Annotated in this window: 114 protein-coding genes, 2 tRNA genes and 2 other RNA genes (1 of these 118 cut by a window edge); 59 read left to right on the top strand and 59 right to left on the bottom strand. The window is 67.5% G+C overall.

The window, feature by feature from the left end:
* Nucleotides 1-41, bottom strand: the start of a protein-coding gene (locus tag ACXN5S_RS09100; protein WP_458605104.1) for an arsenate reductase family protein. It extends 289 nt beyond the left edge of the window; the window shows 41 of its 330 coding nt (coding positions 1-41); its start codon is at nt 39-41; its stop codon lies off the left edge, out of view.
* 165 nt (nt 42-206) lie between these two features.
* On the opposite strand from ACXN5S_RS09100, the gene ACXN5S_RS09095 reads away from it, so the two are divergent.
* The 5 genes from ACXN5S_RS09095 to ACXN5S_RS09075 all read left to right on the top strand — a co-directional run bounded on the left by ACXN5S_RS09095 (nt 207) and on the right by ACXN5S_RS09075 (nt 2250).
* A complete protein-coding gene (locus tag ACXN5S_RS09095) occupies nt 207-413 on the top strand; it encodes a cold-shock protein (protein WP_458605103.1) in 207 nt (68 codons plus the stop codon).
* An 83-nt stretch (nt 414-496) separates the two neighbouring features.
* A complete protein-coding gene (locus ACXN5S_RS09090; protein ID WP_458605102.1) occupies nt 497-844 on the top strand; it encodes a hypothetical protein in 348 nt (115 codons plus the stop codon).
* A 57-nt stretch (nt 845-901) separates the two neighbouring features.
* Entirely contained in the window at nt 902-1597 is a 696-nt protein-coding gene (locus ACXN5S_RS09085) for a L,D-transpeptidase (RefSeq protein WP_458605101.1), read from the top strand.
* Between the two features lie 121 nt (nt 1598-1718).
* Entirely contained in the window at nt 1719-1997 is a 279-nt protein-coding gene (locus tag ACXN5S_RS09080; protein WP_458605100.1) for a type II toxin-antitoxin system RelE/ParE family toxin, read from the top strand.
* Nucleotides 1969-2250: a HigA family addiction module antitoxin gene (locus tag ACXN5S_RS09075; RefSeq protein ID WP_458605099.1), complete on the top strand. Its 282-nt coding sequence runs from the start codon at nt 1969-1971 to the stop codon at nt 2248-2250. The genes ACXN5S_RS09080 and ACXN5S_RS09075 overlap by 29 nt, the downstream gene beginning before the upstream one ends.
* 79 nt (nt 2251-2329) lie before the next feature.
* Here the strand turns inward: ACXN5S_RS09075 and ACXN5S_RS09070 are convergent, their stop codons facing one another.
* On the bottom strand, nt 2330-2767 hold the full coding sequence (locus ACXN5S_RS09070) for a hypothetical protein (RefSeq protein WP_458605098.1): 438 nt from the start codon (nt 2765-2767) through the stop codon (nt 2330-2332).
* 409 nt (nt 2768-3176) lie between these two features.
* Nucleotides 3177-4094 (bottom strand): FAD-dependent thymidylate synthase, encoded by a 918-nt coding sequence (thyX, locus tag ACXN5S_RS09065; RefSeq protein WP_458605097.1) that lies wholly within the window; start codon nt 4092-4094, stop codon nt 3177-3179.
* Nucleotides 4095-4266: 172 nt separating this feature from the next.
* On the opposite strand from thyX, the gene ACXN5S_RS09060 reads away from it, so the two are divergent.
* From ACXN5S_RS09060 to ACXN5S_RS09040, 5 genes are all read left to right on the top strand, one after another.
* A complete protein-coding gene (locus ACXN5S_RS09060; RefSeq protein ID WP_458605096.1) occupies nt 4267-5322 on the top strand; it encodes a hypothetical protein in 1056 nt (351 codons plus the stop codon).
* The gene (locus ACXN5S_RS09055) at nt 5319-6731 is read left to right on the top strand and encodes a tetratricopeptide repeat protein (protein ID WP_458605095.1); all 1413 of its coding nucleotides are present in this window, start codon (nt 5319-5321) and stop codon (nt 6729-6731) included. Before ACXN5S_RS09060 ends, ACXN5S_RS09055 begins: the two co-directional genes overlap by 4 nt.
* A 120-nt stretch (nt 6732-6851) precedes the next feature.
* Nucleotides 6852-7280, top strand: coding sequence for a VOC family protein (locus tag ACXN5S_RS09050; RefSeq protein WP_458605094.1), 429 nt, complete (start codon nt 6852-6854; stop codon nt 7278-7280).
* Between the two features lie 50 nt (nt 7281-7330).
* Nucleotides 7331-8017, top strand: coding sequence for a DUF1194 domain-containing protein (locus tag ACXN5S_RS09045; protein WP_458605093.1), 687 nt, complete (start codon nt 7331-7333; stop codon nt 8015-8017).
* Nucleotides 8014-8730, top strand: coding sequence for a DUF1194 domain-containing protein (locus ACXN5S_RS09040; RefSeq protein WP_458605092.1), 717 nt, complete (start codon nt 8014-8016; stop codon nt 8728-8730). Before ACXN5S_RS09045 ends, ACXN5S_RS09040 begins: the two co-directional genes overlap by 4 nt.
* 66 nt (nt 8731-8796) lie before the next feature.
* On the opposite strand, the gene ACXN5S_RS09035 is transcribed toward ACXN5S_RS09040, so the two are convergent.
* Entirely contained in the window at nt 8797-9255 is a 459-nt protein-coding gene (locus tag ACXN5S_RS09035; protein WP_458605091.1) for a hypothetical protein, read from the bottom strand.
* A 257-nt stretch (nt 9256-9512) separates the two neighbouring features.
* Between ACXN5S_RS09035 and ACXN5S_RS09030 the strand changes: the two genes are divergently transcribed.
* Nucleotides 9513-11006 carry a DEAD/DEAH box helicase gene (locus ACXN5S_RS09030; RefSeq protein ID WP_458605090.1) on the top strand — a complete coding sequence of 498 codons (1494 nt, stop codon included), beginning with the start codon at nt 9513-9515 and terminating at the stop codon, nt 11004-11006.
* Between the two features lie 156 nt (nt 11007-11162).
* On the opposite strand, the gene ACXN5S_RS09025 is transcribed toward ACXN5S_RS09030, so the two are convergent.
* The 24 genes from ACXN5S_RS09025 to yajC all read right to left on the bottom strand — a co-directional run bounded on the left by ACXN5S_RS09025 (nt 11163) and on the right by yajC (nt 31762).
* Entirely contained in the window at nt 11163-12830 is a 1668-nt protein-coding gene (locus ACXN5S_RS09025; RefSeq protein ID WP_458605089.1) for a ribonuclease J, read from the bottom strand.
* A complete protein-coding gene (locus ACXN5S_RS09020; RefSeq protein ID WP_458605088.1) occupies nt 12827-13600 on the bottom strand; it encodes a type III pantothenate kinase in 774 nt (257 codons plus the stop codon). The genes ACXN5S_RS09025 and ACXN5S_RS09020 overlap by 4 nt, the downstream gene beginning before the upstream one ends.
* A 1-nt stretch (nt 13601) precedes the next feature.
* Nucleotides 13602-14363, bottom strand: coding sequence for a biotin--[acetyl-CoA-carboxylase] ligase (locus ACXN5S_RS09015; protein WP_458605087.1), 762 nt, complete (start codon nt 14361-14363; stop codon nt 13602-13604).
* On the bottom strand, nt 14338-15771 hold the full coding sequence (nuoN, locus tag ACXN5S_RS09010; RefSeq protein WP_458605086.1) for an NADH-quinone oxidoreductase subunit NuoN: 1434 nt from the start codon (nt 15769-15771) through the stop codon (nt 14338-14340). Before nuoN ends, ACXN5S_RS09015 begins: the two co-directional genes overlap by 26 nt.
* Before the next feature lie 11 nt (nt 15772-15782).
* Entirely contained in the window at nt 15783-17348 is a 1566-nt protein-coding gene (locus ACXN5S_RS09005; RefSeq protein ID WP_458605085.1) for an NADH-quinone oxidoreductase subunit M, read from the bottom strand.
* Nucleotides 17348-19498, bottom strand: coding sequence for an NADH-quinone oxidoreductase subunit L (gene nuoL, locus ACXN5S_RS09000; protein ID WP_458605084.1), 2151 nt, complete (start codon nt 19496-19498; stop codon nt 17348-17350). Before nuoL ends, ACXN5S_RS09005 begins: the two co-directional genes overlap by 1 nt.
* A 9-nt stretch (nt 19499-19507) precedes the next feature.
* A complete protein-coding gene (locus tag ACXN5S_RS08995) occupies nt 19508-19633 on the bottom strand; it encodes a hypothetical protein (RefSeq protein WP_458605083.1) in 126 nt (41 codons plus the stop codon).
* 3 nt (nt 19634-19636) lie between these two features.
* Nucleotides 19637-19942, bottom strand: a complete 306-nt coding sequence (nuoK, locus tag ACXN5S_RS08990; RefSeq protein ID WP_458605082.1) for an NADH-quinone oxidoreductase subunit NuoK — start codon at nt 19940-19942, stop codon at nt 19637-19639.
* Complete coding sequence (locus ACXN5S_RS08985; protein ID WP_458605081.1) at nt 19939-20463, bottom strand: hypothetical protein; 525 nt, start codon at nt 20461-20463, stop codon at nt 19939-19941. The genes nuoK and ACXN5S_RS08985 overlap by 4 nt, the downstream gene beginning before the upstream one ends.
* A 63-nt stretch (nt 20464-20526) precedes the next feature.
* A complete protein-coding gene (locus tag ACXN5S_RS08980) occupies nt 20527-20985 on the bottom strand; it encodes a hypothetical protein (RefSeq protein WP_458605080.1) in 459 nt (152 codons plus the stop codon).
* Nucleotides 20982-21401, bottom strand: coding sequence for a hypothetical protein (locus ACXN5S_RS08975; RefSeq protein ID WP_458605079.1), 420 nt, complete (start codon nt 21399-21401; stop codon nt 20982-20984). The genes ACXN5S_RS08980 and ACXN5S_RS08975 overlap by 4 nt, the downstream gene beginning before the upstream one ends.
* Before the next feature lie 98 nt (nt 21402-21499).
* The gene (locus ACXN5S_RS08970) at nt 21500-22105 is read right to left on the bottom strand and encodes an NADH-quinone oxidoreductase subunit J (protein ID WP_458605078.1); all 606 of its coding nucleotides are present in this window, start codon (nt 22103-22105) and stop codon (nt 21500-21502) included.
* Nucleotides 22102-22500 (bottom strand): carboxymuconolactone decarboxylase family protein, encoded by a 399-nt coding sequence (locus tag ACXN5S_RS08965; RefSeq protein WP_458605077.1) that lies wholly within the window; start codon nt 22498-22500, stop codon nt 22102-22104. The genes ACXN5S_RS08970 and ACXN5S_RS08965 overlap by 4 nt, the downstream gene beginning before the upstream one ends.
* The gene (locus tag ACXN5S_RS08960) at nt 22497-22970 is read right to left on the bottom strand and encodes a hypothetical protein (RefSeq protein WP_458605076.1); all 474 of its coding nucleotides are present in this window, start codon (nt 22968-22970) and stop codon (nt 22497-22499) included. Before ACXN5S_RS08960 ends, ACXN5S_RS08965 begins: the two co-directional genes overlap by 4 nt.
* Nucleotides 22967-23419, bottom strand: a complete 453-nt coding sequence (locus ACXN5S_RS08955; protein ID WP_458605075.1) for a DUF4259 domain-containing protein — start codon at nt 23417-23419, stop codon at nt 22967-22969. The genes ACXN5S_RS08960 and ACXN5S_RS08955 overlap by 4 nt, the downstream gene beginning before the upstream one ends.
* A gap of 11 nt (nt 23420-23430) precedes the next feature.
* A complete protein-coding gene (gene nuoI / locus ACXN5S_RS08950; RefSeq protein WP_458605074.1) occupies nt 23431-23925 on the bottom strand; it encodes an NADH-quinone oxidoreductase subunit NuoI in 495 nt (164 codons plus the stop codon).
* A 22-nt stretch (nt 23926-23947) separates the two neighbouring features.
* Nucleotides 23948-24346 carry a hypothetical protein gene (locus ACXN5S_RS08945; protein ID WP_458605073.1) on the bottom strand — a complete coding sequence of 133 codons (399 nt, stop codon included), beginning with the start codon at nt 24344-24346 and terminating at the stop codon, nt 23948-23950.
* Nucleotides 24346-25383 (bottom strand): NADH-quinone oxidoreductase subunit NuoH, encoded by a 1038-nt coding sequence (nuoH, locus tag ACXN5S_RS08940; protein WP_458605072.1) that lies wholly within the window; start codon nt 25381-25383, stop codon nt 24346-24348. The genes ACXN5S_RS08945 and nuoH overlap by 1 nt, the downstream gene beginning before the upstream one ends.
* A gap of 12 nt (nt 25384-25395) precedes the next feature.
* On the bottom strand, nt 25396-25776 hold the full coding sequence (locus tag ACXN5S_RS08935) for a hypothetical protein (protein ID WP_458605168.1): 381 nt from the start codon (nt 25774-25776) through the stop codon (nt 25396-25398).
* Between the two features lie 5 nt (nt 25777-25781).
* Nucleotides 25782-27800, bottom strand: coding sequence for an NADH-quinone oxidoreductase subunit NuoG (nuoG, locus tag ACXN5S_RS08930; protein ID WP_458605071.1), 2019 nt, complete (start codon nt 27798-27800; stop codon nt 25782-25784).
* A 193-nt stretch (nt 27801-27993) separates the two neighbouring features.
* Nucleotides 27994-28431 (bottom strand): DUF5333 domain-containing protein, encoded by a 438-nt coding sequence (locus ACXN5S_RS08925; RefSeq protein WP_458605070.1) that lies wholly within the window; start codon nt 28429-28431, stop codon nt 27994-27996.
* Nucleotides 28432-28843: 412 nt separating this feature from the next.
* The gene (secF, locus tag ACXN5S_RS08920) at nt 28844-29812 is read right to left on the bottom strand and encodes a protein translocase subunit SecF (RefSeq protein ID WP_458605069.1); all 969 of its coding nucleotides are present in this window, start codon (nt 29810-29812) and stop codon (nt 28844-28846) included.
* Nucleotides 29813-29815: 3 nt separating this feature from the next.
* Nucleotides 29816-31477 carry a protein translocase subunit SecD gene (gene secD, locus ACXN5S_RS08915; protein WP_458605068.1) on the bottom strand — a complete coding sequence of 554 codons (1662 nt, stop codon included), beginning with the start codon at nt 31475-31477 and terminating at the stop codon, nt 29816-29818.
* 3 nt (nt 31478-31480) lie between these two features.
* The gene (gene yajC / locus ACXN5S_RS08910; RefSeq protein WP_458605067.1) at nt 31481-31762 is read right to left on the bottom strand and encodes a preprotein translocase subunit YajC; all 282 of its coding nucleotides are present in this window, start codon (nt 31760-31762) and stop codon (nt 31481-31483) included.
* Between the two features lie 131 nt (nt 31763-31893).
* Between yajC and ACXN5S_RS08905 the strand changes: the two genes are divergently transcribed.
* Together ACXN5S_RS08905 and serS are read left to right on the top strand one after the other, a co-directional pair.
* Nucleotides 31894-33414: a pentapeptide repeat-containing protein gene (locus ACXN5S_RS08905; protein ID WP_458605066.1), complete on the top strand. Its 1521-nt coding sequence runs from the start codon at nt 31894-31896 to the stop codon at nt 33412-33414.
* Nucleotides 33415-33686: 272 nt separating this feature from the next.
* A complete protein-coding gene (gene serS, locus ACXN5S_RS08900; protein WP_458605065.1) occupies nt 33687-34979 on the top strand; it encodes a serine--tRNA ligase in 1293 nt (430 codons plus the stop codon).
* Between the two features lie 305 nt (nt 34980-35284).
* Here serS and ACXN5S_RS08895 read toward each other — a convergent pair whose 3' ends face one another.
* Together ACXN5S_RS08895 and ACXN5S_RS08890 are read right to left on the bottom strand one after the other, a co-directional pair.
* Nucleotides 35285-35494, bottom strand: coding sequence for a hypothetical protein (locus ACXN5S_RS08895; RefSeq protein WP_458605064.1), 210 nt, complete (start codon nt 35492-35494; stop codon nt 35285-35287).
* Nucleotides 35495-35515: 21 nt separating this feature from the next.
* The gene (locus ACXN5S_RS08890; RefSeq protein ID WP_458605063.1) at nt 35516-35899 is read right to left on the bottom strand and encodes a VOC family protein; all 384 of its coding nucleotides are present in this window, start codon (nt 35897-35899) and stop codon (nt 35516-35518) included.
* A 102-nt stretch (nt 35900-36001) separates the two neighbouring features.
* On the opposite strand from ACXN5S_RS08890, the gene soxR reads away from it, so the two are divergent.
* Both soxR and ACXN5S_RS08880 read left to right on the top strand, forming a co-directional pair.
* Nucleotides 36002-36454, top strand: a complete 453-nt coding sequence (gene soxR / locus ACXN5S_RS08885; protein ID WP_458605062.1) for a redox-sensitive transcriptional activator SoxR — start codon at nt 36002-36004, stop codon at nt 36452-36454.
* An 86-nt stretch (nt 36455-36540) separates the two neighbouring features.
* Nucleotides 36541-37350: an isocitrate lyase/PEP mutase family protein gene (locus ACXN5S_RS08880; protein WP_458605061.1), complete on the top strand. Its 810-nt coding sequence runs from the start codon at nt 36541-36543 to the stop codon at nt 37348-37350.
* On the opposite strand, the gene ACXN5S_RS08875 is transcribed toward ACXN5S_RS08880, so the two are convergent.
* Nucleotides 37341-38465 carry an anhydro-N-acetylmuramic acid kinase gene (locus tag ACXN5S_RS08875; RefSeq protein ID WP_458605060.1) on the bottom strand — a complete coding sequence of 375 codons (1125 nt, stop codon included), beginning with the start codon at nt 38463-38465 and terminating at the stop codon, nt 37341-37343. The genes ACXN5S_RS08880 and ACXN5S_RS08875 overlap by 10 nt on opposite strands.
* 84 nt (nt 38466-38549) lie before the next feature.
* Between ACXN5S_RS08875 and tyrS the strand changes: the two genes are divergently transcribed.
* Together tyrS and ACXN5S_RS08865 are read left to right on the top strand one after the other, a co-directional pair.
* Complete coding sequence (gene tyrS / locus ACXN5S_RS08870; RefSeq protein WP_458605059.1) at nt 38550-39800, top strand: tyrosine--tRNA ligase; 1251 nt, start codon at nt 38550-38552, stop codon at nt 39798-39800.
* Nucleotides 39801-39985: 185 nt separating this feature from the next.
* Nucleotides 39986-41035 (top strand): alpha/beta hydrolase, encoded by a 1050-nt coding sequence (locus ACXN5S_RS08865; protein ID WP_458605058.1) that lies wholly within the window; start codon nt 39986-39988, stop codon nt 41033-41035.
* Nucleotide 41036: 1 nt separating this feature from the next.
* Here the strand turns inward: ACXN5S_RS08865 and ACXN5S_RS08860 are convergent, their stop codons facing one another.
* Nucleotides 41037-41165 (bottom strand): hypothetical protein, encoded by a 129-nt coding sequence (locus ACXN5S_RS08860; protein ID WP_458605057.1) that lies wholly within the window; start codon nt 41163-41165, stop codon nt 41037-41039.
* A gap of 69 nt (nt 41166-41234) precedes the next feature.
* On the opposite strand from ACXN5S_RS08860, the gene ACXN5S_RS08855 reads away from it, so the two are divergent.
* From ACXN5S_RS08855 to ACXN5S_RS08835, 5 genes are all read left to right on the top strand, one after another.
* On the top strand, nt 41235-42095 hold the full coding sequence (locus ACXN5S_RS08855; protein WP_458605056.1) for a GNAT family N-acetyltransferase: 861 nt from the start codon (nt 41235-41237) through the stop codon (nt 42093-42095).
* Nucleotides 42096-42144: 49 nt separating this feature from the next.
* Nucleotides 42145-43101, top strand: coding sequence for a DMT family transporter (locus ACXN5S_RS08850; RefSeq protein ID WP_458605055.1), 957 nt, complete (start codon nt 42145-42147; stop codon nt 43099-43101).
* A gap of 34 nt (nt 43102-43135) precedes the next feature.
* Nucleotides 43136-44410, top strand: coding sequence for a phosphopyruvate hydratase (eno, locus tag ACXN5S_RS08845; RefSeq protein ID WP_458605054.1), 1275 nt, complete (start codon nt 43136-43138; stop codon nt 44408-44410).
* A 13-nt stretch (nt 44411-44423) separates the two neighbouring features.
* Nucleotides 44424-44786, top strand: coding sequence for a DUF4180 domain-containing protein (locus ACXN5S_RS08840; RefSeq protein WP_458605053.1), 363 nt, complete (start codon nt 44424-44426; stop codon nt 44784-44786).
* A gap of 173 nt (nt 44787-44959) precedes the next feature.
* A complete protein-coding gene (locus ACXN5S_RS08835; RefSeq protein WP_458605052.1) occupies nt 44960-46000 on the top strand; it encodes an extracellular solute-binding protein in 1041 nt (346 codons plus the stop codon).
* 39 nt (nt 46001-46039) lie between these two features.
* On the opposite strand, the gene ACXN5S_RS08830 is transcribed toward ACXN5S_RS08835, so the two are convergent.
* Entirely contained in the window at nt 46040-46363 is a 324-nt protein-coding gene (locus ACXN5S_RS08830) for a nuclear transport factor 2 family protein (protein ID WP_458605051.1), read from the bottom strand.
* A 71-nt stretch (nt 46364-46434) separates the two neighbouring features.
* Between ACXN5S_RS08830 and ACXN5S_RS08825 the strand changes: the two genes are divergently transcribed.
* A complete protein-coding gene (locus ACXN5S_RS08825) occupies nt 46435-46812 on the top strand; it encodes a winged helix-turn-helix transcriptional regulator (RefSeq protein WP_458605050.1) in 378 nt (125 codons plus the stop codon).
* 22 nt (nt 46813-46834) lie between these two features.
* On the opposite strand, the gene ACXN5S_RS08820 is transcribed toward ACXN5S_RS08825, so the two are convergent.
* Complete coding sequence (locus ACXN5S_RS08820) at nt 46835-48274, bottom strand: pilus assembly protein TadG-related protein (protein WP_458605049.1); 1440 nt, start codon at nt 48272-48274, stop codon at nt 46835-46837.
* Nucleotides 48261-48674 (bottom strand): TadE/TadG family type IV pilus assembly protein, encoded by a 414-nt coding sequence (locus ACXN5S_RS08815; RefSeq protein ID WP_458605048.1) that lies wholly within the window; start codon nt 48672-48674, stop codon nt 48261-48263. Before ACXN5S_RS08815 ends, ACXN5S_RS08820 begins: the two co-directional genes overlap by 14 nt.
* A 130-nt stretch (nt 48675-48804) precedes the next feature.
* Here ACXN5S_RS08815 and ssrA point away from each other — a divergent pair.
* From ssrA to ACXN5S_RS08795, 4 genes are all read left to right on the top strand, one after another.
* Nucleotides 48805-49154: a transfer-messenger RNA gene (gene ssrA, locus ACXN5S_RS08810) on the top strand.
* 119 nt (nt 49155-49273) lie between these two features.
* A complete protein-coding gene (locus tag ACXN5S_RS08805; RefSeq protein ID WP_458605167.1) occupies nt 49274-49927 on the top strand; it encodes a DUF1194 domain-containing protein in 654 nt (217 codons plus the stop codon).
* A gap of 74 nt (nt 49928-50001) precedes the next feature.
* Entirely contained in the window at nt 50002-51222 is a 1221-nt protein-coding gene (gene chrA / locus ACXN5S_RS08800; protein ID WP_458605047.1) for a chromate efflux transporter, read from the top strand.
* A 70-nt stretch (nt 51223-51292) separates the two neighbouring features.
* On the top strand, nt 51293-51760 hold the full coding sequence (locus tag ACXN5S_RS08795; protein ID WP_458605046.1) for an SspB family protein: 468 nt from the start codon (nt 51293-51295) through the stop codon (nt 51758-51760).
* Here the strand turns inward: ACXN5S_RS08795 and ACXN5S_RS08790 are convergent.
* Nucleotides 51757-52587, bottom strand: a complete 831-nt coding sequence (locus ACXN5S_RS08790; RefSeq protein WP_458605045.1) for a hypothetical protein — start codon at nt 52585-52587, stop codon at nt 51757-51759. The genes ACXN5S_RS08795 and ACXN5S_RS08790 overlap by 4 nt on opposite strands.
* Before the next feature lie 169 nt (nt 52588-52756).
* Here ACXN5S_RS08790 and fumC point away from each other — a divergent pair, with 169 nt between their 5' ends.
* From fumC to ACXN5S_RS08775, 3 genes are read left to right on the top strand one after another with little or no spacing between them, the layout of a single operon-like run.
* Nucleotides 52757-54148, top strand: coding sequence for a class II fumarate hydratase (gene fumC / locus ACXN5S_RS08785; RefSeq protein WP_458605044.1), 1392 nt, complete (start codon nt 52757-52759; stop codon nt 54146-54148).
* The gene (locus ACXN5S_RS08780; protein ID WP_458605043.1) at nt 54145-54321 is read left to right on the top strand and encodes a DUF4169 family protein; all 177 of its coding nucleotides are present in this window, start codon (nt 54145-54147) and stop codon (nt 54319-54321) included. Before fumC ends, ACXN5S_RS08780 begins: the two co-directional genes overlap by 4 nt.
* Nucleotides 54318-54536, top strand: coding sequence for a ribbon-helix-helix domain-containing protein (locus tag ACXN5S_RS08775; protein ID WP_458605042.1), 219 nt, complete (start codon nt 54318-54320; stop codon nt 54534-54536). The genes ACXN5S_RS08780 and ACXN5S_RS08775 overlap by 4 nt, the downstream gene beginning before the upstream one ends.
* 152 nt (nt 54537-54688) lie before the next feature.
* Here ACXN5S_RS08775 and ACXN5S_RS08770 read toward each other — a convergent pair whose 3' ends face one another.
* Nucleotides 54689-56665 (bottom strand): divergent polysaccharide deacetylase family protein, encoded by a 1977-nt coding sequence (locus tag ACXN5S_RS08770; protein ID WP_458605041.1) that lies wholly within the window; start codon nt 56663-56665, stop codon nt 54689-54691.
* A 133-nt stretch (nt 56666-56798) separates the two neighbouring features.
* Here ACXN5S_RS08770 and ACXN5S_RS08765 point away from each other — a divergent pair, with 133 nt between their 5' ends.
* The 7 genes from ACXN5S_RS08765 (at nt 56799) to lexA (ending at nt 62299) form a co-directional block, all read left to right on the top strand.
* The gene (locus tag ACXN5S_RS08765; protein ID WP_458605040.1) at nt 56799-57389 is read left to right on the top strand and encodes an anthranilate synthase component II; all 591 of its coding nucleotides are present in this window, start codon (nt 56799-56801) and stop codon (nt 57387-57389) included.
* Entirely contained in the window at nt 57386-58402 is a 1017-nt protein-coding gene (trpD, locus tag ACXN5S_RS08760) for an anthranilate phosphoribosyltransferase (protein WP_458605039.1), read from the top strand. The genes ACXN5S_RS08765 and trpD overlap by 4 nt, the downstream gene beginning before the upstream one ends.
* On the top strand, nt 58399-59079 hold the full coding sequence (locus ACXN5S_RS08755; RefSeq protein WP_458605038.1) for a uracil-DNA glycosylase: 681 nt from the start codon (nt 58399-58401) through the stop codon (nt 59077-59079). The genes trpD and ACXN5S_RS08755 overlap by 4 nt, the downstream gene beginning before the upstream one ends.
* Nucleotides 59080-59088: 9 nt before the next feature.
* Nucleotides 59089-59895: an indole-3-glycerol phosphate synthase TrpC gene (gene trpC, locus ACXN5S_RS08750; RefSeq protein ID WP_458605037.1), complete on the top strand. Its 807-nt coding sequence runs from the start codon at nt 59089-59091 to the stop codon at nt 59893-59895.
* A 1-nt stretch (nt 59896) separates the two neighbouring features.
* Entirely contained in the window at nt 59897-60364 is a 468-nt protein-coding gene (moaC, locus tag ACXN5S_RS08745; RefSeq protein ID WP_458605036.1) for a cyclic pyranopterin monophosphate synthase MoaC, read from the top strand.
* Nucleotides 60361-61533 carry a molybdopterin molybdotransferase MoeA gene (locus ACXN5S_RS08740; RefSeq protein WP_458605035.1) on the top strand — a complete coding sequence of 391 codons (1173 nt, stop codon included), beginning with the start codon at nt 60361-60363 and terminating at the stop codon, nt 61531-61533. The genes moaC and ACXN5S_RS08740 overlap by 4 nt, the downstream gene beginning before the upstream one ends.
* A 67-nt stretch (nt 61534-61600) precedes the next feature.
* Complete coding sequence (gene lexA, locus ACXN5S_RS08735; protein ID WP_458605034.1) at nt 61601-62299, top strand: transcriptional repressor LexA; 699 nt, start codon at nt 61601-61603, stop codon at nt 62297-62299.
* Here lexA and ACXN5S_RS08730 read toward each other — a convergent pair.
* Nucleotides 62293-64389: a ComEC/Rec2 family competence protein gene (locus ACXN5S_RS08730; protein WP_458605033.1), complete on the bottom strand. Its 2097-nt coding sequence runs from the start codon at nt 64387-64389 to the stop codon at nt 62293-62295. The two genes, lexA and ACXN5S_RS08730, sit on opposite strands and share 7 nt — an antisense overlap.
* Before the next feature lie 77 nt (nt 64390-64466).
* Here ACXN5S_RS08730 and gltX point away from each other — a divergent pair, with 77 nt between their 5' ends.
* Together gltX and gltA are read left to right on the top strand one after the other, a co-directional pair.
* Entirely contained in the window at nt 64467-65870 is a 1404-nt protein-coding gene (gene gltX / locus ACXN5S_RS08725) for a glutamate--tRNA ligase (RefSeq protein WP_458605032.1), read from the top strand.
* Between the two features lie 97 nt (nt 65871-65967).
* Complete coding sequence (gltA, locus tag ACXN5S_RS08720; RefSeq protein ID WP_458605031.1) at nt 65968-67263, top strand: citrate synthase; 1296 nt, start codon at nt 65968-65970, stop codon at nt 67261-67263.
* 75 nt (nt 67264-67338) lie between these two features.
* On the opposite strand, the gene ACXN5S_RS08715 is transcribed toward gltA, so the two are convergent.
* The 3 genes from ACXN5S_RS08715 to ACXN5S_RS08705 all read right to left on the bottom strand — a co-directional run bounded on the left by ACXN5S_RS08715 (nt 67339) and on the right by ACXN5S_RS08705 (nt 70602).
* Nucleotides 67339-68436 carry a hypothetical protein gene (locus tag ACXN5S_RS08715; RefSeq protein WP_458605030.1) on the bottom strand — a complete coding sequence of 366 codons (1098 nt, stop codon included), beginning with the start codon at nt 68434-68436 and terminating at the stop codon, nt 67339-67341.
* 99 nt (nt 68437-68535) lie between these two features.
* Nucleotides 68536-69903, bottom strand: coding sequence for a TolC family outer membrane protein (locus ACXN5S_RS08710; RefSeq protein WP_458605029.1), 1368 nt, complete (start codon nt 69901-69903; stop codon nt 68536-68538).
* 48 nt (nt 69904-69951) lie between these two features.
* Complete coding sequence (locus ACXN5S_RS08705; RefSeq protein WP_458605028.1) at nt 69952-70602, bottom strand: protein-L-isoaspartate O-methyltransferase family protein; 651 nt, start codon at nt 70600-70602, stop codon at nt 69952-69954.
* Between the two features lie 149 nt (nt 70603-70751).
* Between ACXN5S_RS08705 and ACXN5S_RS08700 the strand changes: the two genes are divergently transcribed.
* The 5 genes from ACXN5S_RS08700 (at nt 70752) to ACXN5S_RS08680 (ending at nt 74241) form a co-directional block, all read left to right on the top strand.
* Nucleotides 70752-70825: transfer RNA gene (locus ACXN5S_RS08700), tRNA-Cys, on the top strand.
* 200 nt (nt 70826-71025) lie between these two features.
* Nucleotides 71026-71874, top strand: a complete 849-nt coding sequence (locus ACXN5S_RS08695; RefSeq protein WP_458605027.1) for a UDP-2,3-diacylglucosamine diphosphatase — start codon at nt 71026-71028, stop codon at nt 71872-71874.
* Nucleotides 71875-71876: 2 nt separating this feature from the next.
* A complete protein-coding gene (locus ACXN5S_RS08690; RefSeq protein ID WP_458605026.1) occupies nt 71877-72989 on the top strand; it encodes a ceramide glucosyltransferase in 1113 nt (370 codons plus the stop codon).
* A complete protein-coding gene (locus ACXN5S_RS08685; RefSeq protein ID WP_458605025.1) occupies nt 72989-73561 on the top strand; it encodes a DedA family protein in 573 nt (190 codons plus the stop codon). The genes ACXN5S_RS08690 and ACXN5S_RS08685 overlap by 1 nt, the downstream gene beginning before the upstream one ends.
* The gene (locus ACXN5S_RS08680; RefSeq protein WP_458605024.1) at nt 73558-74241 is read left to right on the top strand and encodes a glycosyltransferase family 2 protein; all 684 of its coding nucleotides are present in this window, start codon (nt 73558-73560) and stop codon (nt 74239-74241) included. Before ACXN5S_RS08685 ends, ACXN5S_RS08680 begins: the two co-directional genes overlap by 4 nt.
* Nucleotides 74242-74255: 14 nt before the next feature.
* Here the strand turns inward: ACXN5S_RS08680 and proB are convergent, their stop codons facing one another.
* Nucleotides 74256-75416: a glutamate 5-kinase gene (gene proB, locus ACXN5S_RS08675; protein ID WP_458605023.1), complete on the bottom strand. Its 1161-nt coding sequence runs from the start codon at nt 75414-75416 to the stop codon at nt 74256-74258.
* 286 nt (nt 75417-75702) lie between these two features.
* On the opposite strand from proB, the gene ACXN5S_RS08670 reads away from it, so the two are divergent.
* The 7 genes from ACXN5S_RS08670 to ACXN5S_RS08640 all read left to right on the top strand — a co-directional run bounded on the left by ACXN5S_RS08670 (nt 75703) and on the right by ACXN5S_RS08640 (nt 82986).
* Nucleotides 75703-76482, top strand: a complete 780-nt coding sequence (locus ACXN5S_RS08670; RefSeq protein WP_458605022.1) for a pyrroline-5-carboxylate reductase family protein — start codon at nt 75703-75705, stop codon at nt 76480-76482.
* Between the two features lie 40 nt (nt 76483-76522).
* Nucleotides 76523-77794: a glutamate-5-semialdehyde dehydrogenase gene (locus tag ACXN5S_RS08665; protein ID WP_458605021.1), complete on the top strand. Its 1272-nt coding sequence runs from the start codon at nt 76523-76525 to the stop codon at nt 77792-77794.
* A 112-nt stretch (nt 77795-77906) separates the two neighbouring features.
* Complete coding sequence (locus ACXN5S_RS08660) at nt 77907-78347, top strand: hypothetical protein (protein ID WP_458605020.1); 441 nt, start codon at nt 77907-77909, stop codon at nt 78345-78347.
* A gap of 75 nt (nt 78348-78422) precedes the next feature.
* Nucleotides 78423-78848 carry a DUF1178 family protein gene (locus ACXN5S_RS08655; RefSeq protein ID WP_458605019.1) on the top strand — a complete coding sequence of 142 codons (426 nt, stop codon included), beginning with the start codon at nt 78423-78425 and terminating at the stop codon, nt 78846-78848.
* A 156-nt stretch (nt 78849-79004) separates the two neighbouring features.
* A complete protein-coding gene (locus tag ACXN5S_RS08650; RefSeq protein WP_458605018.1) occupies nt 79005-80243 on the top strand; it encodes an aspartate kinase in 1239 nt (412 codons plus the stop codon).
* Nucleotides 80243-80581 carry a DUF1801 domain-containing protein gene (locus ACXN5S_RS08645; protein ID WP_458605017.1) on the top strand — a complete coding sequence of 113 codons (339 nt, stop codon included), beginning with the start codon at nt 80243-80245 and terminating at the stop codon, nt 80579-80581. Before ACXN5S_RS08650 ends, ACXN5S_RS08645 begins: the two co-directional genes overlap by 1 nt.
* A 131-nt stretch (nt 80582-80712) precedes the next feature.
* Nucleotides 80713-82986, top strand: coding sequence for a phosphoenolpyruvate--protein phosphotransferase (locus tag ACXN5S_RS08640; RefSeq protein ID WP_458605016.1), 2274 nt, complete (start codon nt 80713-80715; stop codon nt 82984-82986).
* A gap of 97 nt (nt 82987-83083) precedes the next feature.
* On the opposite strand, the gene ACXN5S_RS08635 is transcribed toward ACXN5S_RS08640, so the two are convergent.
* Both ACXN5S_RS08635 and ACXN5S_RS08630 read right to left on the bottom strand, forming a co-directional pair.
* On the bottom strand, nt 83084-83875 hold the full coding sequence (locus ACXN5S_RS08635) for an EcsC family protein (RefSeq protein ID WP_458605015.1): 792 nt from the start codon (nt 83873-83875) through the stop codon (nt 83084-83086).
* 96 nt (nt 83876-83971) lie between these two features.
* Nucleotides 83972-84436, bottom strand: a complete 465-nt coding sequence (locus tag ACXN5S_RS08630; RefSeq protein ID WP_458605166.1) for a GNAT family N-acetyltransferase — start codon at nt 84434-84436, stop codon at nt 83972-83974.
* 104 nt (nt 84437-84540) lie between these two features.
* Between ACXN5S_RS08630 and ACXN5S_RS08625 the strand changes: the two genes are divergently transcribed.
* Together ACXN5S_RS08625 and ACXN5S_RS08620 are read left to right on the top strand one after the other, a co-directional pair.
* Complete coding sequence (locus ACXN5S_RS08625; RefSeq protein WP_458605014.1) at nt 84541-85122, top strand: flavin reductase family protein; 582 nt, start codon at nt 84541-84543, stop codon at nt 85120-85122.
* Nucleotides 85123-85210: 88 nt separating this feature from the next.
* On the top strand, nt 85211-85405 hold the full coding sequence (locus ACXN5S_RS08620) for a DUF6324 family protein (protein WP_458605013.1): 195 nt from the start codon (nt 85211-85213) through the stop codon (nt 85403-85405).
* 3 nt (nt 85406-85408) lie between these two features.
* On the opposite strand, the gene ACXN5S_RS08615 is transcribed toward ACXN5S_RS08620, so the two are convergent.
* Nucleotides 85409-85861: an MmcB family DNA repair protein gene (locus ACXN5S_RS08615; protein WP_458605012.1), complete on the bottom strand. Its 453-nt coding sequence runs from the start codon at nt 85859-85861 to the stop codon at nt 85409-85411.
* A gap of 190 nt (nt 85862-86051) precedes the next feature.
* Here ACXN5S_RS08615 and ssrS point away from each other — a divergent pair.
* Nucleotides 86052-86207, top strand: a non-coding RNA gene (ssrS, locus tag ACXN5S_RS08610) — 6S RNA.
* A 63-nt stretch (nt 86208-86270) separates the two neighbouring features.
* Here ssrS and murD read toward each other — a convergent pair.
* The 9 genes from murD to ACXN5S_RS08565 all read right to left on the bottom strand — a co-directional run bounded on the left by murD (nt 86271) and on the right by ACXN5S_RS08565 (nt 97243).
* Nucleotides 86271-87668: a UDP-N-acetylmuramoyl-L-alanine--D-glutamate ligase gene (gene murD / locus ACXN5S_RS08605; protein WP_458605011.1), complete on the bottom strand. Its 1398-nt coding sequence runs from the start codon at nt 87666-87668 to the stop codon at nt 86271-86273.
* A 108-nt stretch (nt 87669-87776) separates the two neighbouring features.
* Nucleotides 87777-88859, bottom strand: coding sequence for a phospho-N-acetylmuramoyl-pentapeptide-transferase (gene mraY, locus ACXN5S_RS08600; RefSeq protein WP_458605010.1), 1083 nt, complete (start codon nt 88857-88859; stop codon nt 87777-87779).
* Between the two features lie 4 nt (nt 88860-88863).
* Nucleotides 88864-90306: a UDP-N-acetylmuramoyl-tripeptide--D-alanyl-D-alanine ligase gene (locus ACXN5S_RS08595; protein WP_458605009.1), complete on the bottom strand. Its 1443-nt coding sequence runs from the start codon at nt 90304-90306 to the stop codon at nt 88864-88866.
* On the bottom strand, nt 90303-91820 hold the full coding sequence (locus tag ACXN5S_RS08590) for a UDP-N-acetylmuramoyl-L-alanyl-D-glutamate--2,6-diaminopimelate ligase (protein WP_458605008.1): 1518 nt from the start codon (nt 91818-91820) through the stop codon (nt 90303-90305). Before ACXN5S_RS08590 ends, ACXN5S_RS08595 begins: the two co-directional genes overlap by 4 nt.
* A 12-nt stretch (nt 91821-91832) precedes the next feature.
* On the bottom strand, nt 91833-93620 hold the full coding sequence (locus ACXN5S_RS08585) for a peptidoglycan D,D-transpeptidase FtsI family protein (protein WP_458605007.1): 1788 nt from the start codon (nt 93618-93620) through the stop codon (nt 91833-91835).
* Entirely contained in the window at nt 93617-93988 is a 372-nt protein-coding gene (gene ftsL, locus ACXN5S_RS08580) for a cell division protein FtsL (protein ID WP_458605006.1), read from the bottom strand. Before ftsL ends, ACXN5S_RS08585 begins: the two co-directional genes overlap by 4 nt.
* A 13-nt stretch (nt 93989-94001) precedes the next feature.
* The gene (rsmH, locus tag ACXN5S_RS08575) at nt 94002-94964 is read right to left on the bottom strand and encodes a 16S rRNA (cytosine(1402)-N(4))-methyltransferase RsmH (RefSeq protein ID WP_458605005.1); all 963 of its coding nucleotides are present in this window, start codon (nt 94962-94964) and stop codon (nt 94002-94004) included.
* A 9-nt stretch (nt 94965-94973) separates the two neighbouring features.
* Nucleotides 94974-95480: a division/cell wall cluster transcriptional repressor MraZ gene (locus ACXN5S_RS08570; RefSeq protein WP_458605004.1), complete on the bottom strand. Its 507-nt coding sequence runs from the start codon at nt 95478-95480 to the stop codon at nt 94974-94976.
* A 650-nt stretch (nt 95481-96130) separates the two neighbouring features.
* Nucleotides 96131-97243 (bottom strand): Mrp/NBP35 family ATP-binding protein, encoded by a 1113-nt coding sequence (locus tag ACXN5S_RS08565; RefSeq protein ID WP_458605003.1) that lies wholly within the window; start codon nt 97241-97243, stop codon nt 96131-96133.
* A 324-nt stretch (nt 97244-97567) separates the two neighbouring features.
* On the opposite strand from ACXN5S_RS08565, the gene ACXN5S_RS08560 reads away from it, so the two are divergent.
* The gene (locus ACXN5S_RS08560; RefSeq protein ID WP_458605002.1) at nt 97568-97783 is read left to right on the top strand and encodes a DUF1127 domain-containing protein; all 216 of its coding nucleotides are present in this window, start codon (nt 97568-97570) and stop codon (nt 97781-97783) included.
* 495 nt (nt 97784-98278) lie between these two features.
* Here ACXN5S_RS08560 and ACXN5S_RS08555 read toward each other — a convergent pair whose 3' ends face one another.
* On the bottom strand, nt 98279-98722 hold the full coding sequence (locus tag ACXN5S_RS08555) for an Lrp/AsnC family transcriptional regulator (RefSeq protein ID WP_458605001.1): 444 nt from the start codon (nt 98720-98722) through the stop codon (nt 98279-98281).
* Nucleotides 98723-98803: 81 nt separating this feature from the next.
* On the opposite strand from ACXN5S_RS08555, the gene ACXN5S_RS08550 reads away from it, so the two are divergent.
* Complete coding sequence (locus tag ACXN5S_RS08550) at nt 98804-99424, top strand: LysE family translocator (RefSeq protein WP_458605000.1); 621 nt, start codon at nt 98804-98806, stop codon at nt 99422-99424.
* Between the two features lie 22 nt (nt 99425-99446).
* On the opposite strand, the gene ACXN5S_RS08545 is transcribed toward ACXN5S_RS08550, so the two are convergent.
* Nucleotides 99447-101792, bottom strand: a complete 2346-nt coding sequence (locus ACXN5S_RS08545) for an ATP-dependent helicase (protein ID WP_458604999.1) — start codon at nt 101790-101792, stop codon at nt 99447-99449.
* A gap of 126 nt (nt 101793-101918) precedes the next feature.
* Nucleotides 101919-102494 carry a MarR family winged helix-turn-helix transcriptional regulator gene (locus ACXN5S_RS08540; protein ID WP_458604998.1) on the bottom strand — a complete coding sequence of 192 codons (576 nt, stop codon included), beginning with the start codon at nt 102492-102494 and terminating at the stop codon, nt 101919-101921.
* 150 nt (nt 102495-102644) lie between these two features.
* Here ACXN5S_RS08540 and ACXN5S_RS08535 point away from each other — a divergent pair, with 150 nt between their 5' ends.
* The 3 genes from ACXN5S_RS08535 (at nt 102645) to ACXN5S_RS08525 (ending at nt 108093) form a co-directional block, all read left to right on the top strand.
* Nucleotides 102645-104180 carry an MDR family MFS transporter gene (locus tag ACXN5S_RS08535; RefSeq protein ID WP_458604997.1) on the top strand — a complete coding sequence of 512 codons (1536 nt, stop codon included), beginning with the start codon at nt 102645-102647 and terminating at the stop codon, nt 104178-104180.
* 182 nt (nt 104181-104362) lie between these two features.
* Entirely contained in the window at nt 104363-107812 is a 3450-nt protein-coding gene (locus ACXN5S_RS08530) for a pyruvate carboxylase (protein ID WP_458604996.1), read from the top strand.
* A gap of 206 nt (nt 107813-108018) precedes the next feature.
* Nucleotides 108019-108093 (top strand) — tRNA-Gly (locus ACXN5S_RS08525).
* A 168-nt stretch (nt 108094-108261) separates the two neighbouring features.
* Here ACXN5S_RS08525 and ACXN5S_RS08520 read toward each other — a convergent pair.
* The gene (locus tag ACXN5S_RS08520; RefSeq protein ID WP_458604995.1) at nt 108262-108516 is read right to left on the bottom strand and encodes a hypothetical protein; all 255 of its coding nucleotides are present in this window, start codon (nt 108514-108516) and stop codon (nt 108262-108264) included.
* A gap of 133 nt (nt 108517-108649) precedes the next feature.
* Nucleotides 108650-110641: an aldo/keto reductase gene (locus ACXN5S_RS08515; protein WP_458604994.1), complete on the bottom strand. Its 1992-nt coding sequence runs from the start codon at nt 110639-110641 to the stop codon at nt 108650-108652.
* Nucleotides 110642-110672 lie beyond the last annotated feature (31 nt).

The following is a 110672-nucleotide window of genomic DNA, read 5'->3' as shown; positions in this document are numbered from 1 at the left end:
CGGCGGCAGGTGTCGCATGTCTTAAGCCCGAAAAATCGCATTCTCTGCCTTCCTTCTGTGCAATCGGCCCCGGCCCGGGGGCGTGGCGGCGCTTCAGGTTTGCCTTTTGGCCGCGAGCGCCGATCCTAGTTTGCGGGGGCGCAAGAGGCCACAGCCACCCGGCCTGCCCTTGGCCAGATCGCGGGGTGGGCGAGAAGGAGAAGACAATGCCGAAGGGCTCCGTGAAGTGGTTCAACACCACCAAGGGGTATGGGTTCATCGAACCCGAAGATGGGGGGCGCGACATCTTTGTTCACATCTCAGCCGTCGAACAAAGCGGCCTGACCGGCCTCGCCGACAATCAGCCGATCGAATACGAGCTGATCGACGGGCGCGACGGCCGGCAGATGGCGGGTAACCTGCGCAAGGTGTGAGAGGCCGCGCATCGAGCCCCGGGCAATCGGGGCTCAACCAATCGTGCCTGTTCCCCGGCGGCGTGCCCGGCTAGACCGGGCGCATGGCCCGGCTGTTGACCCTTCTGCTGCTCGTCTCCCTCCTGCCCTGGGGCGCCCTGGTCAATGCTGCGGAGGCCCGGGCGGCTGCCCCCTCCGCCATCGCCCTTGAGCAGATCGCCCCGCCCGCGGGCGACGTTGCCGCCGAGCCCGACACGCCCCGCATCGAGGTCGCCCTGCGCCGGCATTGCCGCACGGCGGTGCTCTCCGGCTGCGCCCATGGCGCCGCGCTCTTGCCTGAGGAGACCGAGGCGCCCCCCCCGCGCGCCCGGCCGCGGCTCACCGCCCTCGCCGTGATGCCCCCGCCGGGGCTGAGCATCCCGCCGCCGCACTCGCCGCCCCGCCTCGTCTGACCGGCCACCCGGCGCCCCGCGCACCGATTGTTCCCGCTGTCAGACAGGACCTTCTCCATGATCAACCGACGCACCTTCCTCGCCCTCACCGGCGCGGCAGGCCTTGCCGCCTGCGCCCGGCCCGAGCCCGTGGCCGCCCCTGCCCCGCCGCCACCGCCGCCTCCCCCGCCGATGCCGGCCTTCTACGATGCCATCACCACCGAGCCCTTCCCGATCCCGGCCATCCCGCCGGGCAGCGTCGAGCCCCGCTACTGGCGGCAGGACGTGCCGAACCCCTGGCCCGGCCATGCCCGCGGCACCATCGTCGTCGACCCCGACGCGGCGCTTCTCTACTTCATCGAGAGCCCCGAGACGGCCACGCGCTACGGCGTCAGCGTCGGCGCCGCCGGGTTTGAATGGGAGGGCACGGCCCGCCTGCAATTTACCCGCGACTGGCCACGCTGGAACGTGCCGGAGGTCATGGCCGAGCGCTCGCCCGAGCTGCGCCCCTACACGGTGGCCAACGGCGGCATGGACCCGGGGCCGGACAACCCCCTCGGCGCCCGCGCGCTCTACCTCTTCCAGAACGGCGAAGACACGCTCTACCGCATCCACGGCGACGGCCGCCCGTGGGAGCTCGGCCAGGCCGTCTCCTCCGGCTGCATCCGCATGCTCAACCAGGACGTCATCCACCTGGAGGTCCGCTCCGTCCACGGCAGCGACGTGATCGTCCTGAACTCGGTGAAACCGGCGGGGCTGACGGGGGTGTATTGAGGCGGGCGGTTGTCCCCACACCGGATTGACGGCGTGGGGACGGCCGTGACCACATCATGCAAGCGGCAGGATTGACCGTTCCGCCCGCTCACCCTAATTTAGTACGCAGGACGTACGACGGATGATACGCAGCTTCGCCGACCGAGACACAGAACAGCTCGCCGGGCGTGAGCGCGTCCGCCAGTTTCAGGCGGTGGAGCGTGTGGCCCTGCGCAAGCTCGCAATGATCGCGGCGGCCCACCGGCTCGACGATCTGCGCGTCCCGCCTGGCAACAGGCTGGAGGCGCTGCGGGGAGACCGGGCGGGGCAATACTCGATCCGCGTGAACGACCAGTACCGGATCTGCTTCCGGTGGGAGAATGACGAGGCCCATGATGTCGAACTCTGCGACTACCATTGAGCGGCTGGCGCCGGTTCATCCGGGCGAAGTGCTGGCCGAGGAGTTTCTCGCTCCGCTGAAGATGAGCGCCGCCGCCCTCGCCCGCCAGCTGGGTGTGCCGGCCAACCGGGTGACGGAGATCGTGCGGGGGCGCCGAGGGATCACCGGCGACACCGCGCTGCGGCTGGCCGATGTGCTGGGGACGACGCCGGAATTCTGGATGAACCTGCAGAAGACGTGGGAGTTGGATGTGGCGCGGGATAATTCGGGATAAGGCTATCAACCGGTATCACGGCCTTGCCTTAAAAGCTGAAGACAACCTATCCAGCGGCTAAACATCCGGTTAAATCATTTTAGTCAGCTCCAGTCTCTCCCGTTACTTCTTCTTGTTGAAGAAGGCCAGCCGCCCAATTCCCCACAGCCGCCCGCGCATCCGGGAATAGCCAGTCTGCCAGAGCCCTAATGACTAGCAGTGCGGAGATTAATCGCCCTGCCGGCGTCCAAAAGAATTTCTCCCAAATCAGCCTTGTACTGCCGCCATACTTATCCCAGAATGGGGCCTTTGTTTTTAGCCGACCAAGCATCACATCCTCAAGGATGCTAGCAATAACGTCTACTTTCCTGAGGGTTGATTGATGAAGCCGCAGAAACTCGTGGTTCTTGTAGGCATCCGCCTCTTCGGCTCCGGTGAGCGCATCCCTATCTGTAATCTTATTGATTTTGGTAATGCTCTCTAGGCGAGGATGCCCCGCGTAGCGCTTCCCAAACCTTGAAACGAGCAGCCTAGCCAAGTCAAACTTTCGCTCGTCTGGAATGAACTTTGGTTCACCTCAGAGCACCCGATACCTGTGGTCTATCGCAGCAAATCCATAGTTAATGTCCCGCATATTCCAGTGCACCCACGAGGCGTGCGCAACATGAGCACTAACAAATTCATAGAACTTGTCTAAGAGTTTCCGCTCAATTTGATCATAGATGCTCCAAGGGTCCGTGCCTTTGAACTCTGGCAACTCAGATACTTGATGTATCGAAAAAGACCTAGTCTGCCCGTCGGAAAAATTCCTGCAGGCAATTGAAGTTATTCTCGGCGTTCGACCTTCCTCCGAGTCGTAAAAGCTTTCGCAAGAATAGTGAATAACAACGATTTGCTCTCGACGGCGATATAACTCCTCGATTACTTTCGCAGCCGACCGTTGGCGCTCAGCGAATGTTGCCACCCCAAACCTCCACGAACTCCCGCCATTCCCGCTTGCTCATCCCGCTGGTCTCCTGCGTCACCTCTTCCCCGGACAGCATCCGCTTCAGCGCCGCCACGCCCGGCCCCGAGAGCTGCACGCTCCCCAGCCGGTAATCCTCGAAGGCCGCGTAGGCCGCCGGCACCCAGTCCTTCACGATCTCGCAGAGCGCCTCGGCATAGACGCGGATCTCGTATTGCGCGTGGGCGTCCGCCCTCAGCCGCAGGAAGTGGAAGAGGTTGTGCAGGTCCACCTTCCAGTACCACTGCGTGTAGATGTTCGCCGGCAGGTTCATCCGGGCGAGCTCCCGCGCCAGCCCCTGCTGGCCGTCCTGGGAAATCATGGCCTCGTAATGGTCGTAGGCGCGGGCGCTGTCGGCCTTCAGCCACTCCAGCACGCGGGCGGCCTCCTCGCCCGAAAGCGCCTCGCCCCGGCCCTGGTTGTTGACGACCGACTGGGCGGCGAGATGCTCGGCCGAGGGGATGTAGAACTCCCGGTCGAGGATCGAGTAGCGGCCGGAGTACTCGTTCACGTTGGCCGTGCGGTGGCGGATCCACTGGCGGGCGACGAAGACGGGCAGCTTCACATGCAGCTTCACTTCGCACATCTCGAAGGGCGTCGAGTGCCAGTGCCGCATCAGGTAGCGGATCAGCCCCTCGTCGTTCTGCACGCTCTTGGTGCCGCGCCCGTAGCTCACCCGGGCCGCCTGGCAGATGGCGGAATCGTCGCCCATGTAATCGACGACACGGACGAAGCCGTGATCGAGCACGTCATGGGCGCGGTAGAGATGCGCCTCCATCCCCTCGCTGACGGCGCGCAAGGTCTGGCGCGGTTCTGCCCGTTGCGCCTCGATCTCGGCGCGTTGCTCGTCACTTAGCCCCATGGTGCTCCCCTCGCGGTCATAGTCTCATGCCATACCATATCTTGTGTTTTGCCTGTGGCGAAAGCGCCGATTGCCCACAAGCGGAACGGATTGCGGCGTTGACTTGGGCTTGGGGCGCTTCGATGATGCGCCTTGAGCAGCACGAAACCCTCGCAGAAACGGGGCCCTACACATGCGCACCTTGGTTACCACCGCAGCGCTTCTGGCGCTTCTCGCCGGCTGCGGCGACGGCGAGCCGTTCTTCACCGAAGATCCGGAAACGGGCTCGCCCACCGAGGCCGAGGGTGACGGCGATGTCGAGGGCACCAGCGACGAGGGCAGCCTCAGCGGCGAGCTGCCACCCGGCACCAACGAGCCCAGCCGCGGCGCCGGCATCACCCGCTACGAAGAGGTCGACGAAGCCGGCGGCGGCTATGTGCAGAACGCCCGCTACGACGCCAGCAACGACACCTTCGTCGTCGACAACCTCGCCTTCGACGGCGCCAACCGCTACCGGCGCGGCACGAGCCCCGGCTCGCTCGCCGGCTACGGCGTTTTCGAAGGCGTCGAGACAGTGCGCGACACCCAGACCGACGCGCTGATCGACCAGTTCACCTACCGCGCCATCTACGGCGCCAGCCGCAACACCGTGGTCGTCGATGAAGAGCGCCTGCCCGCGACCCAGTTCGCCATCGTGCGCACCGGTTCCTATGTCGATTACGGCTTCGGCGGCTTCATCTACCTGCGCAATAGCGACGTGACCCTGCCCACCACCGGCCAGGCCCAGTTCACCGGCGATTACGCCGGCGTGCGCGTGTTCACCGAAACATCGGGGCTGGAATACACCCGCGGCGACATGCAGGTCGCCGTCGATTTTGAGGATTTCAACGCCGGCAATGGCGTGCAGGGCCGCGTCTACAACCGCGAGCTCTTCGACGTGACCGGCGATCCCATCCCGCTGACCAACGACCACAATGTCGATGGCGGCCGCATCTTCCTGCCCGATCTGAACTTCGTGGTCGGCCCCGGCACGATGAGCGACGATGGCGAGATGACCAACGGGCTGTTCTCGCGCGCCTATAGCAGCCTGACGGGTGAGCTGGTCGATTACGAGACGGGCAGCTACTACGCCATCCTCGCCGGCGACGGGCCGGACGAGCTGGTGGGCGTCTTCGTTCTTGAATCGGCGGACCCGCGCTACCAGAACGTCACGGCCCAGGAAACCGGCGGGTTCATCCTGTACCGATGAAACATGTCCTCGCCGCCCTGGCCCTCGCGCTCTGCCCCCTGACGGCCGGCGCGCAGGAGATCGAACTCTCGCCCGCCGAGCTTCGCGCGGTTGCCGTGCAGGTTCTGCGCGAAGGCAACCCGTGGGAGGCGGTTCGCCTGTCGCAGCTTCTGCTGCAACGCGACCCGTATGATGATGTGGCGGCCTATGTGAAGGCCGAGGCGCTGCTGGCGCTCGGCCGGCCCGAGCTGGCGGCCCGCTTCGGCAAGGCGGCGTTCCGCAATACCGAGGAAGACATCCTGCGCTTTCAGGCCGCCCGCCTGACCGCGCTGGCGCAATCGCAAAGCGGCAACCTCACCTGGGCCCAGCTCTGGCTGCGCCGCGCCACACCCTATGTGCCCGATCCGCAGGCCCGCGCCGAGCTGGAGCGCGACTACCGGCTGCTGCGCGCCGCCAACCCCCTGTCGCTGAGCTTCGGCTTCTCGGTCACGCCCACGCAGAACATAAACGGCGGTTCGGCAGCCGAAACGATCCAGCTGCCCAGCCTGCCCGGCATCGACTTTGTGCTCTCGCCCGACGCCCGCCCGCTGTCGGGCGTGCAATTCTACGGCTCGGCCAATCTCTCGTACCGGCTGGCCGAAACCGAGCGCACCCGCACCAGCTTCGAGCTTGAGGCGGAGGGCCGCACCTATGCGCTCAGCCGCTCGGCGCAGGAGACGCTGGACAACGCGAATATCGACGCCAGTGGCAGCGACTATTCCGACGCCACGCTCACCATCGGGCTGGAGCGGGTCGTCGCGCCCGAGACGGGCCCCGACAGGCTGACGTTCGGCATCGACTACGGGCAGGTCTGGTACGGCGGCGACCCCTTGCGCGACTTCCTGCGCCTCGACGGTGAGATGCGCTTCCTGCAGGAGAATGGCGGCGCGCTCGTCTTCTCCGGCGAGGCGGAATATCAGCGCGAGGCGCCGCAGACGTCCTCCTCCGGCGCCCCCGCGCCGCGCGAGGAATACTGGACGCTGAACACCCGGCTGCGCCACATCCTGCCGGCCAGCGATTTCGGCCGCCTCACCCTGACCTACGAGCTGGAAGCCGCGCTGACCGACGAACCGGATACCGGCTACACCAGCTTCTCTCTCGGCGGGGAATATTCGCTGAACGAGCCGGTGACCTTCGCCTCGGCTATCGGCCCGCTCGGCGTGAGCTTTGGCGGCTCGCTTGAGCCGCGGTTCTATGAAGACACGATCTATGCCAGCGGAGAGCGGCAGGATATTCGCGGCCGTACCTATCTCACTCTCGATCTGCCCAAGTTCGAGGTTTACGGTTTCGTGCCCAGCGTGACGCTGGAGGCGAACCACACCTGGTCGAATGTCGATTTCTTCGAACGCGACGACGTGCGGCTCAGCCTCGATTTCCGCTCGGCATTCTAGGCCGCGGCGGCCGCCCTGCGGAGGGCCAGCCCCAGCTCCCTGCCCCGCACGCGCCATTGTGTGATGGACGCTGGCGCCTCGGGTGTTAGGCTTGAGCCAAGCAAAAAGACCGGAGACCCAATGCCCCTACGCTATCTTCACACCATGGTCCGCGTGAAGGATCTGGAGAAAACCATGGCCTTCTTCGAGCTGCTCGGCCTGAAAGAGACCAAGCGCTACGACAACGAGGGCGGCCGCTTCTCGCTGATCTTCATGGCCGCCCCCGGCCAGGAAGAGGCCCCCGTCGAGCTGACCTACAACTGGGACGGCGACGACGAGCTGCCCTCCGACAGCCGCCATTTCGGCCATCTGGCTTACGGTGTGGATGACATCTACGCCACCTGCCAGGCGATGATGGATGCCGGTGTCACCATAAACCGCCCGCCGCGCGACGGCCACATGGCCTTCGTGCGTTCGCCCGACAACATCTCCATCGAGCTTCTGCAGAATGGCGACGCGAAGGAGCCCGCCGAGCCCTGGGCCTCGATGGAGAATACCGGCCACTGGTGAGGAGGGGCCGCCCCCTTCCCGCCCTTGCGGCAGCCGGCCTCGCCCTTGCGATGGCCGGCTCGCCTGCCTCGGCCTGCCGCCTGGCGCTGCTGCTGGGCCTCGATGTTTCGGCCTCGGTGGATGCGCAGGAAGACCTGCTGCAGCGCCAGGGCCTCGCCGCCGCCATGCTCTCCGACCCGGTACATGCGGCGCTCTTCGACAATGGGGAGCCGCCCGTGGCGCTGGCCGTGTTCGAATGGTCGGGCCGTACCCAGCATGACATCCTGCTCAACTGGACGATGATCGAAGACGAGGCCGACCTCTTCAAGGCCGCCGCCACCGTCGCCGCATCTGTCCGGCAAGAGGGGGAATATCCCACCTCGATGGGCGCGGCTCTTGGATACGCCTCCCGCCTGCTCGCCGAGGCACCGGCCTGCACCCGGCAGGTGATCGACCTCTCGGGCGACGGCATCCACAACGATTCCTATCCGCCGAGCACGGCCTATCGCGTCTTTCCGCTGGAAGGCGTCACCGTGAACGGCCTCGTCATCGAGCCGCAACCGCAGCCCGGCGAAGAGGAAGACGACGTCTACGGCTACTACGTGAGCGAGGTCATCCGCGGCCCCGGCTCGTTCGTCATCACCGCCAAGGGGTTCGAGGATTACGAGCGGGCCATGCGGGTGAAGCTGGAGCGCGAGTTGCGCGCCCTCGCACTCGGCGCGCTCGATATCCCCTCCGGCGACGAGCGCCCCGGATGAGCTCGCTGCGCCGTTTGGCTCTGGCCCTGCTCTTCGCAACCCTTGCCCTGCCCGCCGCCGCGCAATGCCGGCAGGCCCTGGCCATCGGGCTGGATGTATCCGGCTCGGTCAATTCTCGCGAGTACCGCCTGCAGCTCGACGGGCTGGCCGGCGCCCTCGCCTCGCCCGAGGTGATCGCCCGCCTGACAGAGCCCGGCCCGCCCGTGCGCCTCATGGTCTTTGAATGGAGCGGGCCGGAAGCGCAGCGTGTGCTGCTGCCATGGACAGAGCTGCCCACCGAAGATGCCGTGCTGTCGGCCGCCGCCCGCCTGCGCGCCACCCCGCGTGCCGGCGCCGCCCCCACCACGGCGCTCGGCACAGCAATGGCCTATGGCGCTGCTGCGCTGGCGGAGCATGAGGAGTGCTGGACGCGCACGCTCGACCTTTCGGGCGACGGCACCAACAACGCCGGCCCGCGCCCGCAGACCATGTCCATCCCGCCAGAGATCACGATCAACGGCCTCGCCATCGGCGGCACCGCCATCGCCAGCGACCAGGAGATGGCCGACATCAAGCAGCTCACCTCCTACTTCCGCACCTATGTCCTCCGTGGCCCGGGCGCCTTCGTCGAAGCCGCGCTCGGCTGGGAGGATTTCCAGACGGCCATGCAGCGCAAGCTGCTTCGCGAGCTGCAGGCCATCGCGATTGGCTCGCTTGAGGTTGAGCGGGGCTGAGGGGCTACCGGGGGTTGGGGCGACAACCGGCCCTGTGACGGAGCCCTGTCCCAGTTCCAACCGGACTTAGGCCGCCGCGCCCGCCGCCTTCTGCCGCTCAGCCCGCTGGCGCCGCATCTCGGCGAAATCCTTCTGGCGCGCCAGATGCGCCTGGCGCTCGGCCTCGGCCTGCTGGGCTGCAAGCTGCTCGGCCCGCTTCTCCTGCCTGCGCTTCTTGGCCGCCTTCCACACCATCAGCGCGACCAGCGCGAGCGCAATGAGGATCACCGCCGGCCCCGGCGGCCAGATCAGCGCGCCGATATTGCCGACGACACCCATCGGATCGCCCGCCTGCATCCCCTCCTGCAACGTGTGCGAAATGCCGTCGAGCTGAGCCTGCGTCCCCGCGTCCACCCCAGCAGCACCCGCTGCCGCCTCACCGCCACCGACGGCCCCGTCAGCGGGCGCGGTGCTCTCGGGCAAGCGAAGGCGCGGGTCGGCATTGGGCGCGTAGCTGTGCCCTGAATGATCGTCGAAATACTTCATGCCTCCGCCCTCTGCGCAGCCTCGCAACCCTTCCGCACTATCCGGCGGAATGCGGCGAGATCTGGCCCGCTATCGGGCAGCGGGGCGGAAAATCGCGCCCCTTTGCCGCGCCTGTCGCCCCTTGACGCTGATGTCGTTGACCTTTGGCCCCCCGGCGCGTATGAGCGCTATCGCAGATGACGCCCGGCAATCCGGCCGGGACGGGCCGCGCCAGTGGAAGCGGCCAGATCAGCCGCACCTCACGCGCGAAGGACCATATGACTGCATTCTCCGATCTGAAGCTGGACCCGAAGGTCCTCAAGGCCATCGACGAAGCCGGCTACACCACGCCGACGCCCATCCAGTCGGGGGCCATCCCCCATGCGCTGGAAGGCAAGGACGTGCTCGGCATCGCCCAGACGGGCACCGGCAAGACGGCCAGCTTCACGCTGCCGATGATCACCATGCTGCAGAAGGGCCGCGCCCGCGCGCGCATGCCCCGCAGCCTCGTGCTGGCGCCGACGCGTGAGCTCGCCGCGCAGGTGGCCGAGAACTTCGACACCTACGCCAAGTACACCAAGCTCACGAAGGCCCTGCTGATCGGCGGCGTCTCCTTCAAGGAGCAGGACCAGCTCATCGACAAGGGCGTCGACGTGCTGATCGCCACCCCGGGCCGCCTGCTCGACCATTTCGAGCGCGGCAAGCTGCTGCTCACCGGCGTGCAGATCATGGTCGTCGACGAGGCGGACCGGATGCTCGACATGGGCTTCATCCCCGACATCGAGCGCATCTTCTCGCTGACGCCCTTCACCCGGCAGACGATGTTCTACTCCGCCACCATGGCGCCGGAGATCGAGCGGATCACCAACATGTTCCTCTCCTCCCCCGCCCGCATCGAGGTGGCGCGCCAGGCGACGGCGTCGGAGACGATCGAGCAGGGCGTGGTGATGTTCCGCGCCGGCCGGCGCGACCGTGAGGGCACCGAGAAGCGCGCCCTGCTGCGCGCCATGATCGACGCCGAGGGCGAGGCCTGCACCAACGCCATCATCTTCTGCAACCGCAAGGTCGAGGTCGATGTGCTGGCGAAGTCCTTGAAGAAATACGGCTATGACGCCGAGCCGATCCACGGCGATCTCGACCAGTCGCAGCGCACGCGCACGCTGGATGGCTTCCGCTCCGGCACGGTGCGCATCCTCGTCGCCTCCGACGTCGCGGCCCGCGGGCTCGACATCCCGGCCGTCTCCCACGTCTTCAACTACGACGTGCCGAGCCATGCCGAGGATTACGTCCACCGCATCGGTCGCACCGGCCGCGCCGGGCGCTCGGGCAAGGCGATGATGATCTGCGTGCCGAAGGACGAGAAGAACCTCGGCGACATCGAGCGCCTGCTCGAGAAGGAAATCCCGCGCCTCACCCCGCCGAACGGCCACGAGAGCGCCCCCGCCGCCGAGGCAGAGGCCCCGAGCGAAGAGAAGAAACCCCGCCGCACGCGCAGCCGCAGCCGCGCGCCGGCGAAGGACGCGGGCCCGAGCGACGCGCCCGCCCCGCAAGAGGCGCCCGCCGCCGAAGCGCCGCAGCCCGCGCCCGAGCCCACCGCCGCCCCCGCGGAGCCGAAGCCCGAGGCCGCCAAAGAGCAGCCCCGCAAGCCGCGCGAAAGCCGCGGCCGTGGCGGCAACAAGGGCCGCGAGCGCCAGGACGACACGGTGGTCGGCATGGGCGACGACACGCCCACCTTCATCGCCAAGAGCTTCGCCGAGCGACTGGCCGGCTGACGCCGGCTCCTCACCAGAGCATGACAAAGGGGCGCCCATTGCGGCGCCCCTTTTGCTTGCCAGGGCCGCACCGTCTCCCGGCGCCCCCTCGCTTTCTTCGAAATACTCTCGGGGGGTCCGGGGGGCAGACAGCCCCCCCGGCCTCTCAACCCGCGCCTAGCTCAGCCGGCTCACCACCACGGTGACTTCCGGCTTCTTGCCGATCTCGTCCTGCGAGGTCCGTCGAACGATGCTGCGCAGCTCCTTCTCCAGCCGGTCCTCGTTGCGGATCGTCTTGGCATTGGCCCGCCCGATGAATTGCGCGAGGTCCGCCTCAAGCACCTCCGAAAGCGAGGCTTTCGAGCGGCCCTGCTCCGGCAGGCCCATCAGATCGACCCAGGGGTCGCCGAGCGGCTCGTCCTGCTCGTCCAGCACCAGCGTGACCATCACATGGCCGTTTAGGGCCATGCGGATACGGTCGCGCACGATGCCGTCCATCGCGCCGATCATGACGGCGCCGTCCAGATAGGTGCGGCCCGCGTCGATATACTCGGCCACCGCCGGGCGGCTGCCACCGAGGTCGAGCATCGTGCCGTTGGTCGCGACGATGGCGGGGAAGCCGCCGGCATCGGCGAGCTTGGCATGCTCGCGCAGGTGGCGGTGCTCACCATGCATCGGCACGATCATCTGCGGCTTCACCAACCGGTGCATCTCGGCAAGGTCGGGGCCGTTGGCGTGGCCGGAGACGTGGTATTCACCGCTGTCGCCCTCCACGATGTCGACGCCCTTCTCCGAGAGCTGGTTCATAATCTTGATGACGCCGCGCTCGTTGCCCGGGATCACCTTCGAGGAGAAGAGGAACATGTCCCCCTCCTGAAGCTTCAGCCCCAGGTAGCTGCCCTGCGCCAGCTGGGCCGAGGCAGCACGCCGCTCGCCCTGGCTGCCGGTGACGAGCAGCAGCAGGTTCTGCCGTGGCAGATCCTGCGCCTCTTCCGGCGAGATCACCGGGGGGAAGTCATCGAGGATGCCGGTCTCCTGCGCCGCGCCCACCATGGTGCGCATGGCGCGGCCCAGCAGCACGACCTGCCGGCCGGCGGCCTGCCCCGCCTGTGCCAGCGTCTTCAGGCGCGCGACGTTGCTGCCGAAGGTGGTGGCGGCCACCATGCCCGGCGCCTCGCGGATCAGCTCGGTGATCGGCTTCGAGAGCGTCGCCTCCGACCGGCCGGGCTTCGGCGAGAAGACGTTGGTGGAATCGCAGACTAGAGCGTTCACGCCAAGCGCGCCGATCTCGCTCCACAGCGCCTTGTCGAAGGGCTCGCCAACGATGGGCGTCTCGTCGATCTTGAAATCGCCGGTATGCACCACGCGGCCCGCGGGCGTCTCGATCACCAGCCCCGAGCTTTCTGGGATGGAATGCGAGATCGGCACGAAGCCCACGCGGAAGGGGCCGGCCTGCGTCATCTGCGGCCAGGCTTCGGCGACATGCAGGGCGCTGTCGGGCGCTCCGGCCTCGTCGAGCGCCTCGCGTGCGATCTTGGCGGTAAACTTGCGCGCATAGATCGGCGCGCGCAGCTTGTCCCAGACAAGGCCGACGGCGCCGACATGGTCCATATGGGCGTGGGTGATGAAGACAGCCTCGATCCGGTCGCGCCGGGCGAGAAGCCAGGCGATGTCGGGCAGGATGAGGTCGACACCGGGGGTGCTGTCCATGTCGGGGAAGGTGACGCCGAGATCGACGACGATGTAGCGCTCTTTGCCCTTCGGCCCGTAGCCGTAGACATAGGTGTTCATGCCGATCTCGCCGGCACCCCCGAGGGGAAGGTAGATAAGTCTCTCGCCGCTCATGTGTTTTCCTTATTATAGCGGTGGATGGTGGTCAGCCCGTGCATGGTGAGGTCGTCTTCGACCTTGTCGAAGATCACGTCACCCTGGGCGAATAGGGAAGCGAGGCCGCCAGTGGCGATGATGCGCATGTCCCGGTCCCGTTCGGCCCGGATGCGCTCACATATGCCTCGCACGAGGCCGATATAGCCCCAGAAGATGCCCGATTGCATGCAGGCCACGGTATTGGTGCCGATCACCTGCTGCGGTTTTGTCACATCGACATGCGGCAGGGCAGCCGCTGCCTGGTGGAGCGCCTCGAGAGAGAGGTTCACGCCGGGCGCGATGACCCCGCCCACATAGGCGCCGTCGTCATCGACCACATCGAAGGTGGTCGCCGTTCCGAAATCGACAACGATGAGGTTGCCGCCGTGTCTGTCATGCGCGCCGGCAGTGTTCACCAGCCGGTCCGGCCCGATGGCGGTGCCGGCATCGACGCGCGGCTCCACCGGCAGCAGGCAATCGGGCTTGCCCACCACATAGGGGCGCGTGTTGTAGTAACGGTCGCACAGCACCCGCAGGTTGAACACGACGCGCGGCACAGTCGACGAGATGATGGCCTCGTCGATATGCACGTCGAGATTGTTGTGCCGCATCAGGGTGGAGAGCCAGACGTAATACTGGTCCGCCGTGCGCTGCCACTCGGTGGAGGTGCGCCAGGTGCCAAGAAACTGCCTGCCATCCCAGAGCGAGAAGACGGTGTTGGTATTGCCGCAGTCGATACAGAGCAGCATGTCAGCCCTCTTCGAAATAGACATCGGCCGCCGGCAGGGCGCGTGGCCCCTCGGCGGTGGTGAGCATCAGGGCGCCGGTGCCGTCGATCCCGTCAAAGCGGCCGCGCAGGCTGGCCCGCGGCGTGCGTGCGGTGATGACCTGCCCGAGCCGGGCGGCGCTGGCGAGCCAGGTGTCGCGGATGCCGGCAAAGCCCTCAAGCTCCAGCCGCCCCTCCCAGGCCTCAAAGGCCGGAGCGAGTGCATCGAGAAAGGCTTCGGGCGTGACCGTGGCGCCGGTCTCCTCCCACAGCGAGACGGGCCGCACAGCGCCTTCCGGCAGGTCTGCCGCGGCGGGGGCAGCGGCGAGGTTCACTCCGATGCCGATCGCGAGTGTGGGCCCCAGGTTCTCCAGCAGGATGCCGGCGACCTTACCCTCGCTGAGCAGCACGTCGTTGGGCCATTTGAGGCTGAGATGGGCAGTCGGAGCGACCTCTGCAAGGGCATCGCGCAGCGCCAGGGCCGCCACGAAGCTGCGTTGCGCGCGTGCCATCGGGTCGGCCTCGGGCGTGAAGAGCAGCGTCGCGGCGAAATTCCCCTCGGGCATGGCCCAGGCCTTGCCCTGCCGGCCCCGGGCCGAGGTTTGCGCCAGCGCCAGCAGCCAGACAGGGCCGCGCTCGCCCTGCCCGGCCAGGCGCGCGGCCTCGTCCATCGTCGAGGTCAGACTCGGGTAGATGCGCCGGGCGGCACGGGGCTGAAGCTCAGTGGACAAGAGCCGCAGCCGCATTGGCCGCCAGGCTGTCGACCCCGAAGAGGTTGACGACGCCCGCCACCATCGCGATGGCCGAGAGCATCAGGAAGCTCCACAGCACCGGCGAGGACGGCGGGTCGAGCGTTTCGCCCTCGGTGCCGAAGTACATGTAGTAGACGATGCGCAGGTAGTAGAAGGCCGAGATGACCGAGGCGATGACACCGCCGATCGCCAGCCAGCTCAGGCCGCCTTCCACCGCGGCGGCCACCACGTAGAACTTCCCGAAGAAGCCCACCAGCGGCGGCACCCCGGCGAGGCTGAACAGCAGCACCAGCATTGCCAGCGCGCGCAGCGGCTCGCGCTTGGAATACATGTTGAGCGACTGGATGTCGGTCACCGGGCGGCCGTCCTTCTCCATCGACAGGATGAAGGCGAAGGTGCCGACGTTCATGGTGATGTAGATCGCCATGTAGACCAGCATCGCCTGCACGCCGAACTCGCTGCCCGAGGCCAGCCCCATCAGCGCGAAGCCCATGTGGCCGATCGAGGAATAGGCCATCAGGCGTTTGATGTTGCTCTGGCCGATGGCGGCAATGGCGCCCACGAGCATCGAGAAGATCGACAGGAAGGCGACGATCTGCTGCCAGTCGCCCACGATGCCGCCGAAGGCGTCATGAACGACGCGGGCGAACAGCGCCATGGCGGCAAGCTTGGGCGCGGTGGCGAAGAATGCGGTGACCGGCGTCGGCGAGCCTTCGTAGACATCCGGCGTCCACATGTGGAAGGGAGCGGCGGAGACCTTGAAGGCGAAGCCCGCCATCAGGAAGGCCATGCCGAACAGCAGCCCGACCGAAACATCGCCCTGCGCCGAAAGGATGACACCCGAGAACAGCGTCGTCCCGGCGAAGCCGTAAACCAGCGAAGCGCCATAGAGCATCAGGCCGGAAGAGAGGGCGCCCAGCACGAAATACTTCAGGCCCGCCTCGGTGGACCGCACGCTATCGCGGCGCAGCGAGGCGATCACGTAGAGCGCCAGCGACTGCAGTTCGAGGCCCATGTATGTGACCATCAGGTCCCCGGCGGAGACCATGACCATCATGCCGACCACCGAGAGCGACACCAGCACCGGGTATTCGAAGCGCAGCAACCCGCGGCGGCTCATGTAATCCATGCTCATCAGCAGCACGGCGGCGGCAGAGAGCAGGATGCCGACCTTGGCAAAGCGCGAGAAGCTGTCGTCGACGAAGCTGCCGGCGAAGGCGAGTTGCTTGCCCTCGCCCGTGTAGCCGATCCAGAAGGCCAGCCCGGCGAAGACGATGACGGTCAGCAGCGTCAGCGGGCGCGCTGCCTCATCCTTGCCGGTGTAGACGACGACGATCAGGGCCACCATCGCGTAGAAGGCGAGCATGATCTCCGGCAGCAGGATCGAAAGATCTGTGGACATATCGTGCTACCCTACTGGTTCATCGCGGTCGTGATGGCACCGGCGGCGGCCTCCTGGGCCACGCCGACGTCATGGAGGAGATTGGCGGTGGAGACGCCGATGATATCGGTCACCAGGCTCGGATAGACACCGAGCAGGATGGTCATAACGATGAGCGGCGCGAAGATCGCCTTCTCGCGGGTCGTCATGTCGGTGATCGAGCGCAGCGCCTCTTTGATGAGATCGCCGAGCACCACGCGCCGGTACAGATACAGCGCATAGGCCGCCGAGAGGATCACCCCGGTCGTCGCCACCATCGCCACCCAGGTGTTGGCCTGGAACATGCCCATCAGCGTCAGCACTTCGCCGACGAAGCCCGAGGTGCCGGGCAGGCCGACATTGGCCATGGTGAAGAGCAGGAAGACGAAGGCATAGGCCGGCATCCGGTTCACCAGGCCGCCATAGGCGCTGATCTCGCGGGTATGCATCCGGTCGTAGATGACGCCGACGCAGAGGAACAGCGCGCCGGAGACGAAACCGTGGCTGATCATCTGGAAGATGGCGCCGTCGAGACCCTGCTGGTTCATCGAGAAGATGCCCGCCGTCACGTAGCCCATATGGGCGACCGAGGAATAGGCGATCAGCTTCTTCATATCCTCCTGCACCAGCGCGACGAGCGAGGTGTAGACAATGGCGATGGCCGACAGCCACAGCACGAAATCGGCCAGCATGTCGGAGGCGACGGGGAACATCGGCAGGCTGAACCGCAGGAAGCCGTAGCCCCCCATCTTCAGCAGGATTGCCGCCAGCACCACCGAGCCCGCCGTCGGGGCCTGAACGTGAGCATCGGGCAGCCAGGTGTGGACCGGCCACATCGGCATCTTCACCGCGAAGCTGGCGAAGAAGGCGAGCCAGAGCACCGTCTGCAGGCCGCCAGCGATCTGCCAGCCGAAGATCGGCAGCGCCTCGGACGAGAAGTTGTAGGTCAGCAGCGAGGGTTCGCCCGCGCCGCAGGCCCCGATGCAGGTGGTGTTCGCGACGACGGCCATGGTGACGATCGCCACCAGCATCAGCACCGAGCCGAGGAAGGTGTAGAGGAAGAACTTGAACGCCGCGTAGATGCGGTTTTTGCCGCCCCAGATGCCGATGATCAGGAACATCGGGATGAGGCCGCCCTCGAAGAACAGGTAGAAGAGCACGATGTCGAGCGCGAGGAACACGCCGAGCATCAGCGTCTCCAGCACCAGGAAGGCGATCATGTATTCCTTGACGCGCGTCGTGACGTTCCAGCAGGCCGCGATGGTGAGCGGCATGAGGAAGGTCGTCAGCAGCACGAAGAGGATCGAGATGCCATCGACACCCATCCGGTAATGAAGGCCGAGCAGCCATTCGTGATCTTCGACCATCTGGAAGCTGGCGACATCGCGGTCGAACCCGGCCAGGATGAAGAGCGAGGCAATGAAGGTGAAGACGGTGGCGCCGAGCGCGACCCACTTTGCATTGGCCTGCGCGGCCTCGTCATCGCCCCGCAGGAACAGCGCCAGAATTGCGGCGCCGATCAGCGGCATGAAGGTGGTGAGCGAGAGGATATTGCCCATCAGTTCGCCCCCCCGGCGATCGAAAGCCAGGTGATGACGAGCGCGATGCCGATCACCATGGCGAAGGCGTAAGTGAAGATGTAGCCCGATTGCCAGCGCCCGGCGAGGCGGGTCAGCATGGGTACGAAGCCCATGGAGATGCCGTTGATGGTGCCGTCGATGGCATTGCCATCACCCCGCTTCCAGAGCAGCCGGCCAAGGCCGAAGGCGGGGCGCACGAAGAGGAAGCCGTAGATCTCGTCGAAATACCACTTGTTGTAGAGGAAGTTGTAGAGCGGCCTCTGGTTCGCGGCGAGCTTGGCCGGGTAATCCGGCCGGCGGATGTACATGATCCAGGCCAGCGCGAAGCCGATCAGCATGGCGATGAAGGGCGAGAGCTTCACGAGATAGGGGACGTGGTGCGCCTCTTCCATCACGTGGTTGTCGGCGGCCATGTAGATGGCGCCCTGGGGGGCCATCAGCGGCGCGCCCGGCTCTGCGGCCAGCTCGTCGGACGCTTGCGCATCCGCCTCGCCATGGCCGGCATCGGCTTCGGACTCGACCATGTCGGCAGGCTCTTCGACGGCGCCATGTGCCTCGGCCTCGCCTTCGGCGGCAGCCTCGGCATGATGCGGCAGGTTGAAGAAGGTCGCGACGCGGTCGTGATCGCCGAAGAACGAGTTGAACCAGATCATCCCCGAGAAGATGGCGCCGAGCGCCAGCACGCCGAGCGGCACCAGCATGACCGTCGGGCTCTCATGCGCATGCTCATGCGTATGATGATCGCCGCGGGGCTTGCCGTAGAAGGTGAGGAAGATCAGTCGCCAGGAATAGAAGCTGGTGAACAGCGCCGCGATGACCAGCATCCAGAAGGCATAGCTGTTGGCGACAAAGGCGCTCTCGATGATCGCGTCTTTCGACAGGAAGCCCGCGAAGCCGATCGGGATGCCGATGATATCGCCCGAGAACGGGATGCCGACACCGGTGATGGCCAGCGTGCCGATCATCATGGCCCAGAAGGTGTAGGGGATCTTCTTCCGCAGGCCGCCGTAGTTCCGCATGTCCTGCTCATGGTGCATCGCGTGGATGACCGAGCCGGCGCCGAGGAAGAGCATCGCCTTGAAGAAGGCGTGCGTGAAGAGGTGGAACATCGCGGCACCGTACACGCCCGAGCCCGCGGCAACGAACATGTAGCCGAGCTGCGAACAGGTCGAATAGGCGATGACGCGCTTGATGTCGTTCTGCACCAGGCCGATCGTGGCGGCGAAGAAGGCCGTCGATGCGCCGATGTAGATGATGAAGGTCTTCGTCTCGGGCGCGAATTCGAAGAGCGGCGACATCCGGCAGACGAGGAACACCCCCGCCGTCACCATGGTGGCGGCGTGGATGAGCGCCGACACCGGGGTCGGGCCTTCCATCGCATCGGGCAGCCAGGTGTGCAGGAAGAGCTGGGCCGATTTGCCCATGGCGCCGATGAACAGCAGGAAGGCGGCCAGGTTGGCGGCATTCCAGTCGCGCCAGAGGAAGCGGATATCCGTCTCTGCCAGGCGCGGCGCCTCGGCGAAGATCACGTCGAGCTGGATGCTGTCGGTCAGCAGGAACAAAGTGAAGATGCCGAGCGCGAAGCCGAAATCGCCCACCCGGTTCACCACGAAGGCCTTGATCGAGGCGGCGTTGGCCGAAGGCTTGCGGAAGTAGAAGCCGATCAGAAGGTACGAGGCGACGCCCACACCCTCCCAGCCGAAGAACAGCTGGAGGAGGTTGTCGGAGGTCACCAGCATCAGCATGGCGAAGGTGAAGAATGAGAGGTACGCGAAGAAGCGGGGGCGGTAACTTTCGCCTTCGCGGAAGTTCTCGTCATGGGCCATGTAGCCCATCGAATAGAGGTGCACGAGCGCCGAGACGGTGGTGATGACCACCAGCATGATGGCCGTCAGCCGGTCGAGCCGGATGCCCCAGTCAGTGCTCAGCGAGCCGCTTTCGACCCAGCGCATCAGCGTGACGTGCTGCGTGGCCTCCGGCAGGGTGAAAAACACGATCCAGCTCAGGAAAGCCGAGATGAACAGCAGGATGGTCGTCGTCCATTGCGCCGCGCTGTCGCCGATCTGGCGCCAGAGGAAGCCGGCGATCAGCGCGCCGATCAGGGGAGCGAAGAGGATGATTGTGGTCATGATCGCTCCTCAGAAAGCCGAGATCAGGGCAAAGCGGTTGATGTAGACGGCCCCAAGCAACGTCACGAGAGCAGTGGCAAACAGCAGCCCCGGGGCACCAACATTGGCGAGAAACATCGGATCGTCTTCGACCATGTCTCAGCCCTTCATCACGTTGACATCTTCCACGTCGATCGTGCCGCGGTTGCGGAAGAAGCAGACGAGGATGGCAAGGCCGATGGCCGCTTCGGCGGCGGCGACGGTGAGAACGAAGAGCGTAAAGACCTGGCCGACCAGATCGCCTAGATACGACGAGAAGGCGACGAAGTTGATGTTGACCGAAAGCAGGATCAGCTCGATCGACATCAGGATGATGATGATGTTCTTGCGGTTGAGAAACAGCCCGAAGATGCCGATGACGAACAGCGCCGCCGCGACCGCGAGGTAATGTTCCAGTCCGATCATGTCGTCCCCTCGTTCATTGTCTCGCCAAAGCCGGTCTTGTCGCCGGCTGCCTGCGGATAGAAGACCCGGCAGGCACAGAATTCATCATCCGACTGGCCGGCGCGATATTCGACGTTGTTCGAAACCGCTCGCTCGGCGAGGTACACCGCCGCCGCGCTGCCCGCCAGCGCCGATGCGCCCTCGATCAGCTCTTCGATCGTTTCGCGGCGGTCCGTCAGGACGACGCCGCCCGAGGAGAAGGCCATCGAGGTGAGCCGCACCCAGGTGCCGCTGGCGCAATCGGCGATCTCGTAGCGTTCGGCGCCCCAGTAGTCGCCCTCGGCCCCGCCGGAATGGCTGAGCCGGGTGAGAACGGTGCCGTTGCCCAGATCGCGGGGAATGTCGCGGGAGGCGAAGCCTGCCGTGCTGGCGCAATCGCCGGCCTCCAGCTCATCCACGGCGCAGCCAGCAAGGCCGGCGACGAGCGCAGCGCCCGCCAGGCGCGCCGCGCCCCAGCCCCTGATCTGACGTTGCTCGTTCATGGCCTCGCTCATGGCCGCCCTTCTGACATGTCCGGCGCCGTCGTCAACCGCGACAGCGCCGCCTTACCCAATTCCCAGCAGGTCGCAGTCGCAGCGACCGATCTCGTCTTCCCCCAGCACCACGCGGGCGCGGTGGCTTTCGGTGAGGATCTCGCCGACCTCGCGCATCGAGCCGCCCTGCCGGTTGCGCAGCAGCCAGTCGAAGGCGTCGAGCATCACCTCGGCGGTATCGACCGGCGCGACCGCGATCATGTAGCCGGCACCGCGGCACAGATGCAAAAGCGCATAGCCGCGCCCTGCCCCGTCGATCCAGCTCGCGGCGGTGAAGGCAGAGCCCACCGGCACCGGCTGCATCGGCAGGCCGCGTGGCGGCGCATCGTCATGGCGCTTCACCAGCCCGGTGGCCGGGTTGAAATAGCAGGGCGTCGCCCCGGTCTGCGCAGCCACCGGCCCGGCGGCAAGGGCAAGGCCCGCGGCCAGAGACAGGGCCCGCAGCCCGAAAGAGGCGCGCTGCCCGCTCATCCGGCCATCCCCAGCGCGAGGCAGTCACAATTGCCGATGTCGCTCTCGCTGATCGTCGTCTCGACATCGGCGCCGATGCCCTCTGCGATGTCCTGCAGGCTCATCGAGCCGACATCTTCCATCAGAGCCTCGAACTCCCAGATCAGACCAGAGCGCCCCGACGTGCCGGGGGCGATCGTCAGCGAGGCGCCAGAGCTGCAATCGTGCACCACGATAGTCATGCCGCTTTCGTCGCGGGTGAAGAACGAGGCCAGGGTGTCGCTTTCGGCGACGGGGCTGATCCTGGCCCCCTCGGCGTCGGCGCCTGCATGGATCATGCCGGTCGAGGCATCGTAGCTGCAGGCCTCCTGCGCCGTGGCGGCGCTGGCCACGATGGCGGCGGCCAGGCTGATGGCGGTGATCCTGGCGAAAGGCATGGTGCGTTGCGCGCTCCTCGACGCATGGGAATGGCGGCGCCGGGCCACAGGCGCCGCCTTTGTCCCGGCCGGCGCGCCCCCCGCTCCGGCCCTGTGCATCACAGGCCCTGACCGGGCTTGACGTCCTTCAGCTTCATCGCCTTCTCCGGATCGCGCGACATCTGCGCCATCACGTTCTGGCGCTTCACGTCGGGCCGGTGGCGCAGCGTCAGGACGATGGCCCCGATCATCGCGGTCAGCAGGATCAGGCCGGCGAGCTGGAAGAGCAGGAAGTAATCGTCGTAGATCACGAGGCCGAGCAGCTGCGTGTTCACACCCGTGCCCATCGGGGCGACCAGACGCTCTTCGACACCTTCGCCGAACTCCCAAACCCCGAAGGCCAGGCCGAGCTGCATGAGGATGACGATGCCGATCAGCAGGGCAAGTGGCATGTAGCGCGCCATTTCGGCCTTCAGCTCGGCGAAGTCGATATCGAGCATCATGACGACGAAGAGGAACAGCACCGCCACGGCGCCGACGTAGACGATGATCAGCAGCATCGCCACGAACTCTGCCCCGGCGAGCACGAAGAGCCCGGCGGCGGAGAGGAAGGCGAGGATCAGCCAGAGCACCGAATGCACCGGGTTGCGGGCCAGAACGGTCATCAGACCGCCGCCCAGCGTGGAGATCGCGAAAAGATAGAAGGCAAGAGCGGCTACACTCATGGGTCACTCTCCTTGTCCATGGCCTCTTTGGCCAGTTCCAGCGCCTTGCTCATCGCGGGCAGGCCGCCGAACAGGCCGGCCATCTGGATGGTTTCGGCCACTTCCTGTTTGCTCGCGCCAGCCGTGATGGCGTGGCGCACCGTCAGGCGGATCTGCGACTCGCCCTGCGCGCCCAGAACCGTCAGGCCCATCAGCGTCATCAGAAGGCGTGTCTTCGAATCCAGCCCCTCTGGGTTGAACGTCTTGCCCCAGAAGGTTTCCAGAACCTCTTTGGGCATGGTCGGCCAGAGCGCCTCGAAGCCTTTGGGGCTGAAGCTTTCGAGTGCCGGGTTCATGGTCTTCGCCCAATCCTGCCCGGCCTTCATCATGGCCTCGAAGGGGTTCTGGCTGCTCATCGGGCGCTCTCCCCATATTGGGCGGAGGGAATGGCAGCAAAGACCTTCGCGAGCTCTTCGGCCAGCGCCAGATGGGCGGCCTGATGCGCAGGCGTCTTCCAGGTTTCGGCCACCTGCCCCGCCCTCAGCGCGCGCGCCATAGCCCGGGCCGCAGCGGCACCCTCGGCCAGCGGGGTGTCGCGGCGGATGGCCTGCAGCTCATCGGGCGTCAGCGCGGCGAGAACCTGGGCGCGCCAGGCTGTCGTGACCCCATGCGCCTCGGCGAGGATCAGCAGGGCGGCGGTGGCGCCATCAAGCTCCGACGCGCCGAAGTTGCCGGCGGCCTCTTCGCGGATGGCGGATTGAAAGGCTGCACTGAGGGCCGCGTAGCCCCCGGCGGCGGCCTGATCGAGCCAGTCCTGCGCATCGGCCAGCGCGGCCCAGCCTTCCGGCAGGGGCAGCGGGCGGCTCAGGGTGGCGGCGTCACTCATTCCGCGACCCTCCGCAGCCGGATCTCGATATCGTTGATCGTCTGGGCGAAGGCATCGAGCTGCCCGCCCTCCTGCCAAACGGCCCCAAGCTCGGAGACCTTGGGATTGGCCAGAACGCCGGTCACCGCGCCACGCGCGCCGGCGAGCAGCTTCGGCTCGGCCCGCACAGCCTCTGCATGGGCAGTCATCTGCTTGAGCAGCCGGTGCGGATCGGCGCCCATGGCGAAATCCGAGGGGCCCGAGGTACGCGGGTGGCCATGGCTTGCGGCCACGATCTCGCCGAGCGCGATCAACTGGCCGCCAAGCGGTGCATCGATGAAGCCGTCGCCGAGCGCATCGTCGGGCAGCGCCAGAACTTCGAGCAACGGCTCTACGCCCCGCTCCTCGTAGTCGAGCAGCAGGTCCATCGCGTCGTCATTGTCGAACGGTCCGGGGCCCCAGGCTCCCATGCGTCAGCTCCTCAGCGGTAGGGCGCGTCGATTTCGAGGTTGCGGGCGATCTCGGCTTCCCAGCGGTCGCCGTTCGCCAGCAGCTTTTCCTTGTCGTAGAACAGCTCTTCACGCGTCTCGGTGGAGAATTCGAAGTTCGGCCCCTCGACGATGGCGTCGACCGGGCAAGCCTCCTGACAGAAGCCGCAATAGATGCACTTCGTCATGTCGATGTCGTAGCGCGTGGTACGGCGGCTGCCATCCTCACGCGGTTCGGCATCGATGGTGATGGCCTGCGCGGGGCAGATCGCCTCGCACAGCTTGCAGGCGATGCAGCGCTCTTCCCCGTTGGGATAACGGCGCAGGGCGTGCTCACCGCGGAAGCGGGGCGACAGCGGGCCCTTCTCGTGCGGGTAGTTCACCGTGGGCTTGGGCTTGAAGAAGTACTTCATCCCCACCCGGAAGCCCTTCAGAAAATCGCTCAGCAAGAAGTACTTTGCGGCGCGGGTATAGTCGATCTGGGTCATGGCTCGTTCCTCTAGATCGGCATCATTCGGACAGGCTCCACGCCGTGACGAGCGCTGCGCGCTCCTCCGCCGGCATGGCTGTCTCGGTCTCAGTGACGAAGTCCCCGGCCTCGGTGGCCGCGGCATCCGCGTAGCAGGTCATCAGCTTGTCGCCGAAGTTCAGCTTCAGCGCGGCCAGCATCTTGGTGCCGCCCGCGGCCTCGTAGGCCGCCACGTCCTGGCCTTCGAGCTCTTCCTCGATATCGGCGAAGATCGCGGCGCCTGCGCGGTAGCGCGTCAGCTCCAGGCTCTCACCTTCCACCGGCTCCGGCAGGGTCAGGCCCGGCACGCCGCCGAGCGCCGTCCAGACGGTATCGCAATCCTGCGCGGCCGCGGCGAGCGGCAGGAAAGACAGCGCAAGGGCGAGGCGCAGCGTCTGCATCACACCCCCACGGCCCAGCGGGCCCAGAAGCCGCCCGCCACCTCGAACTTGGCGAGGAAAGCGATCAGCACGACCCAAAATAGAGAGAACGGCAGGAAGACTTTCCAGCCAAGGCGCATGAGCTGATCGTAGCGGTAGCGGGGCGTGATGGCCTTCACGAGGGCGAAGATGAAGAAGCAGAACAGGATCTTGCCGAACATCCACAGGAAGCCGTCAGGCAGGCCCGGGATGGGCGACAGCCAGCCGCCGAGGAACAGCAGCGACACCAGCGAGCAGATCAGCACCATGGCGACGTATTCGCCGATCATGAACAGCAGGAACGGCGTCGAGGAATATTCCACCTGGTAGCCGGCCACGAGTTCCGATTCCGCCTCGGGCAGGTCGAACGGCGGGCGGTTCGTCTCGGCGAGACCGGAGATGAAGAAGAGGATCAGCATCGGGAAATGCGGCAGCCAGTACCAGCCGAGAAGGCCCCAGCCCGTTTCCTGCGCATGCACGATGGCGGTGAGGTTCATCGAGCCGGTCGAGATGATCACACCGATGATGATGAGGCCGATCGAGACCTCGTAAGAGATCATCTGCGCGGCGGAGCGCAGGGACCCGAGGAAGGGATATTTCGAGTTCGACGCCCAGCCCCCCATGATCACGCCGTAGACCTCGAGGGAGGAAATGGCGAAGACATAGAGAATGGCGACGTTGATATCGGCCATCACCCAGCCGTCGTTGAACGGGATGACGGCATAGGCCACCACCGGCAGGGCGAAGGCGAGAAGCGGCGCAAGGAAGAAGACGGTGCGGTCCGCGCCCGCGGGCACCACCACTTCCTTGACGATGTACTTGATGAAGTCGGCAAAGCTCTGCAGCAGGCCGAAGGGGCCAACGACGTTGGGGCCGCGGCGGATCTGCACGGCCGCCCAGATCTTCCGGTCGGCATAAAGCAGGAAGGCCAGCGCCACGAGCAGCGGCACCAGGATGAGAAGGCACTGCCCGATGATCAGGAGCAGAATGCCGAAATTGGTGTCAGTGAAAAACGACATGGCTCCCTCTCGTCATACCGTCGGGATTCCGGCCTGGGCGCATTCGGCGACCGTGATCTCGGCGTCAATCGTGCGCAGGCCATCCGGCAGCGCCGCCGAAATGGTGTAAACAGCATCCGCCCGCCAGATGCCACCCTCTTCCTCGGTCAGCGTGCGCACGTGGCGCGCAAAGCCGTAGCCCCGGATCAGGGCATATTGTGCTGCCGCGCATTCGGCATAGCGCGTGGCATCGCCGGCGCCGTTGCCACCCCGCATGGCGACCTCGAAATCCACGAGATCACCGTCGAGCAGGCGCGTCGCGACACCCAGATATTCCGCATTCTGCGGGGCGCCCGATGGCTCGGGCGCGGCGCAGGCGGCAAGCGATGCCGCGGCGGAGATCACCGACACGATCCCTCTCACTCCGCGGCGATCTTCTCGGCCCCGCGCGCGGCGGCGCGGGCAGACATCTCGCCCATCAGGGCAGAGGCGCGGGCAATCGGGTTGGTGAGGTAGAAATCGCTGACGGTCGAGGTGAAGGCCCCCTCGCCCATGTCGCCACCTTCCGGCAGATCGCCGGTGTTCTCGGCAACCTCGTCGATCTCGCCGAGATGCGGCACGGCCTCGACCAGCTTGGTGCGCAGGGCGGCCAGCGTGTCGAAGGGCAGTGTGGCGCCGAGCTCGCCGGAAAGGGCACGCAGGATGGCCCAGTTCTCTTTCGCCTCGCCCGGCGGGAAGCCGGCGCGCGCGGAGAGCTGCGGGCGCCCTTCGGTGTTCACGAAAAGGCCGGCCTCTTCGGTATAGGCGGCGGCGGGCAGGATGACATCGGCGCGATGCGCGCCCCGGTCGCCATGGCTGCCCTGATAGATCACGAACGCCCCCTCGGGCATGTCGAGCTCGTCGGCGCCGAGGTTGTAGATGACGTCGGCCGAGAGCGCCTCGGCCAGACCACCGGGCGCCGTGGCGCCGATATCGAGCGCGCCGACGCGGCCCGCGGCCGTGTGCAGGATCATCACGCGGGAGCCGGCGGCCTTGGCCGTCTTCAGCGCGGTAGCGAGAACGGCAGCGCCGTCATCGCCCGTCAGCGCGCCCTGCCCGATGATCATGACGCCGGCGCTGCCCTGCTTGTCGGAATGGTCGTATTCCGCCAGCTTCGCCAGTGCCTCACGGCCTTCGCCGATGTCGGCGACGTCATAGGTGAGATCGGCGACTTCGCCGATGCGGGCCACCTTGGTGCCGCGCAGCCAGGCGCGGCGGATGCGGGCGTTCAGCACCGGCGCTTCTTCACGCGGGTTGGTGCCGATCAGGATAATATTGTCCGCCGTATCGATATCCTCGATCCGGGCGTTGCCGACATAGCCGAGCCGGTTGCCGGCGGGCAGCTTGGCGCCGTCGGTGCGGGATTCCACGACACCGCCCTGCCCTTCGATCAGCAGCTTCAGCGCATAGGCCGCCTCGGTGGAGGCCAGATCACCGACGAGGCCGGCGAGGCTCTTCGCTCCCTTGACCGCCTCGGCGGTCTTCTGGAGCGCCTCGCCCCAGGTCGCGGCGCGCAGCTTGCCGTTCTCGCGGATGTAGGGCTTGTCGAGCCGCTGGCGGCGCAGACCGTCCCAGACGAAGCGCGTCTTGTCGGAGATCCACTCCTCGTTCACGCCGTCATGGTTGCGGGGCAGGATGCGCATGACCTCGCGCCCCTTCGCATCGACGCGGATGTTCGAGCCGAGGGCGTCCATCACGTCGATCGTTTCGGTCTTGCTCAGCTCCCACGGGCGGGCCGTGAAGGCATAGGGCTTGGACACCAGGGCGCCAACGGGGCAGAGGTCGATGATGTTGCCCTGCATGTTGGAATGCAGCGTTTCGCCGAGATAGCTGGTGATCTCGGCATCTTCGCCGCGACCGGTCTGGCCCATCGAGTAGATGCCGGCGACCTCGGTCGTGAAGCGCACGCAGCGGGTGCAGGAGATGCAGCGCGTCATATGCGTCTCGACCAGCGGGCCGAGATCGAGATCCTCCGTCGCCCGCTTAGGCTCCCGGTAGCGCGAGAAGTCGACACCATAGGCCATCGCCTGATCTTGCAGGTCGCACTCGCCGCCCTGGTCACAGATCGGGCAATCGAGCGGGTGGTTGATGAGCAGGAACTCCATCACCCCCTCGCGGGCCTTCTTGACCATGGGAGAGTTCGTCTTCACGACCGGCGGTTCGCCGTTCTTGCCGGGGCGAAGGTCTTTCACCTGCATGGCGCAGGAGGCGGCGGGCTTGGGCGGGCCGCCGACGATCTCGACCAGGCACATCCGGCAATTGCCGGCGATGCTCAGGCGCTCGTGATAACAGAAGCGGGGGATCTCGATACCGGCCTGCTCACAGGCTTGGATCAGGGTCATCGCCCCGGGAACTTCGATCTCCTGGCCGTCGATGATGACTGTCTTGAGGTCGCTCATGGCACTGGCCCCTTTCGCCCGCGGGCGGCGCCGATCCGGCGGCGCCGGTTTTCGGGCCTTCTAGCGCGGCTCGGCGGGGGAGAAAAGACGCCTAAGGGCACAAAGCGGCCTGGGCGCGACGGCAGCCCGCCAGATTGCGGCGGGCGGCCTGTTTGTGAGGCGCTGTGGGGCCCGCCTTAAGCGGGCCGAAACGCTAGCGCAGCAAGGCGCCGATGGGCGAGCCTTTCTCGATTTCGGCCCGGCCGACGGTGCAATGGGTCGCCTCATCGCCGCGAATGGCGCCGAGGGCGGCAAGGCGCTCGCGGGCGATTCCCTCCAGCCGGGCCTTTTCGGCGCGGTCGTCGATGAAGGCGTCGATCTCGTCCTTGGTATAGCCGAGCTCGCGGGCGTAATTCTGCAGCCCGTTCAGCACGGCCACGCCATGCAGCCAGCGCGGGCTGAGATCACCGCAAACTTCCGAGATCTCGTAGGCGATGGCGGTGTTGATCAGCCCTTCGGTGATCTCCGGCACTTCGCCGAGGCCGGGCTTGGCGGCGCTGGCACCGGCCAGCAGCGAAATGCCGAGGATCATTCCCGCGGCCGAGGTGAACTGGACGGCCATGCGCGGGCTCTTGCGGCGGCGGGTGGACATGGGGCTGCTCTCTTTCTCAATGGACGGGGAGCCTCTGCGGGCTCCTTCACCATCGAGATTGGACCAGACGCGCGGTTATTCAATATCGCGATGTCGCGAGTCGATGAGGATGGGCGGCATCCCGCCAGACGCGCCCGATCACAGCTGCGATTCTGAGCGGCGGAGTCGCGCGGGGAGACCTCTGACGCCCGCGGCGTCCTCGCACGCCGGCCCGTGGGGTGGCGTCGCTCGGTTTGAGCTATTGCGATTTATGCCAGCAATGCCCCTCCCTGCGGAGGGCTAAGCGCTGACGGCAGCCAGAGCGCCAGCCCGCCGGAACGGGCCGGCGCTCGCGCGGCGGCCTGAAGGCCTTGATTCCGCGCGGGGTGCGGAGCGGAGAAGTCGCGGTGGGGCGGGGTCCGCCCCACCCCGTTCAGGCGTCGACGTTCGAGAACTGCCCGCCGGTAGGCTTCACCGGCTTGTCCCATTCCCGCTTCACACCGAGCATCAGCACGATGTTCTTGGCGATGTAGATCGAGGAATAGGTCCCGACGATGATCCCCCAGGTGATCGCGAAGACGAAGCCACGGATCACGTCGCCGCCCAGCACCAGCAGCGCGATCAGCGCCACCAGAGTGGTGCCGGAGGTCATGACCGTGCGGCTCAGCGTCTCGTTGGCCGAGAGGTTGAGAACATCGACCAGCGGTTTGGTCTTGTACTTGCGCAGGTTCTCCCGCGTCCGGTCGAACACGACGACGGTATCGTTGATCGAGTAGCCCACGATGGTCAGCAGCGCCGCGATGATCGCCAGATCGAACTTGATCTGGAACAGCGCGAAGAGCCCGATCGTCAGCCCCACGTCGTGCAGCAGCGCCACGATGGCCCCGAGCGCGAACTGCCATTCGAAGCGCAGCCAGATGTAGATCACGATGGCCGCCATGGCCCCGGCGACCGACAGCACGGCTGTCCAGATCAGCTCGCCGGAGACCTTGCCACCGACCGAATCCACCGCAGTGAATTCCAGCGTCGGGTCCATCTCCTGCAGCGCGGCCTGCACGTTGCCCATCATGTCGGTGCTGACAGAGGCTTCGCCGTTCTGCGCCTGAATGCGGATCTGCGCGACATGCTTGTTCTCGGCGAACGACGGGTCGAACACTTCCGAGATGGCGACGTCGCCCAGGCCCAGCGGCTCGAGCGCGGCGCGGTACTCGCCTACATCCACAGGCTGTTCGGCCTGGGTGCGGATCGAGGTGCCGCCGGTGAAGTCGATCCCGTAGTTCAGCCCCATGGTGAAGAACAGGATCACCGCGGCGATCAGCAGCACCACCGAGCCACCGAAGGTCACCCGGGCGGCCTTGAAGAAGTTGATATTGGTTTCGTCAGGGACGATGCGGAAGGGCATGGGTCAGATCCTGATCGTCTTGGGCCGGCGCCGCTCGAACCACATGACGACGAGGATGCGCGTCACGAAGAGGGCGGTGAAGACCGAGGTGATGATGCCGAGACCGAGCGTGATGGCGAAGCCCCGCACGGGCCCCTGCCCGAGCGTGAAGAGGATGACGGCGGTGATCAGCGTGGTGATGTTGGCGTCGACAATGGCCGACATCGCGCGCTCGTAGCCGAGCTGGATCGCGCGGGCGGGGCCCTTCGCGGTTTTCAACTCTTCCCGTATGCGCTCGTAGACCAGCACGTTGGCGTCCACCGCCATACCCATCGTCAGCACGATGCCGGCGATGCCCGGCAGCGTCAGCGTGCCCCCCAGGAGCGACAGCGCTCCGAAGAGCAGGATCATGTTGATGACAAGCGCGATATTGGCAAAGAAGCCGAAGAGCCCGTAGGTCACCCACATCACCGCGATGACGGCGATGCCGCCCACGATGGCGGCGAGCTTGCCAGCGTCGATGCTGTCCTGCCCGAGCTCCGGCCCGATGGTCCGCTCTTCGAGGAAGGTCAGCTCGGCCGGCAGGGCACCTGCACGCAGCAGCACGGCGAGATTGGTGGATTCCTCCACCGTAAAGCGGCCGGTGATGATGCCCGAGCCGCCCGGAATGGCCGACTGGATCTGCGGGGCCGAGACGACCTCGTCATCCAGCACGATGGCAAAGAGCGCCCCGATATTCTCGGCGGTATATTCACCGAAGGCGCGGGCGCCCGAAGGATTGAAGCGGAAGCTCACCGCCGGCCGGCCGTTCTGGTCGAAGCTCGGCTGCGCGTCGGTCAGCTCCTCGCCGGTGACGACGGGCGCCGTCTCAAGCACGTAGAACACGCCCGGCTCGTCGAGCGCGGGCAGAACCTCGGCCCCGGCGGGCGCGGTGACGTCGGAATCGGTGGTGCGGTTCAGCACCGGCTGGAAGGTCAGCTGCGCCGTCGTGCCGATGATGTCCTTCACCTCCTGGGCAGAGCCGACACCCGGCACCTGCACGAGGATGCGATCCTCCCCTTGGCGAATGATGGTGGGTTCGCGCGTGCCGACCTCGTCGATCCGGCGGCGCACGATCTCCAGCGCCTGGCGGACGGTGCGGTCGTCGCTCGCCTCTTTCTCGGCGGCCGAGAGCTGAACCGTCATCAGCGCGCCGTTCATCGAGATATCGAGATCGGAGGCACCGGCCCCGGTGAGCGTGGTCACCGGCGTGGCCAGCCCGCGGGCCAGCCGCAGCGCCTCTTCGGCGCCCGAGGCTTCCGAGATGCGCACGCGCAGCTCGCCGGGGGGCGCGTCTTCGCGCGTGACGAAGCCCACGGTATCGCGCTCGGCGGCGAGCGTGTCGCGCAGCACCGGCCAGAGGGCCTCCATCCGGGCGGCGTAGACGTCGGTGACCTGCACTTCGGCGAGCAGATGTGCCCCGCCGCGCAGGTCGAGCCCGAGGTTCACCAGCCCGTCGGGCAGCCACGACGGCCAGAGCGCGGCCTCGGCCTCTAGCTCCGGCGTGGTCAGGCCCCGCTCGATGGCGGCTTCGGCGTCATTCGAGCGCTCGACCCGCGAATAGAAGGCGTTGGGCAACGCCAGAAGCAGCCCGGCGAGGCATACGGCCCAGATCGCCAGACGCCGCCAAAGAGGGATGTGCAACATGTCTTAGCTCTTGGCCGGCTCGGTCTTGGAGATGACCTGCGCGATCGTGGCCTTGACGACGCGGACGGTGACGCCCGAGGCGATCTCGACCTCGATCTCGTCGCCTTCCTTCACGCGGGAGACCTTGCCGACGATGCCGCCCTGCGTGACGACCTGATCGCCGCGCCGCAGGGCCTGCACCATCGCCTGGTGCTCTTTGACCTTCTTCTGCTGGGGACGGATCAGGAAGAAATACATGATCGCGAAGATCGCGATCAGCGGGACGATGGACGCAATGCCTTCCATGGGACCTCTCTTTTGGGCGGGGCCTTTGGGGCCCCCTCGGACGGGTGCGGCACCCTAGGATCGGCGGAATGGCTTGTCCACCGGGGGTTCGGCTGGCGATATAGGGGAGAGCGGGATGGAGGGCTAGGGGGATGGGGGACAGAGGCGTCACACTGACGATACCGCTGACGGAGCGGGAACTGGCGGTTTTGGGATTGGTGGCGCTTGTGACGATGGTGTCGCTGGTGGTCTACTGGATGCTGCCTTCTGACAGAAAGTCCTGGCTCACTGGTCAGCTCGCCCGGCTCGGCGCGGCTTGGGTGCCGCACTGGCTGGCCATCCCCTTCGTTCTCGTCTGGCTCTGCCTCTTCTTGGTCCTCTTCGTCGGCATCCTTTGGCTTGCGATCCACAGCGCTTCGACGCCCTTGCCGCAGACGGACGAGGAGGCCGTCGCCTTCCGCTGGTCGCTCCTCACCCTCGCCGGCCTGATCGCCGCGCTCGGCGGCATCGTGGCTTTCCCCTTCACGCTGTTGCGGCAGCGCAATGATGAGCGGCGCACGAAAGTCGACGAGGAAAACCACAAGACCGAACTCTTCAACAAGGCCATCGAAAATCTCGGCGCTGTCCGGGTGATGCGCGTGGCTGCGAAAGACGATGCGGGCGCGCCAGTGCTCGACACCGAAGGCCGCCCGACCTTCCGCGACGAAACCGAGCGCAACACCGAGGTCCGCATCGGCGCCATCCTGTCGCTGGAGCGCCTCTCGCGCGCCAACGACGACATGCACATCCAGATTATGGAAACGCTGACGGCCTATCTGCGGGAGAATGCCAAAGCCGAAGACGTGGCGCCCTTGCCGCAGAAGCCGGAGTGGGCTGGGCAAGGCGGCGATGAGTATCGGACGGAAATTCGCAACTGGCTTGAGGCATGGCTGCCGTCGAAGCCTCCCACGTCCGACATTCAGACTGGCCTGACCGTCCTGAAAAGACGTGCCCCCGCCCAATGGGCGATCGAAAGGGGACGTGCCCCGACATTCCAGGAGGCCGTCGGTTCATTCTTCAGCTATCGGCCCGGCGAGCAGGACGTCAAACCTGACGCGTGGAGGCAGGCGCGCAACGAATACAGCCGCAAAGTTGAAGACTGGCGCAGCATCCCCCTTCCACACACCCACGACCTCCGCCAGCTGAACGGGCGCCGCGCCGACTTCGCCGAAGCAGCTTTCGAACGAGCGCAGCTAGGTGGGGCTCATCTGGAGGGGGCGTTCCTCAACGGGGCGCATCTGGAGGGTGCGTTCCTCTGGCGGGCGCATCTGGAGGGGGCGGTCCTCTGGGGGGCGCATCTGAAGGGGGCCGACCTCGAGGAGGCGCATCTGGAGGCGGCGGACCTCGAGGAGGCGCATCTGGAGGCGGCGGACCTCGCGGAGGCGCATCTGGAGGCGGCGGACATCAGGGGGGCGCATCTAGAGGGGGCGGACCTCACGGGGGCGCATCTGGAGGGGGCGGACCTCACGGGGGCGCATCTGGAGGGGGCAGTCCTCTGGGGAGCTCATCTGGAGGGGGCGGACCTAACGGGGGCGCATCTGGAGGGGGCGGACCTCACGGAGGCGCATCTGGATAGCCGTACATCCCTTGCCGCAGCTACTCTTCGAGGTGCTGCGGCAAGGGATGTGGATTAGGAGAAAGTAGCAGAAGTTGCCGATCACCTCTCTTCAATGTTCGGCGATGCCTCAGTGAGACGACCAGTCGTGAACGGTGTCGAAACCCCGCGCCCGGATCACTGGCCCGACTTCACCATCCATTCCGCGCACTTTGAAGAACAATGGCAAAAGTGGCTGGACGATCCCACCAACTACCGCCCCGAAGACGCCCCCCGCGAACCTGACTGAACCCTTCCCCTCAGCCGCCATCTCCGGCATATCCGCCTCACCTCAAGCCAAGGAGAGAGGACATGCACGACATCCGCGCCATCCGCGACAACCCGCAGGCCTTCGATGCGGCCCTGGGCCGCCGGGGCATGTCTGCGATCTCCTCCGACATCCTGAGCCTCGATGAGGCACGCCGCGCCAAGATCCAGGCCGCCGAAGAGGCGCAGGCCGAGCAGAACCGCGCCTCCAAGCAGGTCGGCGCGGCCAAGGCCTCGGGCGATGACGCCGAGTTCGAGCGCCTGCGCGCCCTCGTCGCCGAGAAGAAGGCCGAGGTCGCCCGCCTCAACGAGGAGGCGAAGGCGGAGGACGCCAAGCTCCGCGAGATGCTCCTCGGCATCCCCAACCTGCCTGACGACGCCATCCCCGACGGCGCCGACGAGGATGACAATGTCGAGCTGAAGCGCTGGGGTTCCCCCCGCAACTTCTCCTTCACCCCGAAGGAGCATTACGAGGTCGCCGGCGTGGCTGCGGGGCTCGATTTCGAGGCCGGCGCCAAACTCTCCGGCAGCCGCTTCGTGGTGCTGAAAGGCGCCGCCGCCCGCCTGCATCGGGCGCTCGCCCAGTTCATGCTCGATACGCATGTCGAGGAGCATGGCCTGCAGGAGACGATCACCCCCGTGCTGGTGCGCGAGGAGATGATGATCGGCACCGGGCAGCTGCCGAAGTTCGGCGAGGACAGCTACCAGACGACCAACGGATGGTGGCTCATCCCCACCGCCGAGGTGACGCTGACCAACCTCGTCAACGGCGAGCTGCTCGACGAGGCCACCCTGCCCCAGCGCTATGTCGCCCATACCCAATGCTTCCGCTCCGAAGCCGGCTCGGCCGGGCGCGACACCTCGGGGATGCTCCGCCAGCACCAGTTCGAGAAGGTCGAGATGGTCTCGATCACCACGCCCGAGACCTCGGCCGACGAGCATGAGCGCATGACCGAGCGCGCCGAGGCGATCCTCGAGAAGCTGCAGCTGCCCTACCGCCGGGTCGTGCTCTGTACCGGCGATCTCGGCGCCGGCATGCGCAAGACGCATGACCTCGAGGTCTGGCTGCCGGGCCAGAACACCTACCGCGAGATCAGCTCCGTCTCCGTCGCCGGCGACTACCAGGCCCGCCGCATGAACGCCCGCTACCGGCCCGAAGGCGGCGGCAAGCCGGAGTTCGTGCACACGCTCAACGGCTCAGGCCTCGCCGTCGGCCGTACGCTGATCGCGGTGGTGGAGAACGGCCAGGAAGAGGACGGCTCCGTCACCCTGCCCGCCGCGCTGCACCCCTATCTGCGGGGCGCGACGCGCATCACGGCAGAGGGCGCGCTGGCCTGACGGGCGGGGGCGCTGCCCCCACACCCCCAAGGTATTTTTGGCCAGATGAAAGGGGAGTCTGCGCCCGGCGAGCCGGCCCGTCAGGGGCGGAGTGTGGCGGCGTAGGCGTCCGGCGGGCAGGCTCTGCCCCACTTCCTCGCAATCAGGGCGCGGTGGCGGTCGAAGGCCTCTGCTGCGCCGGGGCCGGTCTCCCCAGCCTCGAAGGCGGCGACCAGCCCGGCCTCGGCCTCCTTCAGCGCTCACCCCGGCCAGCCCCGCCAGCTCCGACACCGTATATTCCCTACCCCAATCGCGCATGGGAGCCCTTATGGGGCCTCACGCAGCGTGAGGGTCAAGCGGCCCAGGCTGAAGCTCCAGACCGGCACGCTCGGCCCCGGCGCAGCAGGCGGCGGATCAAACCGCACCCCGGCCAGCAGCCGCGCCGCGATGCCGCCGCGCAGGCCCGGCAGCGGGCATGCCGCCCCCGGCCCCTCGCCGCGCGGGGCGGCGAGGGCGGCAAATTCCTGATGTATCATGTCACTCTCCCGGGGGAGCGGTCAGTCGTAGCTGACCACCTCGATCTCGACGCCGTTCTCTTCGCGGAAGTAGAAACGCCGCCCCGGTTCGTAATCGGCATGCGAATGCGGCTCGTAGCCGGCGGCGGTCACGCCGGCCTCGGCGGCGTCGAGATCGTCGACCACCACGCCGATATGGTTCAGCCCGGCGCGCTGCGAATAGCTGTCGCTCGCCTCTTGCTGCGCACGGCCGCCGGGGCCGGTGTAGAGCGCCAGATAGGTGTCGTCACCGCCGACATGTACGGTATGGCCGCCGTGGATCGCCGTGCCCTGCCAGCGGATCTGCCAGCCGAAGAGCTTGCAGAGCATCTCTGCCGTCGCCACCGGATCGGCGACCGTGACGTTGACATGTTCGAGCCGTGCCATGGAAAGTCCCTCTCTCATCACTGTTCGAATCAGGTTTACTTTCTCAAGTGCACTTTAGATCAAGCGGTGTTTTGTTGTTCGCGAGTAGAGATTGGAGTTGCCATGAGTGGTTTGGCGATCGGAGATGTGGCGGAGAGGACGGGCCTCGCCGTCTCGGCGATCCGCTTTTACGAAGAGCACGGCATCGTCCGACCGCTGCGCAACGCCGGCGGACACCGGCGCTATGACCGGGCCGACATCCGCCGCCTGTCCTTCGTGATGGTCGCCCAGCGCCTCGGCTTCCCCCTCGCCCGCATCGCCGCGCTGCTCGAAGAGTTGCCGGACGATAGGAAGGTCACGAAGGCCGACTGGACGCGCCTGTCCACCGATTTCCGCGTGGAGATCGACGCCCGCATCGCGGCACTGGAGCGGCTGCGCGACAAGCTCGACGGCTGCATCGGCTGCGGCTGCCTGAGCCTTGAGACCTGTGCGCTGCACAACCCGGCCGATGAGGCCGCGCAAGAGGGGCCTGGCCCGCGCCGCCTGCTGGACGAGAAGGGTCAGCTTCCGGGTTGACCGGAGGCGCCCCCGCAGGCGCAAGGTGTGGGCAGACCACGCCGCGCCCGCCGTATAGGTGCGCGCCCTGCCCCGGAGACACGCCCATGCCCGATATCGGAGCCACTTTCCGCGCCCTGCACCGGCCCGGCCGCCCTTTCATCCTCGCCAATGTCTGGGATGCCGGCTCGGCGCGGCTGATGGCCGGGCTCGGCGCCCAGGCACTCGCCACCTCCTCGGCCGCCCTTGCCTTTACCCTCGGCCGGCCCGACACGCAGACCTCGCGCGACGAGGCGCTGGCCCATGCCGAGGCGCTGGTGGCGGCGACACCCCTGCCCGTGCAGGGCGATTTCGAGAACGGCTATGGCGACGCGCCGGAGGTCTGCGCCGAGACGGTGCGCCTCGCCGCCGAAATCGGTCTCGCCGGCATCTGCATCGAGGATGTCAGCCCCGATGGCACCCCATACCCCGCCGATCTGGCCGCCGAGCGCATCCGCGCCGCCACATCTGCCGCCCGCGCCCTGCCCCGCGACTTCGTGCTCACCGCCCGCGCCGATGGCGTGATGCACGGGGCCTATGACGTCGATGAGGCCATCTCGCGGGTGCAGGCCTTCGAGGCGGCCGGGGCCGATTGCCTCTACGCCCCCGTCCTGCCCTCAATGGAGGAGATGGCGCGCCTGATCGCCGCCGCCGCGGCCCCGGTCAACGTGCTGATGATCCGCTACACTGATCGCAGCCTCGCGGAGTTCGGCGCCATCGGCGCGGCGCGCGTCTCTCTCGGCTCCGCTCTGGCGCGGGCGGTTCATGGCACGATCATGCGGGCCGGAGCGGAGATGTTCGGCGAGGGGCGGTTCACCGGGCTCGGCCAGGGCGCCTCCGGCAAGGAGGTCGACGCGCTGCTCTCCCGCTACGCCTGAGGGCGTGAGAGGATGCCGCCGCCCACCGCCGCCCCGACGCCGGTGGTGCCCGGGCAGCTTGTCGGCAGGCCCCGCGCCACGCGGGCGGCGAGATAGGCGAAGGCCTGCGCCTCCAGCAGGTCGCCGTCGAGGCCCACCTCCTCCACCGGCATGACGTCGCAATCGACGGAGGCCGCGATCATCGCCATCAGCGTGGCGTTCTTGCGGCCACCGCCAGTTACCAGCAGGCGCTCGGGCGTGGCGGGCAGCAGGCCAATGCCCTGCATCACCGCCGCCGCCGAGCAGGCCGTCAGCGTGGCGACGGCATCGGCATCGCCAAGATGCTTGAGGTCGAAGGCAAAGCTGTTCCGGTCGAGAGACTTCGGCGGCATGCGTGAGAAATAGCGGTGTTCGAGGAAGGTGTTGAGTACGGCATTGTCGACAATCCCTTCGGCTGCCAGCGCCCCGCCGTCGTCGAAATCCTGGCCCCGGCGGCTGACAATGAGGTCGTCGAGCGGCGCATTGGCGGGGCCGGTATCGAAGGCGAGCAGCGCACCGGGCTCTTCGGGCCGGTCGAAGGCCGGATCGACATAGGTGAGATTGCCCACCCCGCCGAGGTTCAGAAAAGCCAGCGGCGCCTCCGCGCCCAGATGCCGGGCCAGCGCGAAATGGTAGAACGGCGCCAGCGGCGCGCCCTCGCCGCCCATCTGGACGTCGGCAGAGCGGAAATCCCAGGCCACCGGCAGGCCCAGCGCCTCGGCCAGCGCCGCGCCATCGCCGGCCTGCAGCGTGCCGCGCCCTTTCGGTTCATGCGCCAGCGTCTGGCCGTGAAAGCCGACGAGCTCCGCCCCGTCGATCTTGGCCAGCAGCTCGGCATGGGCCCGTGTCACCAGCTCCGCCGCCGCCTCGACCTCTGCCCCCTGCCACTGGCCCAGCGCCGCGCGCAGCACCGCCCGCTCCTGCGGGCCATAGGGGCGATAGGCGCCAGCGCCGAACTCGAGGATCTCCACCCCGTCGGTGCGCAGCAATGCCGCATCCACCCCGTCGAGCGAGGTGCCCGACATCGTGCCCGCCACCCACCAGGGGCCGCTGCCCGCCGTACTGCCTGACTTCGCCTTGCCTGCCCGCGTGTTCATGGCTTTCCCTCCGACCTTGCGGAGCCTATAGAACGCCCCGGCCATTCAGGCGAGGCCCGCAAAGGGGCCAATGAGGGGGCAAAGATGACCTACCATCCCAAATCGGATTTCATGGCCGTGCTCATGGAGCGCGGCTTCCTGCAGGATTGCACCGATTATCAGGGCCTCGACGAGGCGCTGACCAAGGGCCCCGTTCCCGCCTATATCGGCTATGACGCCACCGCGGCCTCGCTGCATGTCGGCCACCAGATGAACATCATGGTGCTGCGCTGGCTGCAGAAGACCGGCCACAAGCCGATCACCCTTCTGGGCGGCGGCACCACGAAGGTGGGCGACCCTTCCTTCCGCTCCGACGAGCGCCCGCTCTTGGACGATGCCGCGATCCAGAGGAACATGGACGGCCAGAAGGCCGTCTTCTCGGCCTTCCTGAGCTATGACGACAACCCGACGGGCGCGCTCATGCTCAACAACGCCGAATGGCTCGACGGGCTGAATTACCTGGAATTCCTGCGGGACATCGGGCGGCACTTCTCGGTCAACCGCATGCTCTCCTTCGAGAGCGTGAAGTCGCGGCTCGACCGGGAGCAATCGCTCTCGTTCCTCGAGTTCAACTACATGATCCTGCAGGCCTACGACTTCCTCGAGCTCAACCGCCGCTACGGCTGCCTGCTGCAGATGGGCGGGTCGGACCAGTGGGGCAACATCGTCAACGGCATCGACCTGACCCGCCGCGTGGCGGATCACGAGATCTTCGGCCTGACGACACCGCTGCTCACCACCTCTGACGGGCGCAAGATGGGAAAGAGCCAGGGCGGCGCCGTCTGGCTGAACGGCGGCATGCTCAGCCCCTACGAGTACTGGCAGTTCTGGCGCAACACGACCGACGCCGACACCGGCAAGTTCCTGAAGCTCTTCACCGAATTGCCGATCGAGGAATGCGACCGGCTGGGCGCGCTGGGCGGCAGCGAGATCAATGAGGCGAAGATCGTGCTGGCCAACGAGGTCACCACCCTGCTGCACGGCGCCGAGGCGGCGCGGGCGGCGGAAGCCACGGCCCGCGAGGTCTTCGAGAAGGGCGGACAGGGCGACGATCTGCCGACGCTGGTGCTGAGCGCCGCCGAGGTGGCGGACGGCATCTCGATCGTGCAGCTCTTCGTGCGCTCCGGCCTCGCCGCGACCGGCAAGGAGGCCAAGCGCCTCATCGCCGATGGCGGCGCGCGGCTCGCCGATGCACCGGTCACCGATGCCGGGCTCATGCTGGGCACGGACGAGCTGGCCGAACCTGTGAAGCTTTCGGCCGGCAAGAAGCGGCATGCGCTGGTGACGCTGGGCTGAGGCGTCGGCGCGGGTTGAGAGGCCGGGGGGCTGTCTGCCCCCCAGGCCCCCCGAGGATATTTGAATGTCGAAGTGAGACAGGGGGCGCCGAGAGGGCGCGCCCGGGAGGCTTGCGGCAGGCTCGTGGCCCGGCCATTCTGAGGCCGAACGGGGCGGAAGAGCCCCCGGGTAGCTGGAGGAAACCCATGAGCATTCCAACCATCACGGACGCGCAGCGCATCGCCACGCCGCGGCTGGAGACCCGCGTGCTGACGAGCGGACCCGCGGACGGCACGCCGGTGCTCTTCGTGCACGGCAACCTCTCTGCCGCCACCTGGTGGGAGGAGACGATGCTGCGCCTGCCCGAGGGCTACCGCGCCATCGCGCCCGACCTGCGCTCTTACGGCGAGAGCGACCCGGCGGTGAAGGTGGATGCCACCCGCGGCCTGCGCGATTTCTCCGACGATCTGGCCGAGCTGATGGCCGAGATGGGGATCGAGGCTGCGCATATGGTTGGCCATTCGCTGGGCGGCGGCGTGCTGTGGCAGCTGCTGGCCGATCACCCCGGGCTGGTGCTGTCGCTCACCCAAGTCGCGCCCGCCTCGCCCTGGGGCTTTGGGGGCTGCCACGCCGATGGCACGCCCTGCTTCCCCGATGGCGCCGGCGCGGGCGCGGCGGGGGTGAACCCCGATTTCGTCAAACTGCTCGCCGAGGGTGACCGCGGTGACGAGACGCCACTGCACCCGCGCAACGTGCTCAATGCCGTCGTCTGGCGCCCGCCTTTCGTTCCGGAGCGGATGGAGGATATCCTAACCGCCGCCCTCGCCCAGCATTGTGGGCCGGAGGACTACCCGGGCGATGCCGAGACGTCGGAGAACTGGCCGGGCGCCGCACCGGGCAAGCTGGGGCCGATCAACGCACTCGCGCCGCATCGCATGTCCGATCCGCTCGGCTTCACCAAGGGGCCGACGCCGCCGATCTGCTGGATTCGCGGCCGCGAGGATGCCGTCGTCTCCGACGCGTCGGGCTTCGATCTGGGCGCTCTGGGGGCCGCCGGCGCCGTGCCGGGCTGGCCGGGGGAAGAGGTCTACCCGCCGCAGCCGATGATCGGCCAGACGGAGCGGGCGCTCGCCGCCTACGAGAGCGCCGGCGGGCGTGTGGAGCGGCATGTCTTCGAGGAATGCGGCCACTCGCCCTATCTGGAGAAGCCGGAGGCCTTCGACACGGCCTTCCACACCTTCCTCGCCAGCCTCTGAGCTAGAAGAGCAGGTCCAGCAGCATCAGCAGCGCCCCTCCCGGCAGCGCGACGGCCAGGGCGGCCAGCGCAGCGCCGAGAGGGGTGAGCCGGGGCGCCTGGGGCAGATCCGGGGGCTTGGGGCGGGGCACGGGCAACCTCCTCTCATTGAGTCGTCCGCCATTAAGCCCCCGTTAGGTGAATCATCGCCTAATGGCGCCATGCCGCGCGATCACGCCATCACCGAACTCGCCCTGCCGCTGCAGCAGAGCCCCGCCTTCGCGGCGGCGCTCGCCCGCAGCGGCATCGCGGCGGAGCATCTGACGATGGAGCGGGATGGCGCCATCCTCTGCCAATGCCTGCTGCTGCGCCGCTGGGGGCTGACGCTGGCGCCGCGTGGCCCCGTCTTTCGCCCCTGCCTGCCGGGGATCATGCGGCTCGGCCTGCTCGCCAAGCTGACCCGCGCGGGGCTGCGCCTGGCGGAACCCGACGCGCCGGAGGGCATGGCAGAGGCCGGCTTCGCCCGGGTCATGACACCCGGCTGGGTGGCGGAATGGGACATCCGCCCCGGCGCGGACGAGCTGCGGGCCGGCATGGCGCAGAGCTGGCGGAACGCCCTGCACCAGGCGGAGCGCGCCGGCCTCATCCCGCGCTGGCACCCGGCGGAGGGGCGCGCCGCCAATGAGCTCTTTGCGCATGAGGCCGCCCAGCGCCGCGCCCGGCGCTACCGCGCCCTGCCCGCCCGGCTCTGGCGCGGCTGGCCGGGAGGCGAGGTGCTGGAGCTGCGGGCCGGGGCAGAGCTGGCGGCGCTGATGCTTTTCCTGCCGCATGGCCGCGTGGTGACCTACCAGATGGGCTGGGCGTCGGAGGCGGGGCGCCGCACCAATGCGCACCGGCTGGGGCTGATGCTGGCGGCGCAGCGCTTCGCCGCCACCGGAGCGGAACGGATGGACCTGGGCAGCGTCGATGCCGCCGAGCCCGGCCTGATGCGGTTCAAGCTGGGCAGCGGCGCCGTTGCCCGCCCGCTCGGCGGCTCCTGGCTGCGCCTGCCGGGCCTGAGCTGGCGGCGGCCGCTGCTTTAGGCCGCTCACCAAGCTGGCCTTGTCTGCGAGGCGGCTGTAACGGGGCAGTATGAGCCTGATCCGCCCCTCCTCCACCCGCCCCGCCGTCGGTGACGACGCCAGCATCGCCACCGCCGCAAACCTGCGCGGTGCGCTGATCATGGTGCTCTCGATGGCGCTGTTCGCGGTGGAGGATCTGTTCATCAAGTTCCTCGCCGCCAGCGTGCCGCCCGGCGAGATGCTGATGTTCATTGGCGGCCTCGGCGCACCGATCCTCGCCGTGCTCTCGCTGATCCGCCGCGAGCCCTGGCCCTGGCGCGCCCTCGCCAGCCGCACCGTCGCGCTGCGCACAATCGGCGAGGCCATCGGCACCTTCGGCTACATCCTCGCCCTGTCGCTCGCCCCGCTCGCCCTCGTCTCGGCCATGCTGCAGGCCGTGCCGCTGGCGGTGACGCTCGGCGCTGCACTCGTCTATGGCGAGGCGGTGGGCTGGCGGAGGTGGACAGCGGTGAGCGTGGGCTTCGCCGGCGTGGTCGTGGTGGTGGAGCCCTGGGGCGCCGGCTTCGACCCCGCCGCCCTCTTCGCCATTCTCGCCATCTTTGGCCTGGCCGGGCGCGACCTTGCCACCCGCAGCGTGCCGCGTGCCATCACCGGGCTGCAGCTGTCGGCCACGGCCTTTCTCTCGCTGGTGCCCACGGGCGCGCTGCTCATGTGGCTCTCGGGCACGCCCTTCGCGCCGCTCACCGGGCAGGCGCTGGCCTTTCTGCCGCTGGTGCTGGTCTTCGGCATCTGCGGCTACCTCACCATCGTGGCCGCCACGCGGGTGGGCGATCTCGGCTTCATCGCCCCCTTCCGCTACTTCCGCATCCTCTTTGCCATGGTGCTTGCCAGCGTGGTGCTGGGCGAGGAGATCACCCTGCCGATGCTGCTTGGCTCGGCATTGATCGTGGTTTCCGGCCTTTACACGTTCTTCCGCGAGCGCCGGCAGCGGCGCGCCGCTTCCCTGCGGGCAACGCCCGGTCTATAGGAACTGCAACACAACAGGCCGAGAGGGACGCCCCATGAGCACCATCATCGACATCCACGCCCGCGAGATCCTCGACAGCCGCGGCAACCCGACCGTCGAAGTGGACGTGACGCTCGAAGATGGCTCGATGGGCCGCGCCGCCGTGCCCTCCGGGGCCTCGACTGGCGCCTACGAGGCGGTGGAGAAGCGCGACGGCGACAAGGCGCGTTATCTCGGCAAGGGCGTGCGCGAGGCCGTGGCCGCGGTGAACGGTGAGATCGCCGAAGAGATCCTCGGCATGGATGCCACCGACCAGGTGGATATCGACGAGGCGATGATCGAGCTCGACGGCACGCCGAACAAGGGCCGGCTCGGCGCCAATGCCATCCTCGGCGTCTCGCTCGCCACGGCCAAGGCGGCGGCGGAATTCTGCGGCCAGCCGCTCTTCCGCTATGTCGGCGGTACGGGTGCGCGGGTGCTGCCGGTGCCGATGATGAACATCATCAACGGCGGCGAGCATGCCGACAACCCGATCGACATCCAGGAATTCATGATCATGCCGGTCGCTGCGCACACGATGCAGGACGCCGTGCGCATGGGCTCGGAGATCTTCCACACGCTGAAGAAAGAGCTCTCCGCCGCCGGCTACCAGACGGGCATCGGCGACGAGGGCGGCTTCGCGCCCAACCTCTCCTCCACCCGCGAGGCGCTGGATTTCATCCTGCGCGCCATCGAGAAGGCGACCTACACGCCGGGTGAGCAGGTCTATCTCGCGCTCGATTGCGCGGCGACGGAATACTACAAGGACGGCGTCTACGACATGAAGGGCGAGGGGAATGCCTTCTCCTCCGCCGAGAACGTCGACTACCTCGAGAAGCTGGTGAACGACTACCCGATCATCTCCATCGAGGATGGCTGCTCGGAGGATGATTGGGAGGGCTGGCAGATGCTCACCGAGCGTCTGGGCGGCAAAATCCAGCTGGTCGGCGACGACCTGTTCGTGACCAACCCTGAGCGCCTCGCCATGGGCATCGAGAAGGGCGCCGCGAACTCGATGCTTGTGAAGGTCAACCAGATCGGCACGCTGACGGAGACGCTGACCGCCGTCGAGATGGCCCACCGCGCCGGCATGACCAACGTCATGTCGCACCGCTCGGGCGAGACGGAAGACAGCACCATCGCCGACCTCGCCGTCGCCACCAATTGCGGGCAGATTAAGACGGGCTCGCTCAGCCGGTCGGACCGGATCGCCAAGTACAACCAGCTGATCCGCATCGAGGAAATGCTGGGCGCCACGGCGAAATTCGCCGGCACGTCGATCCTGAAGTGAAGGCGCTCCTGACATGACAGAGGTCCGGCAGATCGGCGGCCTTCGCGCGGTCGTTCTGCCGGAGGCCGGCCCCCGGCTGGCCGGCGAGCAGGGGGCGCTCGACGCTCTGGGCGAGAGTTACGGCATGGACGCCGACCTGCTGGTCATCCCGCTGGAGCGGCTCAGCCCCGGCAGCCTCGATCTTGCCACGCGCGAACTGGGGCTGATGCTGCAGAAATTCGCCAATTACCGGCAGCGCGTCGCCTTCCTCGGCGCCACCGACTGGCGCGCCGACCAGAGCCGCGCCTTCCAGAACTTCCGCTACGAGGCGAACAAGGGCGGCCAGGTGCTCTTCGCCGAAGACGAGGCCGAACTCGCCGCCCGCCTGCGCCCGTAGGCTGCGCGCCTGCCACGCCCCACCCTGCCGAACTGCCCCGCCGCCTCACAAACCGGCAAACCTCTTGCCTGCCCCCTGTTTTGCGGGCGCGAAGAGCCATGCCCATTGCCAGGCATATGCCGCGCAAATAGGCTCATCGCACCTCAATCGCCCACCCACCTGGGAGCAAGACCATGAAAAAGACCCTGCTGGCAGCCACAGCCCTTGCCGCACTCGGCACCGCCCTGGCGGCACAGGACAGCGAGCTCATCGTGCTCGACTATCCGGGCTTCGAAAATCCCGATTACCACCCGGCCTATATCGAGAAATACGGCATGAGCCCGACCTGGTCGTTCTTCTCTGACGAGGAAGAGGCGTTCCAGAAGGTCCGCGCCGGCTTCCAGGCCGATGTCACGCAGATCTGCGCCGGCTCCGTGATGAAATGGGAGGAAAGCGGCATCATCGAGCCCTGGGATATCAGCCGTATCCCCGAGTATGCGAATATCGACCGCAACCTCACCGGCACCGCCGTCTCCGGCGAGAACGACGAGGTCTATTTCATTCCGCAGAACTTCGGCTCCACCGCCATCGCCTACAACCCCGAGGAAGTGCCGGAAGAAGACGTCTCGACCCTGCAGGTCTTTGCCGACCCGAAGTACCAGGGCCGCGTCACCATGCCCGACAACGTCGATGACGCCTTCGCGCTTGGCTACCTCGCCACCGGCGTCAGCGACTGGACGAACGTGACCGACGAGCAGTTCGAGGCGGCTGCCGACTTCCTGCGCCAGGTGCACCCGAACGTGCGCACCTATTGGTCCGACCCGGCCGAGCTCGCGCAGCTGATGTCGACCGGTGAGATCCTGATCTCCTGGGCGTGGAACGAGACCTATCCGACGATGGTCGAGGAAGGCCGCCCCATCGCTTTCCAGCGTGAGCCGGAAGAGGGCTCGTCCGTCTGGCTCTGCGGATATGTGAACATGACCGATGGCGGCGGGTCGGAAGACAAGGCCTACGACTTCATGAACGCCATGCTCGACCCGGCCATCGCCCCGGCGCTGCTGGATTCGGGCTACGGCCTGGCCAACCGCAGCGCGCTCGACGGGATGGACCCGGAGGCGCTGGAGCTGGCCGGCATCGGCTCGGTCGACGTGCCGATCCTCGCCCAGCTGCCGATCCCGAACGATCTGCGCGAAAAGCATGCCGAAGCCTTCGAGCTTATCAAGGCCGGCTTCTGATCTCCGCGCGCCCGGCCCTCGCGCCGGGCGCGCCCCCCCTCAGCCGATCTGCAGCGAGGCGATTCTGCCGCCCGCCACCACAAAGCGGTGGGTCAGCGTGACCGGCGAGCCCTTGAACGACCCGCTGACGCGGGCCCGTACCCGCTCCTCCCCCTCTTCCTGCCAGACATCCAGCACCTCGGGCCGCGCCTCGTTGGCGATGGTGGCGCGGGCGATCCAGCTTTCGATCGCGTCGCGGCCGGTGACCCATTCGCCCTCGTCGAAGACACGGGCATCCTCCGCGAAAGGCACCAGCATGGCCGGTGCATCCAGCCGGGCAGCGGCGCCCAGATAGGCGGCGACGGGGGGTGACATCTGTTGCATGTCTCTCATCCTCGATTGTTGTGCGTCAGAGTTGGGCCTAGGCTGCCACCCGCACAAGAACGGACAAAATGGTGGCCGACGCACCCGCAGGTAAGCGCCCCGACTACGATGCAGCCTCCGCCTCTGCCGGTGTGGAGCGGGTGCTGAAGATCATCGGAGGCCGCTGGAAGCTCATGATCCTGTTCGAGCTCTTCTCGGGCCGGGTTCGCCGCTTCTCGGAGCTTGAGCGCGCCCTGCCCGGAGTATCGCAGAAGATGCTCACCCAGCAGCTCCGCCAGCTGGAGGAGGACGGTGTCGTTCTCCGGCACATCTATCCCGAGGTGCCGCCCCGCGTTGAATATCGCCTGACGGACTGGGGCCAGTCGCTCTGCCCGCAGCTAGACGGCCTGCTCCGTTGGGCGGAGAATGCACCGGAGCCGGCAGAGACCAGCAAGCCGAGCCAGGATTAATCCGGGGGGGCGCCGCCGCCCCTCAGCGCACCAGCCGCGAGTGGCCGCCGCGCGCACCGGGGGGCGGGTCGCCCGGAATGTCGGCGCGGCCGTAATGGCTGTTCAGGTACTGGCTGCTGCATTCCTGCCCGATGCTGATACGGCCGCCGAGCGAGGCATTGTTGTTCGCAAATTCGTAGTAGAGGCCCGAGGCCGTCATGGCACCGCCCGGGTTGAACTCCGGGCTGACGCCGAGAACGTTGTGCGAGCTCACCGATTTGCCCCAGCCGCCCATAGACAGCGACGACCGGCCGAAGAGGTAGACGGAGAATTCGTCGCTGTCGCACCAGGCCGATTTCGGCCCCCAGGTGATGTTGCCGGCGAGCCCGATCGTATCGGCGAAAACGAAGAAATTTTCGAAATGCAGGTCGTTGCCGCCGCCAACGCCAAGCCGGCCATTGACGAGAAAGGCCACGTTATGCGCCTGCACATTGCCGGCGAACTGGGCGCTGCCATTGATGAGATAGATGGTGTTGGGCTGCACGTCGCCGGGCTGGATCGTCCACCAGCCCGATTTGCGCACGATCTGCGCCGGGGCGCCCTCGCCCACAAAGTCGGGCAACAGGTCGCCGGAATAGGTGCTCGCGCCGGAATTCCAGAGCGTGTTCCACATCTCGTTCCAGCGCGCGGGCAGCGTCGGCAGGATGACGGGCGAGACGGAGCGCTCGACCTTAAGCGTCTCTTCCGGCAGATCCTCGGGGCTGTAGGGCGCCAGATAGATCTGGCTGAGGCTGGGCGCCGAGAAGCGCACCGTATCCTCGAAATAGTCGTTGCCGCCGGTGGCCACGCCCGTCTGCCCGTGGATGCAGGTGTCGCCGTAAAGCGAGTTCCCGCCGCCCGTCTGGATATGACCCGTCGACAGGAACGTCGCCGCCGAGCAGCCGGGCGGAGGGGGCTCGCCACCGGCGCCGCCCGAGGAGAGCGCGATGGAACTGGCGCCGATCTGGAAGCTGTCGGTGCCGACGAGGTGGAGCAGATAGGTCGACAGCTCGTTGCCGCGATCATTGGTGCGCTTCGGCCAGACGCGCACTGCCGTCACCTCTTCGGGCGTCAGGCCGGCGGAGAGATATTCGACGAAATCGCCCGTCTCATCATCATAGGTCCCGAACTCGACATCGGTCGCATTGACGATGCCATCCGCGCCAAGGTTCATCCGCGCCACGCTGACAGCGGTGTTGCGGGCCGTGTCGAGATCGTCGAGCTGGGTGGCGGCGGCAAGCGCCGCGGCATCGGCGGCCACCTGCAGATGCGTCTGCTCGCGCCAGCCGTTGGAATAATCCAGCGCGAGGCCCATCACCATGGCCGAGGCCAGCAGCATGAACATGCCCTGAATGCTGCCCGAGCCTGCCTCGCCGCGGGCGAAACCGGCTGCTGCGCGCGTCAGGCGGCGCAGCGCGGGGGTTGCACACTTACGAGCCGTCATTCTCAACCAGCATCGAGACTTCGGCGACGACGGTGCCGTCCTTGATGGCGTCGGCGAAGAGGGTGAAGGCGCTGAACGGCGCAGAGATCGAGGTGGTCACGAAATCGCCCGAGGTCGTCACCCGGGCATCGAGCCCGCCCACACCGGGGAATCGCGCCGCGAGCTGGCTTTGCGCCTCGGCATCGGTCAGCGCGCCCACGGCAACCTGGCGAGAGGCATCGCGGGCGGCGACGAAGAATTGCGATTGCTTCTGCATCAGCATGGTGGCGTCGACCGTGATGCCGAAGACAAAGAAGATAACGGGCACCCACATGACGTATTCGACCGTCACGCTGCCATCCTCACGGTCGCGGAACGCGCGCAGCTTTCGAATGCAAAGGTTGAATGTCCGACGGACCACGGATTCTACAGCCCCGATGAGTTTCCATCCTTATGGATAGGGGCCCTGCCCGGCGGTTTTGGGGCACCAGCACGACATTTCGGTGCCACGGCTGCCCCAGCCCTGCCGCAATCCTGCCCGCAAGCAGTTGCCCCTTGCCGAGCGCAGGCACGGCCCCTACATTGAGAGCTGTCCTTCGGGACTATGGACATAAACGCGCTCGTAATAAGCGGATCGGACCCGGGGGCGGTACCCGGCGGCTCCACCAAAAGCCCTTTGTTGGGGGGATAATGGGGCCGAAACAGGATCGACGAACGTCTAAAGGTGTGGCTTTGTCCCGGTTAGGTACCACCGTTATCGGTCCGTAAAGTACAATTGCCAACAACAATCGTGCTCCGATCGCCCTGGCTGCGTAAGCAGTCCGGAAGATCGAAATCTAAGCCCTTGCGCCTAGCAGCGTAAGGCGGGGTTCGCAGGCACCTGGCAACAGAAGCCTGCACTTTCCTCTTATTCTTGAGTAACTTGTGCGGCGTTCTTCGTGCAACTTGCGGCGCTCGCTCCCGCCCGACCGCCGAGCATATGTCTTGCGCGATGGCCTGCGGGCCGCTTTGATGACCGGCATGCTGCGGTGCCTCGCCTTGCTCGCCTGCCTTCTGGCCCGCCCGGCGCTGGCCTGCGACACCGCGCTTCTGCTCACCATCGATGTCTCCAACTCGGTCGACGTCGCCGAATACCGCCTGCAGGTCGACGGGATGGCCGATGCGCTGGCCGACCCTGAGATCCGGCAGGCCATGGTCGACGGGCGGGTCGCCATCGCGGTGATGCAATGGTCGGGCGAAGACAGGCAGCAGCTGTCGCTTCCGTGGCGGCGCATCGGCGGCATGGATGATGCCATGGCCCTGTCGGCAGAAGCCCGCGCCCTGCCCCGCGCCTTCCAGCTCTCCGACACCGCCCCGGCCGAGGCGATCCTCGCCGCGCTGCCCCTTTTCGCGGAGGTGTCCGATTGCCGGCGCCATGTCATTGATGTCTCGGGCGACGGCACACCAAATGCCGGAAGCGATGTCGCCGCCGCCCGCCGCATGGCCGAGCGCCAGGGGGTGACGATCAACGGCATCGCCATCGAGGCGCTGGGGCAAGGCGTGGCCATCACTGGCTTCTACGCCCGCCAGCTCATCACCCGCGACGGCTTCGTCCTCACAGCGCGCGGCCACCGCGACTATCCCGAGGCGATCCGCCGCAAGATCCTGCGGGAATTGTCGCGGGTCTTCGGCTAGCGTCCCCATGAAGCTTTGATGACAGCGCGCGGCGGCTCTTGCCTCGCAGCGCTCCGCCTGTCTGATGCACTCCCATGACCCTCGGCGCCCTCACCCTCGTCTTCCTGCGCATCGGCTGCCTCTCCTTCGGCGGCCCGGCGGCTCAAATCGCGCTGATGCAGCGTGAGCTGGTCGAGCGGCGGCCCTGGCTGACCGAGGCGGAGTTCCTGCGCGCCCTCTCCTTCTGCATGCTGCTGCCGGGGCCGGAGGCGATGCAGCTGGCCACCTATGCCGGCTGGCGCCTGCGCGGCATCGCGGGCGGGCTAATCGCCGGAGCCCTGTTTGTCGCGCCCGGCGCATTGGTCATCGCCGCGCTCGCCGCGCTCTATGCCGCGCATGGCGACCTGCCGGCGGTGCGCGCCGCCTTCCTCGGCATCCAGGCCGCTGTCGTCGCCATCGTTGTGCTCGCCATCCTGCGCCTCGCGGGCCGGGCGCTGAAAACCTGGCCGCACCGCGCCATCGCGCTCATCGCCTTCGTCGCGCTCTACGCCGCGCATCTGCCTTTTCCGCTGGTGATCCTCGCGGCCGGCGCCTGGGGCTTCTTCACCACCACCCCCGGCACCGCGCGCCCCGCGCCCGCCGCCACGCCGTGGGCGCTGATCGCGCTGTTCCTCGCCCTCTGGGCCGCACCGCTGCTTGGCGCCTGGGCCGCGGGAGAGGAGCTGCTGCTGGCGCTCGGCCTGTTCTTCTCCAAGCTTGCGCTCGTCACCTTCGGCGGCGCCTATGCCGTGCTCGCCTGGATGACCGAGGAGGTGGTGCGCAATCAGGGCTGGCTGACGGCGGCACAGATGCTGGATGCGCTGGGGCTGGCAGAAACGACGCCTGGCCCCCTGATCCTCGTCACCGAATTCGTGGGCATCCTTGCCGGTCAGGCGGAGGGCAAGGGCGTCGCCGCCGGCCTCATGGTGCTCTGGGTCACCTTCCTGCCCTGCTTCCTGTGGATCTTCGCCTTCGCGCCGCGCATCGAGGCGCTCACCCACGCGCCCCGCCTCAGCGCCGCGCTGGCCGCCATCTCCGCCGCCGTCGTCGGCGTCATCGCCAACCTGTCGCTGTGGTTCGCGCTGCAGGTGCTCTTCGCAGAAACCTACGCGCCCAGCCTCGGCCCGCTCACGCCCCTGCTGCCCCGTTGGGAGAGCTGGCAGCCTGCCGCGCTGGCCCTCACGCTGGCCTCCGGCCTCGCGTTGCGGCTCGGCGCGCCTCTGCCGCTGGTGCTGATCGGGGCGGCGACTGCGGGGCTCGGATTGGGGGCGCTCTAACGGGGGCGCCCCTTTCCAATCCACGAGAATTCCCTATGTTCGGGAAAACGCAAAGAGAGGGCCTGCCCCCGTGTCCAAGTCCATCGACTACGGCAAATTGATGCACAAGGCCATGCGTGGCCTGATCCTTGAAGTGCTCACGCGGGTGTCGAAAGAGGGCCTGCCGGGCTCGCACCATTTCTTCATCACGTTCGACACGCGCCATCCGGGAGTCGCCATCGCCGACTGGCTGTCTGGCCGCTATCCCGACGAGATGACCATCGTTCTGCAGAACTGGTTCGACGATCTGGACGTGGGCGAAGACGGCTTCGGGGTCACGCTCAACTTCGGCGACAAGCCCGAGCCGCTCTACATCCCCTTCGATGCCATCCGCACCTTCGTGGACCCCTCGGTCGAGTTCGGCCTGCGCTTCGAGACGCAGGATGACGACGAGGAAGAGGTGGCCGAAGCCGAAGAGACGGACGAGGCGGAAGAGGCCGAGGAGACGCCGCACAAAGATGCCGATGTCGTCAGCCTCGACAGCTTCCGCAAAGGCTAGGCGCCGAGAAAGCCGAGCAAAAGCCGGCTCTTGACCAGCCAGGCCACCCCGAAGCTCGCGAGCGCGGTTGCCTCGCCGACATACATCGGACGGGCCATCCAGCCCTGCGCGGCGATCCAGGTCTGCGCGCCCACCAGCACGAAGCCGGCGACGATGCCGAGGCTGCAGGCATAGTAGATCGTGTTGCGGATGCGCTTGGCCGCGCCCACCTTCCCGCCGGGCTCGCCACCCTCCCTGTCGACGGTCCGCACCCGGGTGAACGACCAGGCGGAGAAGTAGAACAGGATGGCGAAGAGCGTGATGGCCGCGCCGGAATGGATGATCGCCGAGCGGCGGCTCGCCAGCAGCGCGCTGACATCGCCGATACCGAGGTAGGTCGCATCCTCGAAGGTCGAGGGCACCAGCTCACCGGCCTCCAGCGTCAGCACCATCGTCGGGCGAAAGTCGATCTCGCCGCTGGCGAGGCAGCCAATATTCGTGGTGGGGAAGAGACCCACCAGAATGGCCGCCACCCCCGCCACCGACGCAAGGCGCCCGTCGAGCCTGGTCTCACCCCTGTAGCGGATCAGGAAGGCGCCGGTGAAGGCCAGCGCCGCCACGAAGAAGCCGCCCGCCAGCGGCTCGTAGAAATAATGGCTGATCGACAGCCGCTGGCAGAAGAGCGAGTTCGCCCGGTCGATCAGCGAGACGCCGAAGGCCAGGAACAGGGCGATGCCGCCGATGATCAGTGCCGTCGCCCGTTCCTTCTGCAAGGTCTCCGCGGGGCTTTGCGCCATGTAGGCGCTGTCGGGCGCCATCATCCGGTCGCGCGTTTGCAGAATGTTCATCGCCGCCCCTCCACTATCCTGCCGCCATGCTGGCCCAGGCTCGCGCGCCGGCCAAGCCCGGGATTCCCCACCCGGCCCAGCGCGGCACCTTGCGCGATTTACTTGACCCGGCACCGCCGCTAAACGAGGCGCCAGGCTCGCGAGGGCCGTGATCGCGAGGGAGAAACAGATGACCGCCACCCGCACAGAGACCGACAGCTTCGGCCCGCTCGAGGTTGCCGCCGACCGGTATTGGGGCGCGCAGACCCAGCGCAGCCTGCAGAACTTCCCCATCGGGTGGGAGAAGCAGCCCGTCGCCATCGTGCGGGCGCTCGGCGTCATCAAGCAGGCCTGCGCCGAGGCCAACAAGGCGCGCGGCAAGCTGCCGGCGGAGATTGCCGATGCCATGATCGCCGCTGCCGGCGAGATCGTGGAAGGCAAGCTAGACGATCACTTCCCGCTGGTCGTCTGGCAGACGGGCTCGGGCACGCAGAGCAACATGAACGCCAACGAGGTCGTCTCGAACCGCGCCATCGAGATGCTGGGCGGCGAGATGGGCTCCAAGAGCCCCGTGCACCCAAATGACCACGTCAACATGGGGCAATCGTCGAACGACACCTTTCCCACCGCCATGCATATCGCCGTGGCGATGACCGCGCGGGATGTGACCATCCCCGGCCTCCGCAAGTTGCTGGATGCGCTGGAAGCCAAGGTCGAGGAATTCGACGGCATCATCAAGATCGGCCGCACCCACACGATGGATGCCACACCCCTGACGCTTGCGCAGGAATTCTCGGGCTATGCCCATCAGGTGCGCATGGCGATCACCCGGGTCGAATCCGCCCTGCCCCGCATCTACGAACTCGCGCAGGGCGGCACGGCGGTGGGCACGGGCCTGAACTCCCCCGTCGGCTGGGGCGAGACGGTTGCGGCCAACATGGCGAACATCACCGGCCTGCCCTTCGTGACCGCGCCCAACAAGTTCGAGGCGCTGGCCGCCCATGACGCCATGGTGGAGATGTCGGGCCAGCTGAAGGTCGCCGCCACCTCGCTATTCAAGATCGCCAACGACATCCGCCTTCTGGGCTCCGGCCCCCGCTGCGGCCTCGGCGAGCTGATGCTGCCGGAAAACGAGCCCGGCTCCTCCATCATGCCCGGCAAGGTGAATCCCACCCAGTGCGAGGCGCTCACGCAGGTCTGCGCCCATGTGCTCGGCAACGATGCCGCCGTCGGCTTCGCCGGCAGCCAGGGGCATTTCGAGCTCAACGTCTACAAGCCGATGATGGCCTATAACGTACTGCAATCCATGCAGCTTCTGGGCGACGCGGCGAGCGCCTTCACCGACAATTGCGTCGTGGGCATCAAGGCGAACACCGACCGCATCGAGAAGCTGATGCGCGAGAGCCTGATGCTGGTCACGGCGCTGGCGCCGACCATCGGCTACGACAACGCCACGACCGTCGCCAAGACGGCGCACAAGAACGGCACGACGCTGAAGGAAGAGGCGGTCAAGCTCGGCTTCGTGGATGAAGAGACCTTCGAAAAGGTCGTCCGCCCCGAAGAGATGATCGGCCCCAAATGAGCCAGCCCGTCAGCCTGTCGAAAGCGAGGAAGGCCAAGGCAAAGGCCGACAAGCGCCGGCAGGCTGATGAAAACGCTGTGAAGTTCGGTCGCACCAAGGCCGAACGCTTGGCGGACGAGGCGAGGTCGGCGAAAGAGGCCGCCCGCCTCGACGGCCACAAGCGAGAGCCATGAGCGGTCGCCCGGTCAAGCGTTCGCTGACGCTGAAGGGCCACCGCACCTCCGTGTCGCTGGAAGAGAGCTTCTGGCGAGAGTTCAAGCGCCTGGCCGCGGCCCGGCAGCAGCCCATCAACGCGCTGGCGGCAGAGATCGACGCGGGCCGCGGCGAAGTCGGGCTGGCGAGCGCGCTCCGGGTCTGGGTGCTGGCGGAGGTGAAGGCCGGGCGGTAGAGGCCGGCTTTCGCGCCCTACGGGTCAGGCTGTAGGGCGGGCTTCAGCCCGCCACACCGCCGGCCTCCCCTCAGACTATCCGCAAGTGAGCCGGGCCGGCGCTCGCCCTGCGCCTGCGGCGCGCATCGAGCGGGGAATGAGCGGCCCGCCCGCTACTGCGTCAGCAAAACCGACAGCGGCGCGAACTGTACCTGTCCGGCGCGGTTGGCCGTCTCCCACAGCGTCAGCGCGCTGATCGTCGCGGGTCGCAGCCGCGCCAGCAGCACCACGCCGGGATAGCGCCGCGCCTGAAACGCCGCCTGATCGAGGAAGCGGCGGATGACGCGGGCGTCCTGCCCCTCGCCGTCGAGATCGCGATAGACCACGCCGGCGGGCACGCCCTCGGCCTCGGCCAGGCGCAGGCCGGTGCCCAGACCCTCGTCCATCGTCACAAAGCCGCGCCCCTCGTCGGCCAGCCGCGCCATGGTCTGCTCGGCCACCGGCTCGCGCGTGGCAATGCCGCCGGCATCCACCAGCGCAACCGCCTCGGGCAGCGTGCGAAACACGGCTTCCAGAGCGACCTCGGTATCCTGCGGCGTCGCACCCTCTGGCAGCCGCGCGATGGCGGCGACCTCGTAGCCCGCCGCGCGCCAGGCCTCCATCGCCGCTTCGGCGCCCTCGCGGCTGGGGTCGAGAAGGATCGTCGCCGGCACGCCAGTCTCGTCCAGCGTCTCGGGCGGCAGCGAGCCGTCATCGTAGATGAGGATCGACAGAAGCGGCAGGCCGGCGGGCGTGAACTCGGCGCCATAGGCCTCGATCGCCGGAACAGGCGCCGGCGCGGGGGCCTCGCCCTCCGCCGCCACAGCCTCGTCGCTGCCAAGGCGGCGAACGGGCGGGCCGCTGCTCTCCCCCGGTAGGCCGCTGGTGCCGCCCCGGGCGATCACCTGCGGGCCGTCCTCCTCTGCCGCGGCACCGTCCTCGACAATGACAGCATCCGGCAGGGCGGCGGGGCTGGTGGCGACGGCGAGGTCGGCCTCCTGCTCGGGCAAGGCGGGCAACGGGCTCTGCGGGTTGGGCAGTACGGGCTCTTCGGCCTCAGCGATCTCCAGCGCGCCGGCCTCCGCCTCGGGCAGGCCGGGCGCTGCCGGCGCCTCGCCCGCCTCACCAACGGGGGCCGTCTGGCGCGCCAGCTGGGGCTCCGCCTCCCCACCCGGCGCCACCGGCTGAACCGGCTCATCCAGCGTCGGCGCCGCGGCATCGGCGAGGCCGAGCGGCGCCTCGGGCGCGATCTCGGCCGCCGGGATCTCCGGCGAGGCGGGAGCATCTGAGGCGGGCGTCTGAGGTGCCGCAAGCGCCTCCGCCGATGCGCTGGCGACCTCTGGCGGAGCCTCGCTACCCGGCGCCTCGGGCTGCATGGGCTCGCCCAGCTCCGGGCCGGAAGCATCAAGCGCCGCGAAATCGGGCGCGCTGTCGACCTCGGGTGCCCCGAGCCCGGCAGGGGCATCGCCCGCATCCTCGACCGGCGCCGAAGCTCCGGCAACCGCCGGCTCCGCCTCTTCGCCCGGCGCCTCCGGCTGCGACAGCCCGCCAAGCTCCGGCGCAGCACCCTCGCCACCCGGCAGCACGCCCGGGTCTTCCGACGTCGGCGCCACAGGGGCACCCGGCGCCGCATCCGCCACGTCGGCATCCGGCATCCGCGCCGCTGAGCCCGGCGCCACCGTCTCGGCGGTCACCGCCTCATCCGCCGGGGCCGCCGGCTGCAGCGCCGCGGCGCCGGAGCGCGCGGGCGGGGCGGCCTGGCCCTCGACCGGCGCCGTGGCCTCATCCTCGACCTCCGGCGCGAAGCCCGCCCCCGGTTCGCTGCCCGTCTGTGGCGCCTCAAGCGTCTCGCCGCTTTCGGGCGCCTGCTCGGGCGCCGCCGCCTCGGGCGCGCCCGGCGTCACCGACGCCGGTGCCTCTCCCTGCCCCAGCGGCGCGCTTCCCGGACCGTCCGCCTCCAACTCCGGCGATGTCACCAAGGGCGAGGAGACGTCGGGTGCAGCCGGCGGCGCGTTGCCCGGCGGCTGCGGGGCCGCGACGGAGGCCACCACCAGGGCGCTGCCACCGACAAGCAAACCGAACACAATCCCCCAAAGCAGCCCGCGTAGCACCAAATTCCTCCTGCCCCTCGTTCGGCCTCTCTCGCCCGGGTGCCGCTTGACGCCGCGCCCGCGCAAGGGCCATGTTGCCGCGACTTTACGCCCTCAGGCCCCACCCGGGCCAGACCCAATCGCCGGACCGCTTATGCTGCTGCTCATCGATAATTACGACAGCTTCACCTACAATCTCGTGCATTACCTCGGTGAGCTCGGGGCCGAGGTGGCGGTGCGGCGCAACGATGCGCTGGATGTGCAGGCGGCCATGGCGCTGAACCCCTCTGCCATCGTCCTCTCCCCCGGCCCCTGCGACCCCTCGCAGGCCGGCATCTGCCTGGCGCTGACGGAAGCCGCGGCAGAGACACGCACGCCGCTCCTCGGCGTTTGCCTCGGGCACCAGACCATCGGCCAGGCCTTCGGCGGCAAGGTCGTGCGCTGCCATGAAATCGTGCACGGCAAGATGGGCCGGGTCAGCCACAAGGGCACCGGCCTCTTCGCCGGCCTGCCCTCGCCCTTCCTCGCCACGCGCTACCATTCGCTGGTGGTCGAGCGCGAAAGCCTGCCAGAGAGCCTGGAGGTCACCGCCGAGCTCGATGACGGCACGATCATGGGCCTCGCCCATCGCGAGCTGCCGATCCACGGCGTACAATTCCACCCCGAGAGCATCCGCTCCGAGCATGGGCACCAGATGCTGAAGAACTTCCTCGACAGCGTCGATGCGCCGGCGGTGGCGGCATGAGCGACGCGATGAAACGCCTGATCTACGCGGCCTCCGAAGGGCCGCTCAGCCATGCCCAGGCCGAGGAGGCCTTCGCGATCCTCTTTGAGGGCGCGGCGACGCCGGCGCAGATCGGCGGCTTCCTCATGGCCATGCGGGCACGGGGCGAGAGCGTGGCGGAATATGCCGCCGCCGCCGCCGCCATGCGTGAGCGCTGCATCTCGGTCACGGCGCCAGAGGGCGCGATGGATATCGTCGGCACCGGCGGCGACGGTAAGCACACGCTCAACATCTCCACCGCCACGGCCTTTGTCGTGGCCGGCGCCGGGGTGCCGGTGGCCAAGCACGGCAACCGCAACCTCTCTTCCAAGAGCGGCACGGCGGATGTGCAAAGTGCCATGGGAATCAACGTGATGGTCGAGGCGCCCGTCGTGCAGCGCGCACTCGACGAGATCGGCATCGCCTTCATGATGGCGCCGATGCATCACCCGGCAATGAAGCACGTCGGCCCCGTTCGAGCGGAGCTGGGGACGAAGACGATTTTCAACATCCTCGGGCCCCTGACCAACCCCGCCGGCGTGAAGCGCCAGCTGACAGGCGCTTTCGCGATCGACCTGATCTTCCCGATGGCCGAGACGCTGCAGCAGCTCGGCACCGAGAAGGCCTGGCTCGTGCATGGCTCTGACGGGACTGATGAGATCTCGATCTGCGGGCCGACGGCCGTCGCCGCGCTGCAGAACGGCCGCATCACCTCGATGGAGGTGCACCCCGAGGATGCCGGCCTGCGGGAGCACGACTTTCGCGACATCATCGGCGGCACGCCCGAACAGAATGCCGAGGCGTTTCGCGCCCTGCTCGACAGCGCCCCCGGCGCCTATCGCGATGCAGTGCTGCTGAACGCAGCCGCCGCGCTGGTCGTCGCCGATAAGGCGGCCTCGCTGGCCGAGGGCGCCGAGATGGCCGCCGAGAGCATCGACAGCGGCGCCGCGCGCGAAAAGGTTCTGGGGCTGGGCCGCATCACCTCCGCCGCATGAGCACGCCCGCTCTGCCGGGCTGGGAAGACCTCGCCTTCTGGCGCGAGGGCTGGCCCGCGGTGGAAGCCGCACTCGCCGCCGAAAGCCGCCCGGTGCTGCCACCATCGGAGCAGATCTTCGCCGCTCTCGCCATGCTCCGCCCCGAAGAGGTGCGCGCGTTGATCCTGGGGCAAGACCCGTACCCGACGCCCGGCCACGCCCACGGCCACGCCTTCTCGGTCGCGCCGGATGTGCGACCCCTGCCTCGCTCTCTCGGCAATATCTTCAAGGAGATGGAGGCCGATCTTCAGGCAACGCCGCCGAACGGTGACCTGCGCTTCTGGGCCGCCCAGGGCGTGATGCTGCTCAACACCGCCCTCACCGTGCCCGCCGGCGCCGCGAACGGTCACGAGCGGATTGGCTGGCTGCCACTGGTGCGCGAGGTCATTGCCCGCGTCTCCGAGCGGCCCACCGCCTTCCTGCTCTGGGGACGCCCGGCACAAAAGCTCGGGCAGGCCGAGATCCGGCCCGGCGATCACCTCATCATCGAAAGCGCACATCCCTCGCCGCTGTCGGCCCGGCGCGGCTTCTTCGGCTCGCGCCCCTTCAGCCGGGTCAACGACTGGCTGACGCAGCAGGGCGACAGACCCATCGACTGGGCCGGCTCTTCGCTTTCCTCTGCGCCAGCGGAAGAGTAGAGAGACCCCATGGATATTCTCGACAAGATCAAGGCCTACAAGCTCGAAGAGATCGCTGCTCGCAAGGCCGAAACCTCGCAAACGCAGATCGAAGAGCGTGCCGCCGCCGCCTCACCGGTGCGCGGCTTTGCCTCTGCCCTGCAATCGGCCATCCGCGATGGCTACGGCCTCATCGCCGAGGTTAAGAAGGCCAGCCCCTCGCGCGGCGTCATCCGGCCCGATTTCGACCCGCCGGCCCTCGCCCAGGCCTATGAGGCCGGCGGCGCAGCCTGCCTTTCGGTGCTGACTGACGGCCCCTCGTTCCAGGGCGACGACAGCTTCCTCGTCGCCGCCCGCGATGCCGTGACGCTGCCCGTTTTGCGTAAAGATTTCCTCTACGATCCGTGGCAGGTCGCTGAAGCGCGCGCGCTCGGCGCCGATTGCATCCTCATCATCATGGCCAGCGTCAGCGACGATCAGGCGCAGGAGCTGGAAGAGGCCGCGACCCGCTGGGGCATGGACGCCCTGATCGAGGTGCATGACCAGGACGAGCTTGACCGCGCGCTCCAGCTCTCATCACCGCTTATGGGCATAAATAATCGCAATCTCAAGACCTTTGAGACCGATCTTGAGACGACCCGCACCCTCGCCCGCCTTGTTCCGGCAGAGCGGATGATCGTGGCGGAAAGCGGCATTTTCACGCCTGACCATATCGCCGATCTCGCTCAATACGGCGCCCGCTCCTTCCTCGTCGGCGAAAGCCTGATGCGGCAGGAGGATGTCGAGGCAGCAACCCGCGAGCTGCTGGCCGTGCCGGCCCGGATGGGAGGCCTCTGAGATGCTGAGCCATTTCGACCAGAAGGGCGAAGCGCATATGGTCGATGTCTCGGAGAAAGACGTCACCACGCGTGAGGCCCGGGCCGTTGGGCACATCAAGATGACCCCGCAAACCCTTGAATTGGCACGCTCCGGCACGGCCAAGAAGGGCGATGTGATCGGCACCGCGCGCCTAGCCGGCATCATGGCCGCCAAGCGCACGTCTGACCTCATCCCGCTCTGCCACCCGCTCCCACTCTCCCACGTCTCGCTCGCCATCGAGCCCGATGACGCGCTGCCAGGCCTGCGGCTGAAGGCTGTCGTGCGTACAACAGGGCGCACGGGCGTGGAGATGGAGGCGCTGACAGCCGTCTCGGTCGCGGCGCTGACGCTCTACGATATGCTGAAGGCCGCCGAGAAAGGCATGGAGATCGGAGAGATCCGGCTTGCCTACAAATCCGGTGGCAAATCGGGGGTGTATGAGGCGTGATTAGCGTCGCTGAAGCGCTGGAGCAGCTCTTCGCGCTGGTCACCCCCTTGGGCAGTGAAGAGGTGCCGCTCACCGAGGCCGCAGGCCGCGTGCTTGCCCACCCCATCGCCGCCCGCCGCCTCCAGCCGCCGTTCTCCGCCTCCGCCATGGATGGCTATGCCGTTGCCAAGGCGGATGTCGCCGCCGGTGCAAGGTTGAATGTTGTAGGTGAGAGTGCGGCTGGGCATGGATTTACCGGCCGTATCGGGCCCGGCGAGGCTCTGCGCATCTTCACCGGTGCCCCGGTGCCCGAGGGCGCCGACTTAGTGATCCTGCAGGAGGATGTGACCCGCGAGGGCGATGTGATCACACTCAGCCCCGAGGCGGGCCAGAGCGTCAACATCCGCCCCGCCGGCGCGGATTTCGGCCCCGGCGACGAGCTCTCCGCCCCGCGCCGCCTGTCCCCCGCCGATATCGCCCTCGCCGCGGCGATGAACCACGCCACACTGCCCGTCGCGCGCCGGCCGGAGGTCGCGATCATCGCGACGGGCGACGAGCTGGTGGCGCCGGGAGAAGACCCCGGGCCCGACCAGATCATCGCCTCGAACACCTACGGTCTTTACGCGCAACTTCAGGCGCTTGGCGCGGCCCCGCGCCTGCTGCCCATCGCGCGCGACAATCTGGAGTCTCTCGCCCTGGCCTTCCGCCTTGCCGAGGGCGCCGACCTTGTGATCACGGTCGGCGGCGCCTCTGTCGGCGATCATGATCTGGTGGCCGATGCCGCGGTCGGCGCGGGGCTGGAGCGGAGCTTCTGGAAGGTCGCCATGCGGCCCGGAAAGCCGCTTATGGCGGGGCGCATGGGCGATGCCATGCTGCTGGGATTGCCGGGAAATCCCGTCTCGGCCCTCGTCTGCGGCAGTATCTTCATGGCGCCCGTGATCAGAGCGATGCTCGGCCTGCCCGCCGCCCCGGCCCCGCGCCGCACGGCCCGCCTCGCCGCCCCGCTCGCCGCCAATGGCCCGCGTGAGCATTACCTGCGCGCACAGACGGGGCCGGATGGCGTGACGGCCTTTCCCAAGCAGGATTCCTCGCTCCTCTCGATCCTGTCCAACGCAGATTGCCTGATCGTGCAGCCGCCGAACGACCCGGCGCGCCCCGCCGGGCGCGAGATCGAGGTCGTACCGCTGTAGAAGCGGTTGACACAAAACAGGAACACATATAGAACATTCGCCAAACCAAACGGCGAAGGGCCACAGGATGCTGACGCGTAAGCAGTTGGACTTGCTGGAGTTCATTCACAAACGGGTCCAGCGTGACGGGGTCCCGCCCTCGTTTGACGAGATGAAGGAAGCGCTCGACCTGCGCTCCAAATCCGGAATTCACCGCCTGATCACCGCTTTGGAAGAGCGCGGCTTCATCCGCCGCCTTGCCCACCGCGCCCGCGCGCTGGAAATCGTGAAGCTCCCCGACGCTCTTGAAGAGAAGCTGCGGGCCGAGAAGAAGGTCGTCGACCTGCCCCGCCGCACCAGCCCGCGCCCGACGCCCAAATCGGTGCCCGCCGCGGCGACGATTGCCGCGATGGAACTGCCGGTGATGGGCCGCATCGCCGCCGGTGTGCCGATCTCGGCCATCAGCGAGGTCTCGCACCAGGTGGCTGTGCCGCAATCGATGCTCGGCCAGGGCGATCATTTCGCGCTGGAAGTTCGAGGCGACTCAATGGTCGGCGCCGGTATCAACGATGGCGACATCGTGGTCATTCACGAGACGCAATCGGCCGATGACGGCGACATCGTTGTCGCGCTGGTCGAGGAGGAGGAAGCCACGCTCAAGCGCCTGCGCCGTAAGGGCGGCATGGTGGCGCTGGAAGCGGCGAACCCGGCCTATGAGACGCGCATCTATCGCGGTGACCAGGTGCGTGTGCAGGGCCGCCTCGTAGGGCTTATCCGCTCTTACTGACGTAGCAATGAGGCGTAGCGACAGGCCGGCGCCGCCTCTGGCCGCGGGCCCTGGGCTGTCCATGGGCGCGAGCCTGCATGGTCAGCGGCCGTTTCGATGACGAGCGCGCTGTCGTCCAAGCGGAAGGCGAGCGCGCCGGTGCGGCGCAGGCGCGTGACGTCGTAGACGTCGCAGGGCCGGGTCGCCTCGTCCTCGACGTTCAGCACCAGCACCTCCGCCCCGCCGCAGCCCTCAAGCGAAGCCAGCGCCCGGCTGCCGCGGACCTGAAGGATCGGCGTGCCGGCTAGGCTAAGTGCCACCCGGCCCTCCACCTCTGCCAGCGCCCCCCCTCCCGCCATCTCCTCCTGCGAGGCGAGCGAGCCGTCGTTCTCCAGCCATATGCCGGCGGCGTAGCTGTCGGTCCGCTCCCGGCTCATCGCCCGGCCCTCGGGGGTGAGCAGTCCCAGCAAGCCGCCGCTCTCAGAGACCAGCAGCTCCGGCCGCGCCGCGCCCTGCCAGAGCACCAAAGCCAGCGCCGCGGGCGCCAGCCCTGCCCAGCGGCCCCTGCCCTGCCAAAGCGCCAGGATCAGCCCGCCCAACGCCACCAGTGGCAGTACCAAGGGTGGTGGCGAAACCACGGCCCCGACGGCGCCGTCGGCGGAGGAGATGCGCTCCGCCACCGTGAGGATCCAGCGAGAGCCGGCCTCCATCATGGCCAGGCCCGGCGCCTCCAGCCCCAGCGGCGCCAGCAGCGCGGTGATCACCGCGCCGGGCATCACCAGCAGGCCCATCGCGGGCACGGCCAGCAGGTTCGCCGCCAGCCCGTAGAGCGCCACGCGGTTGAAATGCGCTGCGGCGATGGGGGCCGTGGCCAACCCCGCCACCAGGGATGACATCGCCAGCAGGATCGCCGGCATCGCCCAGCGCCAATGCCTCCCGCGCCGCGCCAAAGGCCAGGGCGAGACGGCGCCAAAGATCGCCACCAGCGCCACCACGGCGGCGAAGGACATCTGAAAGCCCGCGTTCACAAGGCTTTCGGGCCGCAGCACCAGCACCAGCGTCGCCGCCACGGCCACGGCGCGCATCGAGATGGCGCGCCTGTCGAGCAGCACCGCCGTCAGCGCGACGGCCGCCATGATGGACGCGCGCTCTGTCGGCACAGCCCGCCCCGCGAGCGCCAAATAGGCCGCGGCGGCGGGCAGCGCGACGAGCGCTGCCAGCTTCTTGGTGGAGACGCGCAGCGCCAGCGGCGGGATCAGCGCCAGCCCGCCGCGGACGCCGGCGAAGACGAAACCGGTGAGCAGGCCCATGTGCATCCCCGAGATGGCGACGAGGTGGTAGAGGCTGGCGCCCCGCAGCGCCTCGGCCCCGTCGGGGCTCAGCCCCGAGCGGTCGCCCGTCGTCACGGCCGCCGCGAAGCCGCCCGCATCGCCCGCGATCTCGCCGCGCATCCAGAGCGAGAGCGCCCGCCGCGCACGGCCCAGAGGCACCGCGCCGGGTTCGGCCGGCTCCAGCAGCAGAACCGGGGCGCGTGTGTAGCCGAGCGCGCCCAGCCGCTGGAACCAGGCGTGGCGGCGAAAGTCGAAGTCGCCCGGCTCGGCAGGGCCGGAGGGGGGCGACAGATGCGCGGTGGCGATCACCACGTCGCCCGGGCTGGGTGAGAGGTACGCCATCGGCCCGAAGAGCGAGATGCGCACACGCTCTGGGGTGCGGGCGGGCGACATATCCTCCAGCACCACCCGGTCGAGCAGCAGGCGCGGCGCCTCGCTGGCGGAGATGTCGACGGCGCGCACCCGCCCCTCCACCGGGCCATAGTAGCGGAAGCCCAGCACCGGCGCCTCGACTGCGCGCACCCGGGCGCCGGCGAGGCCCGCGCCGAGCGCCACAAGCGCCAGTCCAAGAGCCAGCGGCGCCCAGCCCGGCCCCATGCCCCGCGCGGCCAGCGCAGCGGACAGGCCGGCGAAGCCGATCAGCCCCCAGCCGAGGCCCGAAGGCTCCGCCGGGGCGGACAGATAAAGCCCGATGCCGAGCGCCAGGCAGACCGGCACCCAGGTGAGCAGATGGCCGCGCTGGTGCAGAAGCGGGGCGGGGATGTTGAACCGGCGGCGCACTTGTCCTTTGACCCCCGAGCCACTATCCCCCTCCTGCTGACCCTCTGCTGACATGGTGAACGAAAGGTTAAGTCCCTATGACCCAACCGGAGGTCGTCACCCGCTTCGCTCCTTCGCCGACTGGCGCGCTGCATATCGGCGGCGCGCGCACGGCGCTGTTCAACTGGCTCTTTGCCCGGGGCCGCGGCGGCAAGTTCCTGCTGCGCATCGAGGATACCGACAAGGCCCGCTCGACACCCGAGAACACGCAAGCCATTCTCGACGGCCTCACCTGGCTGGGGATCGATTGGGACGGCGCGCCGATCAGCCAGGCCTCCCGCGCCGCGCGCCATGCCGAGGTTGCCGAAGATCTGCTGGCCGCCGGCAAGGCCTACAAGTGCTTCTCGACCCAGGATGAGATCGAGGCCTTTCGCGAGAAAGCCCGTGCCGAAGGCCGCTCGACGCTGTTCCAGTCGCCCTGGCGCGACGCTGACCCCTCTACCTACCCCGACGCCCCCTATGCCGTGCGCATCAAGGCCCCGCGCGAGGGCGAGACGGTGATCGACGATCAGGTGCAGGGCCGCGTCACGCTGAAGGCCAGCGAGCTCGACGATATGGTGCTGCTGCGCTCTGACGGCAGCCCTGTCTACATGCTGGCCGTGGTGGTGGACGATTTCGACATGGGCGTGACCCATATCATTCGCGGCGACGATCACCTGACCAATGCCTTCCGCCAGAAGCTGATCTACGATGCCATGGGCTGGCCGGTGCCGGTGATGGCGCATATCCCGCTGATCTTCGGGCCCGACGGCAAGAAGCTCTCCAAGCGGCACGGCGCCACGGGCGCCGCCGAGTACCAGGCCATGGGCTATCCGGCGGCGGGGATGCGCAACTACCTCACCCGCCTCGGCTGGAGCCATGGGGACGACGAGTTCTTCACCGACGAGCAGGCCCGCGAGTGGTTCAACCTCGACGGCATCGGCAAGGCGCCGGCGCGGTTCGATACCAAGAAGCTGGAGAACCTGTGCGGCCAGCATCTGGCCCTCGCCAGCGATGCTGCAGTGCTGCAAGAGCTGGAAGGCTACCTGGCGGCAAGCGGCGCACCCGCGCTGACCCCGGCACAATGGAACGCGCTGGAGCAGGCCGTGCCCGCGGCGCGGCAGGGGGCGAAGACTCTCAGCCAAATCATTGAGAAATCACACTTTTCTCTGGCCACACGCCCGCTTGACCTCGACGAGAAAGCCCAGAAGGCGCTCGATCCGGTATCCCGTGGTATACTGGCAGAATTGACGCCGCAGCTGCGAGATGCTAGCTGGTCCCGCAGCGATCTCGAAGAGGTGGTGAAGGCTGCGGCAGACGCGCACGGGCTGGGGCTGGGCAAGCTTGCCGCCCCCCTTCGCGCCACCCTTGCCGGCCGCGCCATCAGCCCGAGTGTGTTTGACATGATGCTGGTCCTCGGCCGCGACGAGACGCTCGCGCGCATTGCCGATCAGGCCACGTGAAGGAAACCTTTGCTCCCCGTCACTATCTTGGGGGCGAACGAAGGTTGGTTTGAGGCCAGCCCCGCTCGGGCGCCGGCTTTAAGATAAGGGGATAACCATGCCTGATTCGACCAAGAATGCGACCCTGCAGATTGGCGACGACAGCTACGAGCTGCCGATCCATTCGCCGACTGCGGGGCCGGACGTGATCGACATCCGCAAGCTCTACGGGCAGGCCGGCGTCTTTACCTACGATCCGGGTTTCACGTCGACCGCTGCCTGCGACAGCACCATCACCTATATCGACGGCGAGGCCGGTGTGCTGCTGCACCGCGGCTACCCCATCGACCAACTGGCCGGTCAGTCGCATTACCTCGAAGTCTGCTACCTGCTGCTCTACGGCGAGCTGCCGAGCGCCAAGCAGCTGGAAGATTTCGAGCAGCTGGTGACCAGCCACACGATGCTGCACGAGCAGATGCAGTATTTCTTCCGCGGCTTCCGCCGTGATGCGCACCCCATGGCCATCATGGTCGGCGTCGTCGGCGCCATGGCCGCCTTCTACCACGACTCGACGGACATCTCCGATCCGCACCAGCGCGAGGTCGCCTCGATCCGGCTGATCGCCAAGATGCCGACGATCGCGGCGATGGCCTACAAGTACTCCATCGGCCAGCCCTTCGTGTACCCGCGCAACGATCTCGATTACGCGGCGAACTTCCTGCACATGTGCTTCTCCGTCCCCGCCGAGCGCTACGACGTCTCGCCGGTGCTGGCGCGCGCGATGGATCGTATCTTCACGCTCCACGCCGATCACGAGCAGAACGCCTCCACCTCCACGGTGCGGCTGGCCTCGTCCTCGGGCGCCAACCCGTTCGCCTGCATCGCCGCCGGCATCGCCTGTCTCTGGGGCCCCGCCCACGGCGGCGCCAACCAGGCCTGCCTGGAGATGCTGCGCGAAATCGGCACGGTCGACCGCATCCCCGAGTTCATCGCCCGAGCGAAGGACAAGAACGATCCCTTCCGCCTGATGGGCTTCGGCCACCGGGTCTACAAGAACTTCGACCCGCGCGCGACGGTGATGAAGGAAAGCGCCGATGAGGTGCTGGAGCTGCTGGGTGTCGAGGACAACCCGGTGCTGCAGGTCGCCAAGGAGCTGGAAAAGCAGGCCCTTGCCGATCCGTACTTCACCGAGAAGAAGCTCTTCCCCAACGTCGATTTCTACTCGGGCATCATCCTCGAGGCGATGGGCTTCCCCACCTCGATGTTCACGCCGATCTTCGCGCTCGCCCGCACGGTCGGCTGGATCAGCCAGTGGAAAGAGCAGCTCGCCGATCCGCAGCTGAAAATCGGCCGCCCCCGCCAGCTCTACCTTGGCGAGACGCAGCGCGATTACGTGGATATCGAGCACCGCTGAGGCGGCGCCGACAGCCAGACATGAAAAGAGCGGGGCCCTGCCCCGCTCTTTTTCGTTGGCGCCAGGGGCGAGGCCCTAGCGGATGATCTCGTCCGAGCTGAGCGCGCGGTAGATCTCGCGGCGCACCAGCTTGCGCACGTTGCGGGTGATCCGCTCACCGAGCGCGCCCTGCAGCTCATCACGGATGATCTCTGTCACCATGCGGCGCAGCACGACCGGGTCGATGGCACCGGCGCTCAGCGCCTGGTCCAGCGCCGCTTCCACGCTGTCCTGCGCAGCATCGGCTGTCTCTTCCAAAGCAGCGCAGGCGAGCATGTCGTCGGTCGGCGCGTCTTCCGATTGCACCTCGGCAAGGGCGCGCGCCCAGGCGGCGGCGGCCGGGTCTGGCCCATCACTTGGCGGCACGACGGGTGGCAGCTCGCTTTGCGCGGGGGTGGAGGGCTCGTCTTCCTCCCCCGGCCACATCTGCGTGTCGTCATCCGCGCGGGGACTGTCGTGGATCAGGCGGAGCGGGCTGCGCCGCTCTTCCGTCGCCGGGGCGAGCGCAACCTCCTGCTTCTCCTCACCGCTGCTCTGCGTGCGGCGGCGGGCGATGGCGGCCTCGAGGCTGGCCACCTGGGCAGCGATCTCGGCGCGGCGATCTTCGCGGCCAGCCGGCGGTGGAAGACGGGTGCCGCTCGGCACGTCTTCGTCTTCATCGTCCAGCTCGGGCCCGATGCGGGGGCCGTCATCCTCGTCGCCTGCCTCGGCGGCAGGTGTGGGCGCGCCCCAATCGGCGGCGCGGCGGGCTGTCATGGCGGGGGCTTCTGCGCGGGGCTCGGGCTGCGGCTCGGGCGCCTCATCGCCCGGCAGATCCAGCGACCATTCCTCATCGGCTGCGCCCTCTGCCGTCTGGGCATCGCGCGCCTCAAACCCGGGCGCCGGCGGCACCGGCCAGTCTTCGGCCTCGCCGTCCTCGTCCACCGCCTCGGCGGCGCTTTCTTCCGGCAGCACGTCAGCCGGGTCGAGGGCGGGCTGGATGCGCTGCGCCGGCGTCAAGATCAGGCGACCGGGCGCGCGCCGCGCTGCCCCCTGCTGTGCCTGAGAAGCCTGACTGCGCTCGCCTTCTGAAACCAGCCTACGGATCGAGGCGAGAACGTCCTCGATGTCTGCGTTCTTTGCTGCGTCCGACATGTGCTCTGCCCTTTTTGGGCCGAGTCTAATCGGCAATCCTTACCAAGCAAACCGCTAAGTGCGGCGCCATTTAGGGAAAGGCCCCGCCCTGCCTCGGGCTCAATTCTGGCCGATGGCCTGCAGCACCCGGTCGAGCGCCTGGCCCTGCTCGGAGCTCCGCGTCGGCGAATCCTGCACCAGGTTGTAATAGGCCGTGGGGTCGTAGATCTGCACGTGCAGCCCCAGCTCCTGCGCGGTCAGCAGGCCCATCGAAGCCAGGACGTTGTACGAGGCGATGGCCTCATCCACCTGGGCAGAGATCAGGTTGGTGCGGGCATCCAGCAGCTCCTGCTCGGCGTTCAGAACGTCGAGCGTGGTGCGCGAGCCGAGATCGGCCTCCTCGCGCACCCCGTTGAAGGCCACCGTCGAGGCATCGACCTGGCGCTGGAAGGCATCGCGGCCGGCGCGGGCCACTTCAAGGTTCGCCCAGGCGTTGCCGACGTTCTGCTCGACGTTCTGCGCCGTCACCAGAAGCTGGGCGCGCGAGGCATCGCGGCGCGACATGAACTGGCGGATCTGGCTGGAGAGCCGGCCACCCTGGTAGATCGGGCCGCTCAGCGACAGCGACATGCTGCGCCCGACGACATTGTCCTGATTGACGCCCACACCAGCCGAGAGGTTGAGGTTCGGCCGCAGCGCCGCCTCGGCCCGCTCGATGCCAAGCTCGGCGGCAGCAACCGCGTGCTGGGCCTGCACGATGCTGGGGTGATGGCGCAGCGCCCAGGCCTTTGCCTCGGCCAGGCTGCGGGTAATCGGCGCCGGGCTCGCCCAGGTCAGGTTGCCCGGCTCACGGCCCACGGCCACCTGGAATTCGTAGACGGCGCGCACCAGCGTGCCCTGCTCGGCCGCATATTGCGAGCGGGCCGCGGCCAGCCGCGCTTCGGCAAGCGAGACATCGGTGCGGGTGATCTCGCCGACTTCGAACCGGTCCTCCGAGGCACGCAGCTCACGGGTGATGAGGTTGACGTTGTTCTGGCGCAGCGTGACGAATTCCTGCGCCCGGCGCAGGTTGAAATAGGCCTGCACGATGCGCATCAGGATTTGCTGCTCGACACTCACCAGCGAGGCCCGGGTGGCCAGCACGTTCTCCTTCTGCGCCTCGACAGCCAGCGCGCCGGCGCCGCCATCGTAAAGCGTCAGCTGGCTGGAGAGCTGCAGCGTGGCGTTGACGAGATCCTGCCCCGGGATCGACTGGAACGTGGTCGAAGCATTGGCCGACCAGTTCACCACCGGCATCAGCGCGGCATTGGCCTGCGCGACATCTTCATCGGCGGCGCGCAGCAGGGCGCGGTTCTGTTCCAGAAGGCCCGAATGCTCGTAGCCGTAGGCCATCGCATCTGCCAGGGATTCCGCTTGCGCCGTACCGGCGAGTGGCGCGACCAGCAGGATCGCGGTGGCGGCCCGCGCCATCCATGTCTTCATGCCCATCTGCCCGCTACCCCCTCAGCGTGTCGGCCGGCGCTATGGCCCGGCCCTTCAGAATGCGAATGCCCGCTCCGCTTCGAAGCCGGGCAGCACCGGCGCGCCGGCGTGGAACAGGTCGCGCCAATGGATGACGCCGTCGATCTTGGTGCCGCAACGCGCGGTGCAATTGGTTCCGTCGGAGAAAAGCGCGGCGACGCGGCCCAGCTCTTTCACCTGATCGGCAAGCGCCTGCGGCATCGTCTCGATGGCGCCCTCGATCAGCATGGCATCATAGGGGCCGCTCTTGGCGGCGCCTTCGGCCAGCGGGCCGGCCATGACGGCGGCATTGTCGATCTCTTCGGCGCTCAGCGCCTGCTCGGCATCGTCGGCCATCTCGCCGGCCTCGACGGCCACGACGAATTCGGCGATGCGCGCCAGAACGGCCGTGGAATAGCCCTGCAGGCAGCCGACATCGAGCACGACATCGTCGCCCTCAAGCTCCAGCGCGTCGATCATCTTGGCAAAGGTGCGCGGCGCCAGCAGCGCGCGACCCGGCGCCAGCACGAGGTTCTCACCGGCATAGGCCGCCTCGCGCAGCGCCTTCGGCACGAAGCGTTCGCGCGGCACATGCAGCATAGCTGCGATGATGGGATATTTGGTCACATCCGAGGGCCGGACCTGGGTATCGACCATCATCGTGCGGCGGCGGGCGAAATCGGCCATGGCTCACTCTGCTTGCAAGGGTCCGTTGCGGTTGGTGATGCCATAGCTCCCCGCCACCTTCAACGACAGATCGCCCTGCCCTGGCCCTCTGCGACCTTGCGCCCCCGCCTTGCATGCCCCGGGGCCCTGAGCTATCAGAGCGGCGCTCAGGCGAGTGGGCAGGTAGGTTATGCAGCGGATTGCAAATCCGTCTAGACCGGTTCGATTCCGGTACTCGCCTCCAAGCATCCTCCATCCCTCCGAAATGACACCCCGGTGCCCGCGCCGGGGCGCTTAACGCCACGTTTCGGCGCGATAAATTGTGCCCCGTGGGCGAAGGTTCACAGAAACGTGTCATGGCGCGGCTAGCGAGGCGGCGGGGCCACTGCCACTTCAATCACGATTTGGTGGTGGTCCAGCACCGCCCCTGAGCGACGCAGCAAGATGAGTGAGCCCGTGTCCTCCAGCCTACCCCGCCCCGTCCCGCGAGCGCGTGTCCGAACGCTGTTTCTCTCCGATCTGCATCTCGGCGCCCGCGCCTCTCGCCCGCAGGAGGTTCTGGAGTTCCTCTGCGAGCATGACGCCGAGCAGATCTATCTCGTCGGCGATATCCTCGATGTCTGGCACGGCGGCCCAGTGCATGCCCGCGAGGCCGCCGAGGCGCTGATCGCCGAGCTGGGCCGCCGCGCGGCCGAGGGCACGCGGATCACCTATCTCGTCGGCAACCACGATGCGCCGCTGCGCCGCCTGCCCACAGTGATCCCTCACTGGGCGCGCAAGGCCGGGTGGGAGATATGCGATGCGGTCTATCATGAGAGCGCCGATGGCCGGCGCTTTCTGGTGCTGCATGGCGACCAATGCGACTCGCGGCTGATGCGCTGGCAGGGGCTCACCCGGATCGGGAGCCGCACCGACGCGGCCCTGCGCCGGTTCGACGATTGGCTCGGCCAGAAATTCTTCACACGAGAGCCTGACCGGCGCACGCCGATCCAGCGCAGCATCTCCTTCGTCAGCGGTTTCTTCGTGATGGCCGGGCGCTACGAGAACCGCCTGCTGGCCATGGCCCGCGCCGGCAAGGCCGATGGCGTGATCTGCGGCCATTCGCACAAGCCGATGCTGCTGGATGTCGAAGGCACGATCTTCGCCAATTGCGGCGACTGGATCGACAGCTTCACCGCGCTCACCGAAAGCCATGACGGCGCGCTGCGCCTGGTGAAATGGGTGCGTGACGAGCCGCAGGTGGCCCCATCCTCGGCTCCGGCCCCCACCGGCGCGCTGGCAGCGGAGCATTAGCCATGCTGGGTGAGCTCCTCTTCGGCACTCTCGCCGCCGCCCCGCTCGGCGCGCATCTGGCCAGCGCCGCGCTGGCCTCCGCCCGGCCCTTGCTGCGGCGTGACCGCCCGGCGCCGATACGGCCTTTCCTATCGCTGATCCGCCCTGTGAAGGGGCTCGACCCGCACGACCGCGAGACGCTGGAAAGCTCGTTCCGCCAGGACTACCCGGAATACGAGATCCTGTTCTGCGTGGAGGACGAGGACGACCCAGCTATCCCCGCGCTGCGCCAGATGATCGACGACCATCCCGGCCAGAAGGCGCGCGTGCTCATCGGGGGCAGCCGGCTCAGCGCCAATCCCAAGCTCAACAATATGGAGAAGGGTCTGGCCGCCGCGACCAGCGACTGGCTGGTCTTCACCGATGCCAATCTTATGCTGGCGCCCGACTACCTCTCGGGCCTCGTCGACAGCTGGAAGCCGGGAACAGGGCTCGTCTCTGGCCCGCCGCTGGGCACGGAAGCGGAGAACTTCTGGGGCGCCGTCGAATGCGCCTTTCTCAACACCAGCCAGGCCCGCTGGCAGCTCGCGGGCGATGCGCTCGGCGCCGGTTTCGCGCAAGGCAAGACGCTGTTCTACCGGCGCGACGTGCTGGAGGCTGGCGGCGGCCTTGCCGCGTTGGGGCGCGATCTGGCCGAGGATGTCGGCTCGACCAAGCTGGTGCGCGGCCAGGGGCTGCGCGTGCGCCTGCCCCGGCGCCTCTCGGCCCAGCCCGTCGGCCACCGCACCGCCGGCGCCGTCTGGGACAGGCAGCTGAGGTGGAGCATCATCCGCCGGCAGGGCTTTCCCGCCATCTTCGCGCTGGAGCTGCTGCAGGGGCCGGCCGTCGGCCTGCTGAGCATGCTGGCGCTTGCGCTGATGGGCGCGATGCCGGCGGCGCTCCCCCTCGCCTACCTCGCGCTCTGGTACGGGGCTGAGGCGCTCTTCGCCCGGGCCATCCGCCTGCCCCTCGGCCCGCGCGACCTTGCCGCCATGCTCACGCGCGACTTTCTCTTCCCCGCCATTTGGGCCGCAAGCCTAGTGCGGCGCGGCTTCGTCTGGCGCGGCCATTCGGCATCGACGCCGCAGGCAGGCTGATGTTTGGGCTCGACGCCATAGCGTTGCTGCTCGGCAAATACGGGCTGGCACTTCTTGCGCCCATAGCGGTGATCGAGGGGCCGATCGTCACGGTCATCGCCGCCTGGCTGGCCAGCACGGGCCGGCTGGAACTTGGGCCGGTGGTCATTGTGGTGATCCTGGCCGATCTCATCGGCGATTTCGTGGCCTATGCGATCGGCCGATGGGGCCTTGGGAAGCTGCCGCAAGGCTGGCGGCGCAAGATGGGCCTGCGCCCGGCGCGCATCCGCGGCCTGACAGGGCACTATGCTCAGAAAGGCGGGCGCACGCTGTTGCTCGGCAAGCTCACCCATTCGATGGGCTTCCCCGTGCTGGTGGCGGCGGGCACGGCGCGGATGAGCGTGGCACAGTTCCTTTGGTACAACTTCCTCGGCACCGTGCCGAAGAGCCTGTTCTTCGTGGCCCTCGGCTACGGTTTCGGCGCCGCCTATGGCCAGATCGACGACTGGATGGCGCGCATTTCGCTAGGGCTTCTCGTGGTGCTGGTCGCCGCGGCGGGAAGCTGGTTCTTCTATCGAAAGCGCAACCGATGACTGGCGTCACCTGCCTGCTGCCCGCCTATAACGAGGCGGCCCGCATCGGCCCGGTTCTGCAGGCCGCGCTGGCCTGCCCCGAAATCGGCGAGGTCATCGTGATCGACGACGGCTCGACCGACGGCACCGCCGAGCTGGCCGAGAGCTTCGCCGCCCCGCATCTGCGCGTCCTCCGCCAGCCCCGCAACGGCGGCAAGGCGCGCGCCATCGCCGCCGGCCTGCGCGCGGCGCGGGGCACATATGTGATGTTCCTCGACAGCGATCTCACCGGCCTGACGCCCGATGACCTGTCGCGCCTGGCCAGCCCGGTGCTGACGGGCGAAGCGGGCGCATCGATCAGCCTGCGCGGCAATGCGCCTGCGCCGTGGCGCGCGATCGGGCTGGATTACATTTCGGGCGAGCGGGTGATGCCCTTCGCCCTGCTGGAGCCGGAGCTGACGGCCATCGAGCGCCTGCCGGCCTTCGGGCTGGAGGTGTTCCTCAACCGTCTCTGGCTGTCGGCGGGACTCTCGATCGCCGTGGTGGCCTGGCCCGATGTGGCCAGCCCGCTCAAATCGCGGAAATACGGGCTGCTGTCGGGCCTGCGGGCCGATGCCGGCATGATGCGTGACATCTTCCGCACCATCGGTCCCTTTGGCGCGCTCGGCCAGATCCGGGCGCTCGGCGCGCGCCGGGTCTGACCGCGCCCAGTGCTTTAGCTCGTCACGACGGTCTTGGCGTCCTGATCCGGGGCGTCGAGCGGCAGGTGCCGGTCTTCGAGGATCATCAGGTTCTCGTGCCCGACCACATCGCTCTTGGTCTTGTAGCCGATCACGTCCTCGACGCTCATGTCGAGGTTGCGCGCCATCAGCATAGTCTCTTCCGAAGAGAAGTTCGTCAGCCCGCGCGCGAATTCGCGGCCGCTGTCATCGTAGATGTGCAGCACGTCGCCCTTCACGAATTCGCCCTGCATCGAGATGATGTCGCCCCGCGCGATGCCGCGCTTCTCTCGGCGCACCCGCTCGATGGCCTCGTCGGTCACCACCAGCGTGCCCGACACCTGCAGCCGGTTCGACAGCCACACCTGCAGCGGCGAGGCGGTGCGCCCGGTAACGAGGCAGCGCGTGTGGCGACGCTCGCGGTTCAGCACCGAAGAGATCGGCCGCTCGATGATGCCGTCGGCGATGATCGTCTCGACGCCGGCATTCTGCGCCATGTTGGCGGCGAGCATCTTCGTCAGCATACCGCCCGAGCCGAGCTCGGAGATCGAGGTGGTGCTCTCCAGATGCTCCGAGACGTCGTTCAGCTCTTCGATGAACACGGCGCCGGGCTCGGAGGGGTCGCGGTCGTAGAGCCCTTCGACGCTGGTCAGGATGATCAGGTGATCGGCCTCGACCATCTGCGCGACCTTGGCCGAGAGCCGGTCGTTATCGCCCACGCGCAGATCGCGGGTCGCGATGCTGTCGTTCTCGTTGATGATCGGCATGATGTCGTTCTCGAAGAGCCGCATCATGGTGTTCTTGATGTTCAGGAAGCGCCGGCGCTCTTCCATATCTTCCACCGTCACCAGCATCTGGGCCACGTTCATGCCGTGCTCGGAGGCGAGCTGGCGGTAGGCGTTCATAAGCAGCGGCTGGCCGCAGGCGGCGGCGGCCTGCTTGTCGAGAATGCCGGCGTCTTCGGGCCGTTTGCCGATCATGTTGAGCCCCAGCGCGACCGAGCCGGAGGAGGTGAGGATGATGTCATGCCCCTGCGCCTGAAGCTCGGCGAGATCGCTCATCAGGCCGTTCATGAAGGCGTATCTCAAGGTCAGCCGCTCGCTGTTGGCCAACAGGCTGGAGCCGATCTTGACGACGATCCTCTTCTTCTCGGACACAGAAGCTCTCCTCTAACGTTTTGTTCTTGCTCAATTTCCGGTTGCGGTTTGCGCTGCAGGCTTGAGACCTGTAGCACATTGGCCACATAAGACATGCGCCCTATAACATGGCTGACCGCGTGGTCCGCAACCACCTCACCCGCCATTCCGGGCGGGCCGGCGGAGTTTGGCGCTGCACTGCAGCGTGACTGCGCAGAGACACATGGGCACCGAGCCCGAAGAGACAAGGGGGCTGCCCCCTGGCGCCCGAAGCGCCGGGCCGGGCGCCCCGCAACAAGGAGACGACATGAAGATTCTGCTGATCGGATGTGGCAAGATGGGCGGCGCGATGCTGCGCCAATGGGCGGGCAATTCCGCCAATGACTTCACGGTGGCCGACCCGGCCGCGAGTGACCTGCCCGCCGGCGTGACCCATGTCACCGAGCCCGGCGCGCTGGAGCCCGGCTCGTTCGACGCCATCATCATCGCCATCAAGCCGCAGATGATCGCCGATGTGCTGCCCGATTACACCGGCGCGCTGAAGGACGGTGGCTGCTTCATCTCCATCGCCGCCGGCTGCTCTGTCGCCACCATCGCCGGCATCGTCGGCGAGCGTGCCATCATCCGCGTCATGCCCAACCTTGCCGCCATGGTCGGCCAGGGTGTGTCTGGCCTCTATGCCAACGACCTCTGCACCCCCGCCCAGGCCGGCGCTGTGACCGAGCTGATCGGGGAGACGGGCACCTGCGTTCCGCTAGACAGCGAAGACGAGATCGACCGGCTGACCGCGATCTCCGGCAGCGGCCCGGGCTATGTGTTCGAAATCCTGCGCGCCTATGTCGCCGCGGCGGAATCGATGGGCTTCTCGCCCGAGACCGCCCGCCAGCTCGTTCTCGACACCGTCACCGGCACCGTCGAGACGGCGCGCCAGTCGGGCCAGAGCCTTGAAGACCTGCGCCTTTCGGTCACCTCCAAGAACGGCACCACCCAGGCCGGGCTGGAGCAGCTGATGCGCGACGGCACGCTCGACAGCCTGCTCAGCGACACCGTGCGCGCCGCCTATGACCGCGCGGTCGCCCTTCGATAACCGCGCCCCGATTTTCCCGCCTGAAACAGACGAGGACCCCATGAAAGACATCGACACCAAAACCGATATCGCCGCCTATGTGGCCGAGCTGGGCGCCCGCGCCCGCACCGCCGCAACCGAGCTTGCCATGGCGAGCACCGACCAGCGCAACGAGGCGCTCCGCGCCGCCGCCAAGGCCCTGCGCGCCCGCCGCGCCGAAATCCTTGAGGCCAACGCCCAGGATCTCGCCGGGCTGGAAGGCAGCGGCAAGGATGCCGCCTTCATCGACCGGCTGACGCTCAACGAAGAGCGGGTCGACGGCATGGCCGAGGCGGTGGAAGCCATCGCCGCCCAGAGCGACCCGCTCGGCCGCGTGCTCGCCACCTTCGACCGGCCGAACGGGCTGAAGATCGAGCGTGTCGCCGTGCCCATCGGCGTGATCGCGATGATTTATGAATCGCGCCCCAACGTCGGCTCGGATGCCAGCGCGCTCTGCCTGAAATCGGGCAATGCCATCATCCTGCGCGGCGGCTCCGAAAGCCTGCATTCCACCCGCGTCATCACCGCCTGCATGGCCGAAGGACTTGAGGCCGCGGGCCTGCCGCAAGATGCCGTGCAGCTCGTCGACACCACCGACCGCGAAGCCGTGAAGCTGCTGCTGAACAGCACCGAGACGGTCGATCTCGTCATCCCGCGCGGCGGCCGCGGCCTGGTCGGCCTCGTCCAGCGCGAAGCCAAGGTGCCGACGCTGCTGCACCTTGAGGGCAACAACCACACCTACATCCACACCAGCGCCGATCTCGCCAAAGCGGTGGACGTCGTGCGCAACGCCAAGATGCGCCGCACCGGCGTTTGCGGCGCCACCGAATGCGTGGTGCTAGACAAGGCCGTCGCCGCCGAAGCGCTGCCCAAGCTCGCCGCCGTGCTGGAGGATTGCGAGCTCTGCGGCGACGAGGCCGCCCGGGCGATCCTGCCCGGACTAACTGCCGCGACCGAGGAGGACTGGGACACCGAATATCTCAGCAACCGCCTGTCGCTGAAAGTGGTCGACGATCTGGCCGAGGCGATCCGCTTCGTGCAGGCCCATTCCTCGGGCCACACGGATGCGGTGATCGCCGAAGATGCCGCCGCCGCCCGCGCCTTCATGAGCGCCATCGACTCGGCAATCGTGATGCACAACGCCTCGACCCAATTCGCCGATGGCGGCGAGTTCGGCATGGGGGCAGAGATCGGCATCGCGACGGGCAAGATGCATGCCCGCGGCCCCGTCGGTGCCGAGCAGCTCACCAGCTTCAAGTACTTCGTGCACGGCTCGGGCCAGACCCGGCCCTGAGCGATCCAGCGGGCGCCCTTCCACCGGGCGCCGGAGCTGCCCTCGCTGGCCACTTGACTTACCCGATAACTTCACTCAGGAATAAGCCAAGCCGCCAGCGAGGAGCGCCGCCATGCCATCTGAGACAGCCCAAAGAGGTGCCGCACCCGTCGGCCATCTGGCCGAACTCGGCGAGGTCGAATCCTCCGCCATCATCGCGCTGCGCCTGTGGTGCGACGGTGCCCGCGGCGAGATCGGGCTCACCGATGCGGGGCTCGAGGCGCTTGGCGACACCATGCAGCTCCTCCTCGGCCACGGTCGCCGCAAGCTGATGCGCCACGGCGCCGGCTGCTCCTGCCTTGGCGGTGACGAGGCCTGCTTCGCCCAGCTCGTCGCCCTCGCCGCCTGCGGCGAGCAGGACGAGGCGCTGATGCTGGCGATGCTGATGGTGCGCGCCGACATGGCTCCCGGCCTCGCCCATCACGCCGGTCGGCTCGGGCGCGCCATCGCGGCGCTGGGCGCACAAGCCCGCCGCCCGCATGCCGCAGCTCCGGTGAGCCACGTCCTGCATTAGGCGGCACCATGCCCCATTGCTGCGGCCCGTAATGGCCTTATGTTAACGGTTTCACGGCAGAAACCGGCCAAGCTCATGATCCGCTATGCACTCTCCTGTGCCGAGGGGCACGACTTTGAAAGCTGGTTCGCCAGCGCCGCCGCCTATGACAGCCTCGCGGCTGCCGGGCATCTGAGCTGCGCCATCTGCGGCAACGGCAAGGTCACCAAGCGCCTGATGGCCCCCGCCGTCGGCGCCGAGAAGGACGAGCCCGCTGCCCCCCGCCTCTCTGCCCCTGCCAGCCGTATGGAAGAGGTGCTCGCCAGTTACCGCCGCAAGGTCGAGGCAGAGAGCGATTACGTTGGCCTCTCCTTCGCGAAAGAGGCGCGCGCCATGCATGACGGCGAGGTGCCGCAGCGCGCGATCTACGGCGAGGCCCGGCTCGACGAGGCGCGCAGCCTCATCGAAGACGGCATCCCCGTCGCGCCCCTGCCCTTCCGCCCCAAGGCCAAAAACAACTAGGCGCCCCTTTACCCTCGCTTTTCTCAAAATATCCCGGGGGGAGCCGTCAGGCGGGGGGCAGCGCCCCCCTCCACTCTCACAGCCCGCGACACCGCTGCCATTGCACCCCGCCGCCCCCTTCATTAAGAGCGCCGGCGGACGTGTCAGGGACAGCTCATGCCCATTCTGGTGATGAAATTCGGCGGCACCTCAGTCGCCTCGATCGACCGCATCCAGCGGGCCGCCAAGCGCGTGGCGCTGGAGGTGGCGAAGGGCTACGACGTGATCGTCATTGTCTCCGCCATGTCGGGCAAGACCAACGAGCTGGTCGGCTGGGTCAACGAGACCGCCCCGCTCTATGATGCGCGCGAATACGATGCCGTGGTGTCGAGCGGCGAGAATGTCACCGCCGGCCTGATGGCGCTGCGCCTGCAGGAAATGGACGTGCCCGCCCGCTCGTGGCAGGGCTGGCAGGTGCCGGTGCAGACGACCTCTGCCCATGGCTCCGCCCGCATCGAGGCGATCCCCACCGAGAACCTCTCCCGCAAATTCGCCGAGGGCATGAAGGTGGCCGTCGTCGCGGGCTTCCAGGGCGTCAGCCCGGAGGGCCGCATCACCACGCTCGGCCGGGGCGGCAGTGACACCACCGCCGTCGCCTTCGCCGCCGCCTTCGGGGCCGAGCGCTGCGACATCTACACCGATGTCGACGGCGTCTATACGACCGACCCGCGCATCTGCGAGAAGGCCCGCAAGCTCGACCGCATCGCCTTTGAAGAGATGCTGGAGCTGGCGTCCCTCGGCGCCAAGGTGCTGCAGACCCGCTCCGTCGAGCTTGCGATGCGCTACAAGGTGAAGCTGCGGGTGCTCTCCAGCTTCGAGGAACCCAGCGACGAGGCCGGCACGCTCGTCTGCGACGAGGAGGATATCGTGGAAAGCAACGTGATCTCGGGCATCGCCCATTCGCGCGACGAAGCGAAGATGACGCTCATCTCCGTCGCCGACCGCCCCGGCATCGCCGCCGCCATCTTCGGCCCGCTGGCCGAGGCGGGGGTGAACGTCGACATGATCGTGCAGAACATCTCGGAAGATGGCCGGACGGACATGACCTTCTCCTGCCCCACCGACCAGGTGCTGCGGGCGCAGACGGCGCTGAACGCGGCGCGCGAGGTCGGCTCGATCAACTTCCACGATCTGGACTGTGACAACGGCGTCGCCAAGGTCTCCGCCGTCGGCATCGGCATGCGCAGCCACACGGGCGTTGCCGCCAAGATGTTCAAGGTGCTGGCCGACGAGGGCATCAACATCAAGGTCATCACCACGTCGGAGATCAAGATCTCCGTGCTGATCGACCGCAAGTATATGGAGCTGGCGGTGCAGGCCCTGCACGACGCCTTCAACCTCGATAAGGCCGCCTGATGAGCACGCAGGCGGAGATGGAGACAGCCCTTGTCGACATCCTCCGCCGCGCCCTGCCCGGCTTCCAGGAGCGGGTGAAGTGGAACGCGCCGAGCTTTGCGCAAGGTGACGTCGATCTCATCACCCTGCGCCTGCCGCCAAAGGGCGGCGCGCAGGTGATCTTCCACCGCGGCGCCAAAGCGGTGGACACGCGCACCGGCACCCGCATTCTGGACGAGCCGCGCCTGATCTGGGCGACCGACCAGCGCGCCCATGTGGCCTTTGCAAGCGTCGCCGAGGTTGAGGCATCGGCCGACTGGCTGGCCGAGACCGCCCGCGCCTGGGCCACCCTCTCGTAGGGCGCGTATTCGGCGCGCATCTCGCCGTGCGCGAGGCCCGGCGAATGAGAAACTCTCGTGACGGTTGCAGCCGCCCCTCCCCTTTTCGGGAAAGAACGCCTATACATGCCAGCCGGGAGCAGCGAGGCAGAATGACCGACCCCGTCGACAGCGATAACAGATCCGAAACCGAAAGCCGCAAGATGCTCGGCCGCCTGCGCGAGGCGCTGGCAGAGGATGCCGCCGGCCAGGCCCGGCTCGACAAGATCGTGCAGCTCATCGCCTCGTCGATGCAGACAGAGGTCTGCTCGATCTACCTCTTCCGCGATCAGGACACGCTGGAGCTCTGCGCCACCGAAGGGCTCGAGGCCGAGGCCGTGCACCAGACGCGCATGCGCCTGGGCGAGGGCCTCGTCGGGCGCACCGCCAAATCGCGGCAGATCATCAACACCGCCGATGCCCCCGCCGCCCCCGGCTTTCGCTACATGCCGGAGACGGGGGAGGAGCGGTATTCGTCGTTCTGTGGCGTGCCGGTCCAACGGCTGGGAGACCGGCTCGGCGTGCTCGTCGTGCAGTCGAAGGCCGCGCGCGAATACACGCCCGATGAGGTTTACGCGCTGGAAGTCGTCGCCATGGTGCTGGCCGAGATGGCTGAGCTGGGCGCCTTCGTTGGCGAGGGCGCAGCCCTCTCGGCCCGCCACCAGCACCCGGTGCTGTTCCGCGGCACGCAGGGCCAGGAGGGCGCCGCCGAGGGACGCGTGTTCCTTCACGAGCCCCGCGTCGTGGTGACCAACCCGATCTCCGACGATCCCGAGAACGAGCTGAAGCGCCTCCGTGACGCGGTGGATCAGCTACGGTCGATGGTCGACGACATGCTCAGCACCGCCCGATCGGTGGATGCCGAGCAGGTGCAGGTGCTGGAAGCCTACCGCATGTTCGCCAATTCCAAGAGCTGGATGCGCCGGATGGAGGCTGACGTCGCCGCCGGCCTCTCCGCCGAGGCTGCGGTGGAGAAGGAGCAGGGCGTCGCCCGCGCCCGCATGGGCACGTCGAACGACGCCTATCTGCGCGAGCGGATGCATGACCTCGACGATCTGTCGAACCGCCTCCTGCGCATCCTCACCGGTCAGGGCCGCGATACCGGCGCCGACATCCCCGACAACCCGGTGCTCGTGGCCCGCAACATCGGCCCCGGCGAGCTCCTTGATTACGGCAAGCGCCTGAAGGGCATCGTGCTGGAAGAGGGCTCCGTCGGCTCTCACGCCGCCATCGTCGCCCGTGCCTGGGCGATCCCGCTCATCATTCATGCGCGCGGCATCACCACCGAAGCGTTGAACGGCGACGCGATCCTCGTCGATGGCGATCAGGGCGTCGTGCACCTGCGCCCCGACGAGCAGGTCAAAAAGGCCTTTGCCGACAAGATCGCCATGGCCGAACGCGCGATGGAGCGCTACGCCTCGATCCGCGATCTGCCCTGCGTGGCACGCTGCGGCACCGAGATCGGGCTGCACATGAACGCGGGCCTGATGGCCGACCTGCCCTCGCTGCCCTCGTCGGGCGCGCTCGGCGTCGGGCTGTTCCGCACCGAGCTGCAGTTCCTGATCCGCAACCAGATGCCCAAGCGCGCCGAGCTGTCGGCGCTTTATGGGCGGGTGATGGATGCCGCCGGCGGCAAGCGCGTGGCCTTCCGCACCCTCGATATCGGCTCGGACAAGGTGCTGAGCTACATGAAGCCCAATGACGAGCCGAACCCGGCCATGGGCTGGCGGGCGATCCGCGTGGGGCTCGATAAGCCGGGCGTGCTGCGCATGCAGCTGCAGGCCTTGGTGCGCGGCGCAAATGGGCGGCCGCTAACGATCATGTTCCCCTTCGTCGCGCATCCCAGCGAATTCCACGCCGCCAAGGCCGAGTTCGACAAGGCGATGGAGCGCGAGCGCATCCTCGGCCATGTGTTGCCCGAAAGCGTGGAGGTCGGCGCCATGCTGGAGACGCCGAGCCTCGCCTATGCGCCGCAGAGCTTCTTCGAAGAGGTCGATTTCATCTCGATAGGCGGCAACGATCTAAAGCAGTTCTTCTTCGCCGCCGACCGTGAGAACGAGCGCGTGCGCCGCCGCTACGACACGCTCGATGTCAGCTTCCTCAGCTTCCTCGAACTCATCGCCGAAAAATGCCGCGCCGCCGGCACACCGCTCTCCTTCTGCGGTGAAGATGCGGGCCGCCCGCTGGAGGCGCTCTGCTTCGCCGCCCTCGGCTTCAAGCAGCTCTCGATGCGCCCCGCCTCCATCGGCCCGGTGAAGCACCTGCTGCGCTCGGTCGATCTGAGCGAGGTGCGCGGCATCATCGACGAAGCGCGCGAGAGCGGTGCCCAATCCATCCGCGGCCCGATCCGCCAATGGCTGAACCGCGCCGGGTGGTATGTGGCGTGAGTCTGTCCGCCGGCTAGAAACCAAGCGGCCCGCCCTGCGCACGCGGCGCGCACGGGGCTGGGGGCAGCGGTAATGTTGTGATTGCGGCGCCGCGGGCCTAGCCGCCAGCCATCTTCACCGGCATGCGGCGCTTCGCCAGCTCCTTATGGAAGCACTCCAGCACCTGATCGTCGTCATAGGTGCGGGCCAGCTTGCGCAGGCCGAAATGCACATGCGCCATTTCGGTGTAGTAGCCCACGAAGGCAAAGTTCGTGCCCGCCCCGGCGAAGGCGCCGAGCAGTGGCACCGCCTGCGTGGCGAGCTTCTGCGTGAGCACCGTCGCGAATTTCGGCGCCACGCGGGCGATCATCTTGTGCAGCGCCGCGCCCGTCAGCGTCATGCGGGCGCCGAGGAAGGCCGTGTCGATGCCGGCATCCGGCTCCCCGGGGCCGCCCGAGCCGAAGACGCGCAGGCATTCCAGCCGCGTCTCTTCGGAATCGGCATCCTCGCCGTATTCCTCGGCCACACCCTGCACGGCGCGGAAGATGATGGTCGTGGCGACCGGCACTTCCGCCAGCGCCGTGCCCAACCCGCCAAGGCCGCCAATCGCGCCAGAGGCAGTGCCGAGCGCCCGATGCAGCCTGTCGCCCTTAGGCGCGCTGCGGGCGCGCCGGGCCAGATGATAGGCCCGCTCCAACCCCAGTCGCGCGGCGCTCTCGATAGCCGCCCGGCCCGACTTTGGCAGCAGCTTCAGCCCGTCCTCGACCTGGCCGCCGACGAGGTTCACGGCACGGATAAGCAGGCCGCCAGCCTCCAGCTGCCGCTTGGCGAGGGCAGCAATGGCCTCGCGGCCCGCGTCGTCCAGCGGCTTGTCGGGATTGATGATGCGCATGCGGGGCTCGTCGCTCATGCAGCTAGAAATGGGGCGTGCCCGCGGGTTTGGCAAGCGCGCGGTGCTGCGGATCGACGCGGGGCGCTCCCAGACATCGCCACACCTCCCGAGCCGTCACTCCGCCTTCGTTACCTCGCCCGCAAGGCCATCCCAGCCGCCCTCGGCCAGGTCGAGCCCCAGCACCCGCTCGGGGTTCGTCGGCGGCGGCATCACCACGCCCTCCAGCTTTTCGAAGCCGAAGCGCCGATAATAGGGGTAGTCGCCCACCAGCATCATGCGCGCATGGCCGAGGGCCCTCGCCCGTTCGATCACCTCAAGGATCAGCGCCGCGCCCAGCCCCTCACCCTGCCGCGTCGGGTGGACGGCGACGGGCCCCAGCAGCAGCGCCGGGGCGCCGCCCACCAGCACCGGCCAGCAGCGGATGGCGCCAACCACCACTCCGGTCTTGTCGCGGCGGATGCGGCAGAGCTCGGCCACGGCCGCCACATCCTCGCGCAGGCGGTAGGACGACAGCGCCGTGCGGCCGGGGGCAAAGACGCTGTCCATCAGCGCTTCGACCTCCCACCAATCCTCCGGCATCTCCTGCGGATAGGGATCTTTTGCCGCGTCCACCCCGCCCCCCTTTCGGCTGGACCCCGCCCTTACATGAGGCTACGCCCGGCGGCAAACCCCGCGAGGACCGTATGTTTTACCGCCCCGAAGACGGCCATGGCCTGCCGCGCAACCCCTTCAACGCCCTCGTCTCGCCCCGGCCCATCGGCTGGATCTCTTCGCGCGGGACAACGGGTGTCGACAACCTGGCGCCCTATTCCTTCTTCAACGCCGTCGCCTACACGCCACCGCAGGTGATGTTCGCCTCGACCGGCACGAAGGACAGCCTGAGCAACATCCTCGAAACCGGCGTCTTCTGCTGCAACATCGTCGAGCACGCCGCCCGCGACGTCATGAACATGACCTCGGGCAGCCATGACCGCACCGTCTCGGAATTCGACATCGCCGGCATCGAGAAGGCCGAATGCGAGACGATCGCCTGCTCGCGCGTCGCCGGCGCCCCGGCGGCGCTCGAGTGTAAGCTGAGCCAGGTCGTGGATCTGGAGGGCGGCGACAATCACCTCGTCCTCGGCGAGGTCACCGGCATTCATATCCGCGAAGATTGTCTGCTCGATGGGTTCTTCGACGTCACCCGCTTCGGCATGCTCACCCGGCTGGGCTACCAGGATTACGGCGTGATCCGTGAGGTGTTCCAGCTGACGCGTCCGAAATAGGCCCGCCGCAGGGCGAGCCGCGCCATCCCGCTTGCACTGGCGCCCTGCCCCGCGCTATCTCCGCCCATCCCCCGAAACGGAGAGACCTATGGGCATCGACACCGAGCGCGACATCGAGGCAAACCTGCAGATTGGCCCGACGGATCGCGGCATGGTCCGCCTTTTTGTCGAGGCGGGCGGCACCGAGATCCCCATGGATTTCACCCCCGACGAGGCTGAAGAGATCGCCGAAGAGATCCGCGCGGCAGCCCGTGGCGCGCGCTCCGTCAAGACGCGCAAGTAGTCCTTACGAGACAAAGGCGCCCACGCCCGGGTCGCGGTAGCTTTGCAGCCGCCGCGCGGCGTGGCGCGCGAAGGTGAGCATCAGCGCCTTGCGCCGGGCGCCGGCCAGTTTGCTCTCGGGCCCGATGCGCAGGATCTCGGCATCGTAGCTGTCGGCGATGATCAGGCCCGTCTCCTCGGGCAAAAGATCGACGGGAAACTCCTCGCCCACCGCCCAAAAAAATCGGTCGCACCAGGGCAGATAGCCCTGCCATTTGTGATCGGTCATGTAATCGGCGCGGCTGGATTTGCACTCGATCACCCAGATCTCGCCCTTCGGCCCCACCGCCATCACATCGACGCGCAGGCCCCGCTCGGGCACCAGCTCCTCCACGGTGACGAAGTCATGATCGGCCAGATGGCGGCAGACGCCGCGGGCGATCAGCTGGCCAGGTTGAAGGAGCGGCAGGTCGGACATGGGCAAAGCATGAACAATCCGTGAACACTGGTCAAGATGGCCGAGCCCGGGCGCCGTCCGCGTGCGTCTGGCTCCCGGCGCGCGGCGCCCCGGGGATCCCTCGGGCGGGCGGGCGATTGCCGAAGGCGAGGCCGCCTGACCGAGCTGCCCCTTGCAGGAGGCGGGGCAGCGGCCTACCTGTCGCCTTGGCGGGCTTCTGCTCTTCTCGTGACATGGGTCAATTCCGGTGGCCTTAAGCAAATCCGAGGGAGCTGGCTCTGGCCGGATCTTGGTCCGGTTACCTGGCGCCCACCTGTATGAACAGGTCCTCGGGAATTTAAACCCCCACGGTTGCAGCGGTTCCCGTCACTTACCTCCCCTCCTTCCGGGGGGAGGACAGTGTCGGGGTGAAGGTGGCGAGAACCCCGCCCTACAGGGCCGCGACGAGCTCTGCGAAATGCTCGCCGCGTTTCTCGAAATTGTCGTATTGATCAAAGCTCGCCGCCGCCGGCGCCAGCAGCACCACCTCGCCCGGCTCGGCCTCTGCCGCCGCGCTGGCGACCGCCACATCCATCGTGCGGCAGATCTCGGCCTCCACGCCCGGCAGCTGGCGGGCGAAGGCCTCTGCCTCACGCCCGATGACATAGGCCTTCACCACATGGCCCAGATGCGGCTCCAGCCGGCCGAGGCCACCCTCCTTCTCCAGCCCGCCGCAGATCCAGCGGATCTTCGGGAAGGCGGCGAGCGCATGGGCCGCGGCATCGGCATTGGTCGCCTTGCTGTCGTTGACGAAGGTCACGCCCTCACGCTCGGCAATGCGCTGCGAGCGGTGCGGCAGGCCGGGATAGCTTTGCAAGCCGGCCTCGATCTCGCGCGGCCCCAGCCCCAGCGCCCGGGCGGCGGCGAAGGCGGCGCAGGCGTTCTGGTGGTTGTGCGCGCCCGGCAGGCCGGGAATTGCCCGAAGGTCAATCGAGGCGATTTGCCGGCTCTTACGCCATTCGGTGAGGAAGCCCTTGCGCGCGAACACCTGCCAGCCCGGCCCGGTGAGCTTGCGGTTCGCCGAGATGCGGATCACCCGGTCGTCTCCCGCCCCGACAGCGAGCTGGTTGGCGAGGTAGAGCCCCTCATCCTCGTCCACCCCGATCACCGCCCGGTCCGGCCCGCCCTCGGCAAACAGCCGGCGCTTGGCGGCGAAATAGCCGCCGGGGCCACCGTGACGATCCAGATGGTCGGGCGAGAGGTTGGTGAAGACGGCGATGTCGGGCGTCAGCGCGCGGGCGAGATCGGTCTGGTAGCTGGAGAGCTCCAGCACGATGGTCTCGCCATCCTCCGGCGGGGCGAGATCGAAGACGCCGAGGCCGATATTGCCGGCCAGCTGCGCCGGGCGGCCTGCCTCGGTGAGGATGTGGTGCAGCAGCGCCGAGGTGGTGCTCTTGCCGTTGGAGCCGGTGATGGCGACCACGCGGGGCGGACGGTCGAACTCCTCGAAGGCCGAGGAGCCGAAGGCGCGGAAGAACAGGCCGATGTCGTTGTCGACGGGCACCCCGACCTCCCACGCAGCACGGATCGCGGGATGCGGCGCCGGGTAGAGATGCGGGATGCCGGGGGACGTGACCAGCGTCGCCAGCGGCTCGACATTGGCCGGCTTGGTCAGATCGGCGATCTCGATGCCCTCGACGGAGGCGGCCGCCTCACGCGCAGGAACGCTGTCATCCCAGCCCACCGGGATGGCGCCGCCGGCGATGAGGGCGCGGGCGGTGGCGAGGCCCGAGCGGCCGAGGCCGAGGAGGCCGACGCGCTGGCCTTCGAAACCGGTGGCGGGGATCATGAGCGAACCTCCGGGATGGATGGAGAGGGCGGGACCGGGGGCTGTCTGCCCCCGGAACCCCGAGGATATTTGAACGTCGAAGTGGGGCAGGAAGAGGTGCCCAGCTTGCTAGCGCACCTTGAGTGTGGCGAGGCCGATCATGGCGAGGATCAGGGCGACGATCCAGAAGCGGATGACGATCTGAGGCTCGGACCAGCCCATCTTCTCGTAATGGTGGTGGATCGGCGCCATCAGGAAAACCCGCTTGCCGGTCCGGCGGAAGTAGAAGACCTGGATGATGACGGAGAGCGCCTCGACCACGAAGAGGCCGCCGACGATGCCGAGGACGATCTCGTGCTTGGTCGCCACGGCGATGGCGCCGAGGGCGCCGCCGAGGGCGAGAGACCCCGTGTCACCCATGAAGACGGCGGCGGGCGGGGCGTTGTACCAGAGGAACCCCAGGCCGCCGCCGATGAGGGCAGCGGTGAAGATGAGGATCTCGCCGGTGTCGGGCACGTAGTGGACGCCGAGATATTCGGTGAAGTCGGTGCGGCCCACGGCATAGGCGATGACGCCGAAGGTGGCCGAGGCGATCATCACCGGCATGATGGCGAGCCCGTCGAGCCCGTCGGTCAGGTTCACCGCATTGGCGGAGCCGACGATGATGAAGGCGCCGAAGGGCACGAAGAACCAGCCGAGGTGGATCAGCAGCTCGCGGAAGACCGGGAAGGCCAGCTCGCCCGTCAGCTCGGCGGGGTGAAAGCTCATCGCCCACCAGGCGGCGACGGCGCCGACGAGTATGCCGAGGCCGAGGCGCACCTTGCCGGGCACGCCATTGGTGTTCTGCTTGGCGACCTTCGCGTAATCGTCGGCAAAGCCGATGATGGCGAAGGCGAGCGTCACGAACAGCACCATCAGGATGTAGGGGTTGGTCAGCTGCGCCCAAAGCAGCGTGGAGGTGAGCACGGCGCCGACGATCAACAGCCCGCCCATGGTGGGCGTGCCGGCCTTGGCCAGATGCCCTTCGGGCCCGTCAGAGCGGATGGGCTGGCCTTTGCCCTGCCGGCGGCGCAGCACCTCGATCAGCGGGCGGCCGAAGAGGAAGCCGAAGACCAGCGCCGTGAGAAAGGCCCCGCCGGCCCTGAAGGTGATATACCTGAAAAGGTTAAAGAAATCACCACCATCGGACAGCAGCGTCAGCCAATAGAGCATGCGGTCACACCTCCTGATCGCGAGAGGCGCCGCGATGCCCCAGATTACGGATCGCGTCAACGATCTTGGAGACGCGGATCCCCTTGGAGCCTTTGACGAGCACAACATCGCCGGCATCGACCAGCCGGGCGACATGCGGGATGAGCTCTTCGGCCGTCTCGGCCCAGCGCCCGCGCCGCTCATAGGGCAGCGCGTCGTAGAGGGCCTTCATGCGGGGGCCGACACAATGAATGAGCCCGAGCGCAGGCATCGAAGGGTCGTTCGCCAGTGCGGCGTGCAGCTCTATCTCCTGCGGGCCCATCTCGAGCATGTCGCCGAGGATGGCAACGCGGCGGCCCTTCTCGACCCGCCCTGCCCCGTCGCGCGGCCGGGCTGCGGCGAGGAGGGCGAGGCCGGCGGCCAGAGAGGTGGGGTTTGCGTTGTAGCTGTCGTCGATGAGGTCGAGCGTTTCGCTCTCGCGCGCGGGATCGAGCACCACCACCTCGCGGGCGCCCCGCCCTGCCGGCGGGCGCCAGGCGCCGAGGCCGACGAGCGAGCGCGACAAATCGGCGCCGAGCGCGCTGGCGGCGGCAAGCGCGGCCATGGCGTTGAGCGCGAAATGCGCGCCCTCGCTCGCGATCTTCAGCACGAAATCCAGCTCGCCTGCGCGCGCGGCAGCCGTGGTGGCGCCCGGGGCCACGGTGACCTCGCCGAGATGCCATTCGGCTTCCGGCCCGCGGCCGAAGCGCACCACCCAGCCGCCATGGGCGCGGGCGGCGTCGATCAGCAGCGGGCTGGTGGGCAGGTCGGCATTGACGATGGCGGTGCCGCCCGGCTCAAGCCCCTGGAAAATGTCGGCCTTCTCTCGGGCGATGCCCTCGATATCGTCGAAGGCCTCCAGATGGGCGGCGGCGATGGTGGTGATCATCGCCACATGCGGGCGGGCGAGCCGCGCCAGGGGCGCGATCTCGCCGGGATGGTTCATGCCGATCTCGATGACGGCGAACTCGGTGTCGCGCGGCATGCGGGCCAGCGTCAGCGGCACGCCCCATTGGTTGTTGTAGCTGGCCTCGGCCACATGCACGCGGCCCTGCCCGGCCAGAGCGGCGCGCAGCATCTCCTTGGTGGAGGTCTTGCCGACGGAGCCGGTGATGGCGCCGACGCGCGCATTGGTCCGGGCGCGACCGGCCCGGCCGAGCGCGGTGAGGCCGGTGAGGACGTCATCTACGATGAGAAGCGGCGCGTTCGGGGGCACACCGTCGGGGATGCGGGAGACGAGGGCTGCACCCGCCCCCTTCTCCAGGGCCTGGGCGACGAAATCGTGGCCGTCGCGCACGTCCTTCAGGGCGACGAAGAGGTCACCCGGCTGCAGGCTGCGGCTGTCGATAGAAACGCCGTTGACCGCCCAGTCGCCCCGCGCCTCGCCGCCCGTGGCGGCGGCCGCCTCGGCGGCTGTCCACAGGCTCACGCGCGGCCCTCCAGCGCGGCGACGGCGATCGAGGCCTGCTCGGCATCGTCGAACGGGTGTGTGGTGTCGCCGATGATCTGGCCGGTCTCATGGCCCTTGCCGCAGATCAGCAGGGCATCGCCCGGCCCGAGCGCATCCACGCCGCGCAGGATGGCTTCGGCACGGTCGGCCACCTCGGTGACGCTATGCCCGTCGCCGACGGCGCGGGCGCCCTCCAGCACGGCGGCGCGGATGGCGGCCGGGTCTTCGCTGCGGGGGTTGTCGTCAGTCACGATGACCTGGTCGGCATGCTCGGCGGCGGCGCGGCCCATCAGCGGGCGTTTGCCACGGTCGCGGTCTCCGCCGGCGCCGACGATGGCGACGATGCGGCCCATCACATGCGGGCGGAGCGCCTGGAGCGCCGTCTGCACAGCGTCAGGCGTGTGGGCGTAGTCGACGTAAGCCGTGGCGCCGTTGTCGCGCGTTGCGGCCAGCTCCATCCGGCCGCGCACGGTGCGCAGCTTGGGAAGGGCCGCAAAGACCTCCTCGGGGTCCTCCCCCGAGGCGATGACGAGACTGGCGGCCACGGCGACATTGGCCGCCTGGAAGCCGCCGATCAGGTTGAGCCGCAGCATATGCGGGGCGCCTTGCCATTCGAAGCGCAGCTCCTGCCCCGTCGCATCGAAGCGCTGCGCGCCGAGGCGGAAGCGGGCCTCGACGGAGCGCCCGACACCGATGACCTCCTGGTCGCGGGCGATGGCGCGCGCGGCGACATCGGCGCCGAAGGGATCGTCGAGATTGGCCACGACGATGCCCTCCTCATCGAGCACACGCTCGAACAGGCCGAGCTTGGCCTCGAAATAGGCGCGCATGTCCTCGTGGTAGTCGAGGTGATCCTGGCTGAGATTGGTGAAGCCTGCGGCAGCGAGGCTCACTCCGTCGAGCCGGCGCTGGTCGAGCCCGTGAGAGGAGGCCTCCATCGCGGCATGGGTGATGCCGGCCTGTGCCGCCTGTGCCAGGGCCATGTGCAGGGTCAGACTGTCTGGCGTGGTGTGGCGGAGCGGATAGGTGAAGTCGCCCTCCACCCCTGTGGTGCCGACGTTCACCGCGTTATGCCCCAGCTCCTGCCAGATCTGCCGGCAGAAGCTGGCGACGCTGGTCTTGCCGTTGGTGCCGGTGACGGCGACCATGACGGTGGGCTGGGGGCCGAACCAGAGCGCGGCAGCCCGGGCGAGCGCAGCGCGCGGGTCTTCGCAGAGGACGAGCGCGGCGCCAGAGCCGGCGAGCACATCGCCGGCAAGTCGGGCGCCTTCGGCATCGGTCAGCACCGCGCCGGCGCCCTGGCGCAGCGCATATTGAATGAACTCGCCGCCATGCACCCGGCTGCCCGGCAGGGCGGCGAAGAGCATGCCCTCGCGCACCTCGCGGCTGTCGATGGCCAGGCCGGTCACCTGCACCTCGCGCCCGCCGCGCGCTGTCAGGCCGAGGCTCGACAGCGGGATGCTTTTCGGCGGCGTGGAGTTTCGTGCGTTCATCTCGCCCCGCTCTTACTGTGAGGCTTGATGTATATACTCCGGCGCCCAGCGTTCAACGGCTGGGCGCAGGCCCAGAAGCGGCGCGGTGCGGCGCACCACCTCTGCCGCGACGGGCACAGCTGTCCAGCCAGCGGTGCGGCGCGGGACGGGGCCCGAGGTTTCAACCGGCTCGTCGAGCGTGATGACGATGACATAGGCGGGGTCGTTCGCCGGGAAGAAGCCCGAGAAGGTGGAGATGACCTTGTCGTTGTCATAGCCGCCGCCCGTCGGGCTGGGCTTTTCCGCCGTGCCCGTCTTGCCGCCAACGTTGTAGCCTTCAACCTCGGCCAGGCTGGCGGTGCCGTGATCGACCACGCCGCGCAGAATGGCGCGCATCTGGTCAGACGTCTGGCGGCTGACGACATGCTCGCCCTGCTGCGGGCCGTTCTGGCGCAGCAGCGTGGGCACGATGCGGGTGCCACCGTTGACGAGGCTGGCATAGCCCGCCGCCAGGTGCAGCGGCGAGACGGCGATGCCGTGGCCGTAGGAGATGGTCATCATCGACAGCTCCGACCAATTGTCGGGAAATTGCGGGCGGCCCGAGGGTGCCTCGGCCATTTCCACCGCCGTCGGCTCCAGCAAACCGAGGCTGCGCAGGAACTCCTGCTGCCGCTCGATGCCCAGCATCTGCGCGATGCGCGCGGTGCCGACGTTGGAGCTTTCGGCAATCACCTCGCTGACCGGCATCGACGGGTCCATGCGGTGCGAATCGCCGATGCGGAAGCGGCCCCAGGTGAGCGGGCCTTCGGTGTTGATGATGGTGTTGGGGTTCACCAGCCCGGCATCCAGCGCCGCCGCTGCCGTGAAGGCCTTGAAGACCGAGCCCAGCTCGTAGACGCCCTGCAGCGAGCGGTTGAACAGCGGGCTGTCTGAGGGCGAGCCCGAGGTGGGCAGCGCCGGGCGGTTGTTGGGGTCGAAATCCGGCAGCGATGCCATCGCAATGACTTCGCCGGTATGCACATCCATGATGATGCCCGAGGCGCCTTTGGCGTTCATCAGCGTCATGCCCGAACCGAGAACCTCTTCCATCACCGCCTGCACCGTCAGGTCGAGCGACAGCTCCAGCGGCTCGGATTGGTAGGGGTCGCGCAGGCGCGAGTCGAAGTAGCGCTCTACCCCGGCGACGCCGATCACCTCAGCGGAAGAGACACCTTCGCGCCCGTAAGAGGCGCCGCCCAGGATATGCGAGGCCAGTGTCCCGTTGGGATAAAGGCGCATCTGGCGAGGGCCGAAGAGCAGGCCGGGGTCGCCGATGTCATGCACCGCCTGCATCTGCTCGGGGCTGATCTGCCGGCGAATCCACAGGAAACGGCGCGAGCCGGTGAAATCGGCCAGCAGCCGCTCGCCATCGAGCTCGGGGAAGATGCGCGCAAGCTCGGCCGCCGCATAATCGGGGTCGATCATCTGCTGAGGCTGCGCGTAGAGCGAATAGGTCTCCATGTTGGTCGCAAGGATGCGGCCATTGCGGTCGACGATATCGGCCCGGTCAGAAAGGATCGGCGCCGAGCCTTCAGAGGCCTGCACCGTCGGCTCTTCAGCGTCGGAAGACGCGAGCACTGCCATCTGCCCGCCGATCATCGAGAAGGCCGCGAAGAAGCAGAAAGCCATGAATTTCAGGCGCATATCGGCACGGCTGCGCAGCTTGTCGCGCATCTCTTCGTGGCGGACGCGCAGGTTCTCGCGCTCGATGGCCTCGGTCGATTCGCCCTTGTCACGGGCCTGCAGAACACGGGCGAGCGGGCGCAGCGGTCGGCGGATCACAGCGGGTCCTCCTCGGGGTTGATCGGGCCTTCGAAGCCGGCGGACGACAGCTCGACGACATCCTCGATACCGGCGAGTTCCGGCAGCGGCTCGGGCACATCGGCGAGATGGCCGAAGGCCTCGGGCAGGATCGGCAGCAGCTCCAGCCGGTCGAAATTGAGATCGGCCAGTTCGCGCAGCCGGTCGGGCCGGTTGAGCCAGGCCCATTCGGCATTGAGGATCGACAGGCGCGAGCGCTGCTCGCCGATTTCGCCGCGCAGCTGCGCGACGCGGCGGATCGAATCCTGCGTCTCGTAATTCTCCTGGTAAGCCCAGAAGGCGAGCCCCATCACCGACAGGCCCATCAGAACGTAAAGCAACCCTTTCACGGCCTGGTCCCCCTCATTGGTCTTGTCTCACTGGCATGCCCAGCTCTCGCGGGGCTGGCATTGCGGTAGCGGGCGCACCGGTGCGGCGGGCCATGCGCAGCTTGGCCGAGCGCGCGCGCGGATTGGCCGCCAGCTCTGCCTCGCTGGCATCCACCGCCTTCTTGGTGACCGGCTCGAAACTCGGCTCCGGCCCCTCGACCACCGGAGCATGGCGCGAGCCGCCGCCGGTGCTGCTGCGGGCCGCGATGAAGCGCTTCACCATGCGGTCCTCGACGGAATGGAACGTCACCACGGCGAGCATCCCGCCTGGCACCAGCGCCCGCTCGGCCGCCGCAAGCCCTTGGTAGAGCTCGTCATATTCCTCGTTCACCGCGATGCGCAGCGCCTGAAAGCTGCGGGTGGCGGGGTGGCTCTGCCCCGGTTTCTGGCGCGGCATGACGCTGCAGATCGTGGTCGACAGCTCCATGGTCGTGCGCAGCGGGCGGGCGGCGACGATGGCGCGGGCAATACGGCGCGAGGCGCGCTCTTCGCCGAACAGATAGAGGATGTTGGCCAGCTCCGCTTCGGGCGTCTCGTTGACGAGATCGGCGGCGCTCGGCCCCTCGCCAGACATGCGCATGTCGAGCGGACCGTCCTTCTGGAAGGAGAAGCCGCGCTCCGGCTGGTCGATCTGCATGGAAGAGATGCCAAGATCCAGCACCACGCCGTCGAGCGGGCCGTCCGCGAGCTCGTCGAGCTGGCTGAAGCGCCCCTCTTTCAGGGTGAGCTTGCCGGGATAGTCGCCGCGCCAGTCCTCGGCCATCTGGAAGACCGAGGGGTCGCGATCGACACCGATCACCTCACCCGCCCCCGCCTCGATCAGCCCGCGGGCGTAGCCGCCGGCGCCGAAGGTACCATCCAGCCACCGCCCCCGCACCGGGGCGGCGAGCTGCAGGATGGGCTCAAGAAGGACCGGGATATGCGGGGCGGCAGCCATGATCACGGGCTATTCCGGAAAGGGATCTGGCGGCAGATCGGCCAGTTCCTGCGGGTCGAAATCGGGACCGAGCTCGGCGAGCAGCTCGTCGTGATCGTCACCGGCGTCGGCCTCTTCGGCGCGCCAGATCTCGAAGTAATCGCCGTAGCCGAGCAGCGACAGCTCGTCATCGCCCGTCACCCCAAGCCGCTCGCGCAGCTTTTGGGGGAGGACCATGCGGCCATCTTTGTCGAGCAGCACGAGGCTGGTCTGGCGGAAGTAATAGCGCATCGCCAGCTTCTTGCGGGCGCCGGCGGGCCACATCTGATACTGCCGGCGGCGCCGCTCGATGTTCTTCACATCCCAGGCGCGCAGGTAGCCATCAAGATCGTCTGAATATTGCAGGTAAAGGCGCGTGGGCTGGCCAGCGCTCCATTCCGGGTCATTCTTGTCGAGGACGGCACGGAAGGCTGCGGGGATGGAGACCCGCCCCTTCCCGTCGATCCGCTGCTCGATCTCGCCGGTGAAGCTGCTCACGGGCGCCTGACCCTTTCATTCCCCCGGGTTTTCCGATGCCCAGGACGTAGAAACGGCGGATCGGTCTGCTGCCACTGACCGATCCGCCGCCCTGTCCCCTTTGCGGGGAGGTCCGACTGCGCGCGCCACCTGGGGGGATGTCTGCTCGCCCGCGCGCCGGATCACGATGTTCGAAAGGGAGCCGCCTGTATGAAACCTGCTCTCTGGTGCTGGTTGGGGTTCTTTGTTGCCCCGAATTGTTGCTGCCCTTCCGGTGACATCGTTTTGGCATGGTCTTAACCCCCACGCAACGGTCTTGGATGGGTGCTACCGGGAATTGACGGTTTTGCCACAGAAATTCGTCAGTCTGACAGGCTTTCGCGAAGAAAGTGTTGACGCACAAAATGGTGAACGGAAGATGAGCAGCACTACATGTTGTGCGCTCGCCGACAAATATCGAGATATGATGGGCTTTCCGCTCACGACGCTCGTGAACACGGAATTTTCTTAGAGCTGCGCCTGAGGGGGCGGAATCCGGGCCGGTGGGGCCGGATTCCAGCCCGGTGGCGGGTAATCCCAGCCCGATCCCGGCGAATCCCAGCGCCGATTCCGGCGGCGCCCGGCGAATCCCAGAAGGGGAGTCCCGGCCCGCTACGGGGCCGGGCTCAGTTTCAGGCCATGCCGCCCGAGATCAGGCCGCGGGCGAGCTTTGCATATGCTTCGGCCATCACGCCCTCACCCGTGGCGATGGGCACGCCGGAGTCACCGCCGAGCCGGGTGTCGAGATCGATGGGCAGCGCGCCGAGCACAGGCAGGCCCAGACGCTCCGCCTCTTTGGCGGCGCCGCCATGGCCGAAGATGTGCGCCTCATGCCCGCAGTTGGGACATATATAGAGAGACATGTTCTCTATGAGGCCGAGCACCGGCACCTTCAGCGTGCGGAACATGTCGATGGCCTTCACCGCGTCGATCAGCGCCACGTCCTGCGGGGTGCACACCACGATGGCGCCAGACAGGGCCGTGCGCTGCGCGAGAGAGAGCTGCACATCGCCGGTGCCGGGTGGCAGGTCGATGAGCAGCACGTCGAGCTCACCCCAGGCCACCTGCCCGAGAAGCTGCTGCATGGCGCCCATCAGCATGGGGCCGCGCCAGATGACCGCCTTCTCCGGCTCCACCATTAGCCCGATGGACATCATTGTGACGCCATGGGCATGCGCCGGCTCGATGATCTTGCCGTCATTCGAGCGGGCGCGCTCGGTCACCCCCATCATGCGCGGCTGGCTGGGCCCGTAGATATCCGCATCGAGCAGCCCGACCTTCTTGCCCTCCTTCGCAAGAGCCACGGCGAGGTTTGCGGAGACAGTGCTTTTGCCCACACCGCCTTTGCCGGAGCCGACGGCCAGGATTCGCTTGATACCAGCGACGGGCTGAGGCCCGCCCTGCTGCGGCGTCGGGTGGCCGCCGATCTTGATCTGCGGCGGGGCGCCCTGCCCGGCCGCCTGGCCCTGCGGCGGGGCGCCCGCGGGAGCGGAGCCACCGGAATGCGCCGTCAGCGCCACGCTCGCCTGTTCGACCCAGGGAAGCGCGCCGACCGCGGCCTCGGCGGCGCGACGCAGCCCTTCCATCGCGCGGGCCTCCTGCGGGCTGCGCGCCTCGATGACGAAGCGCACCCGACCGCCCTCGATTGAGAGGGCGCGCAGCATGTCGCGACTCACCAATGTGCCGCCATCGGGCAGCTCGATGCGGGCCAGCGCCGCGCGAATCTCGTCTTTTCGATCGGCCATGAGGCCTCCTTGTCGTCTCGATGCGGGAAAGATCGGGCACCGCATCCGCCCAGATTTCGGCGTTCAGCCCCAGATGGCGGCCTCAGCCTTCAGTTTCTGCCCATTGCGTGGGCAATGACCCGCTGCCAGGCTAATTAATGCGGCCACAAAAGAAATATGCGCTCGCCGCATGGCAGCAATGCAGAACCGTCCATTGTGCAGGTGCAGCAAATGCCCCAAATCTCAGTTCAGACGACGCCACCGGATGGCGGTGCCAAGCGGGCCAGTCAGAGCCCAACGTACCGCGAACCGAAGACCGAGTAACACGAGCAGACGAGTTTAGACATGGCCCTTGCAACATCCTCCCGCCTTTCCGGTTTCTCCATCGGACAGCGCTTCTTCGCCGGTTTCGCCTTCAACGGCGAGCGCGCGATGCAGAACCGGGTGTACCGCAACACCGTGAAAGAGCTGAACACGCTCAACGACCGTGATCTGGCCGATCTGGGCCTGCACCGGTCGATGATCAAGTCCGTCGCCCGCGCTGCGGCCTACGGCGAGTAAGAGTTTTCGGGTTCCGGGCTTCCTCCTCCCTGCCCGGGCCCACGACGGCCCCGCCCCTCCTCCTCCCTGGGCGAGACCTCACCAAGTGCGGCGGCATCCACCTCCTCCCGGGTGCCGCCGCCACGGAATAGACCGGCGCCCCTTCTCCTCCCTGGGCGCATGGCCTTAGGCGGCAACATCCACCTCCTCCCGGGTGTTGCCGCCACAAAGTTCGGTTTGATGTCCACCTCCTCCCGGGCATCGAATCTGGCGACAGCGCATCCTCCTCCCGCGCTGTCGCCACCTAGATCCGGGCGTCGCGGCTCTCCTCCTCCCTGCCGCGCATGTCCGGGGGCGCTTGCCACCTCCTCCCGGTGGGCGCTCATTTAAACGGGCTCTCATCCTCCTCCCGAGGGCACGTTTTCAGGCGGCGGTGCCATCCTCCTCCCGGCACCGCCGCCATTTTTATATCTGACGCAGCGTTAATTAGTTCGGCGGCTGACATAAATCTGTCATCTAGCCCCGCTCGTCCTTTGGCGTGCCCATGACGATGTAGCTCGTGATCTGCCGCACAGCCGGCACCGTGCCCAGCACATCGGTATGGAAGCGCTTGTAGGCGGCCAGATCCGCCGTCTCGACCCTCAGCAGATATTCGAAGGCCCCCGCCACATTGTGGCACTCCCGCACCTCGGGCGCCGGGGCGAGCCGCCGCTCGAACTCGTGCTGGGCCGCCTTGGTATGCTCGCTGAGGCTGATCGAGACATAGACGACGAACCCCCGCCCCGCCGCCTCCGGATCGACCCGGGCCCGATAGCCGAGGATCACGCCGCTGCGCTCCAGCTCCTGCACCCGGCGCAGGCAGGCGGAGGGCGACAGCCCGACTCGGCCCGCCAGCGCCTGATTGGTGAGGCGGCCATCAGCTGTGAGTTCGCGCACGATCCTGCGGTCTATACCGTCCATGGCATGGTTTCCTTGCAAGGAATCTTCGCTTCACCGCATCTTCGCAATTTCATCTCGCCCTGGCGAGCGCAGTGTTGCGCCATGACACCCCAGCTCCTCCTCGCCCTTTTCGGCTTCGCGCTCGCCGGCACCACCACACCGGGGCCGAACAACGTGATGCTCATGGCCTCTGGCGCGAATTTCGGCTTCCGCCGGACGCTGCCGCATATGGCCGGCGTCGGGATTGGCTTCTCGGTTATGATCCTTGGCGTTGGGCTCGGCCTGTCGCTGATCTTCGAGCGCTGGCCCCTGGTGCAGACCGTGCTGACCTGGGCCTCGCTGGCCTATTTGCTCTGGCTGGCCTGGAAGGTGGCCACCGCCGAGCCGCCCGCCGGAGGGCCGCGAGCGAAGGGCAAGCCGCTGACCTTCCTGCAGGCCGCGGGGTTTCAATGGGTGAACCCGAAAGCCTGGGCCATGGCGATGTCGGCGACCACGGCCTATGCCGCCGGGCACCGCCTGGGCGACGTTGCCATCGTGGCCGGGGCGTTCCTTTGCGTCTCGGTCATCAGCACGACGACTTGGACGGCGCTGGGGGTCGGCGCGGCGCAGGTGCTGACGGACCGGCGGAGGCTGCGGGCGTTCAACGTTGTGATGGCAGTGCTGCTGGTGGCGACGCTGGTGCCGGTGGTCTGGCATGAGCTTGGGCCGGGTTTGGCGGGGTGAACCCCGCCCTGCGGGACCCTGCCTAGAACGGTATGTCGTCCGCCAGGTCGGCGCTGACCACAAAGCGCGACACCACGTTCTTCACCCCGGCCTTGTCAAAGGCGATCTCCAGCTTGTCGCCCTCGATGCCGGTGATCTCGCCATAGCCGAACTTCTTGTGGAAGACGCGCTCGCCCGCGGTGAAGCTCGACGAGGCTTCAAGGTCGATCGTCATGTGCCGCGACTCGGCCGGCTGCGACACGGGCCGCGAGCTGCGCGCCGCCATCCGCTTCCAGCCCGGCGAGTTATAGACATCGGCGCGCTGCGCCCTCTCCTGCACTGCCGAGGGGCCGGCTGCGGGCGCCGCGGCGCCAAAGCCGCCACCGTAGAGGCCCGGCGGCGTCAGCACCTCGATATGCTCGGCTGGCAGCTCGTCGATGAAGCGGGAGGGCAAGGCGCTTTGCCATTGCCCGTAGACCCGGCGGTTGCCCGCGAAGGAGATGGTGCACAGCTGCTCGGCCCGGGTGATGCCCACGTAGGCGAGCCGGCGCTCCTCCTCCAGGCCCTTCAGGCCCGATTCGTCCATGCTGCGCTGGCTGGGGAAGAGCCCGTCTTCCCAGCCCGGCAGGAAGACGGCGGGGAATTCGAGGCCCTTGGCGGCGTGAAGGGTCATGATCGAGACCTTCTCGTCCTCCTCGCCCGATTCATTGTCCATGATGAGCGCGACGTGTTCGAGGAAACCCTGCAGGTTGTCGAATTCCTCCAGCGCTTTGACCAGCTCTTTCAGGTTCTCCAGCCGGCCGGGCGCTTCGGGCGTCTTGTCGTTCTGCCACATGCCCGTGTAGCCGCTCTCGTCGAGGATCATCTCGGCCAGCTCGACATGGGTATCGGCCTCGCCAACGACCTGCGCGTGCCAGCGGTCGAGGCCCTGCACGAGACGCCCCAGCTCCTTGGCGCCCTTGCCGGAGAGGCGGCCCTCATCGACACAGAGCCGCGCGCCTTCCACCAGCGAAAGCCCGTGCTCGCGGGCGGCGCGCTGGATCGTCTGCACCGCCTTGTCGCCGAGGCCGCGCTTGGGCGTGTTGACGATGCGCTCGAAGGCGAGGTCATCATCCTGGCTGACGGCGAGGCGGAAATAGGCCATTGCATCGCGGATCTCCATCCGCTCGTAGAAGCGGGGGCCGCCGATGACGCGGTAGTTGAGGCCGATGGTCAGAAAGCGATCCTCGAAGGCGCGCATCTGGTGCGAGGCGCGCACGAGAATCGCCATGTGATCGAGCGACATCGGGGGGAGGCCACGGGTGCCGCCCTGCATCGCCTCGATCTCCTCGCCGATCCAGCGGGCCTCTTCCTCGCCGTCCCAATGGCCGATGAGGCGGACCTTCTCGCCCTCCTCCGCATCCGTCCAGAGCGTCTTGCCGAGGCGGCCCTTGTTGGCGGTGATGAGGCCGGAGGCGGCGGCGAGGATGTGGGGGGTGGAGCGGTAGTTCTGCTCCAGCCGGATGACCTTGGCGCCGGGAAAATCCTTCTCGAACCGCAGGATGTTGCCCACCTCGGCGCCGCGCCAGCCGTAGATCGACTGGTCGTCGTCGCCGACGCAGCAGATGTTCTTGTGGCTCTGCGCGAGCAGGCGCAGCCAGAGGTACTGGGCGACGTTGGTGTCCTGGTACTCGTCGACGAGGATGTAGCGGAACCAGCGCTGGTACTGGGCCAGCACGTCCGCATGCTCCTGAAAGATCGTGAGCATGTGCAGGAGGAGGTCGCCGAAATCGACGGCGTTGAGGTCGCGGAGGCGCGCCTGGTACTGGGCGTAGAGCTCGACGCCCCGGCGGTCGAAGGCGGAGGCCTCGCCGGCGGGCACCTTCTCGGGCGTCCAGGCGCGGTTCTTCCAGTTGTCGATGATGCCGGCGAGCATCCGGGCGGGCCAGCGCTTGTCGTCGATGTTGTTGGCGACGAGGAGCTGCTTGAGGAGGCGCAGCTGGTCGTCGGTGTCGAGGATGGTGAAGCTGGACTTGAGCCCCACCAGCTCCGCATGGCGGCGCAGGAGCTTGGCGTTCACCGAGTGGAAGGTGCCGAGCCACGGCATCCCCTCCACCGCCTCGCCCATCAGGCGGCCGATGCGGTTCTTCATCTCGCGCGCGGCCTTGTTGGTGAAGGTCACGCCGAGGATCTCGTTGGTGCGGCATTTGCCGGTGAGCAGCAGGTGGCCGATGCGGGTCGTCAACGCCTTGGTCTTGCCGGTGCCGGCGCCGGCGAGCATCAGGACGGGGCCGTCGAGCGCCTCCACCGCCTCGCGCTGCGCGGGGTTGAGATCGTCGAGATACTGCGCCCCGCGGGCGGCCATGGCCTGCTGGCTGAGGGGGGCGGGTGTGGCGGAGGATGCGGGCATTGGCGCCTCGTCGCTGCTCATGGCGCCAAGACTACATCCAAGCGGCCCGGCTGAAAACCCTTCGTTCCTTGAATGTTCTACAGGTTAACAGCTCCGTGCGCCGCGACGGCGCGCGCCATCAACGCCCTAGCTGGTAGCCGGAGCGCGGTACTCTTCGGTCAACTTTTCCTGCACAGCGAAGGTGTAGCGGCCGTAGAGGCGGGCGAAGGTGCGGATATCCTCCTCCTCCCAGCTGTCGTAGATGGAGAGGATGAAATCCCACTTGTGGCTGCGGAACCGCTCGAGGAACCGGCTCGCCTTGGGGGTGAGCTCCAGATACGATTTGCGCCCGTCATCCTGCGCTGCCCCGCGCCGCAGATAGCCGCGCGTCACCAGCTCTGCCGCCAGGCGCGAGGCGCGGGACGGGGTGATCTGCATGTCTTCCGCCAGATCGCCGACCGTGGCCCAGGTGACCCGGCCCCCCTCTGTCGAGGTGCAGCGGCGCGCGACGGAGGTGAGCGCCTGGAATTGGACCATCTCCAGATCAGCATCCATGCGAGAGAGGATCGCGGCCACCCACTCGCCCTTCGCGGCGCGCCGGGCGGAATGGAACATGGCCACATCGAGCGACAACAGCGCCTCGGCAGTCTCTTCGCCGATGCCATGGGCGGCGATCAGCTCGGGCACGCCATCCTGGTATGATGTGAGTTTTGTCGGACTCAACTCTGCGGACTCCTGTCTTGCAGGCGACAGATGCACATTCTTCTCGCTTCTGTCAATTTGTTGCCTCTGGCAATAATGTTCCGTTGACACATATTTGCTCAGCGCATATCCAGCCCTTCAACTCCTCCTCAATCGAAGATTCCCTTTCACATGTCAGATTCAGCTTCTTCCCGAGCAGCGCCGCCCGCCCCGCAGGGCTCGACGCGCCTCGTCATCGCCTCGATCGCGGTGATGATGCTGCTGGCCGCGCTCGACCAGACTATTGTCTCCACCGCCCTGCCCACCATCGTCGCCGATCTCGGCGGCGTTGAGCATCTCAGCTGGGTGGTGACGGCCTACTTCCTCACCTCCACCATCGTCGCGCCGATCTATGGCAAGCTCGGCGACCTTTACGGGCGGCGGAACATCGTGTTCGTCGCCGTCATCATCTTCCTCACCGGCTCTGTCCTTTGCGGCGTCGCCAATTCGATGCTGTGGCTGATCCTCGCCCGCGCCCTGCAGGGCCTTGGCGGCGGCGGCCTTATGGTGCTGGCGCTGTCGATCATCGGTGACGTCATTGCGCCGACGGAACGCGGCAAGATCCAGGGCGTCTTCGCCGTTGTCTTCTCGGTCTCCTCCGTCATCGGGCCGCTCATCGGCGGTACGCTGGTCGAGATCGTCTCCTGGCACTGGATCTTCTTCATCAACCTGCCCATCGGGGGCCTTGCGCTGGTGGCGTTCGCCGCCGCCTTCAAGCCCACCGGCAACCGCACCCGCCACCGGATCGACTGGGAAGGCGCTGGTGCCATCTCCGTCACGCTGACCGGCCTGGTGCTGCTGACCTCGCTCGGCGGGCAGGAATTCGCGTGGAATTCGGTTCAGACCTACACGCTGGGCGCCATCACGATCCTCGGCCTCCTGGCCTTCATCTGGGCCGAGTCGCGCGCCAAGGAGCCGATCATTCCGCTGCAGCTCTTCGGGCTGAACACCTTCGTCGTCACCTCGGCGATCGGCTTCGTCGCAGGCGCCGCGATGTTCGGCACGCTCACTTTCCTGCCGATCTACCTGCAGATCTCGAAGGGCGTCTCTCCCACCATCTCGGGCCTGCAGCTTCTGCCGATGACGCTGGGCATCATGGCGGCCTCGACCTTTGCGGGCCAGTACATGAAGCGCACGCAGCGCTACTACATCCTGCCGATCCTCGGCTGCTCGTCGCTGCTCATCGGCATGCTGCTGCTCTCCACCATCACGGCCGACACGCCCTATACTTTGACGGCGGTCTTCGTGCTCTTCGTCGGCCTCGGCATGGGCAACATCTTCCCCGTCGTGACCACCGCGGTGCAGAACGCGGTGCCGCGCGAGGTGATGGGCACGGCCACGGCCGCGGGCATCATGTTCCGCCAGATCGGCGGGGCCATCGGCGCCGCGCTGTTCGGCGCGATCTTCTCGGCGCGTCTGACCGCCGCGATGATGGCCGAGGGCGCCACCAACCTGCCGCCCAACATCGCCAATGGCGAGCTCGGGCCCTCGACGATGGCCGCGCTGCCGCCCGCGATGCGCGAGCAGGTGGCTGATCTGATCGTCACGGCCCTGCACCCGAACTACCTGATCGCCGCGGGCCTTGCGCTCATCGGCCTGATCATCGCCTCCCGCCTCTCCAACAACACCCTGCGGACGACGGCGCACGTCCCCCAGGCTGCGGAGTAACGCGGGCGCCCCTTCCGCCTCTTCTCCCGGGCGGAGGGGGCCATTGTCTCACGGCCAAAAGGAGCGCCCCGCCGGGCGCTCCTTTCATGTTTGCGCTATCAGCCCGCCCCCGGAAGGGGATTGCGCCGCATCGCAGCATCGCTAGCATGGCTGCAAAGAAGTTCACCCCGGGGGGATGCGTGATGGCCGATTTCAAGAAAATTCTCATCGCGAACCGGGGCGAGATCGCCATCCGCATCATGCGGGCGGCGAACGAGATGGGCAAAAAGACGGTTGCCGTCTATGCCGAGGAAGACAAGCTCGGCCTGCACCGCTTCAAATCCGACGAGGCCTACCGCATTGGCGAGGGGCTGGGGCCGGTGGCGGCCTACCTCTCCATCGAAGAGATCATCCGCGTCGCCAAGAAGAGCGGCGCCGATGCGATCCACCCAGGCTACGGCCTCCTCTCCGAGAACCCCGATTTCGTAGATGCCTGCGACGCGGCCGGCATCACCTTCATCGGCCCCAGGGCCAAGACGATGCGCGAGCTGGGCGACAAGGCCAGCGCCCGCCGCGTCGCCATCGAGGCCGGCGTGCCCGTGATCCCCGCCACCGAGGTGCTGGGCGAGGACATGGAGGAGATCCGCAAAGAGGCCGCCGAGGTGGGCTATCCGCTGATGCTGAAGGCCAGCTGGGGCGGGGGCGGGCGCGGCATGCGCCCGATCATGAACGAGGACGAGCTGGAATCGAAGGTTCTGGAGGGCCGGCGCGAGGCCGAGGCCGCTTTCGGCAACGGCGAAGGTTATCTTGAGAAGATGATCCAGCGCGCCCGGCACGTCGAGGTGCAGATCCTCGGCGACAAACACGGACAGATCTACCACCTGTGGGAGCGGGACTGCTCGGTCCAGCGCCGCAACCAGAAGGTCGTCGAGCGGGCCCCTGCCCCGTATCTGTCAGAGGCGCAGCGCGAGCGCATCTGCAACCTCGGCAAGCAGATCTGCCAGCACGTCAATTACGAATGCGCCGGCACCGTCGAGTTCCTGATGGATATGGATTCGGGCGAGTTCTACTTCATCGAGGTGAACCCCCGCGTGCAGGTCGAGCACACCGTCACCGAAGAGGTGACCGGCATCGACATCGTGCGCGCCCAGATCCTCATCGCCGAGGGCAAGAGCCTGATGGAGGCGACGGGCAAGGCCAGCCAATACGATGTCGAGCTGCAGGGCCACGCGCTGCAATGCCGGGTGACGACCGAAGACCCGACGAACAATTTCATCCCCGATTACGGGCGCATCGGCACCTACCGCTCGGCGACCGGCCCCGGCATCCGCCTGGACGGCGGCACCGCCTATTCCGGCGCCGTCATCACCCGCTATTACGATTCGCTGCTGACCAAGGTCACCGCCCGCGCGCCGACGCCCGAAATGGCCATCGCTCGGATGGACAGGGCGCTGCGCGAGTTCCGCATCCGCGGGGTGAGCACGAATATCGACTTCGTCATCAACCTGCTCAAGCACCCGACCTTCCTGTCGAACCAGTACACCACCAAGTTCATCGACACGACGCCCGAGCTCTTCGACTTCCGCCAGCGGCAGGACAGGGCGACGAAGATCCTCACCTATATCGCCGACATTACCGTCAACGGTCACCCGGAGACGGAAGGCCGCGTTCTGCCCCATGCCGACGCCAAGCCGCCAAAGCCACCGATCGCCTTCTCCTCCGACGTGCCCAAGGGCTCGGCGGATCTGCTGCGCGACGGCGGCGTGAAGGCGGTGCAGGAGTGGCTGCTCAGCTCGAAGCCGCTGCTGATCACCGACACGGCGATGCGCGACGGGCACCAGTCGCTGCTGGCGACCCGCATGCGCTCGATCGACATGGTGGGCGCCGCGCCCGCCTATGCGCAGAACATGCCGGGCCTCTTCAGCGTGGAATGCTGGGGCGGCGCGACCTTCGACGTCGCCTATCGCTTCCTGCAGGAAAGCCCCTGGAAACGGCTGGCCGACATCCGCGCCGCAATGCCGAACATCCTGACGCAGATGCTGCTGCGCGCCTCCAACGGCGTCGGCTACACGAACTACCCCGACAACGTGGTGCAGTTCTTCGTGAAGCAGGCCGCCGAGGAAGGTGTCGATGTCTTCCGAGTCTTCGACTCGCTGAACTGGGTCGAGAACATGCGCGTCGCCATGGATGCCGTGGTGGAGACCGGCAAAATCTGCGAGGCGGCGATCTGCTACACCGGCGACATCCTCGACCCCGACCGCGCGAAATACGACCTGAAGTACTACGTCGGCATGGCGAAGGAGCTGGAGGCCGCCGGTGCCCAGATCCTCGGCCTGAAAGACATGGCGGGGCTCCTCAAGCCCACCGCCGCCAGCCAGCTTATCAAGGCCCTGAAGGACGAGGTGAGCATCCCCGTCCACTTCCACACGCATGACACTTCGGGCGCCGCCATCTCCACCGTGCTGGCCGCTGCCGCCGCGGGCGTGGATGTGGTGGATGCCGCCATCGACTCGCTCTCGGGCAACACCAGCCAGCCCACCCTCGGCTCCATCGTCGAGGCGTTGCGCCATACCGAGCGCGACACCGGGCTCGACATCAAGGCGATCCGTGAGATCAGCAATTACTGGGAATCCGTGCGCGGCCAATACGCCGCCTTCGAGAGCGGCATGCAGGCCCCGGCCTCGGAGGTGTATCTGCACGAGATGCCCGGCGGCCAGTTCACCAACCTCAAGGCCCAGGCCCGCAGCCTGGGGCTGGAAGATCGCTGGCACGAGGTCGCGAAAACCTATGCCGATGTAAACATGATGTTCGGCGATATCGTGAAGGTCACACCCTCCTCGAAGGTCGTCGGCGACATGGCCCTTATGATGGTTTCTCAAGGCCTGACCCGCGCCCAGGTGGAAGACCCCGATGTCGACGTGGCCTTCCCCGACAGCGTCATCGACATGATGAAGGGCAATCTCGGCCAGCCCCCGGGCGGCTGGCCCGAGGCGCTGCAGGCGAAGATCCTCAAGGGCGAAGAGCCGCTGACGGATCGCCCCGGCGCCCTGATGCCCCCCGCCGACCTGGACGCGAAGCGCGGCGAACTGGCCGAGGCGACCGGGCTGGAGCTGGAGGAGATCGAAGACCGCGATCTCGCCGCATATCTCATGTATCCCAAGGTCTTCACCGAATACGTCGCCCGCCATCAGCTCTACGGCCCGGTGCGCGCCCTGCCGACGAAGGTGTTCTTCTACGGCATGGAACAGGGCGACGAGATTGGTGTCGAGATCGACCCCGGCAAGACGCTGGAGATCCGCCTCGCCGCCGTGGGCGAGCTGCAGGACGATGCCTCGGTGCGCGTGTTCTTCGAGCTCAACGGCCAGCCCCGCGCCGTGCGCACGCCCAACCGCAAGGCTCAGGGCGGCAAGACGGCGGTGCCGAAGGCCGACCCGGCCAACCCGAACCATATCGGCGCGCCGATGCCAGGCGTTGTGGCCACCATCGCCGCCCAGCCGGGACAGACGGTGAAGAAGGGCGACCTGCTGCTGACCATCGAGGCGATGAAGATGGAAACCGGCATCCATGCCGACAAGGCCGGCACGGTGAAGGCCATCCATGTCTCCGCCGGCTCGCAGATCGACGCGAAGGACCTGCTGGTCGAGATGGAATAGCTCGCAGGCTGCAGCATTTGGCCCGGGCCCCCGCCAAATCGGGCGCGCCTGGCCCGAATTGAAACGACTACTGCGGGCTGAAAGCCCAGCCAAAACAGCGATACCTGCCCCGGCCAAACGTGAACGCAACGGCAAGGGCACAATAGGCGAAATTTCTGCTTGCGGCCCGCGGGGACTGGCATTATCTCACGCTCCACGAAACGGAGGCGGGCGTAGCTCAGGGGTAGAGCATTACCTTGCCAAGGTAAGGGTCGAGAGTTCGAATCTCTTCGCCCGCTCCATTTCGAACCAGACGGCAGGGGCGCTTCGGCGCCCTTTTGTCGTTTTCGGGGGCCAGCTTTTCGCGCAGCCATACAAACGAAAAGGGCCGCGAAAATCGCGGCCCCGTTCGACTTGAAATCCTACCTGTCGGAGTCTGCGCTACCCGCCACATCGGCAGGCTGCCCGCCTCAGCGGGTCTGTTTTGCGCGCATGTCCACGTTGACGACGCTGCTTTCGCGCGCCTCCATCACCGTGGACCCCTCCGGGGTCTCTTCAAAGCTCGGCATCTGCAAGACGCCGCCGCTTTCGTGGCCGAACACGTTCTGGCGAGCGTACCAGACCGAACCAACCGCCAATATGGCCACGAGGGCGCCGACAACCATGGCGCCGATGGGGCCCGACCAGCGGGAAGAGCCGGAGGAGGGGCGAGAGTCGTCTGACATCTTTGTCTCCTTCAGCTACGTGCTTCATTTCACTACACATGTCGCCAACGTGTCGCCGGCGATTCGTGTTCCATGGGATTTTCATGAATCACATGTTGTTGCGGGGCGGTGCCCCCAGGCCACTACCCCTGCCCTAGCTGTCCTCGAGATTGAGCCAGGCCACCTCTTCGGGGCTGAGCTGCACCCGCAGCGCCGGCAGGCTGGTGGCGATCTCATGCGGCGAGCGCGGGCCGATAACGGCGAAGCTGGGGAAGTTCTGTGCCAGCACCCAGGCCGCCGCGAGGTTGTGGGCAGAGACGCCGCGCGCCCCCGCCAGCTCTTCGGCGCGGCGGCGCCGCTCCTCATTGGCGGGGCTGCCGTAGCAGGCCTCGGGGCGCGTCTCTTCCGGCAGCCGATCGCGCAGCTCGGCGGGCAGGAAGTAGCCGCGCGCCTGGGAGGACCAGGCCAGATGCGTGAGATTGCGCTCGCGCAGGAAGGCCAGAGTTTCCGGCGTGTTGGAGGTGAGGCAGCCGGCCCAGATGGGACGCTCCATCACCGCGAGGCTGAGGTTGTTGTTCAGGATGCGCGGCGGCTCCAGCCCGTTCGCTTCGGCATACTCCACCGCCTCTGCGAAGCGCTCTGTGTTCCAGTTCGAGCCGCCCCAGATGCCGATGCGTCCGGCGTCGCGCTCGCGCGCCACGGCCTCGACGAATTCGCCGACGGGCACATCGGGGTTGTCGCGGTGCATGATGTAAATCGGCGCCTTGTCGAGCCCGAGGCGGCCGAGCGACATGCCCAGCTGCACGCCGATGGCATCGGGCACGCACCAGGGCGTGTGGGCGCCCTTAACCACAACGGTCACATCTTTGGCGACGCCGCGGTCGGCGATCCATTGGCCAAGCACGCGCTCGTGCAGGCCCTGCCCGTAGATATGCGCGGTGTCGAAGGCGGTGCCGCCGGCCTCCATGAAGGCATCCCAGACGATGGCCCCCTCGGCCAGTGTCTCGCGATTGTCGCAGCCGAGGATGAATCGGCTGACCGGCCCGTGGCCCGGCATCTCGGCCTGGGGAATCTGCGGCAGGCCGGCGGGCAAGGCGCCGGCGAGGCGACGATCGGCGCCCGGGCGCTCGGCCATGGTCGCGTAGCCCAGCTCGGCGCGCCAGCGGTCCATGGCGCTGTTGTTGCCGATGGAGCCCTCAGGCGTCATGCGCGGAAAGGCGAGGCTGGTCTGGCCGGAGGCGATGGCGCGGCTCACGGCCTCGGCCTCATAGCCGTAAAGCTGCTTCGGCGCTGCGATAGCTTCTTCGCGCCGCGCCCCGCCCTCTTCGATGATGATCGTGGTGTCAGAGGGGGCGACCTCGCGGCCGGGCACCCAGGGGTCGGTCAGCGTGACGCTGCCGCGCTCGCAAGTCACGGTAAGCTGGTTTTCCATGTTGCGCGCCACGGCGCAGGCGACCTCGGCGGTGATGCCGTTCGCGAAGCCAAGCAGGCCGTAGGCGACCTCGTCCACCCCCGTCTGGCCGAGCAGGCCGGTGCCGCGCAGGGTGACCGGGTTGGCGAAGCGCCCCTCCTCTATCCCCGCGACCATCCGCGCGGCGGAGAGGACATAGCCGCCCACATCGAGGATACCGCCGCCGCCCATTTCCAGCGCGTAAAGGCGCGAGTCGGGGTTGAAGCCGGCGGAAAAGCCGAAGGTGGCGCGGATGTGCTTGATCGGGCCAAGCTCGCCGACCACCTCGATCAGCCGGGCGATCTGCGGATGGCAGAGCCACATATAGGCCTCGGCGAAGAACACGCCCTCTTCGCGCGCCGCCTCGACCAGTACCTGCACCTCGGCCGCGTTCATACCAGCGGGCTTTTCGCAAAGAAGGTGCTTCCCAGCGCGGATCACCATCAGCCCCTGGCTGACATGCCAGGGATGCGGCGTGGCCACGTAGATCGCATCGACCTCGTCATCGGCCAGCAGGGCCTCGTAGCTGTCGTAGCGCTTGGCCTCGGCCACGCCGAAGCGGTCGCCGAAGCTGGCGCGGCGCTCGGCCGAGCGGCTGGCGATGGCGAGCAGCTCGGCGCCCTCGGCGCCGGCCAGACCGGTTGCGAAATTGCCGGCGATGCTGCCCGGCCCGATAATGCCCCAACGAATGCTCATGGCTGTCCCCTCCCTGTTCGTTAGCGCTATC

Source organism: Pseudoroseicyclus sp. H15 (assembly GCF_054353345.1).
The sequence above is the reverse complement of the archived record's forward strand: the minus strand, read 5'-3'. Positions and strand labels throughout refer to the sequence as shown.

Bases quoted from the DNA above. Each gene is read 5' to 3' on its own strand.
- ACXN5S_RS08550 (WP_458605000.1), top strand. From the start codon at position 98,804: ATGACACCCCAGCTCCTCCTCGCCCTTTTCGGCTTCGCGCTCGCCGGC.
- eno (WP_458605054.1), top strand. From the start codon at position 43,136: ATGAGCACCATCATCGACATCCACGCCCGCGAGATCCTCGACAGCCGC.
- ACXN5S_RS08780 (WP_458605043.1), top strand. From the start codon at position 54,145: ATGAGCCAGCCCGTCAGCCTGTCGAAAGCGAGGAAGGCCAAGGCAAAG.
- ACXN5S_RS08520 (WP_458604995.1), bottom strand. From the start codon at position 108,516: ATGTCAGACGACTCTCGCCCCTCCTCCGGCTCTTCCCGCTGGTCGGGC.
- nuoI (WP_458605074.1), bottom strand. From the start codon at position 23,925: ATGACCCAGATCGACTATACCCGCGCCGCAAAGTACTTCTTGCTGAGC.
- ACXN5S_RS08980 (WP_458605080.1), bottom strand. From the start codon at position 20,985: ATGAGCGGGCAGCGCGCCTCTTTCGGGCTGCGGGCCCTGTCTCTGGCC.
- mraY (WP_458605010.1), bottom strand. From the start codon at position 88,859: ATGCTCTATTGGCTGACGCTGCTGTCCGATGGTGGTGATTTCTTTAAC.
- ACXN5S_RS08665 (WP_458605021.1), top strand. From the start codon at position 76,523: ATGAAAGACATCGACACCAAAACCGATATCGCCGCCTATGTGGCCGAG.
- nuoN (WP_458605086.1), bottom strand. From the start codon at position 15,771: ATGTCCACAGATCTTTCGATCCTGCTGCCGGAGATCATGCTCGCCTTC.
- lexA (WP_458605034.1), top strand. From the start codon at position 61,601: ATGCTGACGCGTAAGCAGTTGGACTTGCTGGAGTTCATTCACAAACGG.
- ACXN5S_RS08765 (WP_458605040.1), top strand. From the start codon at position 56,799: ATGCTGCTGCTCATCGATAATTACGACAGCTTCACCTACAATCTCGTG.
- ACXN5S_RS09085 (WP_458605101.1), top strand. From the start codon at position 902: ATGATCAACCGACGCACCTTCCTCGCCCTCACCGGCGCGGCAGGCCTT.
- ACXN5S_RS08955 (WP_458605075.1), bottom strand. From the start codon at position 23,419: ATGGGAGCCTGGGGCCCCGGACCGTTCGACAATGACGACGCGATGGAC.
- ACXN5S_RS08985 (WP_458605081.1), bottom strand. From the start codon at position 20,463: ATGAACGAGCAACGTCAGATCAGGGGCTGGGGCGCGGCGCGCCTGGCG.
- ACXN5S_RS08660 (WP_458605020.1), top strand. From the start codon at position 77,907: ATGCCATCTGAGACAGCCCAAAGAGGTGCCGCACCCGTCGGCCATCTG.
- ACXN5S_RS08880 (WP_458605061.1), top strand. From the start codon at position 36,541: ATGCCCGATATCGGAGCCACTTTCCGCGCCCTGCACCGGCCCGGCCGC.
- ACXN5S_RS08775 (WP_458605042.1), top strand. From the start codon at position 54,318: ATGAGCGGTCGCCCGGTCAAGCGTTCGCTGACGCTGAAGGGCCACCGC.
- ACXN5S_RS08995 (WP_458605083.1), bottom strand. From the start codon at position 19,633: ATGGTCGAAGACGATCCGATGTTTCTCGCCAATGTTGGTGCCCCGGGG.
- ACXN5S_RS08670 (WP_458605022.1), top strand. From the start codon at position 75,703: ATGAAGATTCTGCTGATCGGATGTGGCAAGATGGGCGGCGCGATGCTG.
- moaC (WP_458605036.1), top strand. From the start codon at position 59,897: ATGCTGAGCCATTTCGACCAGAAGGGCGAAGCGCATATGGTCGATGTC.
- ACXN5S_RS08640 (WP_458605016.1), top strand. From the start codon at position 80,713: ATGACCGACCCCGTCGACAGCGATAACAGATCCGAAACCGAAAGCCGC.
- yajC (WP_458605067.1), bottom strand. From the start codon at position 31,762: ATGGAAGGCATTGCGTCCATCGTCCCGCTGATCGCGATCTTCGCGATC.
- secF (WP_458605069.1), bottom strand. From the start codon at position 29,812: ATGCCCTTCCGCATCGTCCCTGACGAAACCAATATCAACTTCTTCAAG.
- ACXN5S_RS08545 (WP_458604999.1), bottom strand. From the start codon at position 101,792: ATGCCCGCATCCTCCGCCACACCCGCCCCCCTCAGCCAGCAGGCCATG.
- ACXN5S_RS08840 (WP_458605053.1), top strand. From the start codon at position 44,424: ATGACAGAGGTCCGGCAGATCGGCGGCCTTCGCGCGGTCGTTCTGCCG.
- ACXN5S_RS08820 (WP_458605049.1), bottom strand. From the start codon at position 48,274: ATGACGGCTCGTAAGTGTGCAACCCCCGCGCTGCGCCGCCTGACGCGC.
- ACXN5S_RS09005 (WP_458605085.1), bottom strand. From the start codon at position 17,348: ATGGGCAATATCCTCTCGCTCACCACCTTCATGCCGCTGATCGGCGCC.
- ACXN5S_RS08890 (WP_458605063.1), bottom strand. From the start codon at position 35,899: ATGGCACGGCTCGAACATGTCAACGTCACGGTCGCCGATCCGGTGGCG.
- ACXN5S_RS08850 (WP_458605055.1), top strand. From the start codon at position 42,145: ATGAGCCTGATCCGCCCCTCCTCCACCCGCCCCGCCGTCGGTGACGAC.
- ACXN5S_RS08945 (WP_458605073.1), bottom strand. From the start codon at position 24,346: ATGCAGACGCTGCGCCTCGCCCTTGCGCTGTCTTTCCTGCCGCTCGCC.
- ACXN5S_RS08630 (WP_458605166.1), bottom strand. From the start codon at position 84,436: ATGCCGGAGGATTGGTGGGAGGTCGAAGCGCTGATGGACAGCGTCTTT.
- ACXN5S_RS08830 (WP_458605051.1), bottom strand. From the start codon at position 46,363: ATGCAACAGATGTCACCCCCCGTCGCCGCCTATCTGGGCGCCGCTGCC.
- fumC (WP_458605044.1), top strand. From the start codon at position 52,757: ATGACCGCCACCCGCACAGAGACCGACAGCTTCGGCCCGCTCGAGGTT.
- nuoH (WP_458605072.1), bottom strand. From the start codon at position 25,383: ATGTCGTTTTTCACTGACACCAATTTCGGCATTCTGCTCCTGATCATC.
- ACXN5S_RS09090 (WP_458605102.1), top strand. From the start codon at position 497: ATGGCCCGGCTGTTGACCCTTCTGCTGCTCGTCTCCCTCCTGCCCTGG.
- ACXN5S_RS08655 (WP_458605019.1), top strand. From the start codon at position 78,423: ATGATCCGCTATGCACTCTCCTGTGCCGAGGGGCACGACTTTGAAAGC.
- rsmH (WP_458605005.1), bottom strand. From the start codon at position 94,964: ATGGCTGCCGCCCCGCATATCCCGGTCCTTCTTGAGCCCATCCTGCAG.
- nuoK (WP_458605082.1), bottom strand. From the start codon at position 19,942: ATGATCGGACTGGAACATTACCTCGCGGTCGCGGCGGCGCTGTTCGTC.
- ACXN5S_RS08555 (WP_458605001.1), bottom strand. From the start codon at position 98,722: ATGGACGGTATAGACCGCAGGATCGTGCGCGAACTCACAGCTGATGGC.
- ACXN5S_RS08925 (WP_458605070.1), bottom strand. From the start codon at position 28,431: ATGTCCACCCGCCGCCGCAAGAGCCCGCGCATGGCCGTCCAGTTCACC.
- ACXN5S_RS08960 (WP_458605076.1), bottom strand. From the start codon at position 22,970: ATGAGTGACGCCGCCACCCTGAGCCGCCCGCTGCCCCTGCCGGAAGGC.
- ACXN5S_RS08805 (WP_458605167.1), top strand. From the start codon at position 49,274: ATGCTGCGGTGCCTCGCCTTGCTCGCCTGCCTTCTGGCCCGCCCGGCG.
- ACXN5S_RS08965 (WP_458605077.1), bottom strand. From the start codon at position 22,500: ATGAGCAGCCAGAACCCCTTCGAGGCCATGATGAAGGCCGGGCAGGAT.
- ACXN5S_RS09060 (WP_458605096.1), top strand. From the start codon at position 4,267: ATGCGCACCTTGGTTACCACCGCAGCGCTTCTGGCGCTTCTCGCCGGC.
- ACXN5S_RS08690 (WP_458605026.1), top strand. From the start codon at position 71,877: ATGCTGGGTGAGCTCCTCTTCGGCACTCTCGCCGCCGCCCCGCTCGGC.
- ACXN5S_RS09095 (WP_458605103.1), top strand. From the start codon at position 207: ATGCCGAAGGGCTCCGTGAAGTGGTTCAACACCACCAAGGGGTATGGG.
- nuoL (WP_458605084.1), bottom strand. From the start codon at position 19,498: ATGACCACAATCATCCTCTTCGCTCCCCTGATCGGCGCGCTGATCGCC.
- tyrS (WP_458605059.1), top strand. From the start codon at position 38,550: ATGACCTACCATCCCAAATCGGATTTCATGGCCGTGCTCATGGAGCGC.
- secD (WP_458605068.1), bottom strand. From the start codon at position 31,477: ATGTTGCACATCCCTCTTTGGCGGCGTCTGGCGATCTGGGCCGTATGC.
- trpC (WP_458605037.1), top strand. From the start codon at position 59,089: ATGGATATTCTCGACAAGATCAAGGCCTACAAGCTCGAAGAGATCGCT.
- gltA (WP_458605031.1), top strand. From the start codon at position 65,968: ATGCCTGATTCGACCAAGAATGCGACCCTGCAGATTGGCGACGACAGC.
- soxR (WP_458605062.1), top strand. From the start codon at position 36,002: ATGAGTGGTTTGGCGATCGGAGATGTGGCGGAGAGGACGGGCCTCGCC.
- ACXN5S_RS08625 (WP_458605014.1), top strand. From the start codon at position 84,541: ATGTTTTACCGCCCCGAAGACGGCCATGGCCTGCCGCGCAACCCCTTC.
- ACXN5S_RS08650 (WP_458605018.1), top strand. From the start codon at position 79,005: ATGCCCATTCTGGTGATGAAATTCGGCGGCACCTCAGTCGCCTCGATC.
- ACXN5S_RS09080 (WP_458605100.1), top strand. From the start codon at position 1,719: ATGATACGCAGCTTCGCCGACCGAGACACAGAACAGCTCGCCGGGCGT.
- ACXN5S_RS08835 (WP_458605052.1), top strand. From the start codon at position 44,960: ATGAAAAAGACCCTGCTGGCAGCCACAGCCCTTGCCGCACTCGGCACC.
- ACXN5S_RS08515 (WP_458604994.1), bottom strand. From the start codon at position 110,641: ATGAGCATTCGTTGGGGCATTATCGGGCCGGGCAGCATCGCCGGCAAT.
- ACXN5S_RS08705 (WP_458605028.1), bottom strand. From the start codon at position 70,602: ATGGCCGATTTCGCCCGCCGCCGCACGATGATGGTCGATACCCAGGTC.
- ACXN5S_RS08565 (WP_458605003.1), bottom strand. From the start codon at position 97,243: ATGGCCGATCGAAAAGACGAGATTCGCGCGGCGCTGGCCCGCATCGAG.
- thyX (WP_458605097.1), bottom strand. From the start codon at position 4,094: ATGGGGCTAAGTGACGAGCAACGCGCCGAGATCGAGGCGCAACGGGCA.
- ACXN5S_RS08855 (WP_458605056.1), top strand. From the start codon at position 41,235: ATGCCGCGCGATCACGCCATCACCGAACTCGCCCTGCCGCTGCAGCAG.
- ACXN5S_RS09055 (WP_458605095.1), top strand. From the start codon at position 5,319: ATGAAACATGTCCTCGCCGCCCTGGCCCTCGCGCTCTGCCCCCTGACG.
- ACXN5S_RS08695 (WP_458605027.1), top strand. From the start codon at position 71,026: ATGAGTGAGCCCGTGTCCTCCAGCCTACCCCGCCCCGTCCCGCGAGCG.
- ACXN5S_RS09025 (WP_458605089.1), bottom strand. From the start codon at position 12,830: ATGAGCGGCGAGAGACTTATCTACCTTCCCCTCGGGGGTGCCGGCGAG.
- ACXN5S_RS08970 (WP_458605078.1), bottom strand. From the start codon at position 22,105: ATGAGTGTAGCCGCTCTTGCCTTCTATCTTTTCGCGATCTCCACGCTG.
- ACXN5S_RS08635 (WP_458605015.1), bottom strand. From the start codon at position 83,875: ATGAGCGACGAGCCCCGCATGCGCATCATCAATCCCGACAAGCCGCTG.
- ACXN5S_RS09015 (WP_458605087.1), bottom strand. From the start codon at position 14,363: ATGCGGCTGCGGCTCTTGTCCACTGAGCTTCAGCCCCGTGCCGCCCGG.
- gltX (WP_458605032.1), top strand. From the start codon at position 64,467: ATGACCCAACCGGAGGTCGTCACCCGCTTCGCTCCTTCGCCGACTGGC.
- ACXN5S_RS08975 (WP_458605079.1), bottom strand. From the start codon at position 21,401: ATGCCTTTCGCCAGGATCACCGCCATCAGCCTGGCCGCCGCCATCGTG.
- ACXN5S_RS08710 (WP_458605029.1), bottom strand. From the start codon at position 69,903: ATGGGCATGAAGACATGGATGGCGCGGGCCGCCACCGCGATCCTGCTG.
- ACXN5S_RS08560 (WP_458605002.1), top strand. From the start codon at position 97,568: ATGGCCCTTGCAACATCCTCCCGCCTTTCCGGTTTCTCCATCGGACAG.
- ACXN5S_RS08680 (WP_458605024.1), top strand. From the start codon at position 73,558: ATGACTGGCGTCACCTGCCTGCTGCCCGCCTATAACGAGGCGGCCCGC.
- ACXN5S_RS08590 (WP_458605008.1), bottom strand. From the start codon at position 91,820: ATGAACGCACGAAACTCCACGCCGCCGAAAAGCATCCCGCTGTCGAGC.
- nuoG (WP_458605071.1), bottom strand. From the start codon at position 27,800: ATGAGCGACCTCAAGACAGTCATCATCGACGGCCAGGAGATCGAAGTT.
- ACXN5S_RS09030 (WP_458605090.1), top strand. From the start codon at position 9,513: ATGACTGCATTCTCCGATCTGAAGCTGGACCCGAAGGTCCTCAAGGCC.
- ACXN5S_RS08615 (WP_458605012.1), bottom strand. From the start codon at position 85,861: ATGTCCGACCTGCCGCTCCTTCAACCTGGCCAGCTGATCGCCCGCGGC.
- ACXN5S_RS09040 (WP_458605092.1), top strand. From the start codon at position 8,014: ATGAGCTCGCTGCGCCGTTTGGCTCTGGCCCTGCTCTTCGCAACCCTT.
- ACXN5S_RS08875 (WP_458605060.1), bottom strand. From the start codon at position 38,465: ATGAACACGCGGGCAGGCAAGGCGAAGTCAGGCAGTACGGCGGGCAGC.
- ACXN5S_RS08895 (WP_458605064.1), bottom strand. From the start codon at position 35,494: ATGATACATCAGGAATTTGCCGCCCTCGCCGCCCCGCGCGGCGAGGGG.
- ACXN5S_RS08790 (WP_458605045.1), bottom strand. From the start codon at position 52,587: ATGAACATTCTGCAAACGCGCGACCGGATGATGGCGCCCGACAGCGCC.
- ACXN5S_RS08645 (WP_458605017.1), top strand. From the start codon at position 80,243: ATGAGCACGCAGGCGGAGATGGAGACAGCCCTTGTCGACATCCTCCGC.
- ACXN5S_RS09045 (WP_458605093.1), top strand. From the start codon at position 7,331: ATGGCCGGCTCGCCTGCCTCGGCCTGCCGCCTGGCGCTGCTGCTGGGC.
- ACXN5S_RS09050 (WP_458605094.1), top strand. From the start codon at position 6,852: ATGCCCCTACGCTATCTTCACACCATGGTCCGCGTGAAGGATCTGGAG.
- ACXN5S_RS08905 (WP_458605066.1), top strand. From the start codon at position 31,894: ATGGGGGACAGAGGCGTCACACTGACGATACCGCTGACGGAGCGGGAA.
- ACXN5S_RS08685 (WP_458605025.1), top strand. From the start codon at position 72,989: ATGTTTGGGCTCGACGCCATAGCGTTGCTGCTCGGCAAATACGGGCTG.
- ACXN5S_RS08535 (WP_458604997.1), top strand. From the start codon at position 102,645: ATGTCAGATTCAGCTTCTTCCCGAGCAGCGCCGCCCGCCCCGCAGGGC.
- ACXN5S_RS09075 (WP_458605099.1), top strand. From the start codon at position 1,969: ATGATGTCGAACTCTGCGACTACCATTGAGCGGCTGGCGCCGGTTCAT.
- ACXN5S_RS08620 (WP_458605013.1), top strand. From the start codon at position 85,211: ATGGGCATCGACACCGAGCGCGACATCGAGGCAAACCTGCAGATTGGC.
- serS (WP_458605065.1), top strand. From the start codon at position 33,687: ATGCACGACATCCGCGCCATCCGCGACAACCCGCAGGCCTTCGATGCG.
- ACXN5S_RS09020 (WP_458605088.1), bottom strand. From the start codon at position 13,600: ATGCTGCTCTGTATCGACTGCGGCAATACCAACACCGTCTTCTCGCTC.
- trpD (WP_458605039.1), top strand. From the start codon at position 57,386: ATGAGCGACGCGATGAAACGCCTGATCTACGCGGCCTCCGAAGGGCCG.
- chrA (WP_458605047.1), top strand. From the start codon at position 50,002: ATGACCCTCGGCGCCCTCACCCTCGTCTTCCTGCGCATCGGCTGCCTC.
- murD (WP_458605011.1), bottom strand. From the start codon at position 87,668: ATGATCCCCGCCACCGGTTTCGAAGGCCAGCGCGTCGGCCTCCTCGGC.
- ACXN5S_RS08715 (WP_458605030.1), bottom strand. From the start codon at position 68,436: ATGTCGGACGCAGCAAAGAACGCAGACATCGAGGACGTTCTCGCCTCG.
- ACXN5S_RS08865 (WP_458605058.1), top strand. From the start codon at position 39,986: ATGAGCATTCCAACCATCACGGACGCGCAGCGCATCGCCACGCCGCGG.
- ACXN5S_RS09035 (WP_458605091.1), bottom strand. From the start codon at position 9,255: ATGAAGTATTTCGACGATCATTCAGGGCACAGCTACGCGCCCAATGCC.
- ACXN5S_RS08530 (WP_458604996.1), top strand. From the start codon at position 104,363: ATGGCCGATTTCAAGAAAATTCTCATCGCGAACCGGGGCGAGATCGCC.
- ACXN5S_RS08755 (WP_458605038.1), top strand. From the start codon at position 58,399: ATGAGCACGCCCGCTCTGCCGGGCTGGGAAGACCTCGCCTTCTGGCGC.